The 115,343-nt window shown below is 44.2% G+C and carries 107 protein-coding genes and 1 other RNA gene (2 of these 108 only partly in view); 70 read left to right on the top strand and 38 right to left on the bottom strand.

All coding sequences use genetic code 11. The features are described 5' to 3' along the window. From E7Z59_RS12415 to E7Z59_RS12390, 6 genes are all read left to right on the top strand, one after another. Positions 1 to 228: the 3' end of a ParB/RepB/Spo0J family partition protein gene (locus E7Z59_RS12415; RefSeq protein ID WP_136336661.1), read on the top strand. It extends 675 nt beyond the left edge of the window; 228 of the gene's 903 nt are visible here — the last part of the coding sequence; the start codon falls outside the window, past its left edge; it ends in the stop codon at positions 226 to 228. A gap of 5 nt (positions 229 to 233) precedes the next feature. Beyond that, positions 234 to 899 (top strand): DUF5683 domain-containing protein, encoded by a 666-nt coding sequence (locus E7Z59_RS12410; protein WP_242015622.1) that lies wholly within the window; start codon positions 234 to 236, stop codon positions 897 to 899. Between the two features lie 33 nt (positions 900 to 932). Continuing rightward, positions 933 to 1,628: a 4-hydroxy-tetrahydrodipicolinate reductase gene (gene dapB / locus E7Z59_RS12405; RefSeq protein WP_136336660.1), complete on the top strand. Its 696-nt coding sequence runs from the start codon at positions 933 to 935 to the stop codon at positions 1,626 to 1,628. Positions 1,629 to 1,736: 108 nt separating this feature from the next. Further along, positions 1,737 to 3,446, top strand: coding sequence for a signal peptidase I (gene lepB / locus E7Z59_RS12400; RefSeq protein WP_136336659.1), 1,710 nt, complete (start codon positions 1,737 to 1,739; stop codon positions 3,444 to 3,446). 10 nt (positions 3,447 to 3,456) lie between these two features. Next, the gene (locus E7Z59_RS12395; RefSeq protein ID WP_136336658.1) at positions 3,457 to 4,074 is read left to right on the top strand and encodes a WbqC family protein; all 618 of its coding nucleotides are present in this window, start codon (positions 3,457 to 3,459) and stop codon (positions 4,072 to 4,074) included. Further along, positions 4,074 to 4,397, top strand: a complete 324-nt coding sequence (locus tag E7Z59_RS12390; protein WP_317130472.1) for a DUF6122 family protein — start codon at positions 4,074 to 4,076, stop codon at positions 4,395 to 4,397. The genes E7Z59_RS12395 and E7Z59_RS12390 overlap by 1 nt, the downstream gene beginning before the upstream one ends. Here the strand turns inward: E7Z59_RS12390 and E7Z59_RS12385 are convergent. From E7Z59_RS12385 to E7Z59_RS12355, 7 genes are all read right to left on the bottom strand, one after another. Then, positions 4,383 to 5,399, bottom strand: coding sequence for an endonuclease/exonuclease/phosphatase family protein (locus E7Z59_RS12385; RefSeq protein ID WP_136336657.1), 1,017 nt, complete (start codon positions 5,397 to 5,399; stop codon positions 4,383 to 4,385). The two genes, E7Z59_RS12390 and E7Z59_RS12385, sit on opposite strands and share 15 nt — an antisense overlap. A 9-nt stretch (positions 5,400 to 5,408) precedes the next feature. Further along, positions 5,409 to 6,275 carry a rhomboid family protein gene (locus E7Z59_RS12380; protein WP_136336656.1) on the bottom strand — a complete coding sequence of 289 codons (867 nt, stop codon included), beginning with the start codon at positions 6,273 to 6,275 and terminating at the stop codon, positions 5,409 to 5,411. Beyond that, positions 6,275 to 7,027, bottom strand: a complete 753-nt coding sequence (locus E7Z59_RS12375) for a rhomboid family intramembrane serine protease (RefSeq protein ID WP_136336655.1) — start codon at positions 7,025 to 7,027, stop codon at positions 6,275 to 6,277. Before E7Z59_RS12375 ends, E7Z59_RS12380 begins: the two co-directional genes overlap by 1 nt. Continuing rightward, on the bottom strand, positions 7,028 to 8,896 hold the full coding sequence (gene mutL, locus E7Z59_RS12370) for a DNA mismatch repair endonuclease MutL (RefSeq protein WP_136336654.1): 1,869 nt from the start codon (positions 8,894 to 8,896) through the stop codon (positions 7,028 to 7,030). It abuts the gene before it with no gap. After that, positions 8,896 to 9,189: a hypothetical protein gene (locus E7Z59_RS12365; protein ID WP_136336653.1), complete on the bottom strand. Its 294-nt coding sequence runs from the start codon at positions 9,187 to 9,189 to the stop codon at positions 8,896 to 8,898. The genes mutL and E7Z59_RS12365 overlap by 1 nt, the downstream gene beginning before the upstream one ends. Before the next feature lie 166 nt (positions 9,190 to 9,355). Next, a complete protein-coding gene (gene ribH / locus E7Z59_RS12360; RefSeq protein ID WP_136336652.1) occupies positions 9,356 to 9,838 on the bottom strand; it encodes a 6,7-dimethyl-8-ribityllumazine synthase in 483 nt (160 codons plus the stop codon). Beyond that, positions 9,838 to 10,602 carry a tetratricopeptide repeat protein gene (locus E7Z59_RS12355; protein WP_136336651.1) on the bottom strand — a complete coding sequence of 255 codons (765 nt, stop codon included), beginning with the start codon at positions 10,600 to 10,602 and terminating at the stop codon, positions 9,838 to 9,840. The genes ribH and E7Z59_RS12355 overlap by 1 nt, the downstream gene beginning before the upstream one ends. A 136-nt stretch (positions 10,603 to 10,738) precedes the next feature. Between E7Z59_RS12355 and recF the strand changes: the two genes are divergently transcribed. The 3 genes from recF to E7Z59_RS12340 are packed head-to-tail and all read left to right on the top strand — an operon-like array spanning position 10,739 to position 12,553. Then, positions 10,739 to 11,827, top strand: a complete 1,089-nt coding sequence (gene recF / locus E7Z59_RS12350; RefSeq protein WP_136336650.1) for a DNA replication/repair protein RecF — start codon at positions 10,739 to 10,741, stop codon at positions 11,825 to 11,827. A 7-nt stretch (positions 11,828 to 11,834) separates the two neighbouring features. Further along, the gene (locus E7Z59_RS12345; RefSeq protein WP_136336649.1) at positions 11,835 to 12,257 is read left to right on the top strand and encodes a lipocalin family protein; all 423 of its coding nucleotides are present in this window, start codon (positions 11,835 to 11,837) and stop codon (positions 12,255 to 12,257) included. Beyond that, complete coding sequence (locus tag E7Z59_RS12340) at positions 12,257 to 12,553, top strand: DUF721 domain-containing protein (protein ID WP_136336648.1); 297 nt, start codon at positions 12,257 to 12,259, stop codon at positions 12,551 to 12,553. The genes E7Z59_RS12345 and E7Z59_RS12340 overlap by 1 nt, the downstream gene beginning before the upstream one ends. Positions 12,554 to 12,617: 64 nt before the next feature. On the opposite strand, the gene E7Z59_RS12335 is transcribed toward E7Z59_RS12340, so the two are convergent. Both E7Z59_RS12335 and E7Z59_RS12330 read right to left on the bottom strand, forming a co-directional pair. Beyond that, positions 12,618 to 13,037 carry a nucleoside-diphosphate kinase gene (locus E7Z59_RS12335; RefSeq protein ID WP_136336647.1) on the bottom strand — a complete coding sequence of 140 codons (420 nt, stop codon included), beginning with the start codon at positions 13,035 to 13,037 and terminating at the stop codon, positions 12,618 to 12,620. A gap of 56 nt (positions 13,038 to 13,093) precedes the next feature. Continuing rightward, positions 13,094 to 14,125, bottom strand: coding sequence for an alkaline phosphatase D family protein (locus tag E7Z59_RS12330; protein ID WP_242015623.1), 1,032 nt, complete (start codon positions 14,123 to 14,125; stop codon positions 13,094 to 13,096). Positions 14,126 to 14,196: 71 nt separating this feature from the next. Here E7Z59_RS12330 and E7Z59_RS12325 point away from each other — a divergent pair, with 71 nt between their 5' ends. The 3 genes from E7Z59_RS12325 to E7Z59_RS12315 are packed head-to-tail and all read left to right on the top strand — an operon-like array spanning position 14,197 to position 16,915. After that, entirely contained in the window at positions 14,197 to 15,213 is a 1,017-nt protein-coding gene (locus tag E7Z59_RS12325) for a DHH family phosphoesterase (protein ID WP_136336646.1), read from the top strand. Next, on the top strand, positions 15,210 to 15,773 hold the full coding sequence (gldI, locus tag E7Z59_RS12320) for a gliding motility-associated peptidyl-prolyl isomerase GldI (protein WP_136336645.1): 564 nt from the start codon (positions 15,210 to 15,212) through the stop codon (positions 15,771 to 15,773). The genes E7Z59_RS12325 and gldI overlap by 4 nt, the downstream gene beginning before the upstream one ends. Positions 15,774 to 15,802: 29 nt before the next feature. Further along, the gene (locus E7Z59_RS12315) at positions 15,803 to 16,915 is read left to right on the top strand and encodes a peptidylprolyl isomerase (protein ID WP_136336644.1); all 1,113 of its coding nucleotides are present in this window, start codon (positions 15,803 to 15,805) and stop codon (positions 16,913 to 16,915) included. Between the two features lie 329 nt (positions 16,916 to 17,244). On the opposite strand, the gene E7Z59_RS12310 is transcribed toward E7Z59_RS12315, so the two are convergent. Continuing rightward, positions 17,245 to 18,708, bottom strand: coding sequence for an aminoacyl-histidine dipeptidase (locus E7Z59_RS12310; RefSeq protein ID WP_136336643.1), 1,464 nt, complete (start codon positions 18,706 to 18,708; stop codon positions 17,245 to 17,247). 72 nt (positions 18,709 to 18,780) lie between these two features. Between E7Z59_RS12310 and E7Z59_RS12305 the strand changes: the two genes are divergently transcribed. The 17 genes from E7Z59_RS12305 (at position 18,781) to E7Z59_RS12225 (ending at position 42,902) form a co-directional block, all read left to right on the top strand. Continuing rightward, positions 18,781 to 19,848 carry a DUF3810 domain-containing protein gene (locus E7Z59_RS12305; RefSeq protein ID WP_136336642.1) on the top strand — a complete coding sequence of 356 codons (1,068 nt, stop codon included), beginning with the start codon at positions 18,781 to 18,783 and terminating at the stop codon, positions 19,846 to 19,848. Positions 19,849 to 19,938: 90 nt separating this feature from the next. Beyond that, positions 19,939 to 22,932 carry an amidohydrolase family protein gene (locus tag E7Z59_RS12300; protein WP_136336641.1) on the top strand — a complete coding sequence of 998 codons (2,994 nt, stop codon included), beginning with the start codon at positions 19,939 to 19,941 and terminating at the stop codon, positions 22,930 to 22,932. A 6-nt stretch (positions 22,933 to 22,938) separates the two neighbouring features. After that, a complete protein-coding gene (locus E7Z59_RS12295) occupies positions 22,939 to 24,240 on the top strand; it encodes an amidohydrolase family protein (RefSeq protein WP_136336640.1) in 1,302 nt (433 codons plus the stop codon). A gap of 100 nt (positions 24,241 to 24,340) precedes the next feature. Further along, positions 24,341 to 25,144, top strand: a complete 804-nt coding sequence (locus E7Z59_RS12290; protein WP_136336639.1) for a TrmH family RNA methyltransferase — start codon at positions 24,341 to 24,343, stop codon at positions 25,142 to 25,144. 8 nt (positions 25,145 to 25,152) lie between these two features. Next, positions 25,153 to 26,385, top strand: coding sequence for a M48 family metallopeptidase (locus tag E7Z59_RS12285; RefSeq protein ID WP_136336638.1), 1,233 nt, complete (start codon positions 25,153 to 25,155; stop codon positions 26,383 to 26,385). A 41-nt stretch (positions 26,386 to 26,426) separates the two neighbouring features. After that, positions 26,427 to 28,631: a RelA/SpoT family protein gene (locus tag E7Z59_RS12280; RefSeq protein ID WP_136336637.1), complete on the top strand. Its 2,205-nt coding sequence runs from the start codon at positions 26,427 to 26,429 to the stop codon at positions 28,629 to 28,631. A 40-nt stretch (positions 28,632 to 28,671) separates the two neighbouring features. Then, on the top strand, positions 28,672 to 29,118 hold the full coding sequence (locus E7Z59_RS12275; RefSeq protein ID WP_136336636.1) for a Fur family transcriptional regulator: 447 nt from the start codon (positions 28,672 to 28,674) through the stop codon (positions 29,116 to 29,118). 15 nt (positions 29,119 to 29,133) lie between these two features. Further along, positions 29,134 to 30,405 carry an adenylosuccinate synthase gene (locus E7Z59_RS12270; RefSeq protein ID WP_136336635.1) on the top strand — a complete coding sequence of 424 codons (1,272 nt, stop codon included), beginning with the start codon at positions 29,134 to 29,136 and terminating at the stop codon, positions 30,403 to 30,405. Positions 30,406 to 30,533: 128 nt separating this feature from the next. Next, entirely contained in the window at positions 30,534 to 32,303 is a 1,770-nt protein-coding gene (locus tag E7Z59_RS12265; protein WP_136336634.1) for an OstA-like protein, read from the top strand. Between the two features lie 18 nt (positions 32,304 to 32,321). Beyond that, complete coding sequence (locus tag E7Z59_RS12260) at positions 32,322 to 33,515, top strand: aspartate aminotransferase family protein (RefSeq protein WP_136336633.1); 1,194 nt, start codon at positions 32,322 to 32,324, stop codon at positions 33,513 to 33,515. Positions 33,516 to 33,601: 86 nt separating this feature from the next. Beyond that, on the top strand, positions 33,602 to 34,996 hold the full coding sequence (locus tag E7Z59_RS12255; RefSeq protein WP_136336632.1) for a tetratricopeptide repeat protein: 1,395 nt from the start codon (positions 33,602 to 33,604) through the stop codon (positions 34,994 to 34,996). A 40-nt stretch (positions 34,997 to 35,036) separates the two neighbouring features. Beyond that, positions 35,037 to 35,951: a DUF368 domain-containing protein gene (locus E7Z59_RS12250; protein WP_136336631.1), complete on the top strand. Its 915-nt coding sequence runs from the start codon at positions 35,037 to 35,039 to the stop codon at positions 35,949 to 35,951. A 3-nt stretch (positions 35,952 to 35,954) separates the two neighbouring features. Then, on the top strand, positions 35,955 to 36,980 hold the full coding sequence (locus E7Z59_RS12245; RefSeq protein WP_136336630.1) for a DUF368 domain-containing protein: 1,026 nt from the start codon (positions 35,955 to 35,957) through the stop codon (positions 36,978 to 36,980). Then, positions 36,970 to 37,704, top strand: a complete 735-nt coding sequence (locus E7Z59_RS12240; protein ID WP_136336629.1) for a shikimate dehydrogenase family protein — start codon at positions 36,970 to 36,972, stop codon at positions 37,702 to 37,704. Before E7Z59_RS12245 ends, E7Z59_RS12240 begins: the two co-directional genes overlap by 11 nt. Before the next feature lie 115 nt (positions 37,705 to 37,819). Beyond that, the gene (locus tag E7Z59_RS12235; protein ID WP_136336628.1) at positions 37,820 to 39,739 is read left to right on the top strand and encodes a DUF349 domain-containing protein; all 1,920 of its coding nucleotides are present in this window, start codon (positions 37,820 to 37,822) and stop codon (positions 39,737 to 39,739) included. 137 nt (positions 39,740 to 39,876) lie between these two features. Continuing rightward, on the top strand, positions 39,877 to 41,988 hold the full coding sequence (locus tag E7Z59_RS12230) for a tetratricopeptide repeat-containing sensor histidine kinase (protein ID WP_136336627.1): 2,112 nt from the start codon (positions 39,877 to 39,879) through the stop codon (positions 41,986 to 41,988). Between the two features lie 197 nt (positions 41,989 to 42,185). Further along, positions 42,186 to 42,902, top strand: a complete 717-nt coding sequence (locus tag E7Z59_RS12225; protein WP_136336626.1) for a DJ-1/PfpI family protein — start codon at positions 42,186 to 42,188, stop codon at positions 42,900 to 42,902. A gap of 163 nt (positions 42,903 to 43,065) precedes the next feature. Here the strand turns inward: E7Z59_RS12225 and E7Z59_RS12220 are convergent, their stop codons facing one another. Together E7Z59_RS12220 and E7Z59_RS12215 are read right to left on the bottom strand one after the other, a co-directional pair. Beyond that, positions 43,066 to 44,457, bottom strand: a complete 1,392-nt coding sequence (locus E7Z59_RS12220) for a hypothetical protein (protein ID WP_136336625.1) — start codon at positions 44,455 to 44,457, stop codon at positions 43,066 to 43,068. A 117-nt stretch (positions 44,458 to 44,574) separates the two neighbouring features. Then, complete coding sequence (locus E7Z59_RS12215) at positions 44,575 to 45,021, bottom strand: Lrp/AsnC family transcriptional regulator (RefSeq protein WP_136336624.1); 447 nt, start codon at positions 45,019 to 45,021, stop codon at positions 44,575 to 44,577. A gap of 119 nt (positions 45,022 to 45,140) precedes the next feature. Here E7Z59_RS12215 and E7Z59_RS12210 point away from each other — a divergent pair, with 119 nt between their 5' ends. Continuing rightward, positions 45,141 to 45,566 (top strand): hypothetical protein, encoded by a 426-nt coding sequence (locus E7Z59_RS12210; protein ID WP_211089739.1) that lies wholly within the window; start codon positions 45,141 to 45,143, stop codon positions 45,564 to 45,566. A gap of 73 nt (positions 45,567 to 45,639) precedes the next feature. On the opposite strand, the gene E7Z59_RS12205 is transcribed toward E7Z59_RS12210, so the two are convergent. Next, entirely contained in the window at positions 45,640 to 49,101 is a 3,462-nt protein-coding gene (locus E7Z59_RS12205) for a methylmalonyl-CoA mutase family protein (protein ID WP_136336622.1), read from the bottom strand. Between the two features lie 221 nt (positions 49,102 to 49,322). On the opposite strand from E7Z59_RS12205, the gene E7Z59_RS12200 reads away from it, so the two are divergent. Further along, positions 49,323 to 50,306, top strand: coding sequence for a carbohydrate kinase family protein (locus tag E7Z59_RS12200; protein ID WP_136336621.1), 984 nt, complete (start codon positions 49,323 to 49,325; stop codon positions 50,304 to 50,306). On the opposite strand, the gene E7Z59_RS12195 is transcribed toward E7Z59_RS12200, so the two are convergent. From E7Z59_RS12195 to E7Z59_RS12165, 7 genes are all read right to left on the bottom strand, one after another. Further along, the gene (locus E7Z59_RS12195) at positions 50,282 to 50,785 is read right to left on the bottom strand and encodes a hypothetical protein (protein ID WP_136336620.1); all 504 of its coding nucleotides are present in this window, start codon (positions 50,783 to 50,785) and stop codon (positions 50,282 to 50,284) included. The two genes, E7Z59_RS12200 and E7Z59_RS12195, sit on opposite strands and share 25 nt — an antisense overlap. A gap of 242 nt (positions 50,786 to 51,027) precedes the next feature. Next, positions 51,028 to 51,831, bottom strand: a complete 804-nt coding sequence (locus tag E7Z59_RS12190) for a helical backbone metal receptor (RefSeq protein ID WP_136336619.1) — start codon at positions 51,829 to 51,831, stop codon at positions 51,028 to 51,030. A 4-nt stretch (positions 51,832 to 51,835) separates the two neighbouring features. Then, positions 51,836 to 52,645, bottom strand: a complete 810-nt coding sequence (gene pyrF, locus E7Z59_RS12185) for an orotidine-5'-phosphate decarboxylase (protein WP_136336618.1) — start codon at positions 52,643 to 52,645, stop codon at positions 51,836 to 51,838. 69 nt (positions 52,646 to 52,714) lie between these two features. Beyond that, on the bottom strand, positions 52,715 to 53,791 hold the full coding sequence (gene prfA, locus E7Z59_RS12180) for a peptide chain release factor 1 (RefSeq protein ID WP_136336617.1): 1,077 nt from the start codon (positions 53,789 to 53,791) through the stop codon (positions 52,715 to 52,717). A gap of 196 nt (positions 53,792 to 53,987) precedes the next feature. After that, positions 53,988 to 56,540 carry an adenosylcobalamin-dependent ribonucleoside-diphosphate reductase gene (locus E7Z59_RS12175; protein WP_136336616.1) on the bottom strand — a complete coding sequence of 851 codons (2,553 nt, stop codon included), beginning with the start codon at positions 56,538 to 56,540 and terminating at the stop codon, positions 53,988 to 53,990. A gap of 269 nt (positions 56,541 to 56,809) precedes the next feature. After that, positions 56,810 to 57,991: an AIR synthase related protein gene (locus tag E7Z59_RS12170; protein ID WP_136336615.1), complete on the bottom strand. Its 1,182-nt coding sequence runs from the start codon at positions 57,989 to 57,991 to the stop codon at positions 56,810 to 56,812. A 299-nt stretch (positions 57,992 to 58,290) separates the two neighbouring features. After that, positions 58,291 to 60,477 (bottom strand): glutamine synthetase III family protein, encoded by a 2,187-nt coding sequence (locus E7Z59_RS12165; protein WP_136336614.1) that lies wholly within the window; start codon positions 60,475 to 60,477, stop codon positions 58,291 to 58,293. 275 nt (positions 60,478 to 60,752) lie between these two features. Here E7Z59_RS12165 and E7Z59_RS12160 point away from each other — a divergent pair, with 275 nt between their 5' ends. After that, on the top strand, positions 60,753 to 61,775 hold the full coding sequence (locus E7Z59_RS12160) for a glutamine synthetase beta-grasp domain-containing protein (protein WP_136336613.1): 1,023 nt from the start codon (positions 60,753 to 60,755) through the stop codon (positions 61,773 to 61,775). A gap of 78 nt (positions 61,776 to 61,853) precedes the next feature. Here the strand turns inward: E7Z59_RS12160 and E7Z59_RS12155 are convergent, their stop codons facing one another. Next, complete coding sequence (locus tag E7Z59_RS12155; RefSeq protein WP_136336612.1) at positions 61,854 to 62,792, bottom strand: calcium/sodium antiporter; 939 nt, start codon at positions 62,790 to 62,792, stop codon at positions 61,854 to 61,856. 176 nt (positions 62,793 to 62,968) lie between these two features. Here E7Z59_RS12155 and E7Z59_RS12150 point away from each other — a divergent pair, with 176 nt between their 5' ends. The 3 genes from E7Z59_RS12150 (at position 62,969) to E7Z59_RS12140 (ending at position 65,815) form a co-directional block, all read left to right on the top strand. Then, positions 62,969 to 63,331 (top strand): BlaI/MecI/CopY family transcriptional regulator, encoded by a 363-nt coding sequence (locus E7Z59_RS12150; protein ID WP_136336611.1) that lies wholly within the window; start codon positions 62,969 to 62,971, stop codon positions 63,329 to 63,331. After that, positions 63,328 to 65,190, top strand: coding sequence for a M56 family metallopeptidase (locus E7Z59_RS12145; protein ID WP_136336610.1), 1,863 nt, complete (start codon positions 63,328 to 63,330; stop codon positions 65,188 to 65,190). The genes E7Z59_RS12150 and E7Z59_RS12145 overlap by 4 nt, the downstream gene beginning before the upstream one ends. A 469-nt stretch (positions 65,191 to 65,659) precedes the next feature. Further along, positions 65,660 to 65,815, top strand: coding sequence for an SsrA-binding protein (locus tag E7Z59_RS12140; protein ID WP_199287174.1), 156 nt, complete (start codon positions 65,660 to 65,662; stop codon positions 65,813 to 65,815). On the opposite strand, the gene E7Z59_RS12135 is transcribed toward E7Z59_RS12140, so the two are convergent. The 7 genes from E7Z59_RS12135 to E7Z59_RS12105 form a co-directional block, all read right to left on the bottom strand. Then, positions 65,809 to 66,318, bottom strand: a complete 510-nt coding sequence (locus tag E7Z59_RS12135; protein WP_136336609.1) for an adenine phosphoribosyltransferase — start codon at positions 66,316 to 66,318, stop codon at positions 65,809 to 65,811. The genes E7Z59_RS12140 and E7Z59_RS12135 overlap by 7 nt on opposite strands. Before the next feature lie 102 nt (positions 66,319 to 66,420). Beyond that, entirely contained in the window at positions 66,421 to 67,476 is a 1,056-nt protein-coding gene (locus E7Z59_RS12130) for a Kelch repeat-containing protein (protein WP_136336608.1), read from the bottom strand. 335 nt (positions 67,477 to 67,811) lie between these two features. Further along, positions 67,812 to 68,843, bottom strand: coding sequence for a Kelch repeat-containing protein (locus E7Z59_RS12125; RefSeq protein WP_136336607.1), 1,032 nt, complete (start codon positions 68,841 to 68,843; stop codon positions 67,812 to 67,814). 127 nt (positions 68,844 to 68,970) lie between these two features. Then, on the bottom strand, positions 68,971 to 70,533 hold the full coding sequence (rny, locus tag E7Z59_RS12120) for a ribonuclease Y (RefSeq protein ID WP_136336606.1): 1,563 nt from the start codon (positions 70,531 to 70,533) through the stop codon (positions 68,971 to 68,973). 51 nt (positions 70,534 to 70,584) lie between these two features. Then, positions 70,585 to 70,704, bottom strand: a non-coding RNA gene (gene ssrS / locus E7Z59_RS12115) — 6S RNA. Positions 70,705 to 70,770: 66 nt separating this feature from the next. Next, complete coding sequence (locus tag E7Z59_RS12110) at positions 70,771 to 71,058, bottom strand: cell division protein ZapA (protein ID WP_136336605.1); 288 nt, start codon at positions 71,056 to 71,058, stop codon at positions 70,771 to 70,773. Between the two features lie 12 nt (positions 71,059 to 71,070). Beyond that, complete coding sequence (locus tag E7Z59_RS12105) at positions 71,071 to 71,361, bottom strand: hypothetical protein (RefSeq protein ID WP_136336604.1); 291 nt, start codon at positions 71,359 to 71,361, stop codon at positions 71,071 to 71,073. A gap of 174 nt (positions 71,362 to 71,535) precedes the next feature. Between E7Z59_RS12105 and E7Z59_RS12100 the strand changes: the two genes are divergently transcribed. Genes E7Z59_RS12100 through E7Z59_RS12090 form a run of 3 tightly spaced genes read left to right on the top strand, consistent with a single transcriptional unit; the run spans position 71,536 to position 76,344 of the window. After that, positions 71,536 to 73,221 carry a M23 family metallopeptidase gene (locus E7Z59_RS12100; RefSeq protein ID WP_136336603.1) on the top strand — a complete coding sequence of 562 codons (1,686 nt, stop codon included), beginning with the start codon at positions 71,536 to 71,538 and terminating at the stop codon, positions 73,219 to 73,221. 11 nt (positions 73,222 to 73,232) lie between these two features. Continuing rightward, the gene (locus E7Z59_RS12095) at positions 73,233 to 75,698 is read left to right on the top strand and encodes a TonB-dependent receptor (protein ID WP_136336602.1); all 2,466 of its coding nucleotides are present in this window, start codon (positions 73,233 to 73,235) and stop codon (positions 75,696 to 75,698) included. Positions 75,699 to 75,705: 7 nt separating this feature from the next. Beyond that, positions 75,706 to 76,344 (top strand): hypothetical protein, encoded by a 639-nt coding sequence (locus tag E7Z59_RS12090; protein ID WP_136336601.1) that lies wholly within the window; start codon positions 75,706 to 75,708, stop codon positions 76,342 to 76,344. Between the two features lie 130 nt (positions 76,345 to 76,474). Here the strand turns inward: E7Z59_RS12090 and E7Z59_RS12085 are convergent, their stop codons facing one another. Next, positions 76,475 to 77,620: a cysteine desulfurase family protein gene (locus E7Z59_RS12085; protein WP_136336600.1), complete on the bottom strand. Its 1,146-nt coding sequence runs from the start codon at positions 77,618 to 77,620 to the stop codon at positions 76,475 to 76,477. 87 nt (positions 77,621 to 77,707) lie between these two features. Here E7Z59_RS12085 and E7Z59_RS12080 point away from each other — a divergent pair, with 87 nt between their 5' ends. Further along, complete coding sequence (locus tag E7Z59_RS12080; protein ID WP_136336599.1) at positions 77,708 to 78,634, top strand: hypothetical protein; 927 nt, start codon at positions 77,708 to 77,710, stop codon at positions 78,632 to 78,634. Here the strand turns inward: E7Z59_RS12080 and E7Z59_RS12075 are convergent. Together E7Z59_RS12075 and E7Z59_RS12070 are read right to left on the bottom strand one after the other, a co-directional pair. Then, entirely contained in the window at positions 78,631 to 79,176 is a 546-nt protein-coding gene (locus E7Z59_RS12075) for a Smr/MutS family protein (protein ID WP_136336598.1), read from the bottom strand. The two genes, E7Z59_RS12080 and E7Z59_RS12075, sit on opposite strands and share 4 nt — an antisense overlap. A gap of 23 nt (positions 79,177 to 79,199) precedes the next feature. Further along, positions 79,200 to 79,427: a hypothetical protein gene (locus tag E7Z59_RS12070; RefSeq protein ID WP_242015624.1), complete on the bottom strand. Its 228-nt coding sequence runs from the start codon at positions 79,425 to 79,427 to the stop codon at positions 79,200 to 79,202. Between the two features lie 65 nt (positions 79,428 to 79,492). On the opposite strand from E7Z59_RS12070, the gene E7Z59_RS12065 reads away from it, so the two are divergent. Beyond that, positions 79,493 to 79,789 carry a DUF2752 domain-containing protein gene (locus E7Z59_RS12065; protein WP_242015625.1) on the top strand — a complete coding sequence of 99 codons (297 nt, stop codon included), beginning with the start codon at positions 79,493 to 79,495 and terminating at the stop codon, positions 79,787 to 79,789. 21 nt (positions 79,790 to 79,810) lie between these two features. Then, the gene (locus E7Z59_RS12060; RefSeq protein WP_136336597.1) at positions 79,811 to 80,149 is read left to right on the top strand and encodes a CCC motif membrane protein; all 339 of its coding nucleotides are present in this window, start codon (positions 79,811 to 79,813) and stop codon (positions 80,147 to 80,149) included. 178 nt (positions 80,150 to 80,327) lie between these two features. On the opposite strand, the gene rocD is transcribed toward E7Z59_RS12060, so the two are convergent. Next, a complete protein-coding gene (gene rocD / locus E7Z59_RS12055; RefSeq protein WP_136336596.1) occupies positions 80,328 to 81,608 on the bottom strand; it encodes an ornithine--oxo-acid transaminase in 1,281 nt (426 codons plus the stop codon). A 512-nt stretch (positions 81,609 to 82,120) separates the two neighbouring features. On the opposite strand from rocD, the gene E7Z59_RS12050 reads away from it, so the two are divergent. From E7Z59_RS12050 to E7Z59_RS12005, 10 genes are all read left to right on the top strand, one after another. Further along, positions 82,121 to 82,840, top strand: a complete 720-nt coding sequence (locus tag E7Z59_RS12050; protein ID WP_136336595.1) for a class I SAM-dependent methyltransferase — start codon at positions 82,121 to 82,123, stop codon at positions 82,838 to 82,840. A gap of 135 nt (positions 82,841 to 82,975) precedes the next feature. Continuing rightward, entirely contained in the window at positions 82,976 to 83,878 is a 903-nt protein-coding gene (locus E7Z59_RS12045) for an alpha/beta hydrolase family esterase (protein ID WP_136336594.1), read from the top strand. Positions 83,879 to 84,002: 124 nt separating this feature from the next. Beyond that, positions 84,003 to 84,353 (top strand): hypothetical protein, encoded by a 351-nt coding sequence (locus tag E7Z59_RS12040; protein ID WP_136336593.1) that lies wholly within the window; start codon positions 84,003 to 84,005, stop codon positions 84,351 to 84,353. Positions 84,354 to 84,358: 5 nt separating this feature from the next. Beyond that, positions 84,359 to 84,730: a VOC family protein gene (locus E7Z59_RS12035; RefSeq protein WP_136336592.1), complete on the top strand. Its 372-nt coding sequence runs from the start codon at positions 84,359 to 84,361 to the stop codon at positions 84,728 to 84,730. 274 nt (positions 84,731 to 85,004) lie between these two features. After that, a complete protein-coding gene (locus E7Z59_RS12030) occupies positions 85,005 to 86,135 on the top strand; it encodes a hypothetical protein (RefSeq protein WP_136336591.1) in 1,131 nt (376 codons plus the stop codon). Between the two features lie 102 nt (positions 86,136 to 86,237). After that, a complete protein-coding gene (locus tag E7Z59_RS12025; RefSeq protein ID WP_136336590.1) occupies positions 86,238 to 86,387 on the top strand; it encodes a PspC domain-containing protein in 150 nt (49 codons plus the stop codon). 49 nt (positions 86,388 to 86,436) lie between these two features. Continuing rightward, positions 86,437 to 86,601, top strand: a complete 165-nt coding sequence (locus tag E7Z59_RS12020; RefSeq protein ID WP_199287175.1) for a hypothetical protein — start codon at positions 86,437 to 86,439, stop codon at positions 86,599 to 86,601. Positions 86,602 to 86,678: 77 nt separating this feature from the next. Next, a complete protein-coding gene (locus E7Z59_RS12015) occupies positions 86,679 to 87,044 on the top strand; it encodes a DUF2200 domain-containing protein (protein ID WP_136336589.1) in 366 nt (121 codons plus the stop codon). A 14-nt stretch (positions 87,045 to 87,058) separates the two neighbouring features. Then, positions 87,059 to 87,628, top strand: a complete 570-nt coding sequence (locus E7Z59_RS12010) for a pentapeptide repeat-containing protein (protein WP_136336588.1) — start codon at positions 87,059 to 87,061, stop codon at positions 87,626 to 87,628. Between the two features lie 12 nt (positions 87,629 to 87,640). Further along, entirely contained in the window at positions 87,641 to 88,207 is a 567-nt protein-coding gene (locus E7Z59_RS12005; protein WP_136336587.1) for a DUF1697 domain-containing protein, read from the top strand. Between the two features lie 21 nt (positions 88,208 to 88,228). Here the strand turns inward: E7Z59_RS12005 and E7Z59_RS12000 are convergent, their stop codons facing one another. Then, positions 88,229 to 88,681 (bottom strand): Lrp/AsnC family transcriptional regulator, encoded by a 453-nt coding sequence (locus E7Z59_RS12000; RefSeq protein WP_242015626.1) that lies wholly within the window; start codon positions 88,679 to 88,681, stop codon positions 88,229 to 88,231. A gap of 167 nt (positions 88,682 to 88,848) precedes the next feature. Here E7Z59_RS12000 and E7Z59_RS11995 point away from each other — a divergent pair, with 167 nt between their 5' ends. Then, entirely contained in the window at positions 88,849 to 90,006 is a 1,158-nt protein-coding gene (locus E7Z59_RS11995) for a histidine decarboxylase (RefSeq protein ID WP_136336586.1), read from the top strand. A gap of 327 nt (positions 90,007 to 90,333) precedes the next feature. Here the strand turns inward: E7Z59_RS11995 and E7Z59_RS11990 are convergent, their stop codons facing one another. Next, positions 90,334 to 90,645, bottom strand: a complete 312-nt coding sequence (locus E7Z59_RS11990) for a transposase (protein WP_394346656.1) — start codon at positions 90,643 to 90,645, stop codon at positions 90,334 to 90,336. A 360-nt stretch (positions 90,646 to 91,005) separates the two neighbouring features. On the opposite strand from E7Z59_RS11990, the gene rlmD reads away from it, so the two are divergent. The 3 genes from rlmD to E7Z59_RS11975 are packed head-to-tail and all read left to right on the top strand — an operon-like array spanning position 91,006 to position 93,684. Beyond that, a complete protein-coding gene (gene rlmD, locus E7Z59_RS11985; protein WP_136336913.1) occupies positions 91,006 to 92,427 on the top strand; it encodes a 23S rRNA (uracil(1939)-C(5))-methyltransferase RlmD in 1,422 nt (473 codons plus the stop codon). Beyond that, positions 92,424 to 92,948 (top strand): DUF6452 family protein, encoded by a 525-nt coding sequence (locus tag E7Z59_RS11980; RefSeq protein WP_242015627.1) that lies wholly within the window; start codon positions 92,424 to 92,426, stop codon positions 92,946 to 92,948. Before rlmD ends, E7Z59_RS11980 begins: the two co-directional genes overlap by 4 nt. Beyond that, entirely contained in the window at positions 92,929 to 93,684 is a 756-nt protein-coding gene (locus E7Z59_RS11975) for a DUF6048 family protein (protein ID WP_136336585.1), read from the top strand. Before E7Z59_RS11980 ends, E7Z59_RS11975 begins: the two co-directional genes overlap by 20 nt. A 4-nt stretch (positions 93,685 to 93,688) precedes the next feature. Here the strand turns inward: E7Z59_RS11975 and E7Z59_RS11970 are convergent, their stop codons facing one another. Next, positions 93,689 to 93,922, bottom strand: a complete 234-nt coding sequence (locus tag E7Z59_RS11970; RefSeq protein ID WP_136336584.1) for a hypothetical protein — start codon at positions 93,920 to 93,922, stop codon at positions 93,689 to 93,691. Positions 93,923 to 93,934: 12 nt separating this feature from the next. After that, the gene (locus tag E7Z59_RS11965; RefSeq protein ID WP_136336583.1) at positions 93,935 to 95,089 is read right to left on the bottom strand and encodes a THUMP domain-containing class I SAM-dependent RNA methyltransferase; all 1,155 of its coding nucleotides are present in this window, start codon (positions 95,087 to 95,089) and stop codon (positions 93,935 to 93,937) included. Between the two features lie 55 nt (positions 95,090 to 95,144). On the opposite strand from E7Z59_RS11965, the gene E7Z59_RS11960 reads away from it, so the two are divergent. From E7Z59_RS11960 to E7Z59_RS11945, 4 genes are all read left to right on the top strand, one after another. Continuing rightward, positions 95,145 to 95,876: a class I SAM-dependent methyltransferase gene (locus tag E7Z59_RS11960; protein ID WP_136336582.1), complete on the top strand. Its 732-nt coding sequence runs from the start codon at positions 95,145 to 95,147 to the stop codon at positions 95,874 to 95,876. Beyond that, entirely contained in the window at positions 95,877 to 96,575 is a 699-nt protein-coding gene (locus E7Z59_RS11955; RefSeq protein WP_136336581.1) for a ZIP family metal transporter, read from the top strand. A gap of 1 nt (position 96,576) precedes the next feature. Further along, positions 96,577 to 97,005, top strand: coding sequence for a DUF4268 domain-containing protein (locus E7Z59_RS11950; protein ID WP_136336580.1), 429 nt, complete (start codon positions 96,577 to 96,579; stop codon positions 97,003 to 97,005). A 221-nt stretch (positions 97,006 to 97,226) separates the two neighbouring features. Beyond that, entirely contained in the window at positions 97,227 to 100,073 is a 2,847-nt protein-coding gene (locus E7Z59_RS11945; RefSeq protein WP_136336579.1) for an Ig-like domain-containing protein, read from the top strand. Between the two features lie 52 nt (positions 100,074 to 100,125). Here the strand turns inward: E7Z59_RS11945 and trhA are convergent, their stop codons facing one another. Then, positions 100,126 to 100,746 carry a PAQR family membrane homeostasis protein TrhA gene (gene trhA, locus E7Z59_RS11940; RefSeq protein WP_136336578.1) on the bottom strand — a complete coding sequence of 207 codons (621 nt, stop codon included), beginning with the start codon at positions 100,744 to 100,746 and terminating at the stop codon, positions 100,126 to 100,128. A 358-nt stretch (positions 100,747 to 101,104) separates the two neighbouring features. Continuing rightward, the gene (locus tag E7Z59_RS11935; protein ID WP_136336577.1) at positions 101,105 to 102,205 is read right to left on the bottom strand and encodes a Gfo/Idh/MocA family protein; all 1,101 of its coding nucleotides are present in this window, start codon (positions 102,203 to 102,205) and stop codon (positions 101,105 to 101,107) included. Positions 102,206 to 102,616: 411 nt separating this feature from the next. On the opposite strand from E7Z59_RS11935, the gene rpsU reads away from it, so the two are divergent. From rpsU to E7Z59_RS11880, 11 genes are all read left to right on the top strand, one after another. After that, positions 102,617 to 102,811 carry a 30S ribosomal protein S21 gene (rpsU, locus tag E7Z59_RS11930; RefSeq protein WP_136336576.1) on the top strand — a complete coding sequence of 65 codons (195 nt, stop codon included), beginning with the start codon at positions 102,617 to 102,619 and terminating at the stop codon, positions 102,809 to 102,811. Next, complete coding sequence (locus E7Z59_RS11925) at positions 102,812 to 103,555, top strand: NYN domain-containing protein (protein WP_136336575.1); 744 nt, start codon at positions 102,812 to 102,814, stop codon at positions 103,553 to 103,555. Between the two features lie 256 nt (positions 103,556 to 103,811). Then, entirely contained in the window at positions 103,812 to 104,669 is an 858-nt protein-coding gene (locus tag E7Z59_RS11920) for a hypothetical protein (RefSeq protein ID WP_136336574.1), read from the top strand. A gap of 296 nt (positions 104,670 to 104,965) precedes the next feature. Next, complete coding sequence (locus E7Z59_RS11915; protein WP_136336573.1) at positions 104,966 to 105,256, top strand: hypothetical protein; 291 nt, start codon at positions 104,966 to 104,968, stop codon at positions 105,254 to 105,256. Positions 105,257 to 105,363: 107 nt separating this feature from the next. Further along, positions 105,364 to 105,801, top strand: a complete 438-nt coding sequence (locus tag E7Z59_RS11910) for an HYC_CC_PP family protein (protein ID WP_136336572.1) — start codon at positions 105,364 to 105,366, stop codon at positions 105,799 to 105,801. A gap of 77 nt (positions 105,802 to 105,878) precedes the next feature. After that, the gene (locus E7Z59_RS11905; protein WP_136336571.1) at positions 105,879 to 109,604 is read left to right on the top strand and encodes an efflux RND transporter permease subunit; all 3,726 of its coding nucleotides are present in this window, start codon (positions 105,879 to 105,881) and stop codon (positions 109,602 to 109,604) included. After that, positions 109,601 to 110,845 carry a TolC family protein gene (locus E7Z59_RS11900; protein WP_136336570.1) on the top strand — a complete coding sequence of 415 codons (1,245 nt, stop codon included), beginning with the start codon at positions 109,601 to 109,603 and terminating at the stop codon, positions 110,843 to 110,845. The genes E7Z59_RS11905 and E7Z59_RS11900 overlap by 4 nt, the downstream gene beginning before the upstream one ends. Next, on the top strand, positions 110,842 to 111,447 hold the full coding sequence (locus E7Z59_RS11895) for a DUF3347 domain-containing protein (protein WP_136336569.1): 606 nt from the start codon (positions 110,842 to 110,844) through the stop codon (positions 111,445 to 111,447). The genes E7Z59_RS11900 and E7Z59_RS11895 overlap by 4 nt, the downstream gene beginning before the upstream one ends. A gap of 64 nt (positions 111,448 to 111,511) precedes the next feature. Further along, positions 111,512 to 112,636 (top strand): chromate efflux transporter, encoded by a 1,125-nt coding sequence (gene chrA, locus E7Z59_RS11890; RefSeq protein WP_136336568.1) that lies wholly within the window; start codon positions 111,512 to 111,514, stop codon positions 112,634 to 112,636. A 10-nt stretch (positions 112,637 to 112,646) separates the two neighbouring features. Further along, positions 112,647 to 115,157: a heavy metal translocating P-type ATPase gene (locus tag E7Z59_RS11885; RefSeq protein WP_136336567.1), complete on the top strand. Its 2,511-nt coding sequence runs from the start codon at positions 112,647 to 112,649 to the stop codon at positions 115,155 to 115,157. After that, positions 115,154 to 115,343: the 5' portion of a PepSY domain-containing protein gene (locus tag E7Z59_RS11880; protein ID WP_136336566.1), read on the top strand. It continues 533 nt past the right edge of the window; only the first 190 of its 723 coding nucleotides appear in the window; its start codon is at positions 115,154 to 115,156; its stop codon lies beyond the right edge, outside the window. Before E7Z59_RS11885 ends, E7Z59_RS11880 begins: the two co-directional genes overlap by 4 nt.

Here is a 115,343-nt window from a genome sequence, read left to right as displayed (position 1 = left end):
ACCGAAAAGCTGGTAAGAGATTATCAACTTAAGAAAGAAACCGGGGATAGCAAAAAACCGGCTGCCACCCCCGAAGTTCCCGAATACGTCTCAAACAACCTGGAAGGCCTAACAGAATATTTATCGTCTAAAGTAGACGTAAAAGTTGCCAAAAACGGGAAGGGAAAACTCATTATCCCATTTCATTCGAAGGAAGACTTTTTACGTCTTGCCAAACTCCTTAAGTAGTGCGTTTGAAAAATTTAACGGTTTTTCTCACCTGTCTTTTCTTGTATTGCACAGGCACATTGGTATGCTCGGCACAGGAGACTCCTTCTGTCACGCCTTCAGAACAAGTTGTTACTGACACCCTTTCTAAAAGACAGCAGCGTAAAGCAGTTCGCAAACAACGCAAAGACAGCATTCGTCTGAACCGGGAGATCAATCCACTGGCTCCGGCAAAGGCTGCATTCTATTCTGCCATCTTACCGGGTCTCGGACAGATCTACAACAGAAGTTACTGGAAAGTACCCCTGGTTTATGGAGCTATCGGAACCGGTATGTACTTTTACATAAATAACACCAATGAATACAATCGTTACCGGGATGCCTACAAAAGCAGGTTGGCAGGTTTTCAAAACGATGAGTTCTACGACATCAATAACAGCGGCATCATACCCGGAAGTCCTGATGTGAGTGATGAAGCCTTGAGAAACGCCCAGGAGTTCTACCAGAGAAACAGAGACCTGTCTCTGCTCATTACGGTTGGCTTGTATGCTTTAAATATTATTGATGCCAACGTAGAAGCCCACCTGAAACAATACAACGTGAACGAAGACCTCAGCTTTAAACCTTATATCGAGCAAGACCAAACCACTTTCAACACCAATTTCGGACTCACCTTAAATTTCACCTTCTGAACAGGGCCATGATGAGCAAAAAATAAATTGACTATGAAGATCGCACTTTTTGGATACGGTAAAATGGGGAAAATGATCGAGGGCATTGCTACAAAACGAGGACATGAAATAGTGGCCCGAATAGGCAAAGACGACAACCCGGAGCTCAACGGAGCTGATGTTGCCATCGATTTCAGTATTCCTGAGGCCGCCTTTTCCAATATTACCCATTGCTTTGAAAACAATACTCCGGTGGTTTCAGGCACTACCGGCTGGCTGGAAAAATATTCGGATGCCATTGAGGCCTGTAAAAAGAATAAAGGCGCATTCATTTACGCCTCCAACTTTAGCCTGGGGGTGAACCTCTTCTTTGAACTGAACAAAAAGCTGGCCGCTATGATGGCATCAACCCCTTCCTACGAAGCACGTATGGAAGAGATTCACCATATTCACAAATTAGATGCGCCCAGCGGAACTGCCATAACACTGGCCGAAGGTATTATTGAAAACAGTGCTTATTCCTCCTGGAAACTCGGAGAGTCTAAAGAAAATGAAGTCTCCATTACCTCTAAACGAACAGGCGAGGTGCCGGGCACACATACCATTACCTGGGAAAGCCAGGTAGACCGTATCGATATTACCCATACTGCTCACAACCGGGAAGGATTTGGGCTGGGGGCAGTTATCGCCGCAGAGTGGCTGAAGGATAAAGAAGGAGTCTTCAGCATGAAAGATGTGCTGAACTTATAAAATTCTGTTAGGGAAAGCCTCTTCGGCTTCCCATTAAAAGAAAACATTTATTTTTACCGAACATAACCGAATGCCGGCTAGCTCGGCATAATACCTAAACAACTTACGATGACAGCAATACAGTGGCTTATAGTTTTCTTCCTTATTCAGGTGATCCATTTCCTGGGTACCTGGAAATTGTACAAGAAAGCAGGCCGACAAGCATGGGAAGCGATCATACCGGTTTACAATGCCGTTGTTCTGATGAAGATCATTCGCAGACCGTGGTGGTGGGTCATCCTGTTATTCCTACCCATCATCAACCTCATTATGATCCCCGTTGTTTGGGTAGAAACCATTAGAAGCTTTGGCCGTAACAGCTCCGCAGACACGCTATTAGTTCTGGCCACCCTCGGGTTTTATATTTACTATGTAAATTACTCCCTGGATGTAAATTACATCGAAGACCGTTCTTTACAGCCGAGAACTGCCTTGGGTGAGTGGGTGAGCTCTATATTGTTCGCTGTGGTTGCAGCAACCCTGGTGCATACCTATTTTATTCAACCCTATGTAATACCTACCTCATCTCTGGAGCAAACCCTCCTGGTGGGTGACTTTCTTTTTGTATCAAAATTTCACTACGGCGCTCGTACACCTATGACAACGGTTGCCTTTCCTATGGTGCATGACACCCTGCCCGTAGCCAAAACCAAGTCGTACCTTAAAAAGCCACAACTCCCCTATTTCAGACTTCCCGGTTTCCAGGACGTAAAACGCAACGATATTGTTGTTTTCAGCTGGCCGGCAGATACCGTAGAGCAATTTTTTGTAAAGACCAATAAGCGCATCCGAAAGCCCATCGACAAAAAATCCAATTACGTTAAAAGGTGTGTTGCCATTGCGGGAGACACCCTGGAGATCAGAGATGGGTTCGTTTATATAAACGGAGAAAAGACCAATCTTCCTGACCGTGCTAAGACCCAGTACTCCTACAGGGTTACCTCTTCTAAGGGCGTAACCTCAAAAGCCCTTATGGATGCAGGAGCAAGAGAACTCAATCGTATCTATATAGCCGAAAACCTGAATCAGCAACAGCTGAATGCCGTTTACCCTTACCTGGTTACCCAACCGGAAAGAGATCAACAAGGCGGATGGTATTTACAGACAGGTAAGAACGGCATCCCTATTGATGTGGTTCGCAATTTCCGCCTGGGCCTTAAAGAGATCGCCAATTTCCAAAGGGAAGCTACATTGACCCTGGAAGGTGCTGAAAAGTTGAGAGCTACACCGGGCATTGACAGTGTTATTCGGTATGTAATGCCTAAGGAAGTAGTAAGTGAATCCTTCTTCCCAAACGATGCCGCATATACCTGGAATCTCGACAATATGGGGCCAATTTATATGCCTGAGAAAGGTAAAACCATCAAGCTTACCACCCAAAACCTGCCTTTGTACAAAAAGATCATTCGAGAATACGAAGGCAATACCCTGGATGTACAGGGAAGCCAGGTGATCATCAATGGCGAGGTTACCGACTCCTACACATTCAACCAGGACTATTACTGGATGATGGGAGACAACAGGCATCGCTCTGAAGACAGTCGTTACTGGGGCTTTGTACCTTACGACCACATTGTTGGGAAACCGGTCTTTATCTGGTTCAGTATAGAGAACTTTACCCAGGGATTCAAGAACTGGGAAGTTCGCTGGGATCGCGTGTTCACCACTGTTGGTGGAGAAGGCAAACCCCAATCCTACCTGATCTACTTTTTGGGTGCACTGGCCATTTACTTTGGCTGGTCGCAGTTTAACAAGAGAAAGAAACAGAAAACTACATAAGGCCTGATCAATGAAGTCGTTGCTGCATCCAACATACTTTCCTAACATTAGCCATTTTGCAATAATGGCACAGGGCGCTTTTATTTTTGAAAAAGAAGACAATTATCAAAAGCAAACCTACAGGAACAGGATGTACATCTACAGTGCCAACGGTATACAAATGCTGTCAGTTCCTGTAAAACACCTGGGGGGCGCAGAAGGACATCAAAAATACAAGGCGGTTATCATAGAAGATAATTTTGACTGGAAGAAACAGCACTGGAAAAGTATTCAAACCTCCTATCGCACCTCTCCCTTTTTCGAGTTCTATGAGGATGAGATTGCCCCCTTTTTTCACAAAAAGCATGAGTCTCTTTATGACATGAACCTGGAGTCAGCAGCTCTGATATCGGATATTTTACAGCTGGACATAGCTTTTGAATTTACCTCTGAATACGAAAAAAATCCCGAAGCATATAACGACCTTCGCCCTCTGGCAAATGCCAAAAAACAAGCCCATTTGATCCCTGAAGAATACACCCAGGTATTCAGCGAAAAGCACGGTTATATTCCGAACCTGAGCATTCTGGACCTTCTTTTCAATGAAGGACCAAACACTCTGAATTACCTGGAACGCCAGCAGATCTGATGAACGACCTGATACGTCATTTTATTCATTACGGTATCCATTTTGCTCTACCGCCTCTTATCGCATGGATATGGTATCGCAGATCATTTAAAACAGCTGCCCTGATACTCCTGTCCGGTATTATACTGGATATTGACCACCTTTGGGCCAACCCTGTATTTGACACCGGGCGCTGCTCTATAGGTTTTCACACCCTGCACCAATGGCCCTTTATCGCGCTCTACATCCTGCTTTTTGGAATAAAACAAACCAGAATAGCCGGCCTTGCCTTACTTATCCACATCCTGGCAGACACTGCAGACTGCCTGTTAATGGACTTTTAATTGAGATATGATCGGAAAATGATCAGAGAAAAGTTCGTAACGATTTTTATGGGAAATCACTTCCATAGAAGCATCGGCAAAAATAAAATCGATACGAAGGGGATAGTATTTAAAATAATAGGTTTTACCGGTTCCCTGACCTTTTTCTTCAAAGGTGTCTGTAGCCTCACCTCGGATCTGCTTATAAATAGCAGAGAACTGGGTATTGTTCAGGTCACCACATATAATTGCAGGATGTTCACTGCCATCACGGTGGGCTTCAAATATATCTGCCTGTACTTTTTGTTTGGCGAATGCCGCTCCCATGCGCTTTGCGATCCGGTTTGAGTTTTCCTGAGAGATCTCTTCCTTTTCAGGGTTGATCATAAATGATTGCAGATGGAGATTATACACCCTCACCACCTCATCTCTCAATTGAATATCGGCATAAATGGCATTATTTCCTGAATCCGGAAAATCAAGCGAACCCTTCTCTACGATGGGGTACCTCGAAAAGATCACCTGACCTGTTTGTCCTCCTTTATATTCAGCATACCGGTAAGGATACTGCGAAAAACTTCCTTCCTCATCCCGGTGAAATTCCTGGAAACACAATACATCCGGATCTTCATCACGCACCATCTCAAGAATCCCCTCTTTGATACCGTCTTGAGGTATCCAGCCGTATTTATTGAAGATCCTCACATTATAGGTCATCACCTTTACAGCAGATGAGGTGATCACCGTAGTGGTTCCGCCAAATTTATACAGGGATAAAACACTGGAGTATCCGATAAGCATGACTAAAAAAGACAACCACCATTGTCGTTTAAACCGTATCAGCCAATAGAGCACAAACAGCAGGTTAACCACCACCAGGGCCGGAACGCCGAGACTGAAAATAGATAGCCTGGGAGATATCTCCATTGGGATATAGGGAATAAGCATACCGAAGGCAAGGGCCAGGGCGAACACTATGTTTAAAAGGTAAACTCCCTTTTGTAACCAGCTGAGTTTTTTCATGAAGTAGGATTAATCTTCCTTACCTGCTTTAAAGAGAAAATCCTTCTCTTCTTTGGTAAGACTTTCATAGCCGCTTTTGCTGATCTTATCAAGTATGGCGTCAATATGTTTTTGGTACTCTTGTTTACTTGGCTTATCATCGCGGTTCATTCTCTTGCTTCTGTGAACCGTTTTCAGGTTACTCCTTTTTCGCCTTGAAAAAGAGCTTCCCAACCGGTCTATGAGGTTACCAAAGCCCTCTCCTATGTCTTTCCCGTCCATTAATTTCTTCGCATAGAGAAAGCCTAAAAGTTCACCGCCAAGGTGGGCCAGGTGCCCTCCGCTATTGCCCATGGGCAGCTGTATGAGGTCTAACAGTACCACAAAAACACCGATATACCAAAGCTTCACATTAAAAAATATGACACGTACCTCCTGGTTGGGCAGATAGGTACACACAAAGAGTAAAACCGCCATAACCGCTGCCGAGGCACCTATCAGGGAAGTGTTGATGCCTGAGAAAACAGGAAAAACATTATAACTGAGCAAGAACACCAGACCTCCGGCTATGGCTCCCAGGAAATAAACATTGATAAAGGTTTTAGCACTGAACAGGTTCAGAAAAATACGTCCTGAAAAATAAAGCAACAGCATATTCCAGAAAACATGCCAGATCCCGCCGTGAAAAAAGGAGTAGGTAACAACAGACCAGGGCTGCACAATAAAATCGCCGAATGCCTTAGGCAGTTCAAACCAACGCATCAGAAAACCGTAATCCAGTCCAAATAAGAATGCCAGCAATGTGTTCACAATATAGATGACCACATTGATCACAATTAACTTCTCAGCAATGTTGAGTCGTGAAAATTTGTATTGCAGATCTTTAGTTACGCTCATTAATCCCAACGATTATTTTTAAACTGATTTCGTTTCCAGTACCACATCATAATAAATCCGAACAAGGCACCGCCCACGTGGGCAAAATGCGCTATACCGGAACCGAAGATAGACATTCCCGTAACACCCGAAAAAAGGTCCAGAGCTATTAATATAGGAATAAAATATTTTGCTTTTATAGGAACCGGGAGGAAGATCAACATAAGTTCGGCATTCGGAAACATCATTCCGAAAGCAACCAATATTCCATATACAGCACCCGAAGCTCCTACCGCAGGTATATTATACGACATGGCGAAATTCTGCATCACCTTATTCGATATACCTTCTACCTGGAGATACTGCCCCGGCGGAATGGTAGGTAACAGTTCTGCGATACGATCCGGCGTATACCCCGCCCCTATCATGGCCTGGTAGCCTTCTCTGAACTGGTAATAATTAACCAGCGTATGGATCAGGGCGGCTCCTATACCTGCCGAGAAATAGAAGAACAGAAACTTATTACGGCCCCACATTTGTTCCAGGGGAGAACCAAAGGCCCACAGGGCATACATATTGAAAAGAATATGAAAGATCGAGCTCTTATCATGCATGAACATATGGGTCACGAATTGCCAGATTCCGAAATTGTCATTTTCAGGAAACCAGAGCGCCATGGCATAATAAAACTCATCGTTCAATAGCTGAGCAGCCACAAAGAACAAAATATTAATGATCAGCAAGTGCTTGATCGCATCTGTTACTCTTCTCATTTACAAAAAGCGTTTATCGATCTCATCTACCGTCAGGGTGATAAATGTAGGTTTATTAAAAGGTGATATGTCGGGTTGTTTGGTGGCAAAGAGATTATTCACCAGTGCCTGTTGGGAGGTTTGATTAAGGTGTTCTCCCGATCGAACCGCCAGACTCTTGCATAGCATGCGCGCAACCATATCGGCTTGTGAAAAACCTCTTTCCGGCAGATCGTTCTGAAGATCTGATAATAACTGATCGAGAACGATGGTGGTTTCACTTTCAGATACATTTACCGGAATACCCGTGATCTCTACTGCCTCTCCCTCGGTGGAAGAAAATACAAACCCGGTACTCTCCAGGCTTTGCTTCAACTCCATGAGCAGACTCATTTCTGTTGGACTCAGGTTCATTTTCAATGGAAACAATAACTGTTGGCTGAGACCTCTTTGAACGGTGATATTCTTGAGAAATTCCTCATAGAGTACTCGTTGATGTGCCCTGCGCTGATCTATAATCACCAAACCTGACTTTATGGTGGTTACAATATACTTTTTATGCAGTTGATAGGTAGGGGATTCTGTTGCTGTTGATTCATCATCGAAAAGCGAACCCGTAACCTCTTCCGATTCAAGTTCTATAGAGCTAAACTCTTCTTTCTCTTCCAGGCCTACATAAAGATTCTCCCAGGAAGCGTTATTCGACTTGCTTTGGAAAGACCCTCCGAAATGCGTTGTCTTTCTTTCTGATGTCTGACCACCGGAGACCGGTGTTTCTTCTCTGAATGGATTAAAGGAGCTGTCAACTTCAATGGTAGGCATCTTGGCAGAGACCGCCTTGTTGTAATCATAAGGCGTATCTAAGTTGGCATCCCTGTCAAAGTCCAGAATAGGTGCCACATTGAACTGCCCGAGACTATGCTTTACGGCAGATCTGATAATGGCATATATAGTATGTTCGTCATCGAACTTGATCTCTGTCTTAGTTGGATGAATATTGATATCTATACTACCCGGGTCTACGTCGAGGAAAATAAAATAGCCCGGATGGTTTTGCTCTTTGATCAATCCTTCAAAGGCAGCCCCGATCGCGTGATGTAAATATGGGCTTTTTATAAAACGATTGTTTACAAAAAAGAACTGCTCACCACGGGTTTTCTTGGCATATTCCGGCTTGAGCACAAAACCACTGATAGCTACCACTTCGGTCTCTTCCTGTACGGGTACAAGACGCTCATTGGTCTTATTCCCGAAAATATGAACAATACGCTGCCTGATATTTGCAGCAGGAAGCTTGAAGAGTTCATTCCCGTTGTTAAAAAGATCGAAGGCAATATCAGGGTGAGCGAGGGCTACTCGCTGAAACTCATCAATAATATGACGCAATTCCACCGCATTAGACTTCAGAAAATTACGTCTTGCGGGAATATTAAAGAAAAGGTTCTTTACCAGCATCGAGGTACCACGGGCACATGCCGTTGCCTCTTGTGAGATCAACTTACCTCCTTCTATGCGGATACTGGTCCCGATCATATCATCATTATCGCTCGTGTTCATCTCCACGTGAGCAATAGCCGCTATAGAGGCCAGGGCCTCTCCCCGAAACCCTTTGGTATCGAGCCGAAAGAGATCTTCTGCCGATCGTATCTTGGAGGTGGCATGTCTTGAAAATGATAAACGGGCATCGGTCTCGCTCATACCCTTCCCGTCATCAACAACCTGGACTAGTGTTTTACCGGCCTCTTTAACGATAAGCTGTATATGTGTGGAGCCGGCATCTATGGCATTTTCCAGAAGTTCTTTCACCACAGAAGCAGGTCGCTGTACCACCTCACCCGCTGCGATCTGATTTGCAACATGGTCCGGTAAAAGCTGAATGATGTCTGCCATTAAAATAGTTTGTCTAGGTTAATAGATCTGAGCGCCACATAGGCGAACATAAAAAGGAAGACAAGGATCACAAAGAACCGTACTCTTGTATTGATAGAGGCAGATGCCTTACGCTGTGATTTCCAGTCATCTCTGAAGCTCTTTCTGCGATACCCTTTGAAATAATCCTCATCAGACCGGGCCTCCTTACTTCTTTTAAGTTCTTCCAAACGCTCTTTGCGTTCATCGTAATACCGGGGCGTATAACTATACGTCTTATTACCTCGTTGTTTAAAAAGGGATGGGAGCTTCATGTCTCAAATTTACTTAAAATGCAATACAATGCCATCGGGTAACTCCTAAAAATTGTTAAGTAACACAAGGGATACACGAGGAGCTGTAATAAGATACAGCTAACGATAAGCCATAAAAAAAGACAGGAAGAACCTGTCTTTTAAGATCTTACTATGGCTATGAACCCTATTGCGCTAAAACCGCCATTTTAATGGCTGCAACAGCAGCTTCTGATCCTTTATTACCGTGTTTGCCACCACTGCGGTCTTTCGCCTGCTGCATATTGTTATCGGTTAGCACACAAAAGATAACAGGGGTATCGGTTTGCACATTGAGATCCATGATACCCTGGGCGGTTGCCTGGCATACAAAGTCAAAATGCTTGGTTTCTCCCTGGATCACACTGCCTATCGCGATCACTGCGTCCGGTTTTGTCTTTTCAATCAGAGCCTTTGCTCCGAAAGTCAGCTCAAAGCTTCCCGGAACATTGTATCGGGTAATATTCTCCAGAAGGGCACCACAATCCAACAATGTTTCTTCAGCACCCTTATAGAGCGCTTCGGTGATCTCCTCGTTCCATTCAGAAACAACGATCCCAAACCGAAAGTTCTTCGCGCTTGGGATCTGTTCCTTATCGTAATGTGATAAATTCTTATTCGCTGTGGCCATTATTGAAGGGTTTTGGCTTTCCCTATAAAGATATCAATTGTTCTGGCTTCTTCAGAATTCGGAAACTCATTTTTTATCCTTTCAAAGTAAGTCACAGCACGCTCATTTTCTCCAAGTTGCATGGCCAGCGTACCGGCTTTGTAAAGAAACTTAGGAGTGGTAAAGCTATTATTATTGTGAGCTATGGCTTTTTCGTAATATTCCATGGCTTCTTCAGGCTGATCTAACTGTACAAAGGCATCTCCGATATTTCCCTTGGCCAATGCTCCCAAAATAGGATCGTCAGACTTAAAACCTTCCAGGTAGTTAATAGCCTCCTGGTACTGTTGAATATTCAAATACGCCATTCCAGCACTGTAATGCGCAAGGTTCGCAGCCTTGGTCCCTCCGTAGTTATCAATAATATCAAGAAGGCCGTACTTTCCTGCAGCACCATTTAGGGCCAGGTTATAAAGAGAGTCTTTTTCTGTACTGTTTACAGCCTGGTCAAAATACTGCTGTGCAAAGAATATCTCATTAGAGGCTTCCACCTCCTTAGGCTTTTGTATAAATTGCTGATATCCGAGAAAGGCCAGCACTGCAACTACAATTACACCGATTCCCGTAAGGATATACTTTTGGTTCTGAATAACCCATTCTTCAGTCTTACCGGCACCTTCATCCAGGGTATTAAACACCTCTGCTGTTGCACTGTGCTCTTCCTGAACCATAGTCTCCTCGTTTTGTTTCGCCGGCTTATAGCCTCTTTTCTTATACGTTGCCATTAGATCAATTTTAATTATATGCCCCGCAAAAATAAAATTTATATTGAAATAGGAAAGCCTTTATATTTGTTTATTTTCGATATTTTGCGCTACCTATTTAGCCTGTAAAACCTGCAAAAATAAAGGGGCCGGACCTATGATCCTGAAACAGTTATCTCTTATCAACTACAAGAATTTTGACTCCCGTAACTTTGAACTGGACGAGAAGATCAATTGTTTTGTGGGTAATAACGGGATCGGAAAGACCAACGTCCTTGATGCCGTGTACCACCTTGCCTTTGGCAAAAGCTATTTTAATCCCGTAGCCTCTCAAAATATTCGTCACGGCGAGGATTTTATGGTCATAGAAGGACTTTTCAGCAAGGAAGGCAAAGACGAACGTGTAGTACTCAGCCTGAAAAAAGGGCAGAAAAAAGTGATCAAGCGAAACGGGAAGATCTACGACAAGATTTCCGATCATATAGGCTTTATCCCGCTGGTCATCATCTCTCCTGCCGATCGTGATCTTATCATTGAAGGGAGTGACACCCGAAGAAAATTCATAGACGGAGTTATTTCCCAGAGCAACCCCGCCTATTTACATCAGCTTTTATCGTACAACAAGCTGCTTTCACAAAGAAACTCCCTGCTCAAGTATTTTGCCCTGAATAACACTTTCGACCGGGACACCCTGGAGATCTACGATCTTCAGATGGACACCCTGGGGGCGGAAATATTTGAACAACGCAAATACTTTCTTGACACCTTTATCCCTATCTTTAAGGAAAGATACCTGGCCATTGCCGGAAAAGACGAGGGCATTTCCCTCAACTATGAGAGTCAGCTCTTTGAAAATGATCTAAAAACCCTGTTCAGAGAGTCGATCAACAAAGACAAGGCATTGCAGTACACCTCCAAAGGGGTACATAAGGATGATCTTAAATTCGAGATCATGGGGCACCCTGTTAAAAAGTTTGGAAGCCAGGGGCAGCAGAAGTCGTTTCTTATCGCGCTGAAACTGGCCCAGTTCGACTTCCTGAAAGAACGCGCCGGAGTAACCCCCTTATTACTACTTGATGACATCTTTGATAAATTAGATGAAAACCGGGTAGGACAGATCATTGCCCTGGTAAATAAGGAAGAATTTGGACAGATCTTTATCAGTGATACCCATCCTGAAAGAACTGAAGAGGTGGTAAAAGCCACCCATCAAACCTATAAGATGATTAAATTGTCTGAAGTATAGACCCTTTATGAAACGTATCTCTATATTTTTTTTACTGCTGACACTGTTAACCACCCTTATCGGGTGCAGTGAACCACCGCAACTGCAACATCTTGAAGGGTACTGGGAGATCGAGAAAGTTGATATTCCTGAACAAGGCACCAAGGAATATTCCATCAGCACCACCCTGGACCACTACCAGCTCCATTCAGACAGTACCGGAGCAAAAACCAAGGTAAACCCACAATTGGATGGCACCTTTATAACCTCCGGACACCAGGAGAATTTCAGCATAGAGATCAAAGGCGATGTTATTCTCCTTCATTACAACACCCCCTTGACCAGCTATAGCGAAAAAGTGGTGCAACTGAAACCGGAAAGTCTCATTCTTTTGAATGACAGGAATATGAAATACACCTATAAACGCTTTAAAAAAATTGAATTGGAATAATGGCAAAACGCAGAAATGAATACCATTCTTTAAGTGATGCTTTAAAAGAATTTATTGGTGAGAACAGACTCGAGAAAGGCCTTGAAAAAATTGACGCCAGGGATGCATGGATCAAATTAATGGGAAATGGCGTTAACAATTACACCACGGATGTTCAATTAAAAGGAGACACACTTTATGTTTCTTTAAGTTCTTCGGTATTACGTGAAGAATTGAGCTACGGCAAGGAAAAGATCAAAACCATGCTCAACGAAGAATTGGGCAGGGAGATCATACAAAAGATCATTTTACGATAAAAAAATGCCCGGAAGACTCTTCTTCCGGGCATTTTTAAAATATTCAGTGCTGTATAAACTCCAATTAGAAGATCTCTCTTCCTGAGAAATGAAACGCTCCTTCAATAGCAGCATTCTCATCACTATCTGAACCGTGTACTGCGTTCTCTCCGATAGAGGTAGCATATAATTTTCTGATCGTACCTTCAGCAGCTTCAGCCGGGTTGGTCGCTCCGATAAGCGTTCTGAAATCCTCAACTGCATTTTCCTTTTCAAGGATAGCAGCAACGATAGGACCTCTGGTCATAAATTCAACAAGCTCTCCAAAGAAAGGACGTTCTTTGTGGATCGCGTAGAATTCTTCCGCATCGCGGGTGCTCAACTGCGTAAATTTCATCGCAACAATCTTAAATCCTGCTGCAGTGATCTTCTCAAGTATTGCTCCGATATGACCGTTTTCAACGGCATCGGGCTTGATCATTGTAAATGTTCTGTTTGTAGCCATTGTGCTTGATTAAATTCGGGGCAAAAGTAAGGCTTTTAATTGTAAATACAAGAAGATTAATACCCCTGCTCTAATTCATGCAGCACCTCCCCGTTATCTCCTATCATCAGCATGGTAGCCTTATTTTCCGCAAAGTTCAATCGCAATACTCCAAAACTCTTTTTGGTAACGAAATTACCAACGCGAAACGGGTTCTCTTCCTTTTGGAGATCTTCCCAGGTATGAGTGAGTCCGCTGGAAGTAAAATCCACCAGCGGATAACGCATTCCCTCAGCATTAAAACGGGAGAATTCTGAAAAGTGCCGGTCACCTGACAAAAACATTACGGCCTTGGCCTTACTGTCTCTAATGAGTTTGAACAACCGCTCTGATTCCAACGGGAAATTCCCCCAGGTTTCAAATCCATGCTTATTAGACAGAACTTGAACACTACTGACAATGATATTGAAATCGGCATCTGATTTAAACAATTGAGTTTCCAGCCATTTCCACTGCTCCTCTCCAAGCATCGTACTTCCCGGTGCACGGTTTGGAAGATACTTCTTTTTACCCTCCCCAAAATTCTTGGTCAAAGGGCTGCGAAAGTAACGGGTATCAAGAATGATCAGCTTCACCTTTCCTTTGGGTGTTGCATATTCCTCCACATGATACACCCCCTCCTGCATCCGCCGGGGATGATTTCTGGGCACGTCCATAAAATCTAGAAATAATTCCTGGGCATCTTCTTTGTAAGGGTAATTGGCACCGGCGTCGTTCTGCCCGTAATCGTGGTCATCCCAGGTTCCGGTAACATGCATTTTCTTTTTGACCTCCCGGTAACCCTCCTGGTACCGCTGTTCTTCATAAGCCCTTCTCTTTTCACGTTTATCATTGGTGTCGGCATAAACATTATCTCCCAACCACACCCATACCGATGGGTTTTGAGCAATAACATCATCCCAGAGAAGGTTTTCTTCATCTTGTTTGTTACACGACCCAAAGGCCATAACAAAATCTCCATTCTGAAGGTCATAGGCAGCACCCGACGAAGCCGACTTACAACCCGTCATGATGGCCCCGGCCATCATCAAAAAAAGTATATTCCGCATTAGTTTAGAGGTCTCCTACAAATGTACTACTTCTTTATTAACTCTTGCATTAAAAATGTATATTGCACGCAATGAAAAATGAAGCTGCAACAGTAGTAAAGAAGCTACTGGACACCCCAAAAAAAATACTTATTATACCTCATAAAAATCCGGATGGTGATGCCATGGGCTCTTGTCTCGGACTCTATCATTACCTGGAGCAAATGGGGCATCAGGCCGATGTTATCGCCCCTAATGATTACCCCGACTTCTTGAAATGGCTTCCGGGAAATGACCAGGTACTCATCTATGAAAGCCAGGAGGAAGTATGCAAGGAAAAGATTGCCGGGGCTGACCTTTGTTTCACCCTTGATTTTAATGCCTTAAACCGCATCGGGAACCTGGAACATGCCTTGAATGATTTTCAGGGAGATTACATCATGATAGACCACCATCAGCAACCGGATGATTATGCTGTTGTTACCTATTCTGATGTAACCATGAGCAGCACCTGCGAAATGGTCTTTCATTTCATTGCGGCCCTGGGTGGTCTGGACGAGATCCGGGCTGAGTCGGCCACCTGCCTTTATACTGGAATAATGACCGATACAGGCTCCTTCAGGTTTCCGGCCACCACCCCCACCACCCACCGGGTGATCGCCGACCTTATAGAAAAGGGAGCAGAAAATTCAGCCATACATAACCGGGTTTATGACGCCAACTCTCCTGAGCGTTTGCAATTACTGGGCTGCGCCTTAAGCAACCTGGTGGCCCTGGAAGAGTTCAATACGGCTTATATAACGCTTTCGGCTAAAGAACTGGAAAAGAATCACTTTAAAAAAGGCGACACCGAAGGTTTTGTAAACTACGGCCTCAGCCTGAAAGGAATTCGTTTTGCCGTGATCTTTATCGAAAATGCCCAGGAAGGCATCGTTAAGATCTCCCTGCGCTCTAAGGGCAACTTTTCGGTAAATGAATTTGCCAGGAATCATTTTAACGGAGGTGGCCATATCAATGCAGCCGGTGGCCGTAGTGATGAAAACATGGAAGACACTATAAAAAAGTTCTTAAGTTTACTGCCACAATATAAAGACCAACTTACCTCATGAAACAGTATCTTTTACTACTGATCCCGGTTTTCCTTATGGTAATATCCTGCCAGGACCCTGAACCCCGACGGCCTGTCAGCGCAAGAACGGGAAGCTTTATAAAGGAATCTATTGACCGCAACAAGAAATTACTTGAAGCTGAGGAAGCCCGGATCAAAACCCTGATCGCTGCCGATTCTCTTCATCATTATCAACGCTCTGCCAACGGATACTGGTATACCCTTGAGCAACCCGACAGCACAACAAATTACTACCCTAAAGAAAACGACCTGGTCAAGATCGCATACGAGATCCGAAACCTTGACAGCACCTTGATCTACAGTAAAGAGTCTATCGGGGAGATCGAATTTAAGGTAGACAAGGAAGCCCTATTTCCCGGGCTCAGAACCGGGGTGAAACTGCTACGAGAAGGAGAAACCGCCCTGTTCTATTTCCCTTCAGCCATGGCCTACGGTTATCACGGAGACGAAGACAAGATACAGACCAACACCCCATTAATGACCTGGGTGACTCTTTTAGAGGTAACGGAAAAGGCCTCAGACAGCATTATTCAAGAATAAAACCCTAAATAAAAACGCTTAAAATCAACATGAAGAATTTTAGTTTAATCATTCTCTTAGGCCTTATCGTAACGGCCTGCTCAAGTTCTAAGTTTTCAGATCTTGACGATGGGCTCTATGCCGATATTCAAACCACCAAAGGCAATATGGTGGTAGAATTGTACTACGAACAAACACCGGTTACCGTTGCCAATTTCGTGAGTCTTGCAGAAGGCACCAACGAGTATGTTAATGAGCAATACAAAGGAAAGCCCTACTACGACAGCATTGTTTTTCACAGGGTGATCAAAGGATTTATGATCCAGGGAGGAGACCCAACAGGAACCGGTCGCGGAGGCCCGGGATACAAATTTAAAGATGAGATCGTTGACTCTTTAAAGCACGACGCCAAGGGTATCTTATCTATGGCCAATGCCGGACCCGGAACCAATGGAAGTCAGTTCTTTATTACCCATGATACCACTCCATGGCTGAACGGAAAACACACCGTTTTTGGTAAGGTACTGAAAGGACTGGAGGTAATTGACTCCATCGCCAACACCCCGGTATCTCAAAACCCTGCTACCCCCAACCGTCCCGAAGAAGACATCCTGATAGAAAAGGTAGAGATCATCAGAAAAGGAAAAGACGCCAAACGATTTGACGCTCCTGAGGTGATCGGAGGCTTTTTCAGAGAGGCTGAAGAAAAAGCTGCGGCCATGCAGCAGATGAAAGACGAGACTGCAGCAGAGTTTGACCAGCAAAGAGAAGAAGCACAGACCACCGCTTCAGGCCTGAAATATATATACCTCAAGGAAACAGATGGTAAAAAACCAGCAGACGGAGAGACCGTATTGGTCAATTATGCAGGATTCTTAAGCGATGGTAACCTTTTTGACACCAGTGTAGAAGAGGTTGCTGCGACCTACGGCAATTTAAACCCAAGAAAACGCGATATGGGTGGCTACCAGCCCTTCCCTATGATGGTAGGTCCGGAAGCGCAAATGATCCCCGGGTTTAAAGAAGCCCTGAGTATGCTTAAGACCGGAGAAAAGATCAGGGTGTTTATTCCACCTCATCTCGGTTACGGAGAAGCAGGTGCTCCCCCGGTAATACCACCGAATTCAGAACTGATCTTCGATCTGGAGATCGTTGAAGAATAATAAAAAAAGCCTTCTGAAAATCAGAAGGCTTTTTTTTGTCATGCGGTTATGCAGTTATGCCGTTATACGGTTACGCAAAGTGAAAACGAAGAGGATAATTAACCCCTACTTTTTAAGGAGGACTGAGCGTTAATAAACGGTCTAGTAGACCTTTTTAGCGAAAGGGCCAGCTGGCGCGCTGGGGAAAGGGCGGGGTGGTTATTCAGTTACATGATATCTGATTTACGACCCCTAATATGGGCAGGCCTATTCAGGCATGCTCAGTCTGTTAACTGCTATCTGCTAACCGTAAACTGCAAACTAAAAAAAGCGGCTCCCGCCGCTTTTTTTTATTCTTTCTCCGGTATATTCCCCAGAATCTCTTTGGTGTATTTCCAGAACTTCTCAACTGAAGCAATATTAGCACGCTCATCAGGCGAATGGGCACCTTTAATGGTAGGCCCGTAACTGATCATATCCATATCCGGATAATTCTGCCCCAGGATACCGCACTCCAGGCCGGCGTGACAAGCTACCACCTCGGGAGTCTCGTTAAACAGTTCTTCGTATTTTTTCTTCAACACCTTTAAAATAGCGCTTTTTGGATTTGGCGTCCACCCCGGGTAACTCCCACTCAGGCTAACCTCACAGCCACTCAGTTCAAAAGCGGCTCTCAGGCTGTTTGCCAGATCGATCTTGGAGCTTTCAACCGATGAACGGGTCAGGCATTGAATTTTAACATGTCCGCCCCCTATTTTAACCCTTGCGATATTATTCGAGGTTTGCACCAGATCTTCCATATCAGGGCTCATGCAATACACCCCGTTCAATGCGGCATACACAGCCCGTGTGATACCCTCCTGCACTCCCAGTTCCATCACCTTGGCCGGCGCTTCAGTGACCCTGGCAGTGATCACCATATTAGGCTCTGCGTTTTTATACTCCTTTTTAATGGCCGCTGCCAATTGATTAAACTCAAAGGCAAAAGCATCGTGATGAATTTCATCAACCACCACAGTGGCACGACTTTCCCGCGGAATAGCATTTCGTAATCCACCCCCATCTATTTCGGCAATTCTCAGCCCGAAATTTTCAAAGCCGTCCATTAACAACCTATTCATGATCTTATTGGCATTGGCCAGTCCGCGGTGAATATCCATCCCGCTATGTCCGCCCTGAAGCCCTTTTACTGTAATCGTATAGGCGGTTACCTTTTCCGGGGTATCTTCCTCCCGGTACGAGCGAACGGCGGTAATATCCACCCCTCCGGCGCAACCTATATCGATCTCATCATCTTCTTCTGTATCGAGATTCAGCAGAATTTCTCCCTTTAACAGGCCTCCTTTCAAACCCTTGGCTCCCGTCATTCCGGTCTCTTCATCAATGGTAAATAAGGCCTCGATCGCCGGATGCGGTATATCGTTGCTTTCCAATACTGCCATAATAGCCGCAACCCCCAGTCCGTTATCAGCTCCCAGGGTGGTTCCTTTTGCACGTACCCATCCGTCCTTCACGAACATTTCGATACCCTGGGTATCAAAATCGAATTCGGTATCATTATTTTTTTGATGCACCATATCGAGGTGCGATTGCATTACTACCGGCTTTCTGTTCTCCATTCCGGGAGTAGCCGGCTTTTTGATGATCACATTCCCAACCTCATCGGTAAGCGTCTCAAGTCCAAGCTTATTTCCAAAGGCCACCATAAACTCGATAACCCTTTCTTCTTTCTTAGACGGTCTTGGCACCGCATTGAGATCGGCGAAATTCTTCCAGACGGCTTTAGGCTCAAGGGCCCGTATTTCTGCACTCATGTATGTTGTTTTTTTTGATCCTAGACAAAAGTAATACATGAAATTAAGAATCGCTTTACTATTTTTGGATGCATGTCTAAAACCCTAAGAACCCTTTTTGCCCTTTCGATCATTCCCCAGGTCATCCTGGTAAATTGGTTATCAAGACATCCGGAATGGATAGAAGAATGGTACAGCCAGGGGTTTTATGCCTGGTTCTCAAAAGTGTTCAGGTTCATCTTCGGGTGGATCCCTTTCTCGGTCGGCGATATTTTCTATACCATCCTGAGCCTGCTCATCATCAGGTTCTTTATTGTAAAAGGCCCTCTTTTCATCAGAAGCACAAGAGAGTTTTTCAGACAGCTTTTCATGGGTATATCCATGTTGTATTTTGTATTTCATCTTTTCTGGGGCCTCAATTATCACCGGCTGCCCCTGCACGAAAAGCTGGCACTTTCTGATGAATACACCACAGAAGAGTTAAAAGATTTTACCCAAAGACTCATTACAAAAAGCAATGAGGCCCATGCCAGGCTCGCTCCCCATGATTCCATCATGATCAAAATTCCTTACAGCCATGCTCAGATCTATAACATGAGTACAGCCGGGTATGATAAATTGAAAGAAGAGTTCCCTTCTCTGGCCTATACTCCCAGCAGTATCAAGACAAGCATTTACAGCCTCCCCTTAACCTATATGGGGTACAGTGGATACCTGAATCCATTTACCCTGGAAGCCCAGGTAAACGGAATGCAGATCGACTTTAAATATCCGGTGGTAGCCTGCCACGAAGCCGCTCACCAATTAGGATATTCTGCAGAGAATGAAGCTAATTTTATAGGGTTTATGGCTGCCATTCATAACAGCGACCCCTATTTTCAATACTCCGGATACATATATGTACTTCGTTACTGCCTTGGGGAGATCAAAAGGCGGGATATCGAATTATTTAACGAAATGAACACCACTATCAACCCCGGCATTCTGAAGAACTTCATGGAAGTAAGCATGTTCTGGAGACGCTACCAAAATCCTGCTGAACCGGTCTTTAAAAGTACCTTCAACTCCTACCTGAAAGCCAACAATCAAAAAGCAGGTATCAGGAGCTACAGCTATGTAGTGGCCTTGCTGGTAAACTACTATAAAAACAGATCGCTGTAAACGTTAAAAAAAACTAAAACGGCCATAATTTCCTACAGCTTCTGCTATTTTTAGGCCTCTTTAAAAACCATTAACTAATTATCTATTTCTATGAAGTTAAAATTTTTCCTGCTGGCATGGCTATGCTTCGGGTTATCGCTTCATTCCCAGGAATACTTTCCAAAGAATGACGGGATAAGCAACGAGAGAAACAGCCATACCGCTTTCACCGGAGCAACCATCCATGTTTCCCCGAATGAAGTATTAGAAAATGCCACCTTGCTGATCAAAAATGGTAAGGTAGTAGCTGTTGGATCCAATATCGCGATTCCGGAGAACTCTGTACAGATCAACCTGGAAGGAAAACATATCTACCCTTCCTTTATAGACCTCTACAGCGATTTTGGAGTGGCTGAACCCAAACGAGTAGGCAGGGGTAACAACCCGCAGTATGACGCAAGCCGTGAAGGTTACTACTGGAACGACCACATCATGCCCGACCAGAAAGCATTAAAAGATTTTGCCTACGACAGCAAAGCGGCAGCAGACTACCTCAAAGCCGGATTTGGAGTACTGAACACTCACAAGGCTGATGGGGTAATGAGAGGTACGAGTTTATTAGTAGCCTTAAACAACCAAGGCGACAATAATGACCGAATTATACGCCAGGATGCAGCTCAGCATATGTCTTTTTCACGGAGTATCGCTTCGGCCCAAAGTTATCCGTCATCTCTGATGGGAACCATGGCCCTCATCAGACAGGTGTATCACGATGCTAAATGGTACAAAAATGAAGGTGCCGAGCAAACTGACCTTGCTTTGGAAGCTTTTAATGCTAACCGAAATCTTCCGGTAATCTTTGAAGCCGGAAACAAGCAAAACGCCTTAAGAGCCGATAAGATCGCTGATGAATTCGGCGTAAAATACATTTTGAAAGGCGGAGGCGATGAGTTTGAGAATGCAGATGCTATTGCAGCTACCAATGCTTCTTTTATCATTCCTCTGGATTTTCCTGCAGCTTATGACGTGTCTGACCCTTACCAAACCAGCAGGATCAGCCTTGCTGATATGCGTATGTGGAACCAGGCCCCTCAAAACCCGGCAGTACTTGCCTCTAAAGGTGTAGAATTCAGCTTTACTGCTGCAGACCTGAAGAAGAAAAACGAATTTCTTCCCAACCTGAGAAAGGCCGTTACCTACGGACTTGATAAAGAACAAGCCCTGGCCGCCTTAACCTCTATTCCTGCCCAACAAATAGGTATGGGCTCCTCTTTGGGGATGCTTAAATCAGGATACCATGCGAATTTCCTGGTCACTTCAGGAGATCTTTTTGAAGAAGGCAGCACCATATTTGAAAACTGGGTGCAGGGAGAAAGGTATACTATTACCGACATGAACATAAAAGACATCCGTGGCGACTACAAACTCAATGTAGCAGGTAACAGCTACGACCTTAAGATCAGTGGTGAGCTTTCCAAATTAAAATCAGAGATCACCAAAGACAGCGCTAAGATCGCTTCTAAGATCGATTACAAGAATAACTGGGTAAACTTGTTCTACACCCCTGGCGGAGAAGGCGACACTGAATTCGTGCGCCTGAATGCACAGACCGGAAAAGACAATACCCTGAAAGGTTCAGGAGTGCTTACTGATGGAAGCGCTGTAAACTGGACGGCTACCTTAGAAAAAGCCTTTGAACCCAAAGACAAAAAGGAAGACAGTAAAACACCTGAGGTGCTTCCGGTTTCATACCCTAACATGGCTTATGGATTTGCCCAGAAACCAAAGCAGGAAGAAGTGCTATTCAAAAATGCAACCGTCTGGACCAGTGAAGAGGCAGGAATCCTTGAAAACACCGATGTACTGGTTAGAAACGGTAAGATCGCTGCCATAGGAAAAGACCTGAGTGCAGGTAATGCTACCGTGATCGATGCCACAGGTAAACACCTTACCGCCGGTATCATTGACGAACATTCTCATATTGCTGCTGCCTCTATTAATGAAGGCGGACACAACAGTTCTGCAGAGGTACAGATCGAAGACGTGGTAGACCCGGAAGATATCGACATTTACCGCAACCTGTCAGGAGGAGTAACAACCATACAGATCCTGCACGGTTCTGCCAACCCTATTGGAGGTCGTTCTGCCCTGATCAAGCTCAAGTGGGGTGAAGATGCCAATGAGATGATCCTGGATAACAGCCCGAAATTCATCAAGTTTGCCTTGGGTGAGAATGTAAAGCAATCCAACTGGGGCAGTACCGTTCGATTCCCGCAAACCCGTATGGGAGTAGAACAGGTTTTTACCGACTATTTCCAGAGAGCCAAGGAATATGATGAGCAGTGGAAAGCATACAATGCACTTTCTAAAAGACAAAAAGAGCGTACCACAGCACCAAGATATGACCAGGAAATGGAGACCATTGCTGAGATCTTAAACGGAGAACGTTTTATTTCCTGTCACTCTTATGTACAGAGTGAGATCAATATGTTGATGAAGGTTGCCGAAAAATTTGATTTCCGCATTAACACCTTTACACACATTTTGGAAGGATATAAGGTAGCTGATAAAATGGCAGAGCACGGAGTGGGTGGCTCCACTTTCTCTGACTGGTGGGCGTACAAGTTTGAGGTAAATGATGCCATTCCTTACAACGCAGCTATTATGCACAACCAGGGGGTTACCGTAGCCATCAACTCTGACGATGCTGAAATGTCAAGACGTCTGAATCAGGAAGCTGCCAAAACAGTTAAATATGGTGGCATGAGTGAAGAAGAGGCCTGGAAGTTCGTAACCATCAACCCGGCAAAACTTCTGCATATAGACGACCGTACCGGAAGTATCAAAGAAGGTAAAGATGCCGACCTGGTACTATGGAGCGATCACCCGATGTCTGTTTATGCTGTAGCAGAGAAGACCATGATCGAAGGGGTAACCTACTACGATTATGAGCAAATGCAGGAAATGCACGAAGTAAATCAACAGGAGCGCAACAAGCTCATTAACATGATGCTTTCTGCCAAGAATAATGGCATGAAAACCAAAGCGCCTGAAATGAAAGAAAAGATTCATCTTCACTGCGATTCAGAAATCTATCAAAAATAAGATACCATGTTAAAATTTAAATATATCATAGCTTCCCTCCTGTTTGCCGGAGCATGGATGGTGCAAGCGCAACAAACTCCGGCCCCGTCTCAAGACGGGTCTATCCTGATCACCGGGGCAACGACCCATATCGGAAACGGGCAGGTGATCGAGAACGGTGCCGTAGGATTTGAAAATGGAAAGATCACTTTTATCGGGGAGGCATCGTCAGCCGATTCAGCTTCTTTTGACCAGGTGATTCAGGCTGATGGTAAACACGTTTACCCCGGGTTCATTACGTTGAACTCTACCCTCGGACTTGTAGAGATCGATGCTGTGAGAGCAACTAATGACATTGAGGAGATCGGGAACATCCTGCCACATATTCGTGCGATCATCGCTTACAATGCCGAATCAAAGATCGTAGAAAGCATGCGTCCCAATGGAATTCTGACTGCTCAGATCACCCCACGTGAAGGACGTATTTCGGGTACTTCGTCGGTAGTACAACTCGACGCATGGAATTGGGAGGATGCTGCCATAAAAACTGATGACGCCATTCATATGAACTGGCCCAACAGCTTTACCCGAGGCCGATGGTGGCTTGGTGAAACCGGATTGAAGCCCAACGACAAGTACCAGGAACAACTGGAAGAGGTTTCTTCTTTCCTGAAAGAAGCTAAGGCTTACCAGGCCGGAGACCAGGAGCCAAGAAACCTTGCCATGGAAGCCATTCTAGGTGTTTTTGACGGCAGTAAAAAGCTCTATGTTAATGTAAACGGTCAAAAAGAGATCCTTGACATGATCCACTTCATGGAAAACCACGGAGTTGCTTCTCCTGTGATCGTTGGTGGAAATCAGGCCGATGCGGTAGCAGATGTACTCGCAGAGAAAAATATCCCTGTAATTGTTACCAGGCCTCACAGTCTGCCCTCTACAGAAGACACCCATGTTAAAAAACCATTTATGCTCGCCTCTCAACTTGTTAGTAAAGGTGTACTAACAGGTATCGATGTTAGTGGACGTATGGAGCGAATGAACACCCGTAACCTGCCTTTCTACGCAGGTACGGTGGCTGCCTACGGCGTAGACAAAGAAAAAGCGGTGCAGATGATCACCGGTGATGCTGCCAAAATTCTCGGGATCGACTCCTTTATCGGAACCCTTGAAGAAGGCAAGGATGCTACCTTGTTCATATCAGAGGGTGATGCCCTGGATATGCGTACCAACCAGGTTAGCAAAGCCTTTATACAAGGAAGAGATATCAGCCTTGAAACCCATCAAACTGAACTTTGGAAGCGATATTCTGAAAAATACGCCCGCGATTAAAGCATAGAACTATAGTAGTTTTCATGAAAGCATTCCTTATTTAGGGAATGCTTTCTTTTTTACCACCTCTTTGTGGTATTTTTGAATAAAATTCAAGCTCTTGAAATATATCTCCAGCACTCAAAACAAACTCATTAAAGAGGTCCTGCTTCTAAGAGATAAATCCCGCCAACGCCGTAAAACGGGATTGTTTGTGAGCGAAGGCCATCGCGAACTTGAACTCCTGTTAAAAGGCGGCTACAAGGTTCATACCCTGTTTGCAGCCAAGGGCATTGCCAATATAGAGGCTATGGAAGACCTTATTTCCCGCTCCGAACAGAAACCTGAGATCATCGAAGTAAGTGAGGAGGTTTATAAAAAGATGGCCTACAGAGAAACTACTGAAGGTATCATAGCAATGGTACACAGCAAGACTCACGATCTTGACAGCATTCGGTTTTCTGATAAAAACCCGTTGATCCTGATCGCAGAAGCCCCCGAAAAACCGGGTAATATTGGCGCCTTATTGCGCACTGCCGATGCCGCCAACCTCGATGCGGTCATTATTGCTAACCCAAAAACCGACCTTTATAACCCAAATATTATCCGATCAGGAGTGGGCTGCCTGTTTACCACCCAGGTAGCCACGGCTTCCACCACTGAGATCCTTGAATGGCTGGAACAACATGGTATTAATGTCTATTGTGCGGCACTTACAGCTTCTGTAAATTATCACACCGTAGACTATTGTGCACCATCGGCCATTGTAGTAGGAACTGAAGCCACCGGATTAACCGATGAGTGGCTGCAGGCCTCTACCCAAAACATCATCATCCCCATGCAGGGTGAGATCGACTCTATGAACGTATCTGTGTCGGCCGCAATCATTATTTTTGAGGCGAAGCGACAACGAAATTTCGAATAAACCCAACGATGGAACCCCAAACAGTTTTCTACATTATCATTGCGATCCTGCTGGCCGACTTCTTTATTGACCAGGTATTGGATTATCTGAATTACACCCGCTTTGATGCCCCGGTACCGAAGGAGTTATCAGATGTGTACCCAACAGATGAATACCATCGATCTCAGCAATACAAAAAAACCAACTACCGGTTCTCTGTAATAAAATCCTGGGTATCTATCGTGATCACACTGCTGTTTTTTACCCTCGGTGGTTTTGAATGGGCAGACCGCCTGGCTTTAAACATCTCTTCTCAACCCATACTCCGGGCATTGCTGTTCTTCGGCATCCTTTCAGTGTTGAGCGGGCTGCTTAGTTTACCCTTCTCCCTTTACCACACCTTTGTGATCGAAGAAAGGTTCGGATTTAACAAAACCACCCCGAAAACCTTTGTGACCGACAAGATCAAAGGGGCACTGCTCGCGGTTGTTTTTGGAGGGGGCATTCTGGCACTATTCATGCTTTTCTACCAGTATACCGGAACTAACTTCTGGATCTATGCCTGGATTCTTATCACCCTGGTTTCGGTACTTACCAATATGTTTTACAGTCGGCTCATCGTACCGCTTTTCAATAAACAGACACCCCTGGAACAAGGCAGCCTTCGCGAAAAAATCGAAGCCTACGCTCAAAAAGAAGGCTTTGAACTTCAAAAGATATTTGTGATCGACGGCTCTAAGCGGTCTACCAAGGCCAATGCCTATTTCTCAGGTTTTGGCAAAGAAAAAAGAGTTACCCTTTATGACACCTTGATTAATGACCTGGAGGAAGAAGAAGTGGTGGCTGTCCTGGCCCATGAGGTAGGCCATTACAAAAAGAATCATATTCTTTTTAACCTGTTCGCCTCAGTTGTTTTAACCGGTCTGACCCTATTCCTGCTGTCACTTTTTCTGAGGGTTCCGGAGCTCTCCCTGGGGATCGGTGTCAGTGAGCCCAGTTTTCATGCCGGATTACTGGCTTTTGGAATGTTATACAGTCCGATCTCAGCAGTAACCGGACTGGCCATGAACCTTCTCTCAAGAAAATTCGAATACCAGGCAGATGCTTTTGCAAGGATCACCTACCGGGCAGCTCCTCTTGTGAATGCCCTGAAAAAATTATCGAAAAATAGTTTGAGTAACCTTACCCCTCACCCGGCCTATGTTTTCGCTCACTATTCCCACCCGCGATTATACGATCGTATCAAGGCACTTCAGGCATAGAATTTGTTGATAGTTCAAAGAGATTATCTTATTTTTAGAGTATGGCGGTATTAGATCTGGAAAAAGAAAACAAGGAGATAGCGAAACAGTACAAGGAGTTGCTTCGCATCAGTTATCAGGCGCTTTCTGATGAGGATAAAAAACTCATCCGAAAAGCCTTTGATATTGCCGTTGATGCCCATAAGGATCAGCGGCGCAAGAGCGGGGAAGCTTATATTTTTCATCCTATCGCAGTGGCGAAGATCGTAGCCGACCAGATCGGACCGGATGCAACAGCCATTGCTGCGGCCTTGCTTCATGATGTGGTGGAAGACACCTCCTATACCCTGGAAGATATAGAGCAGCTGTTCGGAGAAACCGTGGCCCGTATTGTTGACGGCCTAACCAAGATCTCACAGTTAAGTTCAGAGCAGGACATTTCACTTCAGGCAGAGAACTTCAGGAAAATGTTGCTCACCCTGAATGACGATGTCAGGGTGATCCTAATTAAGATCGCTGACCGTCTTCACAATATGCAAACCATGGATTCTATGGTTGACTATAAGCAAGTGAAGATCGCCTCTGAAACCCTGTACATCTATGCCCCCCTGGCCCACAGGATCGGTCTGTACAATATTAAAACAGAACTGGAAGACCTCGGGTTAAAATATACCGAACCCGATGTATACTACGATATCAAGGAAAAGATACGAGACAGCCAGGAAGAACAGAAAGCCTATATAGAAGCTTTCTCAAATGTGATCGAGGAAAGCCTGGATAAAGAAGGCTTGAATTACATTATTAAAGGCCGTCCGAAAAGTATTTTTTCCATCCGACGTAAAATGAAGGCCCAGAACGTGAGTTTTGACGAGGTCTATGACAAATTTGCCATACGTATCGTATACAAGAGCGACCCTGCCAACGAGAAATTCCTGGCCTGGAAGATCTATTCGATCGTAACCGATCACTTCCGCCCCAACCCTGTTCGCCTTCGTGACTGGATATCATCACCAAAGACCACAGGATATGAAGCCCTTCATATTACCGTCATGGGCCCTAAAGGCCGCTGGGTAGAGGTTCAGATCCGTTCAGAACGGATGCACGAGATCGCAGAAAAGGGATATGCCGCACACTTTAAATACAAACACGGCGAACAAAAAGAACAGGGTATAGATATCTGGCTGAACCGTTTACAGGAGGCCCTGGAAAACGCAGACGGGAATGCAGTTGATTTCGTGGAAGAATTTAAACTCAACCTCTACAGCCAGGAGATCTTTGTATTTACCCCGAAAGGAGAATTGAAATCCTTACCGAAGGGTGCCACCCCTCTTGATTTTGCTTTTAGCATTCATACCGAGATAGGATTAAAGACCAGAGGCGCAAAGATCAATGGGAAACTGGTTCCCCTGAACAGGGAGCTCAGCAGTGGAGACCAGGTAGAGATCATAACTTCAGAAAGCACCAAACCCAATGCCAACTGGCTTGATTATGCCACTACTGCAAGGGCCAGGGCAAAGATCAAATCTTCTTTAAAAGAAGAGCGGAAGAAAATTGGCGAAGAAGGAAAAGAGATTCTTCGAAGAAAACTACGACAGCTTAAGGTAAGTCTGAACGAAAAAGTAGTGAATGATCTCGTGGTTTTCTTTAAACTGAAAACCAGTCTTGACCTGTTTTACCGAGTGGGTATAGGGACTATCGACAACCAGATGCTTAAAGATTTTGCAGCAGCACGTAACAATAAGCTGTTGAATTTCTTTAAGACGAAAATGCGCAAACCCGGCAAGGTTGAAGACATTAACAAGGAAGAGATCACCAACAAATACGACCTCCTTGTTTTTGGCAAGGAAGAAGAAAAACTTGATTATAAATTTTCTCCCTGCTGCAGTCCCATTCCCGGAGATGACGTGTTCGGTTTTATTACCATCAACGAAGGGATCAAAGTGCACAAAAAAGATTGTCCGAATGCCATTACCCTGCAGTCTAATTATGCCTACCGTATCATTCCTGCAAAATGGATCGATTCGTCTCAGCAGGAATTCACTGCCCTGATCAGACTGGAGGGTATTGATAACCTGGGACTGGTTAGTGATGTAACCAAGGTTATCTCTACCAATATGCATGTGAACATGAAAAACATAAGTTTTGATACCGAAGGAGGTATTTTCTCCGGTAAGATCACGGTAGAGGTAAAAAACAAGAATATTCTTAAGAAACTAATGACCAATCTCAGCAAGATCAATGGGATGAATAAAGTGGTTCGAATTTAATAATTAATACTACATTTGTACCCTAAATCGTATGACGCACATGGCGGAAGAAAAGAACCAGGAAATCGTTAAGAACGTTTTTACTAAGTTTTTAGAAGAACACGGGCATCGCAAAACCCCGGAACGCTACGCCATACTTCAGGAAATTTATGACAGCGACGATCATTTTGATATAGAATCACTCTACATCAAAATGAAAAACAAGAATTATCGCGTTAGTCGTGCCACCCTTTACAATACCATAGAACTTTTGCTGGATTGCAGCCTGGTAAGAAAGCACCAGTTCGGACAGAACCAGGCCCACTATGAAAAATCGTATTTCGATAAGCAGCACGATCATGTGATTCTTACCGATACAGGAGAAGTGATGGAATTCTGTGACCCGAGGATCGAAAGTATTAAAAAGACCATTGAAGAGGTTTTTGATATTAAGATCCAGAACCACTCTCTTTACTTCTATGGTACTAAAAACAAAGAAAATAATTAATTACAGTACATAAAAATGGCAGTAGATTTACTACTAGGGCTCCAATGGGGCGACGAAGGAAAAGGAAAGATCGTTGATGTTCTCACCAGAGACTACGATATAATTGCTCGATTCCAGGGAGGCCCCAATGCAGGACACACCCTTGAGTTTGATGGCATCAAACACGTACTGCACACCATTCCCTCAGGTATATTTCACGAAAACGCCATCAATGTAGTGGGGAACGGAGTGGTTATTGATCCTGTGATCTTCAAAAAAGAACTGGAGAATCTTGACCAATTCAATCTTGACATCAAATCAAGACTCCTTATCTCCAGAAAGGCACACCTTATCCTGCCTACACACCGTTTACTGGATGCCGCTTCTGAGGCAGCAAAAGGAAAAGCTAAGATCGGTTCTACCTTAAAAGGAATTGGGCCGACTTATATGGACAAGACCGGAAGAAACGGGATTCGTGTAGGAGATCTTGAATTGGATGATTGGAAGGAAAAATACAGAGCCCTGGCCGACAAGCATGAGGCAATGATCAAATTCTACAATGTAGATGTGGAATACGATCTGGAAGAAATGGAAAATGAATTCTTTGAGGCTGTTGACAGACTTAAGCAGCTCACCTTTATTGACAGTGAAGAATATATACACCAGGCCATTAAAGCCAATAAGTCTATTTTAGCTGAAGGTGCACAGGGATCTTTGCTTGACATCGATTTCGGAACCTATCCGTTTGTAACCTCTTCTAACACCACTGCCGCAGGAGCCTGTACCGGTTTAGGAGTCGCTCCGGGCAAGATAGGCGAGGTATTGGGGATATTTAAAGCCTACACCACAAGAGTAGGTAGCGGTCCCTTCCCTACCGAATTATTTGATGAGGTTGGAGAGACCATGGGCCGTGTTGGTAATGAATTTGGCGCCACCACCGGAAGAAAGCGTCGTTGCGGATGGTTAGATCTTGTTGCCCTGAAATATGCGGTACAGATCAATGGAGTTACCCAACTTATGATGATGAAAGCCGACGTTTTAAGCGGATTCAAGAGCCTTAAAGTATGTACCGCCTATAAATACCGTGGAGAGCAGATAAGCCACCTACCGTACAATATCGAAAGTGAGAACATTGAGCCGGTATACAGCGAACTCAAAGGATGGGATAAAGACCTGACAACGATAAACTCTGAAGAGGAGTTCCCGAAGGAGCTAAACGATTATATCAGCTTTCTTGAAAAAGAACTTGAGGTGCCGGTTAAGATCGTTTCTGTGGGTCCTGACCGTACACAAACCATTCACAGGTAAGCTCAACAAACTTCTATTGGTTGAAAAACGCATCGGCTTATTCCGATGCGTTTTTTATAGCACCCTGTAAATCACTACAGCCCCCTAACCCAAAAAGCGTTATTTTTGAATTCCAAAACAGCATTACTTTGAAGTTAACAATTCAAATAGCACTGGTTTTTCTTTTTGCTTTCACAGCTAAACTCCATGCCCAGGAGCCTAAAAAGATCATCATTAACCATCCCGGTGATTTTACCAAAGATGATAAGAAATACCCCGGAGCAGATATCATGAGTAAAGACAATCAGCAGGTGCAATTCGAGCATGATGGTATTGACCTTTGGTGTGATGTTGCCGTATTTTGGCGAAAAGACAACCGGATCCAGGCCTTCGGAAATGTATTCTTCAAACAGGGTGATACCCTGAGAATGACCAGTAATTATGCAGAATACGATGCGAACACCAAAATTGCCCTGGCGCGTGAAGGGGTAAGACTCCAAAACAACTCAATGAGTCTGACAACCGAAGAGGTGAGATTTGACCGGAACGCACAGCTGGCCTATTACAACACCCCGGGAACCGTAAGAGATACTGCCAACACCCTAACCTCTAATCGGGGCCGGTATTACCTGGAGACCGACAAATATGAATTCAGCAGTGAGGTAGAGATCACCAACCCCGATTATAATATTGAAAGTGACCGGCTTGATTACTACACCAAGTCGAGAACAGCCTATATGTACGGACCTTCTACCATTACCGGTAACGACTACCGTATTTATTGTGAAAGAGGGTACTACAATACAGTATTTGAAAAGGGTTATGGGGTCAAGAACACCCGTATTGACTACAATGACCGTATCATTTTTGGCGATAGCCTTTTCTTTGATAAAACCCGGTCGTTCGCTTCAGCCACCAACAACATACAGGTCATTGACACCATCAATAATGGGGTGATCAAAGGGCATTATGCCGAGGTTTTCAAGAATGAGGATTCTGTTTTTGTAACCAAAAAAGCCCTGGCCATCTCTGTTTTTGAAAAGGATTCACTCTATATACACGGTGATACCCTGATGGTAACCGGACCGGAAGACGGGCGTATTATCCGGGCCTTTAAAGACGCCAGGTTCTATAAGAGTGATATGAGCGGTAAATGTGATTCCATTCATTCAGACCAACGAACCGGGATCACACGGTTTTACACCTATATTCCTCCGGGAATACCCGATAATCAATTGGGCCGTTACAGACCCATTATCTGGAGTGCCAACTCTCAAATGACCGGAGACAGTATTCTGTTGGTATCGAATACAAAAACTGAAAAACTAGACTCCTTAAAGGTATTGGGCAATGCCTTTATTATTCAAAAAGACAGTTTGAGCCATGTGAAGTATAAGGAGGAGTCGAAGAAAGGATTTAACCAGATCAAGGCGAAAGACCTTTATGGCCACTTTGAAAATAATGAGCTGCAATACATCGATATGATAAAAAATGCAGAACTCATTTACTATCTGTGGGACGATAAGGGTGAATTTATCGGTATAGACAAACGACTATGCGGGAAAATTAATTTTACGCTTAACGATAATGGCATCGACAAGGTAACCTCATTTATCAATGTAGATGGCCGAATTCATGCCGAGGGCGCCCTCCATGAGAATGAACGCAGATATCCCGGGTTTTACTGGAGGGGAGATGAAATGATCACCGGAGTCAACGATCTCTTCAGTGCTGAAGATAACGCAATTGAACTGACACCCATTCGTGGGATCAACGAACCTATAGATCCTGACAACCCCGACCTCACCCCTGAAAACCTGTTAGACAATGAGGAGGAAACTCCCACTGACAAAAAAACAGAAGGCAGGCCCAAAGCAATGCTCAAACCTAAGGAAACAGCGATGGAGAAACATCAATAACCGTCAGCAACATTATTCTTGAAAAATAAATTTTTAAAATACCAGGCGCAAACCACCCCGCATCCTTTAGCCATGGAGATCTCCAGGGCAGAAGGAAGTTACATCTATGACGTAAAGGGCAAAGCCTACCTGGATTTTGTTGCAGGGGTTTCGGCAAATACCCTGGGACACTCTCATCCATCAGTGGTCAAAGCTGTTCAGGAGCAGGCAGGACGTTATATGCACGTTATGGTCTATGGCGAATTTATTTTACCCCCTGCCGTAGAATTAACCGAAACCCTGGCAGCCATGCTGCCCGATCCGCTAAACACCACCTATTTGGTGAATTCAGGAACAGAGGCCATAGAAGGCGCCATGAAACTGGCTAAACGGGTAACAGGACGCGGCAAATTTGTAGCCGCCCACCGCGCTTACCACGGCAACACCCAGGGAACCATGAGCGTTATGGGATTCGAAGAACGAAAAAGACCTTTCAGGCCGTTATTACCCGGTATTAGCTTTATAGAATTCAATAACGAAGTTGATCTTGACATCATCACCACCGAGACTGCAGGAGTCATCCTGGAGACCATTCAGGGTGGGGCAGGATTTATTGAACCTGAAAACGACTATCTGAAAAAGGTAAAAGAACGATGTGAAGAAACAGGAGCCCTTCTGATCCTCGATGAAATTCAGCCTGGATTTGGTAGAACCGGAAAATTATTTGGCTTCATGCATTATAACGTTATACCCGATATCCTGGTCATGGGTAAGGGTATGGCCTCGGGAATGCCCATTGGAGCCTTTACCGCATCAGAAGCCATGATGAGCACCCTATCTGAAGCTCCTAAACTTGGACATATCACAACCTTTGGAGGCAATCCGGTTATCGCCTCCGCAGCACTGGCTACACTTAACGAATTAAAGCAGGGCTCATTGATGTCTGATAGTTTAGAGAAGGAAAAACTGTTTAGGAGTTTATTGGTACATCCGCTAATAAAAGAGATCAGAGGGCGGGGTCTTATGCTCGCCTTAATACTCAAAAACCCTGAAACAGCGAATCACCTTATACTTGAATCCATAAAGCAAGGGCTTATTTTATTCTGGCTGTTGTACGAGCCGAGAGCAGTACGAATAACCCCTCCCCTTACCATAAGCACTGAAGAAATCGAAAAAGGTTGTACCCTCATTTTGAAAGTATTAGACCAATGGAACGACCAAGATGTTAATTAAATTGTTGATAAGAAGTAACCTCTGAACTCGAACCTTCAGATTCAAAGCCTAAATTTATTATCAAAGAATCCTAAAAAGCACCGCCTATGCCTTACAGTGCTCACGATGATCGCAACCTGCCACTCGAGAAATTCGAATCCATGCTCAAGACTAACGATGTGTATTTCTTTGATACTGAAGATTTCCAGGAGATCATACATCACTATCTAGACTCCGGCAAGATCGCCTTGGCTAAAAAGGCCATTAAGATCGGATTGGGGCAGCATCCCGGTTCTAGCGAATTAAAACTGCTGCAGGTGGAAGTACTCGTTTTTGAAAATCGCTTTGACCAGGCAGAAGCCTTATTGGAAGAGGTTGAAATGATCGAGGTTTCTAACGAGGAAATTTTTATACAAAAGGCGAATATCCATTCAAAACAGGACAATCACCACAAGGCTATAGAATGCCTTCAGATCGCTCTGACGATGGCAGAAGAGAAAGCCGATATTAATTCGCTGATGGGTATGGAATACCTGTTCCTGGACGACTATGAGGCTGCCAAGGATGCTTTTGTAAGATGCCTGGAGGAAGACCATCTCGATTATGCCGCACTGTACAACGTGATCTATTGCTTCGAGTTTTTAGAAGATTTTGATGGTGCTATTTCCTTTTTAAACGATTACCTGAACCACAACCCATATTGTGAAGTAGCCTGGCATCAGCTCGGAAAGCAATTCATGAGCAAGAAGATGTATAAAGAGGCCCTCGCTTCTTTTGACTTTGCCATATATTCTGACGATACCTTTATAGGAGCCTATCTCGAGAAAGGCAGGGTGTTAGAGAAACTGAAAAAGCACAATGAGGCTATTGAAAACTATGAGATCACCCTGACATTGGATGATCCGACCTCATACGCCTACCTGCGCATCGGTATATGCCACGATCATTTGGGTAATGACGAATTGGCTAAAAAGTACTTTTACAGAACGGTTCATGAAGATCCGTTGCTGGACAAAGGATGGCTGGCCATAACCGACTTCTATTTCAAGAAACAAAATTACCAGAAGGCTTTATACTATATCAACAAAGCCATCAATATTGACAGTGAAAATGTGCGCTACTGGAAACGCTGTGCACGCATCAATGAACTTCTTCATTTTTACGAAGAGGCTGACATGGCGTATCAAAAAACCATTGAGCTCGGAAATTACGAGCTGAAAACCTGGTTGTCATGGTCTGATGTACTACTGAAGATGGGAGAATACGAAAGTGCCATTCATTGTTTACACCAGGCACTCGAGTTTTACCCGGAGCATTCTGACCTGGAGTACCGCCTGGCAGGGATGTACTATATGATCTCAGACAGCATCAAGGGCGATTACCACTTAAAGAATGCCCTGAAGCAGAACTACGACGACCACGATACGATCGAGGTACTTTTTCCTGCTGTTTTCAAGCGGCCCACAGTGAAGAAATTAATCTCGAGTTTCCGCAACGTCTAGCTAAAAAAAATGCATATTTTTGTTCGCTCAAGAATAAAATATGCAACGCACCCTCATTGATTACATGATCATCACCCTTAAGGGCCTGGCCATGGGAGCAGCTGATGTGGTACCCGGTGTTTCAGGAGGCACTATCGCCTTTATTTCGGGAATCTATGAAGAATTGATCGATTCGATCAACAAGGTCAATCCAACTGCTTTAAAGCTTCTTAAGAACGAAGGAATTTCTGCGGCATGGCGCTATGTGAACGGCAACTTTTTGATCGCCCTGCTTACCGGAATCGCCATCAGCGTGCTATCACTGGCAAAAGTGCTTAAATGGTTATTGGAGCATCATCCGGTCTTACTGTGGAGCTTTTTCTTCGGCCTTGTACTGGCCAGTGTTATTCTTGTAGCCCGGCAGATCAAAAAATGGAGGCTTATTACCGTATTAGGGTTTATTCTCGGTGCTGTAGTAGCCTGGTATATTACCACCCTGCCCCCGATGCAGGACACCTCAAACACCATGTTCCTGCTGCTTGCCGGGGCCCTGGCTATCTGCGCCATGATCCTTCCCGGAATATCTGGAGCATTTATATTGGTGTTATTAGGGGCCTACGAAACTGTATTGGAGGCAGTCAATGAAAAAGACCTGAAAACCATTGCCATTATCGGAATAGGAGCTATTTTCGGGTTATTGAGTTTCTCACGCCTTTTAAAGTACCTGTTTAACCATTATAAAAATGCCACCCTGGCCGTTTTAACAGGCTTCATCTTCGGATCGCTTAATAAGATATGGCCCTGGAAGGAAGTGGTTAGCAGCCGAACCATCGGTGAAAAAACTATTACCATAGAAAGGAGCATCTCTCCCTTCAGTTTTGACGGAAACCCTCAGCTTGTTTGGGCTTTACTCCTGGCAGCAGGTGGATTCCTGAGTATTTATATACTCGAAAGAATGGCTATTAAAAACAGTTAATGAATGTATCACCCAACCAGAAATTTAAGCGATAAGATCTTTCTCTTTATCAAGGGTCTCGCTATGGGTGCAGCCAATAAGGTTCCGGGAGTTTCCGGTGGCGTAGTGGCTTTCGTGGTTGGATTTTACGAAGAGTTTATATACTCCCTGCAAAAGATCAACGCAAAAGCATTTAAATTGCTTTTCAACCGGGGCTTCCCTCTCTTCTTTCGCTATATCAACGGAAGGTTTCTTTCGCTGCTGATCTTAGGAATGCTGGTGAGCTATTTCAGTGTATCCAAGATTCTAGATTATTTTATTGAGAAAAAAGAGCTTTATGTATGGGCTTTCTTCTTTGGCATGATCATAGGCTCTATATACTATATAGCCAAAGGATTTCATCATTGGAACAAGAGAACCTTTACCTTCCTGATCCTGGGTACCCTGGCCGGAATATCGATCAGCTTCTTAAGTCCCGCCAAAGAGAATGACAATCTCATCTTTGTGTTCTTCTGCGGTATCATCAGTGTTTCAGGGATGACCCTTCCAGGGCTCTCCGGATCGTTCATTTTGATCTTATTGGGTAATTACGTGCTACTGCTGGTTGATAGTGTAAACGCCCTTTATGATACGATCGCTGAGTTATTACGCGGTGACACCGGCTTTATCAATAATCCGCAGCGCCTGCATACCCTTCGTATTCTGGCAGTATTTACCCTGGGCTCTGCAGCAGGCCTGGTTACCTTAAGTCATTTGTTGAGCTATGTCTTAAAACGGTATAAAAACATCACCCTGGCCACTATCATCGGATTTATTACCGGATCTTTAGGGGTGGTTTGGCCATGGAAAAAGACCATTTACAGGGTGGACGAAGACGGTTCCGTTCTCCTGGATTCAACAGGAGACCCCATCATTAGGAATTACCAACGCTACATGCCCGACCCTTCCCTATCGGAAACATGGATCGCCGTTTTATTTATTCTGTTAGGTATATTCGTATTATTGCTACTGGATTGGTACGGCAAAAAAAACAACAGGCATGGAGCATAATTACGGGTTAATAGGCAAGAATATTTCCTATTCATTTTCTGCCGGTTACTTTACCCGGAAATTTGAGTCACTCGGACTCGAAAATCACTCCTACCGCAATTACCACCTCGATCAAATTGAACAGATAAAATCCATTCTAACCGACACCCCCGGATTAAAGGGACTGAATGTTACCATTCCTTATAAGGAAGCAGTGATGCCTTATCTTGATGCCATAGACCCTGAAGCGGCAGCCATTGGTGCGGTAAACACCATTGCTTTTCAAAATGGCAAAACGTGCGGCTACAATACAGATACCTATGGATTTCAGATCTCGGTAACCCCCTTAATCGGCAATAATGTTCAAAAGGCCCTGGTTCTGGGTACAGGCGGCGCTTCCAAAGCTATCGTTTACACCCTCCGGAAAATGGGGCTGGCTGTTACCCTGGTCTCGCGTGCATCCGGAAAAAATTCACTCACTTATCAGGATCTGGATGCAGCAGTCATGTCAGACCACCAGCTCATTGTGAACTGCACCCCTCTGGGCACCTTTCCAAATATCACCGATAAGCCGGAAATACCTTACATACTACTTACCAAGAACCATGTTTTATACGACCTTGTTTACAACCCAAAAGAGACTGCTTTTCTTAAAGAAGGAAGGTTAAAAGGGTGTTCGGTTCTAAATGGTTATGAAATGTTAGTTCACCAGGCCGAGAAAGCCTGGAAGATCTGGAATTCCTAATTGCCTTTCATCAAGGTAGCGGAATCTCCTGAAGGGGTAAAAATCCTTGTCCATCTTCTTTCTTGTTAGTATATTTCAAGACGCAAAGCATTGATGAACCTTAAACATTTTTAAAATGTTGGAAAATAAACAGGATAACCTGCATGAACATGCAGATGGAAAGGAACAAGACCAGGAACAGGAAGTGAAGTCAGAACAGGGCCAGCCTGCTCCCGAAGAAGCTACTGAAAAGGCAGAAGAGGATCACGAAGAAGCCTTGAACGAGATCGACGAGACCAATGCCGAGGATGCGGAAGATGAAGGTCACCAGGACCGGCATGCCATTCCAATGCTTGATTATCACTCCATGGAAACGGAAGCCCTTGTGGAAGAGCTTGAAAAACTGGTAAACAAAGAAAAGATCCAGGCGATCAGGAATCACGTTGACGGCATAAAATCTGAATTCGATCTAAAGTTCCAGGAATTACTGGAGCAGAAAAAGGAAGACTTCCTGTCTGAAGGCGGAAATGAGATCGACTTTCATTATACCTCTCCACTAAAAAGGAAATTCAACGACATCTATTCGGAATACAAGGCAAAACGTAACGAATATTACAAGAACCTTGAAAGAAGGCTGCACGAAAATCTTCAAAAACGACAGGATATTATTGAAGAACTCAAAGGGTTGATCAATGTTGAAGAAAATATCAATGAGACCTATAAGCACTTCAAAGAGATCCAGGATCGATGGAGAAATGCCGGTCCGATACCCAGAGCCAGTTATAACGACATTTGGCGTACCTATCATCACCATGTAGAGATCTTTTATGATTTTCTTGACCTTAACAGGGATCTCAGAGACCTTGATTTCAAACACAACCTGGAAGAAAAAGAGAAATTGATCGTACGCGCTGAAGCTCTTGCCGAAGAACAGGATATCAACAAAGCCTTTAGGGAATTACAGATACTTCATAAGATCTGGAAAGAAGATATTGGCCCTGTAGATCGTGAACACCGTGATGATGTATGGAACCGATTCAGCGCCGCCACTAAGATTATTCATAAGAAAAGGCAGGATTTCTTTAAAAACCAGGAAGAGGTATACGAAGCCAATCTAAAGGTAAAACAAGAGATTATTGCGAAGATAGAAGCCATTGCCAACAAACCGGTAAACAGCCACAATCTATGGCAAAAGCAGATCAAGGAGATCGAAGCGCTTCGCGAACAATTCTTTAAAGCTGGTAAGGTGCCCTACAAGGTGAATGAAGATACCTGGGCCGCCTTTAAAGAAGCTGTAAGAAAGTTTAATCGAAATAAGAATACCTATTATAAAAAGCTAAAGAAAGAACAGCATAAGAACCTGGAGAAAAAACTGGAACTGGTAGCCCTGGCAGAATCTCTGAAGGATAGTGAAGACTGGGATGAAACAACTGCGGTATTGAAAAAGATCCAGTCTGACTGGAAAAATATAGGCCATGTTCCCAGAAAACATTCTGACAAGGTATGGGCCGATTTCAAAGCAGCTTGCAACCACTATTTTGATCGCCTCCACGCCCGAAAAAACAAAGATTTCGAAGTAGAAATGGAAGCCTTCAATAAGAAAAAGGCTTTTATGGAAGAGATCAAGGCTTTTGAACTAAGCGGCGAACAAGAGAAAGACCTGGAGCAGGTAAAAAACTTTATCGAAAGTTGGAAATCGTTCGGAAGGGTTCCCTACAACAAGAAAAGTATCGAGAGTAAATTCAATAAGATTCTAGATGCCCTGTTCAGGAAGATGAAGATCGATAAGAAGCAGGCCGAGATGATCAAATACGATAATAAACTGCAAACTTTGGCCGATGCCGATAATGATAACCTGATACGAAACGAGAAGATCTTTATCAGGAAAAAGATCGATGAGGTAAACGGCGAGATCAGACAACTGGAAAACAACCTGCAATTCATCAATGCAGATGATAACAACCCTATTGTTCAAGAGGTGAAGAGAAATATCCAGGCTTATAAAGACGACCTGGCCATCTGGAAGGCCAAACTTAAAGAATTAAGGACGATCTGATCTAAGAACATGATAGTACTCAATGTAGAAAAAGCCCGCTTTAACGGGCTTTTTTTCTTTTAAAGTATAGAATTTAATCCTCAGACGTTAGGCTCATTAAAATATTTTGTTAAATTTGATAACCCTTATATCTATAAATGAACCTAAAACTACTTTTTACTCTTCTCTTAGCAGCCTGCTATGGTTTTGCCCAGGATCTTTCTCCTGACACTCAAAACATGCAGGTATTTAAGGAAGAGAAAATTCTTCAGGCAACTTACAGGGGAGATTCTCTTGAAGTGGTTCGTTTAAATAAGCTCGCAGCATCTTTAATTTACATATCCAATGACAGTGCTGGCTATTATGCTAAAAAGGCCATGAAGCTTGCTGATGATCTTGATTTTCATAAAGAACAGATCAAGGCCAGGAGTATTATCAGCTTATACCTGTCTGAGGCAGGCCAATTAAATGAGGCTCTCGAACTCATGGCCGAAGCCGAGGCCATAGCCCTGAGCAGTAAGGATGAGTATCACAAGTACGCCTGTTATCATGACACAGCGATTTTCTACGCCTATTTGGGCGATATCGAAGAATCAAATAACTACTACCTCAAAGTGGTTCAGTTTGGAGAGCGGAAACTAAAAGAGGCTCAGGCTAAAAATGCTAAGCTGGATGCAAAGACCAATGAGTATCTCTCTGCGGCCTATGGAGGACTATCAGAAAATTATTTTATACTTGAATTTTACGACAAGGCTTTAGAATACATTAATAAAGCCGACCTGTATAACCGGCAAATCGATAACAACCAGCTTGCTATAGGCCAAACCTTGGCTAATAAGGCACAGCGTCACCTTAAACTTGATCAACACGAAGATGCAGTGATCTTCATCAATGAAGCTATTGACATTTTAGCTGAAGAAGAGGCCATGGATTGGCTGGCTTTTGCTGAAAGGGTAAAAGGTGATATCTATCTGGATCAGGGTTACTACCGCCTGGCACTGGAAGCCTATGGCAATGCCTCCGACCTCCAAAAGCAATTGGAAGACCCCAGAGAGAAAGCCTCTTTAGACCACGCGATGTCTGAAGCTTACCGAGGTCAGGAAAAATATGGGCTAACCAAGGAGTATGCTGAAATGGCCTTAAAAAAGTCGATGATGCTGGGAGAACTCTCCGTAGCCATTCAAAGTGCAGAGACCTTATTTAAAACCTACGAATCTGAAGGCGATCTTGCCAACGCCCTCTACTATCATAAGATCTTCAAAAAATACAGTGACAGTCTCTTCCATGAAAAGAACATCCAAAGCGTTGCCAATATAGAAGCAAAACAGGAACAGCAAAGAGCGCAGGAAAAGTTTGATATACAAAACCAGCGCAACCAAAATAAACATCGTTTTCTCCTTTTGGTATCAACGGGAGGTGTTTTGATCCTGCTCACGGTACTCTTCATGACCCAGCGAAGCAGAAAACTGGAACGAAAATTAAACGACCTCCTAACCAAAAAGAATAATGTACTTCGACGCAGGGAGCGTTCATTAAACTGGATGAACGAAACAAAGATCAAGCTCTTCTCGATCATTAGTCACGACCTTCGCTCACCGCTGGCCTCCTTGAACAACCTTATTGACCTGCTCAATGATAAGCAGATTGGCCCCGAAGATTTTATAGATTTTGCTCCCCAGCTAAGCAATCAGGTAAAGAATGTGTCTTTTACCCTGAACAACCTCCTTTTGTGGTCAAGACAGCAGATGAAGGGTGCACAGAACAACCCTCAAAAACACAACCTTCATCAACTGGCCAACCAGTCGGTTGACCTGCTCATCCACCAGGCTAAAGAGAAGAAACTTTTTATTCGCAACGAAATTCCTAAAGAGGCAGTAATCTACGCAGATGCCGATCAGATCACCATTGTTTTCAGAAACCTGATCTCTAATGCTATTAAATTCACCAATAACAACGGAGCCATCATCATTAAGGCACAGGAAATTGACGGCAGCTGGGAGGTGGAAGTAAAAGACACCGGAGTGGGTATGGACCAAAAAACCATAGAAAAACTCTACTCTCAAAGCTCCTACATGGAATCAACCTACGGAACCAATAACGAAAAGGGAACCGGAATCGGACTCAGTCTGTGTAAGGAAATGATCACTAAAAGTGGTGGAGAATTCAGGGTTAAATCTGCTATTGGATTAGGCAGCAGCTTCTTCTTTACCCTTGAAAAATACGAGAAAGAGGTACAGGAGATTCCGGAATCTGTTGAAATGATGGATTGATCAGGCCCATCACATTTGCAGACTTCAAACCTCAACACCCAAAAAATACCGGCTGAATTCAACAATTGATACTTTATTCAAACAGACAAGATCGAACGGAATTTTCAGCCACCCACCAATTAAAAAACTTCTTCCTGTTACTTAACACCTGCTAAAATATTCGGATTATGGTCCGTTATAATTCTATTACTTATAAGATGAAAAACATCCTTTTTCTTGCCGTCTTCGTTCTTTTGCTTGCCTGCGACCAACAGAATAAACAACCTGTAAATAAAGAGCTTAACAGAAATGCCTATAACGTAGCCTTTCTCATCATGGATGGCACTTTCAATACTGAATTAACGGCTCCCTATGATATATTTCAGCACACCCACTACCGCGACTCTATAAAGCCCATGAATGTTTTCACCGTTGCCAATACAAAGCAACCTGTTACCACTTTTGAAGGTTTGAGAATACTCCCCGATTACGATTACACCAGTGACACTCTTCCTGCCATTGACATCCTGGTAGTGCCAAGTGCTGAGCACCATTTAGACACTGACCTTGAAGACACTGTCATGATCAATTGGGTGAAGAAAACAGCTGCCGATGCCGAATGGGTTACATCGCATTGTGACGGAGCTTTTGTTCTGGCACACGCAGGCCTTCTAGACACGGTTACCTCCACCACCTTCCCGGCAGATATTGACACCTACAGAGAACGGTTTCCTCAGCTAAGGATAGCCGACAGCGTGCTTTTCGTTCATGACGGCAAGTACATTACCTCCGCGGGAGGGGCCAAAAGCTTCGAAGCTGCCTTATATCTGACTGAGCTGTTATACGGGAAAGACAAGGCCCAGGAGTTGGCCGACGGACTGGTGATCGATTGGACAGGCAGCGAGGTACCTCATATGATCATTCAACAAAAGTAAAAAGGGAAAGACTATCGTCCTCCCCTTTTCAAACCTTACTAACTAAACAATTCTAAAACAAAAATACTACCTCAAAGGTAGCTGTATTGTTTCATTTATAACAATAGTACGGGAATAAGTTAAAAAAATTCGATAATGCGCAGGAGAATTCAAACTAATGGAATTAGAACCTCGGCTTAAATCCATATTTAAGTAGTACGTCTCCAAATTCAGGTTGAATTCGCAACAAAGTAATGCCGGGGTAATTGCGCAACCGATCAATATCTTTAAATCCTGTTTCCAGCAATTTATCAGTATAATAAAGGGCTACATCATATTTTCCCGTCGCTACCGCCAAGCGCACTGCTTCAAGGTACGCACCGTGATCCTGATCATCCAAAAGGGTAAGAAAAATATTTATAAATAACAGCTGATCAAATGCCTCCGGCTCTTCTAATGACGTTTTGGCTTGCAAGGCGATCACTTCCAGCATTGATTTGATGCGAACAGACATATCCTTTTCAGCCTCCTTTTTACTTTTGGTAAAGGAACGATCGAACTGGCTAAGCTCCTGATCCCAATATCCCAGGGCCTCCAACTCCCCTGCCCGTATATCTTCTATCAGAAAATCAACATATTCCTGAAGATAGAGCGCCTCGATTTCATCTACATATTTCATTTCTGACCGTTGTGAACGATACTGTTTATTCCGCCGAATATCCCGCTGCATATCTTTTAGCTCATTATCACGGTCGTATATGGCATACCAATCACGTTTCTTTTCCAAATCCTTATAGGCCCATACCCAATGACCTTTCTTTTGAAGGGTTGTATTATAAGTCAATTCCTCCTCCCAGATCTCCGAAAGCTTCTCTTCGGTGTATTTTAACTTCCCCCTGCTGAACATCAGCACAGAGAGATCTCTTACTGCTTTCTCAATAACTTCTGAAGGAGGCCACTCGTGTCCGCCCTCGAACGTTATGATCTCAATGGGATACTTAAGGGCGGTGAATATCCTTTCTGTCATTTTGACTTCTGTGTAGTTGAAATCTTCATTACCACTAATTCCAATAAAAATAAAAGGATGGTTCCTTAACCAATTCGTAGAGGCCGTGCTTAGTCCGGCTCCGGCTGAAATAACGCCGCTTATATCATTGGAAAGTCCGGCAATGGCCATAGCCAATCTTCCCCCACCTGAAAAGCCGGCAGTGAACTGATTGACCGTATCCAGGTTAAACATGGTTTCAGAGGCTTCGAAAAGATCGCGAGCGTGCTTGTAATTTTCCTGGTAACTTCCATTCTTTATAGCATCGCATGACAATACGATGTATCCGTATTTTTCTGCTGCATCTTGGAAAGAAGCTACCGCCTTATGAGAATTTCCTGATGGGTCAAAACTATAAATAACAGGCCATGAAGACTTCTCATCGTAGTTAACGGGCAGGTAATACGAGAGAAAGGTTCCTTGAGTCACTTCTACCGAATCGACTACGCGTCCTTTAAACACCTCTGCCTGACCCCAAACGAAGCCCGGGATACCTGCTAAAACAATTAACCACCTTTTGATACCGTTCATAAAAAGTATTATAAATATAAAATTATATATAATTCGAAAGGGTTCAAATTTTTCCTACACTAAACCTGTCTTACCGCTATTCAATTTTTATACCAGTTTAGGTATTATCGACTAAAATTACGACCAGGTACTTTTAATAGGGTTATGGGTTACAATATTTGACAATACAATGTGAGTCCTGGTTTCGCCATAGGTGATCAGTTTATCTATAAATCCTTCCAGGTGCTTATGATCATAAAACACCACCTCCATGATGATATTCTCATTACCGGTAATACGGTAGCAGTTAATAACCTCATGAAACTCTTCCACCTTTTCCAGAAAGGCTTTTAATTTCCCCATAAAGGCTCTTACGGTGATAATAGCCTTAAGCTGAAATCCGGCTGCCGTGTAATCAACCTCAGCCCGATATCGTTTTATAACCCCAAGGTCTTCCATTTTTTTTATCCGTTCTGTTACTGCGGGAGATGAGAGGCCTACCTTCCTCCCGATCTCTGCATTCGAAAGCCGTGCATTCTCTTGCAAAAGATGTAAAATTTCCCAATTGAGCTTATCTAACCTCACTTATAAAGTTTTAAATAATATTTATCCTTTAAAATTAAACTAAATATACATTTTTACTTTTAAAATTAAATAGCACTCAAGGATTTGTAGACTAATTTTAGGAGTAGCAAAATGCAATGATGATGACTTCTCGAATCTCTTACCCTCAGGGTAACCGTAGGGCTCAAGACTTACCGGTGTATAAAAAGGCCGTTGAGATCTTTTCCATGAGCCGTGAATTGGTACGACTGGCTACAGCCGATAAAAATCTTCTTGATATGAGTCTTTCAAGAGAACGCCTGGACAGAATTTCCAGCAGTTTACTGTCTTCCTCTATCGGTCTTGCTCCGAGCATAGCCATGGTAGAAGGATCTCCGGACCCGCTGATGCGTATAAAAAGCCTGCGGTTTTTACAGCAGGAAACCGGCAAGCTTCAGCGCTATTGTGAGCAAATAGACAGCAGGCTGGGTCATTCCAAAACCTTCGTCAAGCGTTTACAAAACGAGATCGTTCAGTTCAGAAAGTTACAAAGTCACTGGGTCGGGCGACTGCGCGAATTAAATTAAAAAGAGTACTGAACCAATAAAATAAAAAGGCTGTCTTTCCGGACAGCCTTTTTATTTTATTGTAAATACCAGCTTACATATTTCTGCGGTATTGCCCTCCTACTTCAAACAGGGCGGTAGTGATCTGCCCCAGGGAACATACCTTGGTAGCCTCCATGAGTTCATTAAACATATTCTCATTCTGAACAGCCGCTTTCTTCACCCTGTCAAGAGCATCCTTTGCCTTTTCAGGATATACCTTATGCAAACGGTTCAGGGTGTTTATCTGTTGTTCCTTTTCTTTTTCTGTTGCCCTGATCACCTCCTGGGGTATTACCGTAGGCGATCCTTTGCTGCTTAAGAACGTATTAACCCCAATGATCGGGTATTCTCCTGAATGCTTTAGGGTTTCATAATGCAGGCTCTCTTCCTGGATCTGTGAGCGCTGATACATGGTCTCCATGGCTCCAAGCACTCCTCCTCTTTCAGTGATCCTGTCAAATTCAGACAATACAGCCTCTTCTACCAGGTCGGTTAGCTCTTCTATAATAAAACTTCCCTGCAGCGGGTTTTCATTTTTAGCCAGCCCCAGCTCCTTATTAATGATCAACTGAATAGCCATAGCTCGTCGTACTGAATCTTCGGTAGGAGTGGTAATAGCCTCATCGTACGCATTGGTATGAAGAGAATTACAGTTATCATAAATGGCATAAAGTGCTTGCAGGGTGGTTCTGATATCATTGAAATCGATCTCCTGTGCATGCAGAGAACGCCCTGAGGTCTGAATGTGATACTTGAGCATTTGGGCCCGTTTATTGGCTCCGTATTTGTGTTTCAGAGCCTTCGACCAAATTCTTCTGGCCACCCTTCCGATGACCGCATATTCAGGGTCAACACCATTAGAGAAGAAGAAAGACAGGTTGGGACCGAACTGATTAATATCCATCCCTCTGCTCAGGTAATACTCCACATAGGTAAATCCGTTAGCCAGGGTAAAGGCCAGCTGGGTGATCGGGTTGGCTCCCGCTTCTGCTATATGGTACCCTGAAATGGAAACAGAGTAGAAATTACGCACATTCTTTTCAATGAAGTACTCCTGCACATCTCCCATTAATCGCAGGGCGAACTCTGTAGAAAATATACAGGTGTTCTGCGCCTGGTCTTCCTTGAGGATATCAGCCTGCACAGTACCTCTTACTTGTGCCAGGGTATCCTTTTTGATCTTCTCATACACCTCTGCAGGCAGCACCTGATCTCCTGTAACTCCCAGCAACATCAAGCCCAGGCCATCATTACCTTCAGGTAAAACATTTGCCCCTGATGTACCGTCTTTGGAATACCCGTGATACACCGGTCTTTCGATGCCTTTTTCCTTATAAATAGCTTCGATCTTTTTCTCGACCTCTTCCTCCAGTCCTTCAGCCTTGATATATTTCTCACATTGCTGATCTATGGCAGCATTCATAAAGAACCCAAGCAGCATCGGAGCCGGACCATTAATGGTCATACTTACCGAGGTAAGTGCATCGGCAAGATCAAAGCCTGAATACAGCTTTTTAGCATCATCCAGGCAACATACCGAAACGCCGGCATTTCCAATTTTTCCGTAAATATCGGGACGATGATCCGGGTCATTCCCGTATAGGGTTACAGAATCAAAAGCGGTAGACAAGCGTTTTGCAGGCATACCAAGACTTACATAATGAAATCTTCTGTTGGTACGCTCAGGCCCTCCTTCCCCGGCAAACATCCGGGTAGGGTCTTCTCCGGTACGCTTAAACGGATACAACCCTGAAGTATATGGAAACTCTCCCGGCACATTCTCCTGAAGTACCCATTGAAGAATATCTCCCCATGCCTCATATTTAGGCAGGGCTACCTTCGGGATCTGCGAATGCGACAGAGACTCTGTATGCGTTTGTATCGAGATTTCTTTGTCTCTCACCTTAAAGCGATATACGGGCTCTTTGTATTTGTTCACCTTCTCATCCCAGCCAATGATCACCTCCCAGTTATGTGGATCCAGGTTGAGTTTAACACGATCAAATTCTGCCAGCAATAATTTGATGAAATCGCCCTGCTCTCCTCCCATTAAAGGTTCAAGGTTTTCCCTGTCAATACCGTATTGATTCAACACGGGTGTTTTACCACTTACAGAAGCCAGGGTGGTAAAGATCCCAAATAATTTCTGAGCTACCTCTTTTTGCTTCTCTGCCGTGCGATCGTAAGCCCTGTTATTTTCGGCGATCTCTGAAAGATATCTGGTACGGTTTGGAGGTATCACATAGATCTTCTCGCTCATGGCCTTGCTCAGTTCATAATCTGATCGCAGGGTCGTCTCCGTCTTTTCTACCAGGGTATCCATGATGGCCTTATACAGGGTGTTCATTCCCGGGTCGTTAAACTGAGATGCTATGGTGCCATATACAGGCATGGAATCAGGTGCGCTATCCCACAACTGGTGATTTCGCTGATATTGTTTTTTAACATCTCTTAAAGCATCCAGGGCTCCGCGTTTGTCAAATTTATTGATAGCCACCAGGTCGGCAAAATCGAGCATATCGATCTTTTCCAATTGAGTGGCTGCTCCGAATTCGGGCGTCATGACATAGAGAGAGACATCAGAGTGGTCCAGGATCTCGGTATCACTCTGGCCAATACCTGAGGTCTCAAGAATGACCAGGTCATATTGGGCCGCCTTTAACACTTCTACAGCTTCTGCCACATGCTTGGAAAGTGCCAGGTTGGACTGACGTGTGGCAAGGCTTCGCATATAAACCCGTGGGCTGTTAATAGCGTTCATTCGAATACGGTCACCCAGCAAGGCGCCTCCGGTTTTCCTTTTGGAGGGATCCACAGAGATGATCCCGATTGATTTTTCAGGAAAATCTGCCAGGAATCTGCGTACGATCTCATCAACAAGACTACTTTTCCCGGCACCTCCCGTACCGGTAATTCCCAGTACCGGGGTTGTAGAGGTCTTATTCTCTTCATGTATGGTTTGAAGCACCTCCTTAGAAGCATCGTAATAGTTCTCTGCAGCCGAAATGATCCTGGCAATAGCCATGGGGTTCTTTTCTTTAAGCGTTTCTATCTCACCGTTGAGCCGATCTCCGATAGGGAAATCTGATTGTTTAACCAGATCATTGATCATACCCTGCAATCCCATTTCTCTCCCGTCATCGGGAGAATAGATACGCGTAATCCCATAATCCATCAGCTCACGGATCTCCTCAGGAAGGATCACTCCTCCACCGCCACCGAAGATCTTAATGTGTGAAGCCCCCTTCTCCTGAAGAAGGTCATACATATATTTAAAGTATTCATTATGACCTCCCTGGTAAGAAGTCATGGCTATTGCATTAGCATCTTCCTGAATAGCAGTATTTACCACCTCTTCAACACTTCTGTCATGCCCCAGGTGTATGACCTCTACTCCGGTAGACTGGATCATACGTCTCATAATATTTATCGCTGCATCATGACCATCAAAAAGTGAGGCCGCAGTAACGATGCGTACCTTATGTGTAGGCTGGTATGGCTTCTGTTTTTCCATTGTGTTTTTCATTGCTTTTTTGGTGTCCGCAATTTAATTAAAATGCAAAAAATGACCTTTTAAATTCGGAATAAACCAAAAAAGAAATGAGTTAGAGCCCTATTATTTCAGGATATACAATGAAACACCTGGGGGCACATCGAGAATCTTATCCCGAATTCAAGTGAAATCCATACATTTATAAAACCATTTATCAGAAAACTAACCGAAAAAAACGGGGTATGAAGCAAAAATTACGAATCGCAGTGTTGGGCCCTATTCCCAGGGATACCATCAAAACGCATCGTGGAGAAGTTATCAAAAAATACGGATGCGTTACACATCCGGCCATTGCTCTTGCCAATTTACTGGAGAATGAGGGTGAGGTCATTCCTGTGAGCCATGTGCATCAGGAAGACCTGGAGCCTATCAAGAATTTGTTTTCCCCCTATTCAAACATTTCGACGGAAGGAATTTACACTGATAAGAATATGGGCACCGTGATCAACCTGGAGTTCTTAGATCAGAATAACCGCCAGGAAACCCAAAGTTCACGAATGGCCCCGATCTCCCCGGAAGACGTTGCCCCTTTTCTGGATGTCGATGCCTTCGTTCTTGTTCCCATTACCGATTTTGAGATCCCGCTGGAAACCCTCAAATATATCAGAGAAAACAGCGATGCCAGAGTGATCTTTGATGCTCATGGCCCGACCAGCTGGGTTACCGAGGAAGGAAAACGACTGAGGCGGATCTGGAAAGAAAAATACGACTGGTTTCCGTGGATGGATGTGCTTAAAATGAATCTTGAAGAATCTCAATTTTCCTGGTTTGAAAATGAGAACATATTGACCGATTACAACGAAGAACTCACGGAGCATCTTGACGATTTTGCCTATGACACCTTAAAAGCAGGGGTCAAACTTTTGTATGTAACCCTGGATTCCCGCGGTTGTGCCACCTATCGTATGCATGGCACGACCATGATCAAAGAATGGGTATCTTCGGTCAAGGTGAATGAAGTCATTGACACCACCGGATGTGGTGACTCTTTTGCAGGAGGCCTGGCCTACGGACTCGTTACTTCTAATGACCCTGCCAACGCCGCACGTTTCGGGAATGTACTGGGCGCATTGCGTACACAAGGACGAGGTTTTGATGTATTCAAAAAGAAAGAGGAGACCCTTGATATTCTTCGAAATAATTACGGCTCGACCGTTTTTGAGTAATACCCGTCAAATACAACCTTCCACGATTCCTGCCCCTGGCGCTGTTCCCATAATTGTCGCACCCGACCGTCTTGAAGCTTTGACCAGGTAATGCGATCACTGCGCACCATACCCTCATGCTGCTGTTCACCCTGTAGTACCATATTACCATCAACCAGATTTCCTCTCAGGTGGAGGTAGGTACCCTGGTTATCTACCCAAAGTTGTTCCCATTGATTCAATGAAGAATTATAGAAATTGAAACTTCTTCCGGAAAAGCCGGAATCGAGACTGGAATAATGCTCCTCTATCAGACAGCCTTCTTCTTTTTTATCGATCTGATTTTGCCCTACCGGGTTGCCTTCCTTATCAGAAACCTCCCACGTACCAAGCCAAAAATCAAAGGCCTGGTGAGGGCTGTCGCAACAATTACAATCTGCATCCTGCGCGTAAAGGCTGACGTTGAAACTTAGAAGAACGGTCAAAATAAACGATTTCATAACACTATTAGAATTGATTATATGATTTTAATTTACTAAATTTGAGTGTGTTAGATGACACGTGCAGTGAATTTAAAAAGCAAAATGAAATTGGCTAGCAGAGGTTTTTAGGCCGTATTTAGATTATCATTAAACAGCATAGAAAACAACCTCAAATCAAAACATTTAAAAGTAAATAATTTCATACTTTGAATTGTTTGAGTTAGCTAGTTGAAAAAACCGGTCTTTCGAGATCGGTTTTTTTATTGACCACCTTCTTGCAGGCGCAGGCCCGCAATCTTCTTCAAAAAGACAGGTAATTCCGGTCCGTACCAGGAAAACCAGCGTCCGTCCACCAGCAATATCCGGGCTTCAGGAAAGAGCTCCCTGATCTCAGCAAGATGTTTTTCCTTGAAAGGATAGGGTTCTGAAGATAACATGATCCATTCAGGCCGATCCCATTGCTCGGGCCAGTCGTTTTCAAAAGCGGGATATCGCGAGGTACTCGCCGCCACATTACAGAACCCTCCGCATTGCAGCATAGCATTAATAAAGGTTTGTCCGCCTGCCAGCATCCAGGGCTTCCTCCAGATAAAATAAGCCACCTTAACCGGTGGCAGGTTAGCAACAGCTCGGCGATCCAATTCGCGGGAGATCTCCCCCGCCAGTTGTCCGGTTTTCCCCGGTAACCCAAACAGTACCTCGTAGTCTTTCAGTAACTCCAGAAAGTCAGAAATGGTTGAAATATCAGAAACATGTACCGGACAAAACTGTTCAAGCGCACTGACCATCTCGGGGGTATTCTCCTCTTTATTGCAAATGATCAGATCGGGCCTGAGATCACGAATACGATCATACCGGACTTCTTTCGTGCCTCCAACCACTTTTTTTCTGCCCTTGAGTCCTTCCGGATGGGTACAAAAACGCGTAACCCCCAAGAGTTCATCTTCCAGCCCCAGGTAGCAGATCAAAGCTGTTAATGAAGGGACCAGGCTTATGATACGCTTGGGCCTGGCAGGTAACTTTACTTTTCTTCCTGTCTGGTCAACGAGCACTGCAAAGGGCATGACTTTACAACCATTTTGCCATTTGTTCCTGCAGTTCAGCAGCCTTATTACCGGCAACCTCAGCAAAATCTTCGCCGGAAGAGGCATAAATAATACCTCTTGAAGAATTAATAAGCAACCCAACCTGGCTGTTAAGGCCATATTTACAAACCTCTTCAAGGCTTCCGCCCTGGGCTCCCACTCCCGGTACCAGTAAAAAACTATCAGGTACCAGGGTTCGGATCTCTTTCAGATATTCTGCTTTGGTGGCGCCTACAACATACATCAACTGCGATGCATTCTCATAGGTTGCCGATGTACGAAGTACCTTTTTATACAACTCTTCGCCATCATCTGAACCCGTCTGAAAATCAAAAGCTCCGGGATTAGAGGTCAGTGCAAGAAGGATCGTATGTTTATTTTTGAATTGTAAGAACGGTTCTACCGAATCTCTACCCATATAAGGTGCTACCGTGACCGAATCAAAATTCAGGTCCTTAAAAAAGGCATTGGCATACATGGTAGCGGTATTGCCTATATCGCCTCTTTTGGCATCGGCTATGGTAAATAGTTCCGGGTGATGCTTGTTAAGATAGTCGATCGTTTTTTTAAGACTCTTCCATCCCTCTATCCCATGGGCTTCATAAAACGCTATATTGGGTTTATAGGCCACCGCATATTCATGGGTAGCATCAATGATGGCTTTATTAAAAGCGAATAAAGGATCTTCCTCGGCTTTCAGATGTTCCGGGATCTTATTCATATCGGTATCGAGTCCGACACACAGGAAAGAGCGTTTCTCTCTGATCTGGGTAACCAAGGCTTGGGTTGTCATGTAAATCGTTCTTTAATGGTTAAAAAAATGCCCTTTTCAGGGCATTAAAATTTAATAGTTACTATGCGATTAAATAGTCTCGCTGGCTTCTTTAAGTTTCTCCGTGTTTTCTGCGATCTTCAATTCTTCAATGATCTTCTCAAGATCACCATTCACGATGTTTGACAGATCGTAAAGCGTTAATCCAATACGGTGATCGGTAACCCTTCCCTGCGGATAATTATAGGTGCGAATCTTGGCACTTCGGTCACCGCTGGAAACCATACTTTTTCTCCGGGCAGCATCTTCCTCCTGCTTCTTCGCCAGTTCGCGTTCATAAAGTCTTGAACGCAATACCTTGATAGCCTTGTCGAGATTTTTATGCTGAGATTTCTCATCCTGGCAACGCACTTCAATTCCGGTAGGAATGTGCTGGAGCTGAATGGCAGAATAGGTGGTATTTACAGATTGTCCGCCGGGCCCTGTAGAGGTGGTTCGGATGATCTTTACATCGCTCATATCCAGTTCTACATCAAACTCTTCAGCCTCCGGAAGCACCATTACAGTAGCTGCCGAGGTATGCACCCTACCCTGGGTTTCTGTTTGAGGCACTCTTTGCACGCGATGAACACCGGCTTCAAACTTCAGGGTGCCGTAAACATTTTCTCCGCTTACCTCAAAAATAACTTCCTTATAACCACCTGAAGTACCTTCATTAAAGTCAACCACATTCACTTTCCATCCCTTAGACTCACAATACTTGGTATACATCCTGTGAAGGTCTCCTGCAAAGATACTGGCTTCATCGCCTCCGGTTCCTGCTCGGATCTCCATAACCACATTCTTGGCGTCTTCTGGATCTTTAGGGATCAACAAGTACTTGATTTCTGATTCCAGTCCAGGAAGGGCCTCCCTGGCCTCATCAAGTTGCATTTTAGCCATTTCCACCATTTCAGGATCACTCCCATCGGCTATGATCTCTTCGGCCTCTTCTATATTACCGGTAAGCGTCAGGTATTCTTCACGCTTATCTACCAGTTCTTTAAGGTCTTTATACTCTTTATTTAATTGAACATATCGCTTTTGGTCTGCGATCACATCCGGCTGGATGATCAGATCAGAAACCTCATCAAAGCGCTGTTTTACTACATTTAATTTATCTAACATAAAGGTCTTGCTATTGCGACAACAAATTTACGATAATTTTCAATGCTTGTACTTCCCATACCACCCCGATGGCGAGAATGCCGCAAATATTATTACTTCATAACCCACTCTTCATGTACCGGCTCATTACCGATTTTGATTCAAACAACAACGCCCTTCCGGAGAAGGGCGTTGTTTGCGACTCAAATATGAATGTTTAACCACATTTAGAAGAACCGCAGTCTTTACAGGTAAGGCATCCTTCCTGGTAGATCAGGTTGGTTCCGTTACAATTCATACAGGTTTGTCCTTTGATCTCGGTCCCGTCAGGAACAAAACGCTTAAGCGCCCTTGCAACTCCGTTTTTCCAGGTATTGATCGATTCGCTGTCAAGCTGCAGAGAGTTGATCAATTCAACAACCTTTTCAATAGGCATTCCATGACGAAGGGTACTGGAGATCAGCTTAGCGTAATTCCAATACTCAGGATCAAACTTATGCGATAACCCTTCAATGGTAGTCTTATACCCTCGTTTGTTCTCGAACTGGAAATCATACCTTCCGGTGCCATCTTCATTTCTGTTCTTGATGATATAACCTTCGTTTACCCAACGTGGTAAAAGAATCCCGTCTTCATCATCAGCAAGCCCGGTAAAGATCTCATAAGGTTTCCCGTCGCTCAAACCGATAAAGGCGATCCATTTCTCCTTGTTGTTCTGGAATCTTACTACTTCTGCTTCCAACACCTCTGGTCGGGTAAGCGGGAAGTGCTCAAGGGTATCGTTATCTTCTTCTTTTTTCTCCTCTGTAGAGATCAGAACTCCCGAACGCGAACCATCGCGGTATACGGTAACTCCTTTACAGCCTACACGCCATGCCTCCAGGTAAAGCTCTCCTACCAAAGATTCACTAACGTCAGAAGGCAGGTTTATGGTTACGCTGATGGAGTGATCTACCCATTTCTGAACACGCCCCTGAAGTCGCACCTTGCTCAACCAATCAACATCGTTGGAGGTAGCTTTGTAATAAGGAGACTTGGCAACCAGCTCATTCAGTTCTTCCTGTGAATAATTAGCACTTACATCAATGTTATTGGCTTCCATCCATTGCTTGAATCGATGGTGGAAAACAACATATTCTTCCCATGAGTCACCTACCTCATCTACAAAATCAACACGAACATCCTTATCATTCGGGTTTACCTTTCTTCTTCTTTTATATACAGGAAGGAATACAGGCTCAATACCTGAGGTGGTCTGGGTCATCAAACTGGTGGTCCCTGTAGGTGCAATAGTAAGCAGGGCAATATTTCTTCTTCCATGTTCAGACATTTCATAGTAAAGCTCTTCATCAGCCTCCTTGATACGTTGAACGAACGGATTATTCTTCTCTCTTTCAGTATCGTAAATACCAAAGGCACCTCTTTCTTTTGCCAGGTTTACAGAACCTCTGTATACAGCAAGGGCAAGGGTTTTGTGAACCTCAACAGAAAAATCATTTGCCTCTTCACTACCATAACGAAATCCGAGAGAAGCCAGCATATCTCCTTCTGCAGTTATACCAATTCCGGTACGACGACCCTCTTCTGCTTTTTTGCGGATATTTAACCAAAGGTTCTTCTCTACCCGCTTCACTTCTTCACCTTCCGGGTCGGCATCGATCTTTTCCAGAATGTTATCGATCTTCTCCAGTTCAAGGTCAATGATATCATCCATCATACGTTGTGCTACCTGGGCATGCGCCTTGAACAGCTCAAAATTAAAGGAAGCCTGAGGTGTAAACGGATTCTCTACATAAGAGAACAGGTTCATCGCCAGAAGTCGACAGCTATCGTACGGACAAAGAGGGATCTCTCCACATGGGTTAGTCGATACGGTGGTATACCCAAGATCTCCATAACAGTCCGGTACAGACTCCTTAGTAATGGTATCCCAGAAAAGAATTCCGGGTTCTGCAGATTTCCAGGCATTATGAACGATCTTTTCCCAAAGCTTTTTAGCTTCGATCACCTTGCTGGTCTTGGGCTGCGGACTATGGATAGGGAACTTCTGAACATATTCTCCTCCATTGGCAACAGCCTTCATAAAATCGTCATCGATACGTACAGATACATTGGCTCCGGTAACCTTGCCTTGCTCCATTTTAGCATCGATAAAATCTTCAGCATCCGGGTGATTAATGGACACTGATAACATTAAAGCTCCTCTTCGGCCATCCTGGGCAACCTCTCTGGTAGAATTAGAATAGCGTTCCATAAAAGGAACCAATCCTGTTGAGGTTAAAGCAGAGTTCTTTACTCCAGATCCTTTTGGCCTGATGTGAGACAGGTCGTGACCAACCCCCCCTCTTCTTTTCATTAACTGAACCTGCTCCTGGTCGATCTTCATCACCCCACCGTAAGAATCAGACATCCCATCATTACCTATTACGAAGCAATTTGATAAAGATGCGATCTGGAACGGGTTACCAATACCTGCCATCGGACTCCCCTGAGGAACGATGTATTTAAATTCTTTTATATGGTCAAAGATCTCCTGTTCAGACATCGGGTTGGCATACTTGGTTTCGACCCTTGCGATCTCTTTTGCGATACGCCTGTGCATGTCGTCTGGAGTTAACTCGAAAAGATTCCCATCAGAATCCTTAAGAGCGTACTTATTTACCCAAACTCTTGCTGCAAGATCATCTCCTCTGAAGTATTTCAGGGATGCCTCATAAGCCTCTTCGAGAGTATAGGTTTTTTGTGCTGCTGTAACTGTACCGGATTGCATAAGTTAGCTATGATTTATGAGTTATTTAATTAATTGAGAACAGAAGTAAAAGTATGTAAATATTAATCATCTTCAGATGCCCCTAAAATAAAAGTTATCAAAAGTCAATTGTTAATTACCTCATAAACAGTCTTATAGCGTTTTTAAAAAATTAAAAAGTTTTCAATTTTTAAAAATCAACTTGGTTTCTAGAAATTTTAGGGTACTACAAAAAAAAAGGAGCAACCCAAGAGTTGCTCCGTTAAAATTCTGATTTATTTGACAAACGGTTAGGCGTATGTAAACGTCCCGTTTTCGCTCTTAATCGTTAACTTTTTTGCCGGGGCTTCTTCTACCCTACCAATGATCTGCGCATCAATATTAAATGACTCAGAAATTGCGATAATTTCATCGGCTACAGCAAGATCAACATAAAGTTCCATTCTATGTCCGCAGTTAAATACCTGGTACATTTCCTGCCAAGAAGTTTTAGATTGCTCCTGTATAAGTTTAAACAGCGGTGGCACTGCAAACATATTGTCTTTAATAATATGGAGATCTTCTACAAAGTGAAGCACCTTGGTTTGCGCGCCTCCACTACAGTGTATCATACCGTCAATGGCTGCAGCACCCAACTTATTTAAAACAGCAGCTATAACCGGGGCATAGGTCCTTGTTGGCGAAAGCACCAATTTACCCGCATCTAAGGGAGCTCCCTCTACCTTATCAGTAAGTTTAACCCCTCCTGAATACACCAACTCTTCGGGAACATCATGATCATAACTTTCCGGGTATTTTTCGGCCAGGTATTTAGAGAACACATCATGGCGTGCAGAAGTCAATCCATTACTCCCCATACCGCCATTGTATTCACTTTCATAGGTTGCTTGTCCGAATGAGGCAAGCCCCACAATAACATTGCCGGGCTTTATACGGGCATTGTCAATAACATCGGCTCTTTTCATTCTTGCTGTCACCGTAGAATCTACAATAATAGTGCGTACCAGGTCACCAACGTCTGCAGTTTCACCTCCGGTAGAATGGATCTCCACTCCAAAAGACCTTAATTCTGCAATAAGTTCTTCAGTTCCGTTTATGATAGCAGAGATTACTTCCCCTGGAATCAGATTCTTGTTACGCCCGATAGTAGAGCTCAGCATAATATCTGAAACAGCACCCACACACAGCAGGTCATCTATGTTCATAATAAGCGCATCCTGGGCAATTCCCTTCCAAACCGAAAGATCTCCGGTTTCCTTCCAATACATATAGGCCAGAGACGATTTGGTGCCTGCCCCATCGGCATGCATGATCAAACAATGATCTTTATCTCCTGTCAGGTGATCGGGAACGATCTTACAAAAAGCTTTTGGAAACAACCCCTTATCCACATTCTTAATGGCCTTGTGAACATCTTCCTTTGAAGCTGAAACTCCTCGCTGAGCGTATCTCTTACTTATTTCAGAACTCATGAATCTTAATTTTGCACAAAAATAGGTATAAAAAAAAACACACAAACAAACGTTTGTGTGCTTTTGAGAGCAGATTCTGCTCTCTTACCCCTTTTAGTGACCCGATCACAGAAAACATAAGATTTTCTACATCCGGAACCACATGTTTAAATTGATTAATAGCATATCAAATATAAGAAACCCCCTGACCACACCAAGTCACAAATCGTTTATTTTCAGCATCATGAAAGAGTATTCGATGTATTTGATAAAAAATCGGTTTAATAACTAAAGGTTAAAATTCGATCTGCACCGGTCATTTAGCGGGTAAATAACAGCTCCCTGTACTTGGTCAGCGTCCAGAGTTCGTCGTCTACCATGAGTTCTAATTTATCACAGTGATACCTGATCTTTTCAAAGTAGGGCAACACCTTCTCGCAATAGGCATCTGCTTTTTCCTGGGCAGAATCGATCTTATTGGCAGACCGCCTTTCATCGGTCATCTTATTCACCATAGAATTGATCTCTGCAATATGACCTGAAATGGCTGTGATCAGATCCATTTGCTCTTTAGCGTGCTTCTCAAAATCCTTTCCGAAAACCTCTTTGAGTCCTCTCACATTTTCGATCAGGGTGTTCTGATAACGGATAGCTGTCGGAATGACGTGATTTCTGGCAATATCACCCAAAACCCTTCCTTCGATCTGCACCTTCATAACATACTCTTCCAGCTCGATCTCATGTCGTGCATGAATTTCTCTCGGATTCATCACTCCAAGTGATTCATAGAGCGCTACAGCCTTGTCTGATATTGACGCTTTCAAAGCTGTTGGCGTGGTTTTATTATTGGAGAGTCCGCGCTTGGCCGCTTCTTTTTCCCATTCTTCACTATAACCATCTCCTTCAAAACGAATCTTCTTGGAAGCCTTTATATATTCTCTTAATACGTTAAAGATAGCCTCATCTTTCTTCAGCTCTTTCTTTGCGATCAGGGCATCAACCTCTTTCTTGAAATCGATCAGCTGTCTGGCTACAATACTATTTAGAACTGTCATTGGTTTTGCGCAGTTCGACTTTGAACCTACTGCCCTCAGCTCAAACTTATTTCCGGTAAAAGCAAACGGAGACGTTCTGTTCCGGTCGGTGTTATCAAGCAGGATCTCAGGAATCTTTCCTACCACATTAAGTTTCAGGTCTGTTTTCTCCTGGGGAGACAACTTTCCTTTGGATACATCTTCCAGTTCATCAAGCACTTTGGTAAGCTGCGACCCTATAAATACAGAAATAATAGCCGGAGGCGCCTCATTGGCCCCCAAACGGTGATCATTCGTTGCCGAAGCAATAGAAGCCCTGATGAGCTCTTCATAATCATGAACCGCCTTGATCGTATTGATAAAAAAGGTCAGAAACTGCAGGTTCTTCATGGGCGTCGACCCCGGACTCAGCAAATTGACCCCGGTATTGGTAGACAACGACCAGTTATTGTGTTTACCCGAGCCGTTGATCCCGGCAAAGGGTTTCTCGTGGAATAAGATCTTAAAGTTGTGCTTGTCGGCAATCTTATCCATGACATCCATCAGCAGTGAATTGTGATCTACTGCCAAATTGGCCTCCTCAAAGATGGGCGCTAATTCGAATTGATTAGGCGCCACCTCATTATGACGGGTTTTAACGGGAATACCCAACAGCATACACTCCTGCTCCAGGTCACGCATATAATTCAACACCCTGTCTGGAATAGAGCCAAAGTAATGGTCATCCAATTGCTGCCCCTTGGCGGGGGAATGCCCTAAAAGCGTTCTTCCGGCCAGCACAAGATCTGGCCTGGTACCTGCCAATGCCTTATCGACCAGGAAATACTCCTGTTCCCACCCCAGGGTAGCATTTACCTTGGTCACATTTTTATCAAAATATTTAGCTACATCAGTTGCGGCATTGTCTACTGCCTGCAAGGCTCGTAGCAGCGGCACTTTATTATCAAGTGCCTCCCCGGTGTAGGACACAAAAACGGTGGGGATACAAAGGGTCGTTCCATATACAAAGGCCGGAGAGGTCGGATCCCATGCCGTATACCCCCTCGCTTCGAAGGTATTTCTGATACCTCCATGAGGAAAACTCGAAGCGTCGGGCTCTTGCTGTACCAATTGATCTCCTCCGAATTTTTCAACCGCATAGGCATTGGTTACCGGCTCAAAAAAGGCATCGTGCTTTTCTGCAGTAGACCCTGTTAACGGTTGAAACCAGTGAGTATAATGGGTGGCCCCTTTCGAAAGCGCCCAGTTTTTCATGGCTGCGGCGATCTCATCAGCAAGTTTACGGTCTATTCTGCTGCCTAGCTCAATAGCCTCCATAACACTTTTAAAAGCCTCTTTAGAAAGCGACTCCCGCATGACAAGCTCGTTAAACACATTCGATCCGAATAGCTCTGATCGTTTTCCTTTGGACTCCACCTCCGCCGGTTTGCGGTTGAAGGTCTCCCGGATAGCATCAAATCTGATAGTTGACATAATTATAAAGATATTTTAAGTTGCTCTTTTTAAACAGGATATGAAATTACAAAATAAGCCGATAATAATGTACCTAAACTGTAATTCTACCCCGGAAATGGCTATATGATTTCCGTCTTATGTTATATTATCCCATACACCCCCCTCTGAAAATATAGGGTGTGAATAAAAATGTTGATAGTTTTTATAAATAACCCCTATTAATTTTGGTGCACTTCTTCCAAATATTTTATTTTTGTCGCCATAATAAAGTTTTATTTAAACGAAACAATTTTATGAACAAGGCTAAACTTGAGTACATCTGGTTGGACGGATATACCCCCACCCAGGAATTACGTAGTAAAACTAAGGTGGTTGAAAACTTTGACGGGAAACTTGAAAGCTGCCCGATCTGGTCTTTCGACGGAAGTTCAACACAACAGGCTGAAGGAAACTCTTCTGACTGCCTGCTGAAGCCGGTGGCTATTTATCCTGATCCGGAAAGAGTAAACGGATACCTGGTCATGACTGAGGTATTGAACCCTGATGGTACTCCTCACGCTTCTAATGCGAGAGCCGCTATTGATGATGACGATAATGATTTCTGGTTCGGTTTCGAACAGGAATACTTCATCATGGACACTAAAACTGATCTTCCACTTGGATTCCCAAGAGGAGGATTCCCCGGACCACAAGGACAATACTACTGTTCTGTTGGAGGACGATACACCTGGGGACGTCAATTAGTAGAAGAACACCTTGACATCTGCCTGCAGGCCGGATTGAATATTGAGGGTATCAACCAGGAGGTAGCTCCGGGACAATGGGAGTTTCAGAACTTCGCCAAAGGCGCCAAGAAAGCCGGAGACGAGATCTGGGTAGCCCGATACCTGTTAAACAGACTTACTGAAAAATACGGATACTATATAGAGCTTCACCCTAAACCAATCAGAGGTGACTGGAATGGTTCAGGAATGCACGCTAACTTCTCTAACTCTACCCTGAGAAATGCAGGAAGCAAAGAAGTTTACGAAAGCATCTGTGAGGCCTTCCGTCCGGTAGCAGAAAAGCACATCGCTGTATATGGGGCCTACAATGACGAGCGACTTACAGGACTCCACGAAACACAATCGATCAATGAATTCTCTTACGGAGTTTCTGACCGAGGTGCTTCAATTCGTATCCCGATCATCACCGTTCAAAACGGATGGAAAGGATGGCTGGAAGATCGTCGTCCTGCTTCAAACGCAGATCCATACAAAGTAGCAGGAATCATCGTGAATACTGTTAAAAATGCAGAAGTTGAAGTAGAAGCTTAAACTATCTGAACGCTATAGAAAAGCCATCCTTTAAAGGATGGCTTTTTTTTATACCTATTAAAAAGATTTAGGATCATTTTATCCTGTAACCGTTAAATACACAAACACGCCATAAGAAGTAAGCAGCACCAAACCATCCCGCCAGTTCAAACGCAACCCCTTAGGTATGAACACCAGGGGAAATATCACAAAAGAAATAGCCAGCATCCAATAAATATCATTCGACAATAAGCCGGGATCATTAACGGTAATTGGGGTGATCATCGAAGTAATACCCAATACCGCCAGAATATTAAACACGTTGCTTCCCAGGAGATTCCCTAAAGAAATGGCTTTTTCTTTTTTCATCACCGCGATCACCGAGGCAGCAAGCTCAGGTATACTTGTACCCACCGAAACTACGGTTACAGCAATAATCCTTTCACTCACTCCATAAAAACGAGCCATTCCAACGGCTCCTCTGATCAATAGTTCAGAACCTCCCCACAAGGCTACGCCCCCGATGCATAAATACAGTACGATCTGATGAAGCGGCAAGGGCACATCGTCTTCAGGCATTTCATCAATAACCGCAGGTTTTTGAAAACGAAGTAAGTATACCAGGAAAGCTACAAGACAGGCAAACATGATCACTCCTTCATACCGCTGCAACTCCCCGTCAAAAATGATAAAAAAGAAGAACAAAACTGAAGCAACGATCATTACCGGCCAGTCGGTCTTATAAAAACTTCGCTCCACATCAATATGCCCCAATAAGAGGGTAATAGCCAATACAAATCCCAGGTTAGCAATATTAGACCCTATTACATTTCCCATGGCTATATCCGGAAACCCTTCAAGTGCAGAATTCACGCTGACGATCAATTCGGGTGCCGAAGTGGCAAAAGAAACCACTGTCATCCCGATAACGATCTTTGGAATTTCAAGCCGGAGCGAGAGTGCTACCGCCGCTTTCAATAACCAATTCCCACCAAAAACCAACAAAACCAGGCCCAGGGCAACAAACAAAAGATTCATTCGAAATTTTTACAAGCGAAGATAATCATATTAAAGCGGCAACCCCCTGCCTGTACTTTAAAATATCTGAAGAACTCACAGGAATGATTTTAAAACGAGAAAAATAGTTAAAAAACTACAAATTTAGTTGTGTAACTATTTTTATAGTTTTAAGTTTAACTCACAATTGTACGATCATGGAAAAATTAACCAACAAAGAAGAGGAGGTCATGAAGATCCTCTGGAAGCTTGAAAAAGCTTTTGTAAAGGAAGTATTGGAAGCCTTCGAAGCCGAAGGCGACAAGCCTCACTACAACACCTTGTCTACTATCATAAGAAACCTGGAAGACAAGGGATATGTAGGCCATAAAGCTTTTGGGAAAACGCACCAATATTTCCCAATGGTAGCCATTGAAGAGTATCGCAAGCGTTTTATTTCTTCTGCCATTGAAGATTACTTCAATAACTCATATAAAAGTCTGGTATCTTTTTTCGCTAAGGAAGAGAAGATCAGCGCTGAAGAATTGAGAGAGATCCTCGAAAAAATTGAAAAGTCATGAATCATTCAGAGTTCTTCATCTATATCATAAAAGCCGGACTACTACTTTTAGTATTCTGGACCCTTTACAAGGCGATCTTATCTAAAGAGACCTTCTTTAAGCACAACCGATGGTATCTGATGGCCGGGGTATTGGTTTCGGGGTTACTACCCTTATGGATCATTGAACGTACCGAGATCATCACGGTTCCCCTTACCCGGCTCGAGGCTTCCGGAGGAGGGGCTCAAAGCGTTACAACGGTATCTGACCTCAATACCTTTGCTCAAATCATGAGCATGGACAACCTGTTATTCTATATATATATGGCAGGGGTGCTCTTTTTTTCCGTTAAACTTATCATACAACTGGCCTCCTTATTCCGGATCCTGTACAAAGGCGAACGCCGTCATCTAAAAGGCATGTGCATTGTCTATTCTAAAGAGACCACCTCACCCTTTTCTTTTTTTAATTATATCGTATTACCGGAAGAACAGGGAGACATCGAGGAGCAGCAGGCCATCATGGCTCATGAGTTCGTACATGCCCGGCAAGGACATTCATTTGACATTCTTTTAATGCATCTGCTCACTATACTCATGTGGATGAACCCGGTGGCATGGTTCTATCGAAGAGATGCCGCTCAGAACCTGGAGTACCTTGCCGACAAAGGCGCGAGCTCTAAGGCGTCCTCTACAAAGAATTATCAATACATCCTTTTAAGACAACACCTGAACACACATCAATTATCTATTATCAATCCATTTATTAATTCATTAATCAAAAAACGAATCGTTATGTTACAACAGCGCCCATCCAATCAATTTAAATTGTGGAAGCTCAGCCTGGTTATCCCGGCACTTATTGCCTTTGTGCTCCTTTTTAATGTTAAAACAGTGGCACAATATCAATTTATGGCTGTCGATGAGGGAGCAGGATCGCTTCGCTTACACAACAGCAACGCACAGGAACACCTGGACTTCATGATCCATAAAGAAATGGATGACGAACAGTTAAAAGCACTCAAGCAGGAAGTAGAACAACAAGGAGGCAAACTGAAATGGAAAAAACTCAAAAGAAATATGGCTGGACTGATAACCAATATTGAAATTGAGTTTTCACACGAATCCAGTACGGCTTCTGCCAATTACAGCAATTCAGATGGAATTGAAACTATCAGTTTCGGAACGAGGTCCGATAAGGGAGTTTACATTCAAGCAGGAAACGATGTTCACAGTGATCACGAAATGATCTGGATAGAAAAAGACAAAGAAAAGCATGTCAATAAAGAAGTGATCGTAATCTCAGGAGATAGTGTTTCCATGAACGAGCTCGGTAAAAAAGAAATGAAAGTCATCATCAAGGGAGATAATGACGGCGAAGCGGTATGGATCTCCAAAGACGGGGAGAATGTGCAGGTGAATGGAGAAAAAGAAATGAAGTTTATCATCAAGAGCGGGGATGATAAAAATATCTGGATCTCTGATGAAGACGTTGACACAGAGAAGGAAATGATCTTCATCAAAAAACTGCATCAGGATTCTACAGGTGCAGATGGTAAAAAAGTAAAAAAGATCGTGGTAGAATTATCAGAAGCTGATGGAGAGGTTATTCACCTCAAAGGAGATTCTACCCATCATAAAAAGATCGTAGTTCGCGAGCTCGGCGCAGTTAAGGGCGATAAGAATATTCACGTTATCTCTACCGATGGTGAAAAGCCACTTATGATCGTTGATGGAAAAGAAACAGAGAAAGATGTTTTAAAAGACATGGACCCTGATCAAATTGACAAAATTGAAGTTCTTAAAGGAGAAAAAGCCATAGAAAAGTATGGCGAAAAAGGGAAGAATGGGGCGATGCTTATCACAACAAAAAAGCAATAAAAAAACGGATAATACGCCTTACTCAACCAACGATCAAAAAACACCGGAAATTAATCCCGGTGTTTTTTTTATTCCCAAATACCGCATAAAATATGGGGTTTTGGAAGTAATGGGTAAAATATCTAGCTTGAATAAACACGTTTGAATCCGGGTGCTGACCAACAGTAATATTCAATCGGCCGAATTGTATGGCACAACCCTAAGCAACGTTTATAACCAATGTTTAACTATTTAAGCCAATACTATGATTTACCTGATAAAATTCATTACTCTCATGGTCGTCACCCTGATACAACTCATTATAACGGTGTAGCATCACACATGGATAAAGGAATTATAATTTCGCAACCAACCAACCATCCATTTATAATTCCTGTGAAAAAGCCATCCTTCCGATGGCTTTTTCTTATCTACCCATCCGGAATGATCATAAAGCAAGAATGTTTATGTTTGCAGTAAAGAACTTACAATGAAGAAAAACATATACCAACTGCTGGCCAAGCTCAACCAGGCTCTGTTTCCCTCTTATACAAAACGAAGGCTGGATCTGGCCAAAGCCAGCAAATTTCAACTCGCCATTATCGGATGGAGAGCATGGGTTACCAAACGGGCCATCAATCAATAATCAAAAAGCACATGTACCTGCTTTCCGTTCAAACGTTTTCTGCCTTGTAAGGCTGACAGCTCGATCAAAAAATTAAACTGTACCACCTCGCCGCCAAGCGACTCGATCAGTTTGGCTGTAGCTTCTGCGGTGCCTCCCGTGGCCAAAACATCATCGTGTATCAATACCCGGTCTCCTGACGCAATAGCATCAGCATGAATCTCGAGGGTATCACTACCGTACTCGAGGTCAAAATCCTGTTTAATGGTCTTTCCCGGAAGTTTCCCGGGCTTTCTGACCGGTACAAAACCGCAGTTTAACTCCCTGGCCAAAGGCATACCGAATAAAAAGCCTCTGCTTTCCATAGCCACTACCTTATCGATATTCCCCGGCACACCGGCCAATAACCTCCTCAAGGTTTCCTTTGTTGCCTGTGGGTGCAATAACAAAGGGGTAATATCTTTAAATGCGATACCCGGTTTTGGAAAATCAGGCACCTCTCTGATATACATGTTTAAATCCATAACGAATACAATGAGTTACCGGAAAATACGTTCTTTTGGGTAATTATTAAACAATACCCACCCAAAACTGATACAAAACAAAGCTTTTTGTAAATTAATGACTCATTCCAATTGAAGATCAATGGTCATCACCGTGTTAAGAGGACAGCAAACTCCGCCTTCTCCCCCATTTATAACATAAAGCTTCGAGCCATGGATTCGCGATACAGGGGCAAGAAGTTCTGAGGACAGCTCACAAAAATGATCCCAAACATCATTTTCCGGATCGTATATCAACACATCATCAGCAAATTCGTCATCCATGCGACCACCGGCAACAAAGATATTGTCGTTGAGGGTAAAAATACCCGGTTCGAAATGCGAACGGTCATGTGGAAGATCATTCAATGGTTCCCATCGGTCTTCCATAGAAAGGTATCTGTGTACATAGGCAACATCATCAACAGCACCATCATGACCAAACTGTCCTCCCACAGCATAAATATCACCGTTAAGTACGGTGCCTCCGAGATGATTTCTTCCGTATGGAAGCGGTGCCTTTGAAACCCATCCGGAGGTAGTATCGGCCATATTTAAAACAAGATGCTCATCCAGATCAGTACGACGATCCGGCATGAGTCCCCCAAAATAATGGAGCCACCCATTACTATATACCAGGGCACCACTAGCCCTCGGGGAAGGCAGTGCGGGCCCCTTACTCCAGGTATCGGTATTTGTATCGTAAATCTGAACTTCTGCCGTGGCAACTCCCGGATGATCGCCTACAAAACCTCCTGCTATCCAAACACGATCATTTACCAGCGCTGCCCCCATATGAGTTACCCCTATGGGCATGGGCGCTCCCATAGCCCAAAGACCCGTGTCCAGATCCAGGATCTCGGTATAAGGAACGATCTTAAGCCCCTGGGTAAACCCTGAAAAGGTGTACAAGGTATTGTTTAGAACGGCAGTTTGAGATTCAAGTCTGCTTATTCCCGATGGTGGATTTTCACTCCACACACAATCAGACACGGGGATGAATGAAACAGGTTCAGGACTGACAACCGGATCAGGGTCTTGCGTTTCTTCCACCTCTTTTGCGCTGTCAGAACTACAGGCAACAAAAGCCACCAACACAACAGCTTTCTTAATTCCACACCATAGTCTTCCCCCTTTCATAGGTTAAAAGCATTTTTAGAATAGCAGGCTTTCTCACTAAGCAATAAACATACTTTTGAGAAGTGATCAGTTCATTTTCCGGGAAGTGATGCTGCAAGTAGCGGGAAACATGAAGGGAAGTCTTGTAAAGATAGTGAATTACGGAGTATAATGCCACTTGAGGGCAGGTTCGAATCATTGACCGTAAAACAGGCATGAGGATGGTTTAAAGGCAAAGAGGCAAAGAAGCTAAAAAAATATTATAAGCTTTTAGTATTCTCCCTGAATGAAGATAGGATGTACTGCTCCACTCTTTAAAAGTGGATGATCTAAACAGGGTCGAAACCCTGAAAAACCTACTTATTCATGAGATTAATATAACGAAAAGTTGATATCGGGCTTCCGGCGCCGTTCACACCCCCGTTTAAAACGAGGAGTTGATTACCATACATCCGCGCTCCCGGAGCCAAAAGTCTTTGAGGTATTCCACAAAATTCAGACCAGGTATCACTTTGCGGGTCATATACAAAAATGGTATCCCGGGCCCCATTAGGACTAATACCCCCTACCACATAGATTCGGTTTTCAAAGACAAAGATACCGGCCTCAAAGTGAGAAAGCGCCAGGGGCATATCAGCCAAACGGTCCCAATTGCCTGTATCTGTCCTGTAAACATGTACAAAAGCTACATCCTCATTACCTCCGTCATGACCAAATTGTCCGCCTACAGCATATATATTGCCATTCAAAGCAACACCTCCCAGGTGATTCCTGGCGATGGGCAGCGGATCATCTGCCTTCCACCCTGCATTGATATTATTCAGATCCAGCACCCAATGCTCATTAATATCAGTCCTTCTGTCAGGCAACAGTCCTCCAAAATGATGGAGTTTACCATTGACGAGTACCAAGGAACCACTGGCTCGGGCCACAGGCAATTCAGGGCCTTCACGCCATTGATCATTCCCAGGGCTGTAGATCTGCACCCTGGACGTGGCTGTTCCCGGATGATCGCCAGCAAAACCACCTACGATCCAGATATCATCATTCACCCTGGCCACTCCCATATGGGTAACCGGAAGCGGCATGGAAGCACCCAATGACCATTGTCCGCTAATAAGATCATAGATCTCTGTTTCAGGTATCACAGCGAGCCCATTGGTAAAACCGGAAAAAGTATAAAGCTTGTTCCCTACGATGACAGGATAGGCTTCCAATTTTGGAATGGCACTTGGGGCCAGATCATTCCATTGACAATCGGATTCAGGAAAGGCGAAAGACTCCCATGTTTCAGGATCACCACTGGGCCTGGCTTCACTATCGGAAGAACAGGAAATTACACACAACAACAAACCTATCAAGACAAATGTTCTCAGAAAATAAATCATCGTTCAGCAGTATTACAAAAAGTTGATAGTCAGGTTGTTGTGGACTTAAAATACAAATACCGTGGGAGTTATAAAAAAGTAAAGCCGGGAATAACCCGGCTTTTAGTTGATCACTTTTAAAAAATCGTTATTTCGCAATATTAACGGCCCTTGTTTCCCTGATCACGGTAACTTTTACCTGTCCGGGATAGGTCATATCCGTCTGTATCTTCTGAGAGATCTCAAATGACAGTTGTGCTGCCTTATCATCACTTACTTTCTCACTTTCAACGATCACTCTCAGCTCTCTACCGGCCTGAATTGCATAAGCCTTCTTAACTCCGTTAAAAGCAAAGGCTATATTTTCAAGGTCTTTTAAACGTTGAATATACGAATCAAGCACCTGCCTTCTTGCACCGGGACGTGCACCGCTGATAGCATCACATACCTGAACTACAGGAGCCAACAGCGACTTCATTTCGATCTCATCATGGTGGGCACCGATAGCATTACATACCTCCGGTTTTTCTCCGTATTTCTCTGCCCATTCCATTCCAAGGATAGCGTGGGGAGTTTCTGTTTCTGTTTCCGGTACTTTTCCAATATCGTGAAGTAAACCTGCTCTTTTGGCAAGCTTAGGGTTAATTCCTAATTCAGCGGCCATCACCCCACATAATTTGGCTACTTCCCTGGAGTGCTGCAGAAGATTTTGCCCGTATGACGAACGGTACTTCATTCGACCTACCGCCTTAATAAGCTCAGGGTGAAGTCCGTGAATACCGAGGTCGATCACGGTACGTTTACCTACTTCAATGATCTCTTCTTCGATCTGCTTGGTGGTTTTCTTAACCACTTCTTCGATTCTTGCAGGGTGAATTCTCCCATCGGTAACCAATCGGTGCAGAGACAGTCTTGCCACCTCTCGTCTTACCGAATCAAAACACGATAAAATAATGGCTTCCGGGGTATCATCTACAATGATCTCAACACCGGTAGCACTCTCCAGCGCTCTGATGTTTCGTCCTTCTCTACCGATGATCCGTCCTTTAACGTCATCAGACTCCAGGTTAAACACCGACACACAGTTATCGATAGCCTCTTCAGTACCTATACGCTGTATGGTATTAACCACGATCTTTTTAGCTTCCTGCTGTGCGGTTAATTTAGCCTCTTCCAGGGTATTCTGAATGTAGGCCATGGCATCGCTCTTGGCATCCTCTTTAAGGCTTTCCAGCAATTGTGCTTTGGCATCTTCAGCAGAAAGACCGGAGATAACCTCCAGCTGTTCTACTTGCTGCTTGTGCATTTTCTCGACCTCTGCCTTCTTTTTCTCCAGAAAATCGAGCCTGAAATTGTAGTCTTTTATCTTTTCATCCAGCTCAGCATTGACCTTTTTAGACTTGGCCAGCTCACTGGAAACCTGGGATTCTTTATCACGGACTCGTTTTTCAACCTCAGCGATCTTCTTGTCTTTAGACATGATCACTTTTTCATGCTCGGCCTTCAGTTCAAGAAACTTCTCCTTCGCCTGTAAGATCTTATCTTTCTTAATGCTCTCTCCCTCTGTTTTAGCCTCCTTTACAATAGTATGAGCATCTTTTTTCGCATTAGCGATCACCTTGGTTGCGTTCTTCTTCTCGAGTACTTTCGCTATCACAAAACCGAGTATCACCCCGGCTATAACCCCAACAATTAGTAATGTTGTATCCATCGTTTATATATATTTAAAAAAAAAGCCTACATCGGTCATAGAGTTTTGTACAAACTCCGAATAACAGGTTTAAGGCTACCGAACTGATCAAGGATCCACCCAATCGGTAAAACCGATAGTGGCATGCTTTTACAATTCGAACTCACCTTTTTTAATGGATTCTTGTTGAGTTTGTCAAAAAAAATTTATCCGATGTAGGCAGTAACTTTAACCTATTTAAAAGAACGTTGAAGGTTCTCAGGCCAGGTGGTCGGTCAACAGCTCGTTTAATGCTTTTAAGCGGTCTTCCAATTCCTGTTCGTATTCCTTCTTGTCAATACTTTTTTGTTCAACCTGGGTCGCAAACTGTAAGGCACACATGGCCAATACATCCTGCTTATCTCTCACCGCATAACTGCGTTCAAACCTTTTGATCAGCTCATCAATGCTTTTTGCAGCCTTTCGGAGCCCTTGCTCTTGTCCGGGCTCTACAGTCAGGGGGTAAACCCTGTCTGCAATGGTTAGCTTGATCTTTTGTTTCCCCATAAAGGTTAAACATTATTCGGAGAGCTGCGCTATGCACAGATCTATTTCCCGAATTAACGTATTTATTTTAAGCTTTGCTTCTGTCTTGCTTTCATTACTGCCGAGCATTGATTTTGCCAGTTTGAGTGAGCGGTATTTTTCCTCCCATTCTTCAATGGAAGATTGCAGTTCTTTGTTTCTGCGGTTCGAATCGCGGAGTTCTTCGGTGAGTTTCTGGTTAAGCTGTTGTTGAACTTCTAACTGGTGAAGCAACTTGCTTACCTTATTTTCCAAAGAATCAATCAATTCGATCATTGCACTCATTTGGGGCAAATTTCAATACCTGTCTTCACAAAGTTAACATACCGCAATGTACCTCGCAACTGTTTGTAAAAATTTCTTTTCTACATAATTTAACGCTTTTCCACACGTTTTAAGATGGAAATTTTCCCTGTTTTTAAGGCAATTCTTATTTTAGTGCCCCAATGAAACCCACGCATGAGAACCCTGATTTTAGTTAGCTTACTGGTTGTACAAACTGTTTTTTCACAGAATCCATATCCTTCAGATGTCTTTGGCGACCCCTTAGATGTTCCCATCATCCTGGCCGGGAGTTTCGGTGAATTGCGAAGCAATCATTTTCATGCCGGGCTGGATATAAAAACACAACAACAGGAAGGACTCAAGGTGTATGCCATTGAATCGGGTTATATATCCCGCATAAAGGTACAGCATTACGGGTATGGAAAAGCCCTTTATCTGACACACCCCAATGGTTATACCTCCGTCTATGCCCACCTTCAGAAAATGGCTCCGGAAATAGAAGCCTTTCTCAAGGAAAAACAATACAAAAACGAAACCTACGAGATCGATCTATACCTGGAACCCTCAGAGCTGAAGATCGAAAAGGGACAAGTAATTGCCTACAGCGGTAATACGGGAAGCAGTGGTGGCCCTCATCTGCATTTTGAGATCAGAGATCTTGCCCAAAAACCTATCAATCCGCTCTATTTCGGATATGACGTTCAGGACACCGAACCTCCGAGGATTCTGGATCTTTATGTCTATCCGTATTCCGATAACGCCATCGTTAACGGGGCAAACCATAAAATACCTCTGAGGATCGACAAAAATGAAGACGGCAGTTTTATAGCCGAAAAAGTTTATGCTCAGGGGGCATTGGGCTTTGGTATCAACACCTACGACCGCCAGGATCTTGCCTATAACAAGAACGGTGCCTACAAGGTAGCCATGCAAGTGAACGGCAGCCCCTATTTTTCTTATGAATTCGAAACCTTTTCTTTTGGTGAAAGCAGGTATATAAATACACTTATCGACTATAACCATTATGAAGCGGAAGGAGAGCGCATCCAGAAGATCTTCCTGGAGCCCTATAATAAACTTAGTATTTACAGAGACAATGAAAACAACGGCATCATTGAGGTCATAGAGAACAATACGTATAATGTGATCTTGCAGGTGACCGATTTTCACGGAAATCGCTCAGAGATAACCATCCCGGTAGAAGGAAGAAAACAAGAATTAAAGAGACAAAAAGAAACCGTTAAAACTCCCTATTACGTCATTGCCGGCCGCGATAATCTTTACCAGCTGGAAGGCGCCAGTATCTTTTTTGACAAAGGGACGTTTTACCACGATTTTTACGCCGATCTGGGTATTGAAGAAGAGACCGTAAAGGTGGCCCATCCCGGAATCCCTGTAAAAAGCGCCTATACCCTTACCCTTGAGGGCAACGGCATTCCTGAAGAGCAAAAAGATCAATACTTCATTGCCCACATTGATGACCGCGGCAGGACTTTTTACGAAAATACATACCGCAAAGGAAACACCTACAGCACACGTACCAGCTCATTAGGCAATTTCAAACTCGTGAGAGACAGTGTAGCTCCGGATGTCAGAGCAGGTAATTTCAGGGAAGGGCAGGTATTATCAAATTTCCGTTATCTCAGACTTTATATCAAAGACGATCTGAGTGGCATTGATACTTACGAAGCCAAAATAGACGGGCAATGGGTACTGATGGAGTACGAGTATAAAAAAGGAAGTCTCACCTTTAATTTTGAAGACCTTGAATTTGAAGGGGGTAAGCATGAATTGGAAGTAAAAGTAACCGATAATGTAGGAAATAGTACTACCTTTAATACCAGCTTTTACCGAAACTAATCCATTGAATTTTGAGATGGCTTTCCATTTTAGCTAGTATCTTCTTCCTTTGCTATGGGCTGCCTGCTTTTTCGCAGCAGGCTGTACTTTGGGGTATCGTGGTCAATGAAGACAATGCCCCCCTGCCACAGGTTTCTGTTCAGGCCGGTAATGCCGGAACCGTCACCGACTCCAATGGCGCCTACCAACTTTCTCTTAAGGCCAACACCCGTATCACCGTAAGTTTTTCTCATCTTTCTTATGAAAAGATCGAGGTGGTGCTCGAGCTGCCTATCGGTGAACACTATGAGTTGAATCCTGTATTAAAAAAAGGAGTAACGCAATTGGGTGAGGTGGTTGTTACCAACCAAGGCACCAAAAGAGTCAGAGGCATAGAAAGCCTGGAGCCGGAAACGGTAAGAAAGATCCCGGGGGCCAATGCAGGGATAGAAAATGTTTTAAGATCATTACCGGGCGTGAGTTTTAATAACGAGTTAAGCACCCAATACAACGTTCGGGGTGGTAATTTTGATGAGAACCTGGTCTATGTGAACGGCATAGAGGTCTACCGCCCTTTCCTGATAAGATCAGGGCAACAGGAAGGATTGAGCTTTGTGAACACCGACCTGGTGAGGGAAGTTGACTTTTCAGCCGGAGGTTTTGAAGCCAGGTACGGCGACCGACTCTCTTCGGTGCTCGACGTAACCTACAGAAAACCGGAACAGTTCTCAGCAGGCCTGGAGGCCAGTTTTCTGGGAGGCAGCCTTTGGATACAGGGCACTGACAAGAAAAAGCGCCTCAGAGCACTGGCAGGCTTCAGGTACAGAGACAACAGTCTACTGGTTGACAGTAAGCAAACAGAAACCAATTTCCGACCACTTTTCGTAGATGCCCAGACCTATATAACCTATGCTCTGAACGAGCGCCTGGAATTGAGTTTTCTGGGCAATCTTTCCCTGAACAGGTATAATTACACCCCACTTACACGTCAAACCAACTTCGGAACCCTGCAGGATCCCATTGCCTTGCTTGTGGTATACAATGGTCGTGAAACCGACCGGTACGAAACCGGTTTCGGAGCTTTAAAACTCAACCACAAAGCCGCTGCCGGCCTGGAAATGGATTGGATCTTTTCTGCCTATCACACCCGGGAACAGGAGTTTTATGATATTCTGGCGCAATACCGCCTGGGACAGGTGGACAGTAATATAGGTGCCGAGAATTTTGGGAATGTCGTTTTTTCAGAAGGCGTAGGGTCTCAATTAGAACACGGAAGAAACACCCTGGACGCCCTGATATTAAGTGCAGAACACCGGGGTAAAAAAGCATTAAAAAAAGGAGTGATCTCCTGGGGCTTAAGATATAATTACGAAGATTTCAGGGATAAGCTGGAAGAATATGAGGTCATTGACTCTGCCGGATACAATATCAGGCCTCCCCTGCCTGAATTCAGTAATGACCAACCCTACTCTCCTTATACCGCACCTCTGACCGCCTATCAAAATATTGATGCCAAAAACTTCATCAGCACCCACAGGGTGATGGGATTTTTGGAATACAACCGTCAATGGCAACTACCCAAAGGCCAGCTTTACGCCAATGCCGGGGTACGTGGTCAGTACTGGCAGAATGACCCTGAAAACGCAGAAGGCTACAGCCGAATGATATTCAGCCCGAGAGCCCAACTGGCCTATAAACCTTCAGGGAACAGCGACCTGCTGTTTCGAATGGCAGGCGGACTCTATCAACAACCACCGTTCTACCGGGAACTCCGAAATCCGAATGGTGTTCTTATTCCTGAGGTAGAGGCCCAAAAAGCCTGGCACATCTCACTAGGGAATGATTACAGCTTTCAACTCTGGGAACGCGGATTTAAACTTACCTCTGAGGCCTACTACCGTAGCCTCTCCGACGTGAACACCTACACCCTTGAGAATGTTCGAATTCGTTACCGGGCAAATAACGAGGCCCTGGCTTATGCCTACGGACTCGACTTGCGGCTTAACGGCGAGTTCGTGCCCGGAACTGATTCCTGGTTTAGTTTTGGCTATTTAAAAACGGAGGAAAACCAGAACAACAGGGGCTATATTGCACGACCTACAGATCAGCGACTGAAGTTTGCCGTACTTTTTCAGGATTACGTACCCTCTATCCCGAACGTGAAACTTTACCTGAATGGGGTGTACAATACAGGAGTTCCCGGCGGCTCTCCTAATTACGCCGATCCTTACCTCTTTCAATTGCGTTTACCGGATTACAAAAGAGTTGACCTGGGTATTTTTTATGTTTTTGCAGATGCCGAAAATCGACACCCGAAGGGTCACTGGCTATATAAATTCAGGGAATTATCGGCAGGGTTCGAGATTTTCAATATTTTTGACGTCCAAAACTCAATCACGAACACCTGGGTCAGAGATGTGTACAGTAAGGTACAATATGGCATCCCAAACTATATGACCCGGAGGTTGTTCAATTTGAAAATCAGCATGCAGTTGTAAAATGAACATGAAGTACTTTGCCCTTAGCGTTTGTATGTTAGTTACCACCCTGGTCTTTGCCCAGAAATCAGTTTATCAAAGCGACAGCTTTGAAAATTTGAGCAAAGATCATAAGGTCCTGGCCATACTCCCCTTTGCAGTCCGCCTTGATCTGGAAAGCCAGGGAGAGGTCTCAGAATCACAATTGAAGGACCTGGAAAAACAGGAAGGGTATGCCGTACAGAGTGCCCTGGAATCTTATTTTCTGAAACGCGATAAAAGAAAAGACTACCGGGTGGAGTTTCAAAATGTAAAAAACACCAACGCCTTGCTGTTAAAAGCCGGGATCAATTTAGAAAATATCGATGTTAAAACCACCCAGGAACTCAGCGAAATTCTAGGGGTTGACGGAGTCATCACCGGGGACGTCTCCCTGAACGCCCTGATCTCAGAAGGGGTGGATGATTCTTTTAGCTTCATTGACTATATAAGCGGTAAAAGTGATTACGGCCGTATTGCCATCAAGCTCAGCGATGGGGCCACCGGGAAACTCCTTTGGCGATTCGAACAAACCATCGATCGTAAATCGGGGAAGAACACCAATGCCATCATCGAGAAAATGATGCGTACCTCTACCCGGAAATTCCCTTACGATAAAAGTAAGTAAAGCGTAGATTACAGTTTGCGGTTTGCGTTTAACAGTGGCCTGTGGCCAGTGGTCGGTGGGCCCATAGTTACGATTCTTTCCAACTCGTCCCTGAAACCTGTCTGCCGACAGGCAGGCTCGTCACTGAAACTCACCCGGCATACTCTTTTAGCACCTCCATCACATAATCGATCTCTTCCCTGGTGGTGTATACCGAAAATGAAAACCGAAGAGAAGGCTGCGCAAACTTTTCATCATCAAGCACCTCTCTCAACACATGAGAACCGCTCTGACTTCCGCTTTGACAGGCACTACCCCGGCTGCAGGCTACACCTTTCAGATCCAGCTGAAACAAGAGCATGTCTGCCTTGGCCGGAGGAATAGGCAATCTTACATTGACCAGGGTATATGTACTTTTTTGAGCGTCAAGAGCATAGCCATTAATGGCCGCTCCGGGCACCGCCTTTTGCAGGCTTTCAATAAAATAAGTTTTGAGTTCAGTGATCTTATTGCGTTCTGCCTCCAGGTTTTCATAAGCCAGCTGAAAGGCCTTTTCGAGCCCCAGAATGTTATGAGAACTTTCAGTTCCGGCACGACTCCCCCTCTCCTGTTCTCCACCATGGATCAAGGGGGTAAGTTGATGGTCTTTTCGCTGGTAAAGAAACCCGACACCTTTAGGTCCGTGAAATTTATGGGCAGAAGCCGCCAGGAAATCTACAGGCGTTTTTTCAAGATTCCATTCCCAATGCCCGATACTCTGTACAGCATCAGAATGCACTAAAGCTCCATACTCCTTACACAAGAGGGCTACCTCATGAATATCAATGCGGTTGCCGATCTCATTATTTACATGCATCAGGCTCACCAGGGTCTTTTCTTCCCCCTGCTCAAGGAGCTCACGCAGGTGCTCAACAGAAGGGTTTCCGCCCTCATCAAGCATCACGAAATCAACTTTGATCTTGCAGGTCTTTTCAAGGAATTCAACGGTATGCAACACCGCATGATGTTCGATCCGACTGGTAATAATTCGTTTCACCCCAAGATCATTTACAGCACCGAACAATGCCATATTATCGGCCTCGGTACCGCCGGAGGTAAAAATGATCTCCGAAGGATGCGCATGAAGGGTTTTGGCTATTCTTTTTCGCGCCTCTTCAATTCGGGCACGTGCCGCCCTTCCAAAACTATGGGTAGAAGAAGGATTTCCATAATACAACTCCATCCCTTCGTGCATGTATTCAAGCACTTCCGGACGAATACGGGTAGTAGCGGCGTTGTCGAGATAAACTTTTTGCATGAGACAAAATTAAACAAATAAATTCTTGAGAATAAATTTCGAGATAGAGAGGGAGTTCTTACTTTTGTTTGATCGAAAAACCGGCTTATGAAACGATTTCTGACCTTCCTGGCGGCTTTAAGCCTTGCAGCATGTGATGATGGCGACCTCACCCTGGAAAGACTCAACTTTGACGACACCGTCGTTGAAACTCCATGCGGTGAATTATTGCTCTATAAAATTGGGAGCAGCAGAGAAGAAAGCCTGATGATCGAACTCCAGGGAGAGTCTGCTGAGATCTTTAATACCCTGCCGGCAGATGGACAACCAAGAGAGTACACCATAAACAACTCCGGGGTAAAGGCCCTGTACAGAATTTTTGACGGAGAGGTTAACCGTAATTACTTCTGTAATGAGATCCCCCCTATCGCCCCTCTGGTCATTGAAGAGTGGTTCGCCACCGGAGGTACCGTAGAGATAGCTACCAACCTGGAGGCCGATGATAACGACAACCTCCCGGCCAGCCTGGAAGGTATTGTGGTAAACCCCGATGGCACCATTAACAGAGAAGCCTCTCAGGATACCGATGGCGATGGATTACCCGATTATCTGGACATTGATGATGATGGTGACAATGTGCTCACATCACAGGAGATCGAGATCACCAATACCGATATTGTATTCACAGACACCGATGGCGATGGGATCCCGAATTACCTGGATACTGATGATGACAATGATGGTGTTAACACCATAGATGAAGATCTGAATGGCGACAACAATCCGGCCAATGATATCGAAGTTGGCAATACCGAACCCAACTACCTTATTGCCTCACTTAATATTGCGACCACTCTTCCGGTAAGCCGAAGAACCCATAACTTTATTGAAACCTATACCAGTACTATTGCTATTACAGACGGGTTTCAGTTGATCAATGGCAGCCAGGAGGTAAAATACGATGTTCCGCGTTATGAATTTGGCACCGTTACCGTAGAGGTGACAACGGCAGAGCAGCAGGCATCGGAGTTCTAAGGGTTTTGGTAAATATAAACCTCGGTAGCGCCCAAACCGTATTTCTGATAATCGGCGTCATACCAGCTCACATTATCATACCGGCCAAACAAGTATTCCAGTTCGGTTCGGAGCACCCCCTCGCCCACACCGTGAATAAAAACAATTCGCCTAATTCGTTTACTGATAGCAAACTCTAATTGTCTCTTGGCGGTATCCAGCTGCAGGGTCAACATATCGTGGTTGGTTAACCCCCTGGTGGTTTGGGTGAGTTGATGAATATGAAGGTCTACCTCCATCGGCGGTTCGATCTTTTCTCGCTTCACCGACTTTTTCTTTTGTTTCTGACCTCCATGCTTTTCCCGCATAGCCCGGGAAACATCTACATTTGATACCTTCAGCGCATCGCTTTCGGGCATTAACAACACCTCCTGAGGTTCCATTTCCAGTTCAAAGCCATCTTCAGTGATTACCCTGATCCGGCCTGGTGATACTGCTGTTACCTCACCCCTGATATTGTCATCTACCGTTTCAATGCGATCGCCAACCCGGAAAGTTCTCATACCCAAATCTGACCTTTTAAAGGTTACTCTTCACCATTCTGTTTGCTCTTATCCTGATCTTCTCTCGGATTTTCCTTCACCCATAGGATGGTCGACTTGTATAGTCCGTACATCATCATAACAAATCCAAGGATCTTCATATATATGTGCCAGGGCTGTTCGTTGTTGAACATAAAAACAAGAATGGCCCCGATAATGATTAAAATAAAAGAAAGGAGTTTCATGGTGATCTTTTGCTTTTCGGTATGCAAAATTAAGCTTTTTACGCCCCCTGCAAATAAGTTTTAGTAAGTTTACAAAAACATGTTTTGTACTAATGACACTTGCCGGATCGCTATTCGCCACTCCTGAAGATTATATGTTGCCCTGCCTGACCAAAACCCTTTTTGGTGTTGAATGTTTCGGATGCGGACTCCAGCGGGCTGCGGTGCTTCTATTTCGGGGAGAATTTACCGCCGCCTTTCAAATGTATCCGGCCATCTACACCCTCATCTTGCTCTTCGCCCTGATTTTTACCCGCAATCTGATCCGGATTCCTCATTACAGCAAAATATTATATATCTTAGTGGCAATTAACCTTGCACTAATCGTAGGAAATTATTTTTTAAAATAAAGAAATTTTAACGCTGATTTTATGGAAGCTCAGAAACTCCCAAGCCCTGTACTCATTATCGTTCTAGGAATATTCGGTATTCTCTGTTGTTGTTTTGCCGGTTTGGGTATTATTCCTTCGGCCATTGCCTTAAGTCTTTCGCGAAAAGCAGAAACCATCATGGCCGCCAATCCCGAGCTTTACATCGACAAGCAAAGCAGCATCAGGGCCGGTAAGATCATTGCCATTGCAGCCATTGCCCTGAACCTGTATATACTGGTTAAGATCGCCTTTGACATTTACAGCATGGGTTGGGATGCTTATAAGATGCAATTCGAAGAGATCATTGAAGAGGCCAAACGACAGGCAGAGGCCAATTAATAAGATCGCCTGGGCGAATTATGAATGATGGATGATGAGTTATGAATGGTGAATGATTGCAAACAGATTACTGTCTATTCCCACCGCATAACTGTATAACCGCATAACTGTATAACGGTATAACGGTATAACGGCATAACCAAAAAAAAAAGCCCTCTTTATTCAGAGGGCTTTTTTTTTATTTCTCAAACTTCTTAAGGGTTGAAGTTATGATCTGTACACAATCTAGTAATTGTTCTTCGGTCATGACCAGCGGGGGTGCGAACCGAATGATATTACCGTGGGTGGGTTTTGCCAACAATCCGTTCTCCTTTAGGGCCATGCAAATATCCCAGGCCGTAGAGCTGTCTTCCGTATCGTTGATCACGATGGCGTTAAGCAATCCTTTTCCCCGAACCAGCTTCACAATAGTACTTTGCGCGATGTACTCGTTCATTTTTTCCCGAAAGAGTTCTCCAAGGTTACGTGCATTCTGAGCCAGGTTTTCATCGCGAACCACTTCAAGGGCTTCCATAGCTACCGCAGCAGCCACGGGGTTTCCTCCAAAGGTACTTCCGTGTTGTCCCGGTTTGATCACGTTCATGACCTCATCGTCGGCCAATACGCCACTTACAGGGTAGGCACCACCACTCAGGGCTTTTCCGAGGATAAGCATATCCGGACGCTGGTAGGTGGCTTGCTTTTCGCAATGTCCCTGACAGGTACAATCGCCGCAAACTGCCAGTAAAGATCCGGTACGTGCAATTCCCGTCTGTATCTCATCGGCAATGAATAACACCCCGTTCTCGTTACACAGCGATTTTACTTTTCCGATAAAATCGGCATCCGGCCTGAACACTCCGGCTTCTCCCTGAATAGGTTCGATCAATACCCCTGCCACATTCTCCTCAGTCTCCAAAGCTTTCTGTAACGCATCGGCATCGTTGTAAGGCACCTTCACAAAGCCCGGGGTATAGGGCCCGAAATTCTTGCGTGCCCCTTCATCATTAGAGAAAGAAATGATGGTGGTGGTACGTCCGTGAAAGTTGTTTTCAAAAACAATGATCTTAGCCTTCTCTTCCGGAATGCCTTTCTTTTCATAGGCCCATTTACGACAGATCTTAATAGCCGTCTCTACGGCCTCTGCCCCGGTATTCATGGGTAAAAGCTTGTCAAAACCAAAATACTCGGTAGCGTACTTTTCAAATTTTCCGAGCATATCGTTGTAAAATGCTCTTGAGGTCAGGGTTAAGGTCTTTGCCTGCTCGGTCATCGCATTCACGATACGCGGGTGACAATGCCCCTGGTTTACTGCAGAGTAGGCCGAGAGAAAATCGTAGTACTTCTTCCCTTCGGCGTCCCACATAAATACACCCTCCCCGCGACTCAATACCACGGGCAACGGATGGTAGTTATGTGCTCCATACTTGTCTTCTAATGCAATTGCATCTTTCGATGATAATTTTTCTAAAATTGCCATTTTTGAATTTTAATATTGACACTTTACAATTCCTTCTTAAGGAGAGAAATCATCCGTATTGCAGTGCCTGCAAAATACTAATAATTCAACGGATACTAAAGTTTTTTTGAGCGCCTGCCTGCTATACGGGCTTTTGGCCCGTAAGCCGTCACCGCGTTTTACGCGCTACACGGTAGCTCGCTCCAACCGCTGGCGCATGGTGATTGACTTCTTCAAAGCGTTTCTTACTTAAAACATAAAACAACTCCTCACCTCAAGCATATTTATAAAGAAAAAAACCGGCCATCCTGTGCCTTACTTTTTTCCCTGCAGTTTACCGAATACGTCCTATGGATCCGATAAAAAACCATAACTTTAAAATTATGGTTATGTATACCCGGGACTTGCTCCTTCCTCTTTGCCTCTTTGCCTCTTCGCCTCTTTGCCCCTTCGCCAGGTCGCCTCTTCGCCTCTTTGCCTCTTCGCCTCTTTACCCCTTTACCCTTTAACCTCTGTGCCATAACTAACAGCTTATGAGCAGATCATCATTCATACTTTCGCTGTGCCTGCTGTTTTCAGGCTTTGTGCTACATGCACAGGTTGAACCTTCCGCCGCCGAATACACCTTTAAAGAAGGTAGCTACGGAGGTATCGGTAAATGGTTCATGGGACGGGAGATCGCAGCGGTGATGAGCTATCGGGGTATGGATTGGCTCGAAAGAAACAGCAGACCCAAAGAGGAGAATACAATAACCCTGATCGCCAACCTTGACCTCCAACCCGGAGATGTTGTGGCTGATATTGGTGCCGGTTCGGGCTATCATGTTTTTAAAATGGCACCTATGGTATCTAAGGGGCAGATCTATGCGGTAGATATACAACCGGAAATGCTCGCAGCCATTCGCACGAAGATGGAAACCGAAAGATCAACCAATGTTATTCCGGTTGAGGGAGATATTCAAAGCGTAAACCTCCCCGAAAATAGTATCAATAAGGTCCTGATGGTTGATGTGTACCATGAATTCGAATTCCCCCTCGAAATGATGGCGTCTGTAAAAAAAGCTCTGAAACCGGACGGCAGGGTCTACCTCATTGAATACAGGGGCGAAGATCCCAACGTAGCTATTAAAAAGTTACACAAAATGACGCTAGACCAGGCCGTCAAGGAAATGAATGCCGCCGGATTCCAGCTGGTAAAAAACATAGATAATCTGCCCTTACAGCACTGTATGATCTTTGAAAAAACAGAATAAGTTCTTTAAAAAACACATATGTAAGTCTTCCTGTCTGTCCTAAGGGGAGCAGGAAATAACACAATTGCATAATGTAGTTCAATTCCTATAAAATATCTTTTTTTCCTATCTTCCTTTCCTTTTAAGATCACAACTATGAAGCCCTTATTTTTTATCACTATTCTGCTATTCACAGTCACTGGTTGCACCGACCAGGACGACCATCTGACCCCGATCAACATCGTGAATTTTGATTTGGGCAAAACAGTACAACGCTATGACCATAACGGACAAAACCGTGAATACCTATTGTACATACCTCCCAATATAGAAGAACGTTCCGGTAAAGTCCCTTTGGTTTTCAGTTTTCACGGCCTTAACGGAACCAGTGAAGGTATGTACAGTTTGACACGCTTTCACGAACTAGCCGATATTAACGGATTTATTGCTGCCTATCCCCAGGCACTGCCGATTAATGGCTCTAACCGATGGAACGACTCTAATGACCTCAGCAACGGCAAACCCGACGACCAGGAATTCATAAAAGGATTAACCGATATGCTCATAGAACAACTTCCTGTAGACCCTGATCGTGTATACCTTTCAGGATTCTCCAACGGAGCACATTTCAGTTTCCATCAATTCTGCCAGTATGCAGACTATGCCGCGGTGGCCGGGGTAGGCGGTGGTATGAACTGGGTAGCCCTGAACATGTGTACTACCACCATGGCAAAACCGGTAATGCAGATTCATGGCACCGACGATAAGGTGGTGCCTTATACTCAAGCTGAAACGGCTATCCACTATTGGGTTGAACAAAACAACACAGAAAATACACCCATCATCACTCAATTTCCAGACACCGATCCCAATGACGGCAGTACCGTCCAAGAACATCGCTATACCGGGGGCGCTAACGACATGGACGTTCACCATTTAAAGGTCATAGGTGGAGGACATCACTGGCCGGGACCACATGGTAATAAGGACATCAATGCCAGTGAAGAGATTTGGAAATTCTTTTCACTCTACAGTCTTTCTGGTCGCATAGGCTCTTGATACTAAAACCTTGGTTTAGAGCGCTTTTCTTCGAATACTATTCTTCTATGAAGTGAAAAACAACCTACCTTTGTTTTATCGTCTGCTATTTTAAAAAACGCATAAATCAGATAAAACCACTCATATGAAAGTCTTCCTCCCTACCCTTTTGTTCCTGCTTGTCCTAACCTCCTGCGGCTCGAGCGACTCGATCTTTGAACTCGATCCGCAACAAAGCATGCTGATGACCGGGAAGGGTCCCGGGCAGGATGCCGCGATCAACCCTTATACCAATGAAAAAAGTATTGCCGTGGTTACCAATCTCGGAGACACCATATTTAATGTCAGAATCCAGCAAGATGGCGAAATTTTGAATGAAACTTCTCTATTGCCTGGAGTCACCCGGGAATTCACCCTGGATCCGAAACATGAATTATACCTGGATAGTGAACAGAAGAGCAGGTCTAAGGTGACATTTAAAAAATTTAAAGAGTAAACAGCATGAAACTAGGAGCATTTTCTATCAGCCTCAGTGTTAAAGACCTCAGCGCCTCCAGGGCGTTTTACGAAAAACTGGGATTTTCGGTATTCGCCGGCGATGCAGAACGGAATTACCTCATCATGAAAAACGGGAATGCCCTGATCGGGCTCTTCCAGGGTATGTTTGAAGGCAATATTTTAACCTTCAATCCCGGCTGGGACGAAAATGCCCAAAACCTCGAGGACTTTGATGATATCAGAACCATCCAGCAACACCTTAAAAGCCACGGGGTATCGCTCACCTCGGAAGCAGAGGAAAATTCAGAAGGACCAGCCAGTTTTACCCTGGCTGACCCTGATGGCAATGTGATCCTGATTGATCAGCACCGGTGAGTTTCAGGCACCCCGTTAGAACTAAAGGATTATGGGAAGGCCTTTACATGAGAAGGATAAATGGACTACTACGACCCCTCTCATCAGTCTCTGCAGATGCCGGGGAGACATAAACTCTGAAATGAAAAATATTTTCTTACAACACTATAAGCTAATCATGAATCCGCAGAGTGTCATGCATTGCCCGGTAAAGGATCGCCTCACCTTTTGGGTGAAATAACAATAAGAATTGACGTATTTCCCTGGAATTAAAAGCCTTCTGAAACTATTGACTATGAGACTAATTATATCCGCTTTAACAGCCCTTTGCGTACTCTCATGTAAAACGGAAACCCAACCGAATAAACCATCAGATCCAGATCAAATGACAGGTGATCTAACCGAAAACACCCTGTCGGAAAAATCCATTCCGGAGACCTCCGGGTCAAAAGAAAGTTTTGATCAGCTTGAATATTTGATCGGCTTAAAGAATCATGTGGCTAAACGCTACTACCCGGAATTTGCTGAAAAACAACTGTTTCAACCTATTGCCTACTACACCAGGAAAGGTACCTATGTCATTAACCCAAACACCCATATCCGAAACAACTTTGACCACAGTGAAGCCGCCTCTTTTGACGGTACCGAGGTGATAAAGCTTTCCGAAAAATTTACGGATACCGTCAATTTTCAGTTCCATGTGAGTTACAGCGACACCGACACCACAGCCCTTTATTACATGGAAAATGTGTTGTTCTTTCAGAGTTTCGAGCTGACACAGAAATTTATCCCGGATATTAAAGACCTCAACGACTGGTCGATCATGGTCATCCACGAACTCTTTCACGGGTATCAGCGCGAGATCCCTCCGTTTAAAGAATACTATACCAACCTGGAGATGCCGGGAGGTCCTGATGAATTTCTCGCCAAATACCATCAAGAAGTTCCCTGGTTTAAGAAAAGTATTTATCAGGAAAACGAGATTTTGAAAAGTATCTGGATCGATGGGGTTAATCCTCAGGAAGGCCTCAAAGTATACGACTCTCTGAAAACGATTAGAATAAACCGAATAGCCAAGGAATTCGATGTGAGTATCAGGGAAGCCGAAGATTACGAGATCCTCATGGAAGGACATGCACGTTACTTCGAATCCCTGTGCAAACGGTTCCTGGAAAAATACCCTTCAGACACCTCCATGCTCAACGACCATAACCGGGACTATTTTACAGATATGTTTAAGAACTATGAGGTAACCCAAGACAAAGGACTATACGATCTTTATAACGATCGCTATTACTACCAACTGGGTTATAATATCACCATGATCCTTGAAAAACACCTGCCGGAATACAAGAAAACACTCTATACTAACCATCATAATTTCAATGCTTACCTTAATATCCTGAGCACGAAGGACTCCGAATAATGGATGGACGCGCCCGGGTTAGCACCGGGAGAAGCCACCTTTTAATCTTACGATACTTCGAAAATATACTTATCTTGACCATCAACTTTAAACCGAATAACTATGATTTTAGGAGTTTCTGAATGGCTCAGCCAAAAATTAGGATGGAATGTAAAACACATTCGAATTGCCTTTGTAATTGCTTTTTTATTTTTCGGAACCGGGTTGGGTCTCTACCTGATACTTTGGATCGTGAAAATGTTCTCTAAGTAAACTATTTGATCGGTCTCTACAGGGCCGTAAAAAAGAAACAATAAAAGGTATGATCAAGAAAATAGGTTTGATCGGTGGTATGAGCTGGGAATCATCCCTGGAATATTATCGAATCATCAATGAAGAGGTAGGTCATCGCTCAGGAGGTTTCCAATCCTGCAGGTCGGTCATGGAATCGGTTGATTTTGCCTGGACTGTGGTTGACCTTGCATAAAAGGGCTCTTAACCAACACTTAAAATAGTATGATGACCGGATCATTTCGTTATCTGTATCTTTAAATAACAACAACTATGAGTATGACCACTCCTGAACACGACGCCCGCATTGCAAAAATGACCTTCGCTTCGGTATACCCTCATTATGTGACCAAGGTTGAAAAAAAGGGTCGAACCAAAGAAGAATTATTTCAGGTCATTGAATGGCTTACCGGTTTTGATGAGAACAGGCTGCAAAGCCTCATTGATGATAAGGTGACCTTTCAACAATTTTTTGACCAGGCAACCCTCAACCCAAATGCAAAACTAATCAAAGGCGTTATCTGCGGGTACCGCGTTGAAGAGATCACCACCCCTCTTACACAACAGGTGAGATACCTGGATAAGCTGGTTGATGAGCTGGCCCGTGGTAAAAAAATGGAGAGCATCCTGCGTAAATAACTCCTCAATAGAAGATGAACTATTACCAGGACGTAGAATTTATCACCCTTGATTTTACGCAAAAAGAACTACCTAAAGGAGAATACGAAAATTGCATCTTTAGTAATTGTAACTTCTCAGGGTGCGATCTCTCTCATTATAGATTCATGGATTGTGAATTTATTGATTGTGATCTCAGCATGATCAAGCTCCGAAGTACCCTCCTGCAAGACATTCGGTTCAAAGATTCAAAAATGCTTGGTGTCCGGTTTGATCACTGTGATGATTTCGGACTCCGATTCTCTTTCGAAGGCTGTCAGCTTAACCATGCCTCATTTTATCAATTGAAGTGTAAGAGCACCTTATTCAAAAATACCATTCTCAAGGAGGTAGATTTTACCGAGACAGACCTGACAAAGGCTCTCTTTGACAACTGCGATCTGTTCGGTGCCACCTTCGAAAGCACGATCCTGGAACAAACCGATCTCAGAAAAACACAGAACCTGGAAATAGATCCTGACAAAAACCGAATGCGAAAAGCACGCATATCGGTTTCAGCCCTACCCGGCCTTCTGAAAAAATACAACCTAGACATCGAACTCTAGACGCTTAATTTCATGAAAAAGAATCTCTATGTTTCCCTGCTTCGCGGCATCAACGTAAGCGGTAAAAGGTTGATCAAAATGGAAGCCTTACGGCGGTGTTATGAGTCCATAGGGTTCGAAAAAGTAACCAGTCATCTCCAGAGTGGCAACCTAATATTCTATGCCGAAGAGCAAGAAGTTACGAAGCTCAGTCAAAAAATATCATCCCGGATAGAAGCAGAATTCGGACACGAAGTTCCTGTGATGGTTTTGACCGCTCAAGAATTCCGGAACATAGCCGAATCCAATCCCTTTACCCGGCATATAGATAAAGACCCCTCTTTCTTTCACATTACATTCCTTTCTGCCAATCCGGAAAACTATGATACGCAAGCCATCATGGAGAAAAAACAAAAGGGCGAAGAAGTAGCTATTACTGACCGTGCCGTTTACCTCTATTGCCCGAACGGATACGGGAAAACAAAACTGACGAACAACCTTTTTGAAAACAAACTCAACCTAAAGGCAACCACCCGGAACCAAAAAACAGTCGATCGTTTGCTGGAATTGCTGGAACCACCCAAAACCCAGCAGCATTAGATGGCAAAGTGGTGAATCCTGTTAAAGTTTGTAGGCAGTACTCTCCTTGACCGAATTCATAACGAAAGAACTATGGATATTCGAAATACCTTCAAGGACCGATAACTTTTCATTGATAAATTGATGAAACTCCTTGATATCGCTCACGGCAATTTTTAACAGGAAGTCAAAGCCACCTGATACGTGATGGCATTCCATGATCTCAGGGAAAGTTTGTATTTCCTGCTCAAAAGTATTTATCAAACCTTTTTGATGCTTTAGGAGAGTTACCTGGCAATAGGCCACCACCCGTTTCCCGATCTTTTCTCTGTCTAGTAAGGCCACATAGCCCTTGATAATACCCTGCTGTTCCAGCTTTTTGATGCGTTCATAGGTGGGCGTAACACTCAATCCTACCTTAGCAGCAATTTCCTTGGTGTTCTGCCGCTCCTGCTGTAAGGCTATCAATATCTTCCGGTCTGTACGATCCATCATAGATTTTTTTTCTGTCATCTCAATAAAAAACTCAACTCATCAGTACACTTATACTTCAAAACAAAAATAAAGAGAATAAATTTCTGAAATTAAGTCCATTTAAGAATATAATTCTGTAATCACCTAGATTTGCGAAAAACTAACTCTCATCAAAATTATCAGGAAGAATGAACAGTAACCCTGTGATCTCAGTGAACGAACAACTCAACCTCCTGAAGGAACGAATCAGAGAAGCCAGCGATTTGTTTTTAGGATACCCCGTATCTAAAGACTTTGATTATACCCCCTTATACGACTTTCTGAAATACCCGATCAACAATCTTGGTGATCCTTTTGAAGACAGTACTTACAAGGTACAGACCCATGAACTGGAAAAGGAAGTGATTCGCTTTTTCGCCCGTTTATTCCGTGCCAATCCCAAAGACTATTGGGGCTACGTTACCAATGGCGGATCAGAAAGCAACTTGTACGGACTCTATATCGCGAGAGAATTATACCCAAAGGCCATGGTGTACTACTCAGAGTCTACCCACTACAGCGTAAAGAAAAATATTCACCTGCTCAATATTCCGGCTATTGTGATCCGGTCACAGGAGAACGGAGAAATGGATTATAACGACCTGGAGAGAACCCTCCAGTTTAACCGCCATAAACCGGCTATCATATTAACCACCTTTGGCACCACCATGAAAGAAGCCAAGGACGATGTTTCCAGGATCAAAGGAATTCTTCGTCAGTTGGCCATCCAGGATCATTACATTCATTGTGACGCCGCCCTTTCCGGGTCTTACGGGGCGTTTATAGAGCCTCGGGCAGCCTTCGATTTTCAGGATGGAGCTGACAGTATTTCCATTAGCGGACACAAATTTATCGGGTCTCCCATCCCCTGTGGTGTACTGCTTACCAAACGCAGCCTGAGAGATCGTATCGCCAAAGGCGTCTCCTATATCGGCTCTTTAGACACCACCATTACCGGCTCGCGTAACGGGCATAGTGTTTTATTTCTTTGGTATGCACTTCGAGCCATGGGAGCCGAAGGATTAAAAAGAAGGTATCTACACAGCCGGGAAACCGCCGAATACTGTTTGGGCGAATTGCGAAAACTTGGAATCGAGGCCTGGATGAACCCCGGAGCTATTACCGTGGTCTTCCCAAAAACACCTGAAAACCTGAAAAGAAAATACCAACTGGCCACAGAAGACACCATCACCCATATTATCTGTATGCCCAATGTGACCAAGGCGCATATTGATGCTTTTATGGAGGATTATAAGGTAGAAATGCAGAGGGAGCCTGAGTTGTACCTGGAGGAGATGGAATTTTAAAAGAAAACAACCCCTGTAAGGGAGTCTTTCTGATAAAGAATAGAATCAGGTTGTTGGCCAATCCTCGCTATCGTGGAGCCTGCCTATTGACAGATTGGTTCCTGCTCTCTGGCCATGCCCTATCACACCCCCGCTCCCGCGGAGCTCCAGCTCCGTGGCCGCACCCTATTACCCAAGAAAACCCGTATCATCGGTCTCGAGTACACTTTCCATTTCAGCGAAGTTCCCTGCACTACTGTATCTATATTCCCAGGGTTTCATCACCAGACCAGTCTCAACAGGGTTTTGGTGTATGTAGTTAATCTTTTGACGCATCACTTTAGTGCTTCATAATTCAATAGGGTGATGATACGGCTGCCAAAAAGCATATTGATTACCTCCTTCTTGTTTAATGGCTGCTTTTCTAAACGTATTCAACAACCATCCCTTCCGGCTTTCTTGATTATTTTCTTTGATGGCTTTTAAAAGAATTCTTGCACTAAAACTTTTCAGATCCCTTATTAATCCTGCGGGATGCTCCCTACCCGACCTGAACATCAAATGAACATGATTTGGCATGATGCAATAGGCATAAATTTCCATAGCTTTCTGTTTCCTGCAATAATCAAAACATTCAATCATCAATTCAAAGTACAGCATCCGCGTGAATACTTCCACCCAGTTTACAGTAGCGAAAGAAACAAAATACAATCCGGAGGGATTACGAAATTTGTAGTTACTACTCATAAGATAAATATAGAAAATAATCTATTTCTAAATAAATTTGCACATTTTTTACCACGGAGCTGGAGCTCCCCGGTAGCGGTAATGGAAATATCCTGGTTTAAAGCATTGTTTATTCGGTTGAACATACCAATTCACCAATTCTCATATCTGTATATGACCAAAAAGCGACCTCCCGGTTCAGTATTAATGCTGCCCAAGAGCTCTAGCTCCATGGCTATGCCCTTATACCTCATGACCCATCTAAAATCCAAAAAAACACCCTATTTTTGCGGCATGGCAAGAAAGAACAGGATCAAGGTATTTGAAAAGGTTACCGTAACCGATGCAGGAGCAAAGGGAAAAGGGGTGGCCAAAGCCCCTGACGGAAGGGTAATATTCATGCCCCACGCCGTCCCGGGTGACGTGGTGGATGTAAGAACCTTTAAAAAGCGAAATAATTATTTTGAAGGAGAGGTTATCCATATTCATGAACCTTCGGATAAAAGAACAGAACCTGTTTGTGAGCACTTTGGGAGCTGCGGAGGCTGTAAATGGCAGAATATGGACTATACCCACCAGTTGTTCTACAAGCAAAAAGAGGTTACCAACAACCTGCAACGCATTGCCAAGGTTGAACTGCCGGAAACCTCCCCTATTCTCGGATCGGAGAAACAATATTTTTATCGCAACAAAATGGAGTTCTCCTTCTCAGATAGTCGTTGGCTGAGCCGGGCCGAGATCGAGAGCGACACTGAAATAGATAACCGAAACGCCCTTGGTTTTCACATCCCCGGGATGTGGGATAAGATCCTGGATATCAAAAAATGTCACCTGCAGGAAGATCCTTCCAATGCCATCCGGCTGGAGGTAAAACACTTTGCAGAAGCACATCAAATGACTTTCTTCAATACCCGGGAGCAAAAGGGATTACTCAGAACCCTGATGATACGAACAGCCTCCACCGGAGAGATCATGGTACTTATTCAGTTTCACGATGATGAGCCTGAAAACCGGGAATTGCTGCTCAACCACCTGAAGGAAACCTTTCCGGAGATCACTTCCCTGCAGTATGTGATCAACCAGAAGGCCAATGATACTATTTACGACCAGGAAGTGATCTGTTTTTCAGGAAGAGATCATATTCTTGAATCAATGGAAGGACTGCAGTTTAAGATCAACGCCAAGAGTTTCTACCAAACCAATTCTGCCCAGGCTTACGAATTGTACAAGGTAACGCGAGAGTTTGCAGGTTTGCAGGGAGATGAAACGGTTTATGATCTTTACACCGGAACCGGAACCATTGCCCAATTCGTGGCCAAACAAGCCGGTAAGGTCGTAGGAGTTGAAGCCGTACCTGAAGCCATAGAAGACGCCTGGGAAAATGCCCGTCTGAACAACATAGAAAATGTTACCTTCTATGCCGGAGACATGAAAAAGGTGTTCAATGCAGACTTTATTGAAGAAAACGGTCGTCCGGATATTATCATCACCGACCCTCCGAGAGATGGCATGCATAAAGATGTGGTGCAGCAAATTCTGAACATCGCTCCTAAAAAGGTGGTTTATGTAAGTTGCAACAGTGCCACCCAGGCCCGCGACCTGGCCTTAATGGATGAAAAGTACAGGGTAACCAGGGTGCAACCCGTAGATATGTTTCCACAGACCCATCATGTAGAAAATGTTGTACTTTTAGAACGTAGAAACTCAATTTCGTGAAGAAACTAATTTACCTTCTTACCCTAATGATCTTCACGGGCGTTGTCATAACCGCCTGCGAAAAAGACGACATTTGCCCCCCGGATTCCGGAACCACGGCCTACCTGAAAGTGGGCTTTTTTGACATCCAGGACAGGGAGGTGCCCAAAGCTGTTCCGCGACTGCGCATTGTAGGGGTAGGCAAGGATATAACTGTAGGTACTTTTGCCGACAGATCTTCACAAACAGAAGTCGCCCTTCCCTTAAAGAATTATGATACGGCCTCTGAATTCTTCCTGGTACAGGACTCTGCCTCAGACAGTACAGGAGCGGAGATCGGTAATATTGATCGCCTTGCAGTCAATTATCAAACCAATGAAAGATTCATCTCCAGAGGTTGCGGCTACGCTGTAACCTATACCCTTAACCAGGTAACCCAAAATCCGGGAGGTAGTGACCCTTCACCGTGGATCCTGGCCCTGGAAGTAACCGAATCAGGAGTAGAACCTCAAGACACCTTACATGTTAAGATCTATCACTAGTATACTTATTCTGTTAACGACCTGTATGGGTTTTGCTCAGGAGGCTGAAATTGTCAGTAACACCCTTTCTGATGATCCCGTATATTATCAAAAATACGGGCTCCGGGTGGGGGTTGACCTCAGCAAACCTCTTCGAAGTGCCCTTGATGAGAATTACGAAGGATTAGAACTGGTTGGAGATTTCCGACTTTCCTATAAATTATACCTGGCCGCTGAACTCGGTACAGAAGAAAAAACCACCCTTGAAGATAATTTTGATTTTACCACCAGGGGGAATTATATAAAGGCCGGTGTTGAATGGAACACCTATGAGAACTGGTATGGTATGCACAATATCATCAGTGTAGGGCTTCGTGGCGGTTTCAGCACCTTTAGTCAGACCCTGAATGCATACCGCATCTATACAGAAGATCAATACTGGAATGACAATACCGAAGAGTTTCCCGGTGTTGCAAACCTGGGAGAATACGATGGGTTAACCGCTCAATGGGCAGAAGTTGTCGTCGGCCTTAAGGTAGAAATGTTTAAAAACCTGTATATGGGAGCCACGGTTCGATTAAATTACCTTATCAACGATACCGCCTCAGATGTTTTCCCTAACCTTTATATTCCGGGGTTCAATAAGGTTACCGACGGCAGTCAGTTCGGGGTGGGTTATAATTATACCATCAGCTACCTTATCCCTATTTTCAAAACAGCGGCTCCTAAAAAAAATCCCGGCACATCCTCAGAATAGGTTCTCAGGTTACGTCACGAACACCTTTTAAGAGAAACCATTTCATTTTTACACGCTGTTCTCCCTTTTCAGTAACCATTCCAAATTTTGGAGACAGGGCCGAAGCCGCCACTACCGAGATCAGGAGCATCACAAGGTATTGATCGGGAAATAAATAAAGAAGTCCGAATCTGAAGGCCAGGAACAGGATCACAAACCCGGAAAAATTATATACTAAAGCCTTTAATTTGGGTTTCATAAGCAGGTGTTTTTAATTGAATTTGGCTTTCTTACTACCGGCATATATTTCATATTTATACAAGCGGCTTTCCAGCTTACCGTTAAAAAGCTTGATCTTTCTTGAAGGTCTCAACCCTACGTGTTTAAAGGCGGAAAGATCTGCCGTAATAAACCAGGCTTCTGTATCCGGATAATTATTCTTAAGGGTATCTCCTATCTGCCGGTAAAATTCAGGCATGTTAATGTTTAGTCGCTCACCATAAGGCGGATTAAATACCATATGAAGATGACCTTCAACAGGTTTATCAGATTCAAAAAAGTCCTGTTGTTGCACCTGTATGTATTCACTCAAATTGGCGTTTTTCACGTTGTCATTGGCCTTGTGTACGGCAGAAGGCGCCTTATCAAATCCGTAGATCTTATGATGAAACTCACGGGTTTTATTTAAACTGCTGTCTACGATCTTATCAAAGAGTTCCTGATCATAGTCGGGCCATTTCTCAAAAGCAAATTCACGGCGGTTTATATTGGCCGGAATATTACAGGCTATCATGGCCGCTTCGATCAACAGGGTACCACTACCACACATCGGATCAAGGAAATCGCATTGCCCGTCCCATCCACTCTGCAACAGCATTCCAGCCGCAAGGATCTCATTGATTGGAGCTATGTTGGTGGCTGTTTTATAGCCGCGTTGATGCAGCGATTGCCCACTGCTGTCTAATGAAATAGTTACCTGGTTTCTCTGAATGTGAATATGAATCCTAAGATCAGGGTATTTTACATCTACATCAGGACGTTTCCCCAGGATGTTGCGAAAACGATCTACAATAGCATCCTTGGTCTTAAGGGCTACATATTTTGAATGATTAAACAGATCGGAATTCACGGTAGCGTCTATGGCAAAGGTACCGCTCACCTTCATGTGCCGCTCCCATTCCATACGATATACCTTATCGTAAAGATCCTGATCGCCCCTCACAAAGAAGGTCCGGATGGGTTTAAGGATCTTGATCGCGGTACGCAGACTCAGGTTGGCCTTGTACATAAAACCGGTATCTCCTTCAAAGCTTACACTGCGAACACCGGTCTCTACATTCATGGCTCCGAGAGCTTTCAACTCAGCAGCCAGGATGTCTTCAAAACCATACATGGTTTTGGCGAGCATTTTGAAATTATTTGCCATATCTTGCCTCTATCAGCAAACAAAAATACGTTAATTTAGTGGCCTAATTAAATTTATGACAAAGGAGATCGCAAATTGGTATAAGGAATGGTTTGATACCGATTTTTATCATATCCTCTATAGAGAACGCAACCAAAAAGAGGCGGAGCTCTTTATGAAAAACCTGACCACCTACCTGAATCTTCCCGAACAAGCCAATATACTTGACCTGGGGTGCGGAAGGGGGCGGCACTCTGTCATGCTCCACCAAATGGGGTATAAGGTCAAAGGCTTTGACCTCTCAGAGAACAACATCCGTTTTGCTAAACAGTTTGAAACAGAGAATCTCACTTTTGAGATACAAGACATGTGCAAAACCTATCCCGGCAGATACGATGCGATCTTTAACCTTTTTACTTCTTTCGGCTATTTTGAAGACGACCAAAAACACCTCTCTACCCTTTGCATGATCAAAGAACACTTGAATGAGACCGGGTTTGGAGTGATCGATTTCATGAATGTCACTCAAATAAAAGACCATCTTGTTCCTGAAGAAAAGGTATTGGTCAATGATATTTTATTTCATATTAAGCGCTACGAAGAAGACGGTTACATCCTGAAAGACATCAGTTTTGACCATGAAGGAGCGTCTTACCATTTTACAGAAAAGGTAAGAGCACTTACCTTAAAGGATTTTGAGGATATGTTTGAAAAAGCCGGCATCTACCTACTGGATATTTTTGGCGACTATAAACTCAATAAATACCACCCTGAACAATCAGACAGGCTGGTGATGATCTTTAAATAAATGAATTACTTACTCCCTATCCTGGCAGTTTTTACCGGCTATCTTGTTGCCCTGGCATTTACCCCAAAGAACAGGGAGTTCATTAAACTTTTTTTGGCCTTTAGTGGTGCCTTCCTGTTATCTGTAACTGTTTTTGAATTACTGCCACACCTCTTCGGTCATCACGTAGAACATACCGAGACCCAACACAGGTTTGACAAATACCTGGGAATATGGATCATGGCAGGTATACTTTTACAGATCTTTCTGGAGTTTTTTTCCAAGGGGGCAGAACACGGGCATATGCACCTGAACAGGGAGCTTAACCAATTTCCCTGGCCACTGTTTCTGAGCCTTAGTCTGCACGCCTTTCTTGAAGGTTTTCCGATAGCCGATCACGATCTGTTGGTATACGGTATTGTGATACATAAATTACCCGTTGCCATCATTCTGAGCGCCTTTTTTATTCAATCAAGCATCAGCAAATGGAAAACAGCTGTTTTTCTGCTTTTGTTCTCTCTCATGACCCCATTGGGTACCCTGGTGGCAGAGCACACCGAATTTATACAGCCCATTTACCTGGAGTTACAAGCCTTAACCATTGGGATATTTTTACATGTATCTACCGTCATTCTTTTTGAAAGTTCAGAAGGTCATAAATTTAATATCAATAAACTCCTGGTCATTGTACTGGGAGTTACCATGGCATATATGATGTAATATGTTTAGTAAGGAAGAATCTAGGAAATTACGCCAGGAATTTTGGATCGCCTTTGGTAAATCCTTTCCAAGAAAATGGACCCTGTATAATACCGGCATAAAAGACTTTTCTTTTAAGTTCCACTTTGACACCAAAAAGGCGATGGTGGTGCTCGATATTGAAGACCAAAATCTGGAGAACAGGATCAAATACTATGAAAAACTTCAATCGCTGAAAAAGATCCTCAAGGAGTCTTACCTCCCGGAGGCCATTTATGAAGACATCTATTTCCTGGAGAACGGCAAGGAGATCTCCAGAATCTATGTTTTAAAGGAAAAAGTGAGCATTCACAACAAGAACAGCTGGCAGGAGACCATGGAATTCTTTGTTGATCAGATGGGGAAGTTCGAGGAGTTCTTTGAAGATTTCAAGGATTTTATAAAAGACTGAATTCCCTTCCTCCTGGATGCCTGTCTAAGGTACAGAATGCATTATCGAGGCTATCTTCATAACCCCTGTTTCGAAAGTATCTATCAGTCTTTCAGACGTTCACACCTAACCACTATTTCTATACAAGGAAAGTAATTTCAAAAATAAGACACAATAAATTTGTAGTTAAAAATTGGTTGATTATAGTATATATGCTATATTTAATGCTGTAATTATGACTCATGCGTACTTCCTTTAAGACTTTTCTCTGCCTGACTTCGATCACCGTTTTTTTAATTTTTGCCTGCTCCAAAGATGATGATTCACAGGTAGCTGAAACCCCTGAAGAGCCTGTGGTAGTTGACACGACTCCTCCAACAGTTAGTTTCTCTATAGGCGGAACTTCGGGTCAGAACGATTCAGACGGATCACAGTCTGAGACTGATACCACGACCACGGTTGTAGGCCAACAGATTGAAATTGTTATTGAGGCCGAGGATGCCGTTGGCATTTCCAGAGTGGAAGCCTACGTAAATGATACCCTGGCAGGAAGTGATAATGAGCCCCCTTTTAAAATCACCATTGACTTTAACAATTATGCAAACAAGGGAAAACGCTTAAATAAAACGCAAACCGAATATAACCTCAAGGTTTCGGCCTACGATCTCGCAGAGAACGTTTCCAGTGTAGAACAAACGGTGGTGGTTGACACTGAGATACCCATTATTTCGGAGGTTTCATTAGAAAATGATGCCTTACTTACAGGGGCCAATAACCAAGTAACCTTTATCGCCACCGACAATGAGGAATTAGCATTGGTGGAGGCCTTTGCCGACGACCTACCTTTAGACGTTATACAAGACAGCACCCTCTATAGCTTTAACCTGGAAACATCTTTACTTCCCGATGGAATACACTCCCTTTTAATTGCTGCGACAGACAAGGTTGGACTTCGGGCAGAATATCAAATGAATTTCATCTCAGACAACATAGCTCCCTCGGTCGAGCTTACTAAACTCAGCAGCGGAAGCAACCCGGACAGTCTAAGCGTGGTGGCCCTTCCAGAAAATCCTTCCGATTTTCCGGTGGTTGCAAGGTATGCGGCTTTGGACGTCCTTGCGGAAGATGCTACAGGCATCCGGGAAGTGTCTGCCTACATTGAAAACAAGCTGGTAGCTACAGACACCATTACCCCCTATGAACTCCTTCTTAATCTCACGAATTTTAATGCCAAAACCGATATATCTCAAAAATCAGACACCCTCTACACACTCAAAATAGTATCTACAGATTTGGTCGGGTTAAAAGATTCCATTTCCCAACAAGTATATGTGGACAATATTAAGCCGGTCATCTCAGACCTGAATCTTAAAAACAATCAAGGACTGAAGGGTACAGTTAATGCTATATCCTTTACCGCCACTGACAACCACCTGATGGGAAATGCCTACGCTGCTATTGATGGTACAGCCCTGGAGGTTACTAAAGACAGTACCGGTTATCAACTTAATATTGACACTTCTTTGATTTCTGACGGGTGGCATACCCTAACTATTACTGCCAAAGATGAAGCCAACAACCAAGCTATAAAGAAGGTAAATTTCCTTTCCGACAACACCCCTCCTGAAATAACTGTTGCCGGACTGACCGACAACCAAATTCTTGATACGCTCTTCTCAGCAGAGGTTCAGGCCATCGACCTAACAAGTCTTACTGACAGTATTTCTGTAAGTATCGCAAATATTATTTTAAATAGCACTACGGATGATTCATTGGTGTTAAACTTTGACCCTGAAGGCTATCAGACAGGAGAACAGTATATTAAAATTACAGCAACAGATACCCTGGGAAATGCTGTAACTGACTCTATCAGAACCATTATCAAGAGGAGACTGGCCTCTATAAAAGTTCCTTTTTCTTTTCCTGACTTATTTCTTGACAACAGAGTTTTTGTTTCTCGTGAGTCTGGAGAATTGATGGACGAAGCACCCCTTAACCCCGGAGAAGAAGTGCGATTACATGCACCCGGTGAATTTACTCAAGATGAAAAGTTTGTGCTTACATTTTACCGGAAAGAAACAACGAACCCGAACTCCCAAGCCAATTTATTTTCTCTTTTCGATTTAGACCGGCAGAATCTGGTTTATGTTGATCTGAAGACATATCCTCAAACCACTCCTTGGGAATCGAATAGATATGCCCTGGAGGGGATAGAGAATACCGACAAGATTGTCACAAAATCCAATACGCACTCAGGAGTCAGATCAAATAATGAATTTTTTATCAGCACCAGCACCTATAATGACGCACAGGTGCCACAAACCGATTTTGCCTACATATATTTACACGACCAAATTAACAATGACTATAGTATATCAGTATTAAATAAACCTTTACCGGTTTCAGACACCATACGCAAAGCTGAATTTTCCTCAACAAATGTTGACAGGATTCCAATAACCTTCAACAATATTTCCAAACCCTTTGGAATTCGCCTTAAAGGTTATACTTCAGAAGAAGCCTACCAGGCAGATCAGTATCATCAATTGTTCTACGCAAATGTAATCATGGGCAATATGCCTTTCCTGAACGGGCTGCATAAATACAGAACCGAAGTATATACGTCAACCTATTACTATGTTCACGAATCCTTGCCTTTTAGTGAATATAATGAACCGGGATGGGGCGTTGATTTTACCCAAGCAGGGAATAATGTTCAATTATCCCTCTCCGGGTCCGGACACAACGTTGGAAGAGGATTGTTCATACAAAACCAGGGCGATGATATTTATTATAACTGGTTCGTTCGTTTTAACAGTGAAACAAGAACAAGTCTCACCCTGCCCGATTTACCTGAAAGTGTTTCAGGGACACCGTTCTACACCCTGTTCCAAAACCAGCAACTTATTCTCAGAGAACTCGCTATTACTAATTACGCAGATTTAACCGGATATAATGATTACCTGCATCAGATTATTCGTCATAATCGCAATGATCACTTTAAGGTTTCAGTCAGTGCTGAAAGTGTTTTTAAGGTAAAGAACAATGAAATGCCATTACTTTGGACCATAGAACGTCTTCCATATTAATTCCGGTGGGGAGGCATATCATCCCAAATTGTTTACAATTTTAAAAAGACAATCAAATTTCAAACAGGATCATAAAAAAATGAGAGACGGCGCCTCCAAGCACAAACAAATGCCAGATCACATGGTGATAACGCATCTTTCTGGCCCTGTAAAACAGGGTGCCCACCGTATAAAAGGCGCCACCGATCAGCAGCAAGATCAGGGCTTCTTTTGAAAGGCTTTCAAATAAACCTCGAAGATCAAAGAGTACCAACCACCCCATAAAAAGGTAAAAGAGCAGTGAAAGACGTTCGTATTTTCCAAGGAAAAAGATCTTGAATACACTTCCTATCAGGGCTATGACCCACACTACCGTAAACATGACCCAACCTGAACCCTGCTCCATAGAGATCAACCCGATAGGCGTATAGGTTCCGGCAATAAGAAAGTAGATGGCAATGTGATCCAGGAGACGAAACAAGTTCTTTATAGCCGGCCGTCTGGCGGAATGATACAGCGTAGAAATCGTAAATAACAGCAATGCCGAAAGTCCGTAAACAATAATACTGAAGGTGGAGTAGCTTGTTTTCCCGGTATCGAAATAAACCAGCACCAGCAACCCGATCAGCGCCATTGCCGCTCCAAAACCATGAGTGATCGCATTTAGTTTTTCCTCCTGTAATGATTGATGCATGCCTCTAAAATAAGACCCGAACTCATCAATCCAGATGATTTACAGCTAATTAACTCGATTTTTCGATTTACAAAACCAATAGTGAATTCGACTTATTGAACACAAGTATTGGTTATTTCATCAACTAATGAACTGTCTCCGTTTTGAATTGCCCATGCGCCTCCTGGCTCCCCTGTCTGCCGACAGGCAGGATCACTAAAAACGGCCACTTGCCAGCGCACCTTCTGGCTCCTCATTATGAAAGGATCATATGCCGCCGCTCCAGCTGGCAGCTCTCTGCAAAAGGTCTTCCAGACCTTTTACAACCGTTCGCTCCTCACTATCGTTCGGCCCTCTGCCTACCCGTCTACCAGCCTACCTACTCGGGCAAATGAACCGTCTCCCCGGTGCGGGCACTTTTCATGGCAGCCTCCAGGATCTCCATCACCAGAAGATTATTCTCCAAGGCACTCAGGTCGGTGGGTGCGCGATTGATCTCTCCTCTTACAACCGCCACCAGGTAAGCAAATGGATCGTTCACCGGATAGGCCCTTTCTTTTACAGAAAATTGCTCTTCCTGATAACCATCGTAGCCTTCGGCTATCCGCTTTCGGAGATCTTTCCCATTATCGGCATACAACACTCCTTTTAATCCGTACACCTCCATATCCTTTCTCCCGATCGGCCAGTTCCAGGAGGCCTGGATGAGGGCATTAGCCTTGGGATAGGTTAAAATGATCATTGCCTCATCATCAACCAAAGGATTGTTCTCCGGCTGCAGTTGTTGGGTAACGGCAGTAACACTAAGGGGGCGCTGGCCCTCCATGAGCCAGGTCATCAGGTTGGCACCGTAACATCCAAAATCCATTAAGGCTCCTGCCCCATTGTATTCCGGATGAGTAAGCCATTCCAAAAATTCCTTGTTCACCCCGATCTTCTTAGGGCCCCGATGTCCGTCACGTATCACCACCTTTCTCAGGGCGCCGATCTCCCCGGCATCCAGGCGACTTTTTAGTTCGTGATGCGTGGCGTACCAGGTAGTTTCATAATTGGTCAGCAAATGAATATTATACTTCCGTGCCAGGCTGGCCATTCTCTCAGCATCTTTCAGACTTATGGCCAAAGGTTTCTCCACCATGACATGAATACCCCTGGGTGCCGCAAATTCTACCACCTCCAGGTGAGCTGCAATGGTACCAAAGGCCGTTATGGCTTCAGGTGAAGTGGCCTCCACCATCTCCTCCAGAGAGTCATACACCAGTTCCATGGAAAATCCGTATTGCTTTGCATAACGGGCAGCCAGCGCCTTATCTGGTTCTGCGATACCCACGATCTCAATATCTTCAAATGCTTCCCGCCCCAGCAACCAGTGTACGTGGGTATGCGTTAATCCGGCAATACCAATTTTTAAGGTCTTTGATTGTCCTCTAAGCATGTTGAAGGAGATAAGTGTTAAAGCAAGAATCAGCAGGTTTCTCATAATTAAACGGTGTACAATGATCGAATCTATAACTAAAATATACTTTTTTCAGGCAGCAGACCCCACTATTTAAGATGGATTCGTTTTCATCCCGACCTTGTAAATACTCAACAACATCCCCTGCTATTTCGGTCGCTATTTTAAAGTATCCCGGGGAATAATTAGTAATTGCGGATAGAAAATCGTTTCTTTGCCGCACGGCAGAAATTGCAATCAGGTTTAGAAATCTTTTATCCTTTCAGATTAATTATTTCCTCTTTTTTGTTTTTTGCTATTCGTCCCCGGATCTTTAAAGTCTTCTAACCAGACTTATTCTGATCACAGGGATCACAAACGTATGACTATGATGAAGGGCGTAGTCCAGGATAAGACATCGCTCAGAAACTATTAATTTTAAAATTATTTAAGTATATGCTGATAATCAATATCAAACCCGGAGAAAACATCGATCGTGCCCTCAAAAGGTACAAGCAAAAAGTTAGAAAAACACAACAGGTACAACAGCTAAGAGAGAAGCAACATTTCACAAAGCCTTCTGCTGCAAGAAGAGAAGAAATTGCTAAGGCTAAGTACAAGCTCGAATACCAAAGAAGGATCGAAGAATAAATGGCTCCGTCAGAGCTTAATCTGGCTGTACTCATTGATGGTGATAACGTTCCGGCAACCTATGTAAAGGAAATGCTGGAAGAGATCGCCAAGTACGGTAATCCGACCCTTAAGCGCATCTACGGCGACTGGACCAAACCCCGACTGGGGAAATGGAAAAAGGTCCTGCTTGAAAATGCCATCTCTCCCGTCCAGCAATACGGATACACCAGGGGTAAAAACGCTACCGATTCTGCCATGATCATTGACGCCATGGATATTTTATATTCAGGTAAGGTCAATGGGTTTTGCCTGGTATCAAGCGACAGCGATTTTACCCGTCTGGCCATTCGTCTCAGGGAAGCCGGAATGACCGTTTTCGGTATCGGAGAGAAAAAGACACCGGAACCTTTTATTGCCTCCTGCGACCGGTTCATCTACCTGGAGATCCTTCATGAAGCACCCGAGGAAACCAATGATAAGGTGCAACCGGCAGAAGGCCGAAAAGGCCGCATTGATAAGGTAAACCCAAAACTTATCAGATTTATTGCCAACACCATTTCCGATCTGGAAGATGATGAAGGCTGGGCCTTTTTAGGAGAGGTCGGCGCCCTGCTCCAAAAGAAACAACCCAATTTTGATGCCCGGAACTACGGGTTTGCAAAACTTACCCCCCTGATTAAATCCATCCCGCAGTTCAAGGTAGAACTTCGCAAAAACCCGAAAGGAAGCCGGAATTTGGTGTACGTTAAGAATATGAAGTAGTAGCCTCTGGCCTGTGGTCGGGACTGAATCGCTTACCACTTTACTTTTTCGTTCCGTTAACCCCCTGACTGCAGCAGTCAGGTTCGTCCCTTTACCTCTTTGTATCTTCGCTTATTTGCTTCTTTGCTTCTTCACCTCTTAACCTCTAAACCTACCTACCCGGCTACCCTTTTAATATTTTTCTTACATTTATGACTGATTTACGCTTTACAAAAATTGAGACGTAAAGCCATAATCAAGCCCTATATACCTTAACATGAAAAATCTTCTTCTTTCTGCATTTGCACTGGCCTTGCTTGCCGGTTGCAGTGACCAGGATGACAACCTGAACGAACAGAAAAATCTATTGGTCAACTTTAGTTTTGATCCCAACCAGGAACGTCTTGACAACATCGGGCAACCGGCCGTTATACCCCAGGGAAACGCTGCTCAAACCCCAAAAATAAATGGAATGAGCGGACATTACATAGAACTGGCCCCTGATGCCCTTACGCCCCTGGGTGAAGGAGAGATCATCTATATGGGGACCGAAACACAGGCTGGAGGCGATAAGGCCATTGATTTCAGGCAATCAAGGATCGTTGCCAATAACGAAAACTTTCTTGAGATCCCATTGAATAAGGTGGCTCCCGGCACCTATAAATGGGTGCGTATTTCGGTATCTTACCAAAGCGGTACCATCGATTTGCTTCATGAAGGCAACCGGATTCAAGGTACCCTGGCCAGCTTTTTGGGATATAACACCTACATAGACAATGTTGAGATTAACGGTCAAACGGTAGACGTAAATGCCAATAAACTACAGGGATTCTGGGTATTCGAAGCTCTCGGATTTACGGTAGACGGACAGGCACCTGAAGGGGCGGTTACCGTCCCCAATCCGCTTTTTGAAACCTCCCCTATTCCACAGGGCTCATGCGTGATCACCGGTGAATTCAAAGAGCCGCTGATCATTACCGGAGAGGAAAATGAAAACATAACCATCAATCTGAGCTTCTCCATCAACAACAGCTTTGAATGGACAGAGGTCAATGCCGACGGACAATACGAACCCGGTGCCGGAGAACAATTGGTTGATATGGGGCTTAGAGGATTGATTCCTAGTCATAATTAGATCACTTCAATTGCAAAACTTTATTAAACTGCTCCGCGAAGTCTGTGACTTCGTGGAACTAATTTTCTGGTCTCCTGACCAAGTTCAAATTGATTTTACAGGTCAGGAGACCAAACTTGCAGGGTAGCCAATTTCAGACATTCATAATACTCCGAAGTCCCAGACTTCGGAGAGCTTAAAGTTTAAACTATGCGTGGTTCGCAATGACATCACCCCACAACCGCATTTCACAACATTTATTTACAATTCAGAAAGAATTTTCGTTATTTGCCAATCCAAATCTTAATCTGAGTACCATGAAAATCAACAACCTTACATCAACAGGTCTGATTGCTTTGCTATTAGTTGCAAGCATCTCTTCCTGCTCTAAAACCCCGGTTATCGACGACGAAGCCATCTGTGACACCTTCCTCCTGGGACTAAGCTATCAATGCACCGACACAAGTTGTATCTACGTTGCGCGTATCGAGAATAAGGAAAGTGAGGGAGCCAAGGAAATAGAGATCGATCAAACCACCTATGAGCATTACAAAACCGAAGCCGACGCCAAACAGGAAAATGTTTGCTGGGAAGGCATGATCGAGTAGCACCACCTGATCCTCCGGAAACAACTGACAAACCGCCACGCTTAAACCTTCGAAAACACACTGAAAATCAGCGTTTTCACAACATTTTGTTTTTATTAAGAAAAAGAATGTTACTTTTGTTTGTTGGAATGAAAGCGGTTTTTCAAAAAATATCATCCTTTATCATGGCCCTGGTGGTCATGTTCTCTACGATGTCATTCTCCATCAATAAGCATTATTGTATGGACCATCTGGTGGATGTATCTGTTATTTTCCCTGCAGACAGCTGTGGCATGGACATGATGGCAACCCCATCTACTGAAGGCGAGCAATTTGACGCTACCCCTTGTTGTTCTGAAGAGCATATCGCCATTGAGGGACAAGACGAGATCAATACCGCCGATTCACTATCGGTTGAAATTAGTAAGACCTTTGTAACTGCTTTTGCATACACCTTCAACGCTCTTTATGTTGAAGAATTCACAGAACGGCCTGAATATGAAGACTACAGTCCGCCTCTTATTACCAAAGACCTTCCTGTTTTTTACGAGACTTACCTGATCTGATACCATTTTTAGACCTTTAAGGGCTGTATACTACCTGCCCCCTAATCTTTATTGTCTAAAAATCATTCACAGATCATATGCTTAATCGCACCATAAAGTTTCTTATTGAAAACAAACTAATTGCCGTAATTCTCCTGGTATTCTTTACCGGATGGGGTATTATCGTTGCCCCTTTTAATTGGGATACACCTATACTTCCCAGTGATCCGGTAGCGGTAGATGCCATTCCTGATATTGGAGAAAATCAACAAATAGTATTCACCAAATGGCCCGGGCGTTCACCACAGGACATCCAGGACCAGATCACCTACCCCCTTACGACCTCATTATTGGGTATCCCCGGTGTTAGAACCATTCGAAGCACTTCTATGTTCGGGTTTTCGAGTATCTACATCATTTTCGAAGAAGATGTGGAATTTTACTGGAGTCGGTCCCGGATCCTTGAAAAACTCAACTCCCTGCCATCAGGACTTCTGCCTGATGGGGTGAGTCCGTCCCTCGGTCCGGATGCTACCGGGTTAGGACAGATCTTCTGGTATACTCTTGAAGGGAGAGACGAAGAAGGGAATACTACCGGAGGGTGGGATCTTCAGGAATTGCGAAGTGTTCAGGATTATTACGTAAAGTATGCACTATCTGCTGCAGGTGGCGTTTCTGAGGTTAGTTCCATTGGAGGTTATGTAAAGGAATATCATATTGATCTTGACCCCGAGCTCATGCGTCAATATAATATTACCTTAAACCAGGTGGTAAAGGCTGTAAAGGAAAGTAATCGCGATGTTGGAGCTCAGACCATAGAGATCAACCAGGCAGAATATTTGGTTCGTGGCCTGGGGTATATCAAAGACCTGAAAGACCTGGAACAGGCCGTGGTTACCTCTAACAATTACACGCCCCTGCGCATTGGCGATATCGCCAAAGTATCTATGGGGCCGGCCGAGCGCCGTGGGATTCTGGATAAAGAAGGTGCTGAAGTGGTGGGTGGTGCTGTCGTGGCCCGCTACGGAGCCAATCCTATGGAAGTGATCAACAATGTGAAGTCTAAGATCGAAGAATTAAAAGACGGCTTACCTTCAAAAGAACTACAGGATGGCCGCTTGTCGAAACTCACCATAGTTCCTTTTTACGACCGTACCGAACTTATTGAAGAAACCCTGGGAACACTGAATGAAGCCCTGACGTTTGAGATCCTGATCACCATCCTGGTTATTATTGTTATGGTTTATAACCTCAGGGCCTCTGTTTTGATCTCCGGGCTGCTGCCAATAGCCGTGCTCATGGTGTTTATCTCCATGAAATTGTTCAACGTAGACGCCAATATTGTTGCCCTTTCCGGTATCGCTATTGCCATTGGGACCATGGTCGATGTAGGGGTCATCCTCTCTGAAAATATAATCCGTCACCTGGAGGAAGAAGGAGAGCGACTTCCGGTTAATAAGGTAGTGTACAATGCAACCACTGAGGTTTCCGGAGCCATCATCACAGCCGTACTGACTACCATTATCAGTTTTATCCCTGTGTTTACCATGATCGGAGCTGAAGGAAAGCTATTTCGGCCTTTGGCTTTCACCAAAACCATGGCCCTGACAGCTTCCATTATAGTTACCCTCTTCCTGATACCTCCATTTGCCGCCATGTTGTTCAAAAAGCGAAAAGGAAATATCTATTTCAAGCATATCGCGAATAGTATCCTGGCCCTCCTGGGTATATATGCTCTTCTAAAAGGCTATTGGGCCGGGTTGGCACTACCGGGATTTGCCCTGGTAAACTACCTATCTGTTTCCGGAAAGCTAGAAAATAAAAAACGGATCTGGTGGCACACCGGTCTGACGGCTCTGGCCATTGTTCTTTTATTGGCCACTTATTGGCGTCCGCTCGGATTTGATCGTTCGGTTATACCGAATATCATTTTTGTCGTAGTGATCTGTTTCGGACTTCTGGGGGTTTTCACCCTTTTCATCAGGTATTACACCAAAATACTGCGATGGACCCTGAACAATAAAGCAGTTTTCCTGACCATTCCGGCTACCTTAATGATCTTAGGTGTTTTGATCTGGAGAAATACAGGAAAAGAATTCATGCCGGCTCTAAACGAAGGCTCCTTCTTACTCATGCCTACTTCCCTGCCTCATTCAGGGGTAGCAGAGAATAAGCGGGTATTACAGCAGCTTGATATGGCAGTGCAATCGATACCTGAAATTTCTACTGTGGTGGGAAAAGCCGGGAGAACCGAAAGTGCACTGGACCCTGCACCCCTTTCCATGTATGAGAATGTGATCTTGTATCACCCGGAATACAAAGAAAATGCCAACAGGGAGAAACAGCGATATAAGGTTGACGAAAAAGGGGCATTTGTATTAAAGTCAGGCGGTGTAAGCAGAAACCCGAATACTGACAGCGATGCATCAGCTAATAATGCTCCTGCTAACTTCCCGGTTGATACCGATAGGTTGATCCCCGACGAGGATGGTGAATATTACAGGAATTGGAGACCTGAGATCAGAACTCCTGACGATATATGGAACGAGATCGTTAAGGTAACCAAGCTGCCGGGCGTTACCTCGGCTCCTAAACTGCAGCCCATCGAGACCCGGTTGGTCATGCTGCAAACAGGAATGCGTGCCCCTATGGGCATCAAAATTAAAGGGCAGGACCTAAAAAAGATCGAAGCCTTTGGCATGGAGCTGGAATCAATTCTGAAAGACGCAGATGGAGTGAAGGACGAGGCTGTATTTGCAGATCGTATTGTTGGTAAACCCTACCTTCTCATTGACCTCGACAGGGAAGCATTGGCACGTTACGGTATTACTATTGACGAAGCTCAAAAGACCCTGGAAGTTGTTGTAGGTGGCATGCCACTTACACAAACCGTGGAAGGCAGGGAGCGCTATGGGGTTCGGGTACGATACCCCCGGGAACTCAGAAATGATCCCGGCGCTCTGGATAATATCTTTTTAAGGTCAGCCACAGGCAGCCAGATCCCTTTAAAGGAAGTAGCCCAAATCCGTTACGAGAAAGGGCCACAGATGATAAAAAGTGAAGACACCTTTCTGGTGGGTTATGTTTTATTTGACAAGTTGGACGGCTATGCAGAGGTTGATGTGGTTGAAAATGCCCAGCAAGCCATCCGGAAAAGAATCGATTCCGGAGCCCTGGTGGTTCCTGCAGGATTGAGCTATCAATTTACTGGAACCTATGAAAACCAGCTGAGAGCAGAAAAAACTCTGCAACTGGTAGTACCCCTTTCACTCTTGATCATATTCCTGATCCTTTACTTCCAGTTCCGATCAGTAACCACCTCGCTGATGGTATTTACAGGTATTGCAGTAGCCTTTGCCGGCGGATTTATTATGATATGGTTATACGGCCAGGATTGGTTTATGAACTTCGATCTCTTCGGGATCCAATTCAGGGAGCTACTAAACATCAAAACCATCAACCTGAGTGTAGCCGTATGGGTTGGATTTATTGCCCTTTTCGGGATCGCTACCGACGACGGAGTGGTTATGGCTACCTATCTGACCCAAACCTTTTCGGCCAATACTCCGGAAACCGTTGCTGAGATACGCAAATCGGTGATCGAGGCGGGAGAAAAGCGAATTCGCCCATGTTTGATGACCACCGCCACCACCTTGCTGGCCCTGATCCCTATCCTCACCTCAACAGGCCGTGGAAGCGATATCATGATCCCTATGGCAATTCCGGCCTTTGGAGGGATGACCATCGCCCTGATCACCTTGTTCGTGGTTCCGGTATTGTTTAGTGTGGTAAAAGAATTTCAATTAAAAAGAACACATTCATGAGAGATGCAGGTAACATATTAGCACTTATCCTGATGGTATTGGGAGCTTCCTCCCTGGTGGCACAGGATCCCTCGCCCCTGCTGCAAACGTATATATTACAAGCACTTGAACAGAACCCGGAGCTGGCCTCCAGCAGGTTGCAGCATGAGATCAGCCTCGAGAAATCGGAAGAGGTCAATGTACTCCCCAATACGGAATTCGGGGTGGGTTATTTTGTAAGCGAACCGGAAACCCGAACCGGAGCCCAACGAGCCAGGTTCTCGGTAAAACAAATGATTCCCTGGTTTGGAAATATTTCTGCCAGGCAGGAGTATACCTCCGCTCTGGCTGATGCCCAGGCGATGGACGTTCATATCAAAGAACGAAAGCTCATTTTGGAGCTCTCCGGAACATACTACCGCCTGTATGCGCTTCATAAAAAAATGGAAGTGGTCTCCAGGCAACTGTCCCTGACCGAAACCTATAAGCAATTGGCCCTGAATGCGGTGGAGACCGGGAAAAGTTCTGCCGTAGCTGTTTTCAAATTACAGATACGCGAAAATGAACTTGAAAACCAAAGGGATCGGCTGGAAGAACAATTGCTGGCCGAGAAAGAAGGATTTTACAACCTTATCGGAACAGAGAGCAGCGCTCCCGTTCAACTCCCGGACACCCTCACCCTGGATGAATTTACTCATGACCTGGCAGAAGTAAATCTGGACCTGCACCCGGAATTGGTAAAGTTTGAAGAAATGTATGAATCGGTAATGCAGGCAGAAGCTTTGAACAGAAAAGAAGCTGCCCCCAACCTCGGAATAGGTCTGGATTATATCCCGGTAGAAAAACGCAGTGACATGAACCCTGTTGATAACGGAAAAGATATTATTATGCCTATGGTCTCTGTTTCTATCCCGATTTTTAATAAAAAGTACAGGTCGGTAAGCCGGCAGAACGAAATGAGGAAAGAGAGTTTGGAGCTGGACCGACTTGAAAGAAAGAATCGATTAGAAACCATGTTGTCAAAGGCCGTACATTCGCGGGAAGTAGCCCGCATCAATGCTGCGACCCAACAGGAGAATATTCTCGAGGCCGATAATGCCATGAGGATCCTTCTCCGATCTTATGAGACCGGAACCATTGATTTTAACGATCTGCTGGACATACAGGAAATGCAGCTGCGTTTTGAAATGAACCTGATCGAAGAAGTTCGATCTTATTATAATGAATCTTTAATTATTAATTATTTAAGTAGTACATCATGAAAAGAGTAAACAAAACCCTGGCAGCCCTGCTGATGAGCGGACTGTTAGCCACTGCCTTTACAGCTTGTGGAACTGAGAATAAGAAAAAGAATGCCGATGCTGAGGCTGTTGAGATGCATGACAACCACGAAGGTATGCATGAAGGTCATGCAGACATGCAGGGTGAACAGCACATGGATGAAAAACACATGGAAGAGCAAACTGCTGCTATCGAGTTCAAAGACGAAGCTACTGCCGAGGTATTCAAGGCCTATATCGCTTTAAAAGATGCCTTTGTAGCTACCGATGCCGCAAAAGCGTCTGAAGCCTCGGGAACACTGGCGGAAAAAGCCGGAGAGAACGCTGAGCTGAAATCAGCTGCAGAAGCTATCGCTAACGCCAATGATATCGAGGCACAACGCAAGGATTTCGTTACCGTGACCGACGCTGTTGCTGAAATGCTAAATGGCTCTCTTGCCTCCGGAGAAGTATACAAGCAATACTGTCCAATGGCTTTTAACAATACCGGTGCTGCATGGATCTCAGCCGAAAAAGAGATCATGAACCCTTATTTTGGAGACAAGATGCTTCACTGCGGGAGCGTAAAGGAAACTATAAAATAAAATCCCCGTGAACTGCGAGATACCCGGATCCGGCTTCCCGGATATCCCGCATTAGGGTATGCATATGAGTAATCTTAAAGAAATAGCCTCGGTGTTTTTTAAACTCGGATGCGTGGCCTTTGGCGGTCCTGCCGCCCATATTGCGATGATGGACAAGGAAATTGTAGAAGAACGCAAATGGATGGACCGCGGGCATTTTCTGGATCTCATAGGCGCTACCAATCTGATCCCCGGACCGAACTCAACAGAGATGACCATGCATTGTGGTCATGAACGTGGAGGGGTTGCCGGACTTTTCGTTGCGGGGATCAGTTTTATTTTTCCGGCAGTAGTTATCACGGGTATTCTGGCATGGTTGTATACCTCCTATGGGCAGCTGCCCGAGGTAGTGCCGTTTTTAGCCGGAATCAAACCCGCCGTACTGGCTATTATTGCCTCGGCTATTTTAAAGTTGGGTAAAAAGGCTGTTAAAAATTCGGAGTTACTTGCCCTGGGCATACTGGTACTTACAGCCAGCCTGGCAGGTATCAATGAAATTACCGCTCTTCTACTGGGAGCAATTACCGGAACATTCTATTTTTTGTTGAAAAGTTCGGTGACATCCAACACAACCAACATGATAAACCCCGTCGGGCTAACAGGGTTGATGGCTTATACTGTAAAGAATATATCCACCCTTAAAATTTTCTGGTCCTTTCTCAAAGTGGGTGCCATATTGTACGGTAGCGGATATGTGTTATTTGCCTATCTCGATGCCGAACTGGTACAAACCGGTTTACTTAGCAGGTCGGAGCTTATGGATGCAATTGCAGTGGGACAATTTACCCCCGGACCCGTACTTTCCACCGCCACCTTTATAGGATGGCAATTGGGTGGATTAACAGGAGCTCTTGCAGCTACAGTGGGGATCTTTCTGCCTTCATTCCTGTTCGTATGGTTGTTAAATCCGTTGGTCCCAAAAATGAGACAATCCAGGGTGCTCAGCTATTTCCTGGATTGTGTAAATATTGCTGCTGTAGCCATAATGCTGGCCGTATTATATAAAATGGGAAAGGACAGTATTTCAGACTGGCAGACCGCCACCATTGCCCTGCTGGGTGCTATTGGCGTTTTTGGATTTAAAAAATTAAGCGTGATCTGGATTGTTATTGGAGGCTCTCTCATGGGGTATCTTCTATACCAATTCTAACTTTGTATACATGAAACATACCTATCATATAGAAGGAATGAGTTGTAACGGATGCCGCAATCATGTGGAGTCCATGCTAAAAAAACAGGAAGGCGTGGTGGATGCCCAGGTTGACCTGGCTGAAAAAAAGGCGGTAGTTGAAGCCGATGAGCATGTATCTTTGGCCACGCTGCAGGAAGCCTTTAAGGCAGAAGGAAGTCACTACAGTATTCACCCGGAAGACTACATTCCATCTCAGAACGCTGAAAAGCAAGCCCCTGCAAACGGGAAGGATGGGCCCGGGGTGTGGTATTGCCCCATGCATTGTGAGGGAGATAAAACCTATGATCAGCCCGGAGATTGCCCGGTTTGCGGAATGGACCTGGTAAAGCAAGCAACGGAAGTTTCTTCTGAAGTCATCTATACCTGTCCTATGCACCCGGAAATAGAACAGAACGAGGCCGGCTCCTGCCCCATCTGCGGTATGGACCTGGTGCCTCAACAACCAACCGGCGAAGAAGAAGACCCGACTTATAAGCGACTGCTGAAAAAATTCAAGGTAGCTGTAGGCTTTACCCTCCCTATTTTCCTGATCGCCATGTCAGATATGCTGCAACCGAATCCGCTGTATCGAATCATGGATCAGACCTATTGGAACTGGCTTCAATTTATTCTTTCCATACCGGTAGTATTCTACGCCACCTGGATGTTTTTTGAACGCGCCTGGAGATCGCTGAAGTATCGAAACCTGAATATGTTTACTCTGATAGGAATCGGTGCAGGGGTGGCATGGATCTATAGTTTAGTTGCTTTACTGTTTCCCAATATATTCCCTGAAGAATTTAAAACTCCCGAAGGGTTAGTTCATCTCTATTTCGAGTCTGCTACGGTCATCCTCACCCTGGTACTTCTGGGGCAATTACTGGAGGCCAAAGCCCACAGTAAAACCAATGCTGCTGTTAAAGAACTATTACAGCTTGCACCCAACCAGGCTATTCGCATCAATAATGGAAAGGAAGAGATCATAGCCGTTTCTCAGATCCAAAAGGGTGATCTGCTTAAAATAAAACCGGGAGATAAGATCCCTGTAGACGGTCGTATCTCTGAAGGAAACACGGTCATAGACGAATCCATGATAACCGGAGAACCAGTTGGTGTGGAAAAACAGGAAGGAGATTCCATCAAGGCAGGGACAGTGAACGGAAACCGGACCGTGGTCATGCTTGCCGAAAAAGTAGGCAAGGAAACGTTGCTTGCGCAGATCATCTCTATGGTCAATGAAGCCAGCCGCTCCCGTGCTCCCATCCAAAATTTGGCCGATCGTATTTCTGCCTGGTTCGTTCCCATGGTGGTACTGACAGCATTGATCACCTTTATTACCTGGGTCATTTGGGGGCCGGAACCTGCTTACACCTATGCCCTGATCAATGCCATTGCCGTATTGATCATTGCTTGTCCGTGTGCTTTAGGCCTGGCAACACCCATGTCTGTGATGGTAGGTGTTGGTAAAGGCGCCCAATCGGGAGTTTTGGTTAAAAATGCAGAGGCGTTAGAGAAAATGGCAAAAGCAACCGTACTCCTGGTAGATAAGACAGGTACCCTCACAGAAGGGAAGCCTGCTGTAGAAAAGATCATCAGTCTTGATAAGAACTATTCTGCAGACCAAATTGCCCTCCTGGTGGCTACCCTCAATAAGAACAGTGAACACCCCCTTGCAGACGCTACAGTAGAATTTGCCTTAGCCAAGGGGTTAGCACTTAAGAAGGCAGAAGACTTTGAGGCAGTTACAGGAAAAGGGGTTAGAGGCAAGATCGAAGGTATGCATATCCTTGTTGGCAATACTGCCCTGATGAGCGATGAGGGTGTGACCATCTCACCGGAAGCTAATAAGGAACTTGAGAAGGCGCGCTCGGAAGGAAAAACAGTACCCCTGGTTGCCATAAACGGCAAGCTTACAGGTTACCTTTTAATTTCCGACCGTATCCGGAAAAATAGTAAGTCGGCTATCAACACCTTACAAAAACACGGTCTTCAGGTGATCATGCTTACCGGGGATAATGCAGCTACTGCGAGAGCAGTCTCTACTACAATCGGTATCACAGATTACCGTGCCGGACTCTTACCGGAAGACAAACTAAAGGCAGTAAAAGCACTGCAGGAAAGTGGTGAGGTGGTTGCCATGACAGGAGATGGCATTAACGATGCCCCTGCCCTGGCACAAAGTGATATCGGCATCGCCATGGGTACCGGTACCGATATAGCCATAGAAAGTGCCGAACTCACCTTGTTGAAAGGTGATATCAGCGGACTGATAAAAGCCCGGATACTAAGTGAAAAAGTCATGAAAAACATCAAACAGAATCTGTTCTTTGCCCTGATCTATAACAGCATAGGGGTACCTGTGGCTGCAGGAGTGCTCTATCCATTTTTTGGGGTATTGCTTTCTCCCATGATCGCTGCCCTGGCAATGAGTTTCAGTTCTGTATCAGTAATAACCAATGCGCTGCGCCTTAGAAGCGCCCAAATCAATAACTTAACATGATCGATAGAAAAAAAGCAATGGCCCTTAGAAAGGCGCATCGTTACCTGGGTATAATCCTGGGAGCACAATTTATTATGTGGACCGTTTCAGGCATGTATTTCAGCTGGACAGACATTGATTCAATACATGGAGACCAGTTTAAAAATTTAAACTTTGTACCCGAGAAACAAGCAGCCCTCATTTCCC

The sequence above is a fragment of the Robertkochia marina genome (assembly GCF_004799345.1).
Taxonomy (GTDB): Bacteria; Bacteroidota; Bacteroidia; order Flavobacteriales; family Flavobacteriaceae; genus Robertkochia; species Robertkochia marina.
This window is presented reverse-complemented; position numbering and strand designations above follow the sequence as displayed.

Bases quoted from the DNA above. Each gene is read 5' to 3' on its own strand.
- E7Z59_RS12380 (WP_136336656.1), bottom strand. From the start codon at position 6,275: ATGAGCGTAACTAAAGATCTGCAATACAAATTTTCACGACTCAACATT.
- E7Z59_RS12375 (WP_136336655.1), bottom strand. From the start codon at position 7,027: ATGAGAAGAGTAACAGATGCGATCAAGCACTTGCTGATCATTAATATT.
- E7Z59_RS12145 (WP_136336610.1), top strand. From the start codon at position 63,328: ATGAATCATTCAGAGTTCTTCATCTATATCATAAAAGCCGGACTACTA.
- E7Z59_RS11885 (WP_136336567.1), top strand. From the start codon at position 112,647: ATGAAACATACCTATCATATAGAAGGAATGAGTTGTAACGGATGCCGC.
- E7Z59_RS12150 (WP_136336611.1), top strand. From the start codon at position 62,969: ATGGAAAAATTAACCAACAAAGAAGAGGAGGTCATGAAGATCCTCTGG.
- prfA (WP_136336617.1), bottom strand. From the start codon at position 53,791: ATGTTAGATAAATTAAATGTAGTAAAACAGCGCTTTGATGAGGTTTCT.
- E7Z59_RS12030 (WP_136336591.1), top strand. From the start codon at position 85,005: ATGAGACTAATTATATCCGCTTTAACAGCCCTTTGCGTACTCTCATGT.
- mutL (WP_136336654.1), bottom strand. From the start codon at position 8,896: ATGGCAGACATCATTCAGCTTTTACCGGACCATGTTGCAAATCAGATC.
- E7Z59_RS12220 (WP_136336625.1), bottom strand. From the start codon at position 44,457: ATGAACGGTATCAAAAGGTGGTTAATTGTTTTAGCAGGTATCCCGGGC.
- E7Z59_RS12085 (WP_136336600.1), bottom strand. From the start codon at position 77,620: ATGCAAAAAGTTTATCTCGACAACGCCGCTACTACCCGTATTCGTCCG.
- E7Z59_RS11965 (WP_136336583.1), bottom strand. From the start codon at position 95,089: ATGGCAAATAATTTCAAAATGCTCGCCAAAACCATGTATGGTTTTGAA.
- E7Z59_RS12315 (WP_136336644.1), top strand. From the start codon at position 15,803: ATGAAGAATTTTAGTTTAATCATTCTCTTAGGCCTTATCGTAACGGCC.
- E7Z59_RS12200 (WP_136336621.1), top strand. From the start codon at position 49,323: ATGAAGCAAAAATTACGAATCGCAGTGTTGGGCCCTATTCCCAGGGAT.
- E7Z59_RS12310 (WP_136336643.1), bottom strand. From the start codon at position 18,708: ATGAGTGCAGAAATACGGGCCCTTGAGCCTAAAGCCGTCTGGAAGAAT.
- E7Z59_RS12275 (WP_136336636.1), top strand. From the start codon at position 28,672: ATGGCGGAAGAAAAGAACCAGGAAATCGTTAAGAACGTTTTTACTAAG.
- E7Z59_RS11920 (WP_136336574.1), top strand. From the start codon at position 103,812: ATGAAAAATCTTCTTCTTTCTGCATTTGCACTGGCCTTGCTTGCCGGT.
- E7Z59_RS12195 (WP_136336620.1), bottom strand. From the start codon at position 50,785: ATGAAATCGTTTATTTTGACCGTTCTTCTAAGTTTCAACGTCAGCCTT.
- rocD (WP_136336596.1), bottom strand. From the start codon at position 81,608: ATGGCAATTTTAGAAAAATTATCATCGAAAGATGCAATTGCATTAGAA.
- E7Z59_RS12395 (WP_136336658.1), top strand. From the start codon at position 3,457: ATGAAGTCGTTGCTGCATCCAACATACTTTCCTAACATTAGCCATTTT.
- E7Z59_RS12330 (WP_242015623.1), bottom strand. From the start codon at position 14,125: ATGCGGAATATACTTTTTTTGATGATGGCCGGGGCCATCATGACGGGT.
- E7Z59_RS12035 (WP_136336592.1), top strand. From the start codon at position 84,359: ATGAAACTAGGAGCATTTTCTATCAGCCTCAGTGTTAAAGACCTCAGC.
- ribH (WP_136336652.1), bottom strand. From the start codon at position 9,838: ATGGCCACAGCGAATAAGAATTTATCACATTACGATAAGGAACAGATC.
- E7Z59_RS11975 (WP_136336585.1), top strand. From the start codon at position 92,929: ATGTTAAGATCTATCACTAGTATACTTATTCTGTTAACGACCTGTATG.
- rlmD (WP_136336913.1), top strand. From the start codon at position 91,006: ATGGCAAGAAAGAACAGGATCAAGGTATTTGAAAAGGTTACCGTAACC.
- E7Z59_RS12130 (WP_136336608.1), bottom strand. From the start codon at position 67,476: ATGAAAGGGGGAAGACTATGGTGTGGAATTAAGAAAGCTGTTGTGTTG.
- E7Z59_RS12050 (WP_136336595.1), top strand. From the start codon at position 82,121: ATGAGCAGATCATCATTCATACTTTCGCTGTGCCTGCTGTTTTCAGGC.
- E7Z59_RS12000 (WP_242015626.1), bottom strand. From the start codon at position 88,681: ATGATGGATCGTACAGACCGGAAGATATTGATAGCCTTACAGCAGGAG.
- E7Z59_RS11955 (WP_136336581.1), top strand. From the start codon at position 95,877: ATGAATTACTTACTCCCTATCCTGGCAGTTTTTACCGGCTATCTTGTT.
- E7Z59_RS11895 (WP_136336569.1), top strand. From the start codon at position 110,842: ATGAAAAGAGTAAACAAAACCCTGGCAGCCCTGCTGATGAGCGGACTG.
- E7Z59_RS12345 (WP_136336649.1), top strand. From the start codon at position 11,835: ATGAAACGTATCTCTATATTTTTTTTACTGCTGACACTGTTAACCACC.
- E7Z59_RS12155 (WP_136336612.1), bottom strand. From the start codon at position 62,792: ATGAATCTTTTGTTTGTTGCCCTGGGCCTGGTTTTGTTGGTTTTTGGT.
- E7Z59_RS11945 (WP_136336579.1), top strand. From the start codon at position 97,227: ATGCGTACTTCCTTTAAGACTTTTCTCTGCCTGACTTCGATCACCGTT.
- E7Z59_RS12225 (WP_136336626.1), top strand. From the start codon at position 42,186: ATGAAAAACATCCTTTTTCTTGCCGTCTTCGTTCTTTTGCTTGCCTGC.
- E7Z59_RS12355 (WP_136336651.1), bottom strand. From the start codon at position 10,602: ATGGCAACGTATAAGAAAAGAGGCTATAAGCCGGCGAAACAAAACGAG.
- E7Z59_RS12125 (WP_136336607.1), bottom strand. From the start codon at position 68,843: ATGATTTATTTTCTGAGAACATTTGTCTTGATAGGTTTGTTGTTGTGT.
- E7Z59_RS11990 (WP_394346656.1), bottom strand. From the start codon at position 90,645: ATGCTGTACTTTGAATTGATGATTGAATGTTTTGATTATTGCAGGAAA.
- E7Z59_RS12340 (WP_136336648.1), top strand. From the start codon at position 12,257: ATGGCAAAACGCAGAAATGAATACCATTCTTTAAGTGATGCTTTAAAA.
- E7Z59_RS12280 (WP_136336637.1), top strand. From the start codon at position 26,427: ATGGCGGTATTAGATCTGGAAAAAGAAAACAAGGAGATAGCGAAACAG.
- E7Z59_RS12045 (WP_136336594.1), top strand. From the start codon at position 82,976: ATGAAGCCCTTATTTTTTATCACTATTCTGCTATTCACAGTCACTGGT.
- E7Z59_RS12365 (WP_136336653.1), bottom strand. From the start codon at position 9,189: ATGAAGCTCCCATCCCTTTTTAAACAACGAGGTAATAAGACGTATAGT.
- lepB (WP_136336659.1), top strand. From the start codon at position 1,737: ATGACAGCAATACAGTGGCTTATAGTTTTCTTCCTTATTCAGGTGATC.
- E7Z59_RS12300 (WP_136336641.1), top strand. From the start codon at position 19,939: ATGAAGTTAAAATTTTTCCTGCTGGCATGGCTATGCTTCGGGTTATCG.
- trhA (WP_136336578.1), bottom strand. From the start codon at position 100,746: ATGCATCAATCATTACAGGAGGAAAAACTAAATGCGATCACTCATGGT.
- E7Z59_RS11995 (WP_136336586.1), top strand. From the start codon at position 88,849: ATGAACAGTAACCCTGTGATCTCAGTGAACGAACAACTCAACCTCCTG.
- gldI (WP_136336645.1), top strand. From the start codon at position 15,210: ATGAAACAGTATCTTTTACTACTGATCCCGGTTTTCCTTATGGTAATA.
- E7Z59_RS12160 (WP_136336613.1), top strand. From the start codon at position 60,753: ATGAACAAGGCTAAACTTGAGTACATCTGGTTGGACGGATATACCCCC.
- E7Z59_RS12080 (WP_136336599.1), top strand. From the start codon at position 77,708: ATGAAACGATTTCTGACCTTCCTGGCGGCTTTAAGCCTTGCAGCATGT.
- E7Z59_RS12065 (WP_242015625.1), top strand. From the start codon at position 79,493: ATGACACTTGCCGGATCGCTATTCGCCACTCCTGAAGATTATATGTTG.
- E7Z59_RS11905 (WP_136336571.1), top strand. From the start codon at position 105,879: ATGCTTAATCGCACCATAAAGTTTCTTATTGAAAACAAACTAATTGCC.
- E7Z59_RS12335 (WP_136336647.1), bottom strand. From the start codon at position 13,037: ATGGCTACAAACAGAACATTTACAATGATCAAGCCCGATGCCGTTGAA.
- E7Z59_RS12175 (WP_136336616.1), bottom strand. From the start codon at position 56,540: ATGCAATCCGGTACAGTTACAGCAGCACAAAAAACCTATACTCTCGAA.
- E7Z59_RS12005 (WP_136336587.1), top strand. From the start codon at position 87,641: ATGAAAAAGAATCTCTATGTTTCCCTGCTTCGCGGCATCAACGTAAGC.
- E7Z59_RS12325 (WP_136336646.1), top strand. From the start codon at position 14,197: ATGAAAAATGAAGCTGCAACAGTAGTAAAGAAGCTACTGGACACCCCA.
- E7Z59_RS12020 (WP_199287175.1), top strand. From the start codon at position 86,437: ATGATCAAGAAAATAGGTTTGATCGGTGGTATGAGCTGGGAATCATCC.
- pyrF (WP_136336618.1), bottom strand. From the start codon at position 52,645: ATGACAACCCAAGCCTTGGTTACCCAGATCAGAGAGAAACGCTCTTTC.
- E7Z59_RS12390 (WP_317130472.1), top strand. From the start codon at position 4,074: ATGAACGACCTGATACGTCATTTTATTCATTACGGTATCCATTTTGCT.
- E7Z59_RS12075 (WP_136336598.1), bottom strand. From the start codon at position 79,176: ATGAGAACTTTCCGGGTTGGCGATCGCATTGAAACGGTAGATGACAAT.
- E7Z59_RS12250 (WP_136336631.1), top strand. From the start codon at position 35,037: ATGCAACGCACCCTCATTGATTACATGATCATCACCCTTAAGGGCCTG.
- chrA (WP_136336568.1), top strand. From the start codon at position 111,512: ATGAGTAATCTTAAAGAAATAGCCTCGGTGTTTTTTAAACTCGGATGC.
- E7Z59_RS12165 (WP_136336614.1), bottom strand. From the start codon at position 60,477: ATGTCAACTATCAGATTTGATGCTATCCGGGAGACCTTCAACCGCAAA.
- E7Z59_RS11960 (WP_136336582.1), top strand. From the start codon at position 95,145: ATGACAAAGGAGATCGCAAATTGGTATAAGGAATGGTTTGATACCGAT.
- E7Z59_RS11925 (WP_136336575.1), top strand. From the start codon at position 102,812: ATGGCTCCGTCAGAGCTTAATCTGGCTGTACTCATTGATGGTGATAAC.
- E7Z59_RS12285 (WP_136336638.1), top strand. From the start codon at position 25,153: ATGGAACCCCAAACAGTTTTCTACATTATCATTGCGATCCTGCTGGCC.
- E7Z59_RS12240 (WP_136336629.1), top strand. From the start codon at position 36,970: ATGGAGCATAATTACGGGTTAATAGGCAAGAATATTTCCTATTCATTT.
- E7Z59_RS12235 (WP_136336628.1), top strand. From the start codon at position 37,820: ATGTTGGAAAATAAACAGGATAACCTGCATGAACATGCAGATGGAAAG.
- rny (WP_136336606.1), bottom strand. From the start codon at position 70,533: ATGGATACAACATTACTAATTGTTGGGGTTATAGCCGGGGTGATACTC.
- E7Z59_RS12025 (WP_136336590.1), top strand. From the start codon at position 86,238: ATGATTTTAGGAGTTTCTGAATGGCTCAGCCAAAAATTAGGATGGAAT.
- E7Z59_RS12295 (WP_136336640.1), top strand. From the start codon at position 22,939: ATGTTAAAATTTAAATATATCATAGCTTCCCTCCTGTTTGCCGGAGCA.
- E7Z59_RS12245 (WP_136336630.1), top strand. From the start codon at position 35,955: ATGTATCACCCAACCAGAAATTTAAGCGATAAGATCTTTCTCTTTATC.
- dapB (WP_136336660.1), top strand. From the start codon at position 933: ATGAAGATCGCACTTTTTGGATACGGTAAAATGGGGAAAATGATCGAG.
- E7Z59_RS11900 (WP_136336570.1), top strand. From the start codon at position 109,601: ATGAGAGATGCAGGTAACATATTAGCACTTATCCTGATGGTATTGGGA.
- E7Z59_RS12140 (WP_199287174.1), top strand. From the start codon at position 65,660: ATGAAGAAAAACATATACCAACTGCTGGCCAAGCTCAACCAGGCTCTG.
- E7Z59_RS12205 (WP_136336622.1), bottom strand. From the start codon at position 49,101: ATGGAAAAACAGAAGCCATACCAGCCTACACATAAGGTACGCATCGTT.
- E7Z59_RS12305 (WP_136336642.1), top strand. From the start codon at position 18,781: ATGTCTAAAACCCTAAGAACCCTTTTTGCCCTTTCGATCATTCCCCAG.
- E7Z59_RS12255 (WP_136336632.1), top strand. From the start codon at position 33,602: ATGCCTTACAGTGCTCACGATGATCGCAACCTGCCACTCGAGAAATTC.
- E7Z59_RS11915 (WP_136336573.1), top strand. From the start codon at position 104,966: ATGAAAATCAACAACCTTACATCAACAGGTCTGATTGCTTTGCTATTA.
- E7Z59_RS12270 (WP_136336635.1), top strand. From the start codon at position 29,134: ATGGCAGTAGATTTACTACTAGGGCTCCAATGGGGCGACGAAGGAAAA.
- E7Z59_RS12010 (WP_136336588.1), top strand. From the start codon at position 87,059: ATGAACTATTACCAGGACGTAGAATTTATCACCCTTGATTTTACGCAA.
- E7Z59_RS12210 (WP_211089739.1), top strand. From the start codon at position 45,141: ATGATGACTTCTCGAATCTCTTACCCTCAGGGTAACCGTAGGGCTCAA.
- recF (WP_136336650.1), top strand. From the start codon at position 10,739: ATGATCCTGAAACAGTTATCTCTTATCAACTACAAGAATTTTGACTCC.
- E7Z59_RS12015 (WP_136336589.1), top strand. From the start codon at position 86,679: ATGAGTATGACCACTCCTGAACACGACGCCCGCATTGCAAAAATGACC.
- E7Z59_RS11935 (WP_136336577.1), bottom strand. From the start codon at position 102,205: ATGAGAAACCTGCTGATTCTTGCTTTAACACTTATCTCCTTCAACATG.
- rpsU (WP_136336576.1), top strand. From the start codon at position 102,617: ATGCTGATAATCAATATCAAACCCGGAGAAAACATCGATCGTGCCCTC.
- E7Z59_RS12170 (WP_136336615.1), bottom strand. From the start codon at position 57,991: ATGAGTTCTGAAATAAGTAAGAGATACGCTCAGCGAGGAGTTTCAGCT.
- E7Z59_RS12110 (WP_136336605.1), bottom strand. From the start codon at position 71,058: ATGGGGAAACAAAAGATCAAGCTAACCATTGCAGACAGGGTTTACCCC.
- E7Z59_RS11970 (WP_136336584.1), bottom strand. From the start codon at position 93,922: ATGAAACCCAAATTAAAGGCTTTAGTATATAATTTTTCCGGGTTTGTG.
- E7Z59_RS12190 (WP_136336619.1), bottom strand. From the start codon at position 51,831: ATGCCCTTTGCAGTGCTCGTTGACCAGACAGGAAGAAAAGTAAAGTTA.
- E7Z59_RS11910 (WP_136336572.1), top strand. From the start codon at position 105,364: ATGTTACTTTTGTTTGTTGGAATGAAAGCGGTTTTTCAAAAAATATCA.
- E7Z59_RS12040 (WP_136336593.1), top strand. From the start codon at position 84,003: ATGAAAGTCTTCCTCCCTACCCTTTTGTTCCTGCTTGTCCTAACCTCC.
- E7Z59_RS12385 (WP_136336657.1), bottom strand. From the start codon at position 5,399: ATGAAAAAACTCAGCTGGTTACAAAAGGGAGTTTACCTTTTAAACATA.
- E7Z59_RS12060 (WP_136336597.1), top strand. From the start codon at position 79,811: ATGGAAGCTCAGAAACTCCCAAGCCCTGTACTCATTATCGTTCTAGGA.
- E7Z59_RS12090 (WP_136336601.1), top strand. From the start codon at position 75,706: ATGAAGTACTTTGCCCTTAGCGTTTGTATGTTAGTTACCACCCTGGTC.
- E7Z59_RS12105 (WP_136336604.1), bottom strand. From the start codon at position 71,361: ATGAGTGCAATGATCGAATTGATTGATTCTTTGGAAAATAAGGTAAGC.
- E7Z59_RS12135 (WP_136336609.1), bottom strand. From the start codon at position 66,318: ATGGATTTAAACATGTATATCAGAGAGGTGCCTGATTTTCCAAAACCG.
- E7Z59_RS12230 (WP_136336627.1), top strand. From the start codon at position 39,877: ATGAACCTAAAACTACTTTTTACTCTTCTCTTAGCAGCCTGCTATGGT.
- E7Z59_RS11950 (WP_136336580.1), top strand. From the start codon at position 96,577: ATGTTTAGTAAGGAAGAATCTAGGAAATTACGCCAGGAATTTTGGATC.
- E7Z59_RS12100 (WP_136336603.1), top strand. From the start codon at position 71,536: ATGAGAACCCTGATTTTAGTTAGCTTACTGGTTGTACAAACTGTTTTT.